General features: G+C 40.4%; 107 protein-coding genes and 1 riboswitch (2 of these 108 running past the window's edge). Of the genes, 24 read left to right on the top strand and 83 right to left on the bottom strand.

Annotated elements, in window-relative coordinates:
- The 3 genes from RCP16_RS04815 to RCP16_RS04805 form a co-directional block, all read right to left on the bottom strand.
- Nucleotides 1–556: the 5' portion of a response regulator transcription factor gene (locus RCP16_RS04815; RefSeq protein WP_308641778.1), read on the bottom strand. It extends 161 nt beyond the left edge of the window; only the first 556 of its 717 coding nucleotides appear in the window; the start codon lies at nt 554–556; its stop codon lies beyond the left edge, outside the window.
- A 48-nt stretch (nt 557–604) separates the two neighbouring features.
- Nucleotides 605–1,327, bottom strand: coding sequence for a pseudouridine synthase (locus RCP16_RS04810; protein WP_069327892.1), 723 nt, complete (start codon nt 1,325–1,327; stop codon nt 605–607).
- Between the two features lie 152 nt (nt 1,328–1,479).
- Nucleotides 1,480–4,113: a beta-mannosidase gene (locus RCP16_RS04805; protein ID WP_308641777.1), complete on the bottom strand. Its 2,634-nt coding sequence runs from the start codon at nt 4,111–4,113 to the stop codon at nt 1,480–1,482.
- Nucleotides 4,114–4,453: 340 nt separating this feature from the next.
- On the opposite strand from RCP16_RS04805, the gene RCP16_RS04800 reads away from it, so the two are divergent.
- The 3 genes from RCP16_RS04800 (at nt 4,454) to RCP16_RS04790 (ending at nt 7,493) form a co-directional block, all read left to right on the top strand.
- Entirely contained in the window at nt 4,454–5,392 is a 939-nt protein-coding gene (locus RCP16_RS04800; protein WP_308641776.1) for an iron-hydroxamate ABC transporter substrate-binding protein, read from the top strand.
- 89 nt (nt 5,393–5,481) lie between these two features.
- Nucleotides 5,482–6,486 carry a FecCD family ABC transporter permease gene (locus RCP16_RS04795; RefSeq protein WP_137220644.1) on the top strand — a complete coding sequence of 335 codons (1,005 nt, stop codon included), beginning with the start codon at nt 5,482–5,484 and terminating at the stop codon, nt 6,484–6,486.
- Nucleotides 6,483–7,493, top strand: a complete 1,011-nt coding sequence (locus RCP16_RS04790) for a FecCD family ABC transporter permease (protein WP_137220645.1) — start codon at nt 6,483–6,485, stop codon at nt 7,491–7,493. Before RCP16_RS04795 ends, RCP16_RS04790 begins: the two co-directional genes overlap by 4 nt.
- 110 nt (nt 7,494–7,603) lie before the next feature.
- Here RCP16_RS04790 and scpB read toward each other — a convergent pair whose 3' ends face one another.
- From scpB to ribD, 6 genes are all read right to left on the bottom strand, one after another.
- On the bottom strand, nt 7,604–8,341 hold the full coding sequence (gene scpB / locus RCP16_RS04785; RefSeq protein ID WP_137220646.1) for an SMC-Scp complex subunit ScpB: 738 nt from the start codon (nt 8,339–8,341) through the stop codon (nt 7,604–7,606).
- Entirely contained in the window at nt 8,310–9,104 is a 795-nt protein-coding gene (locus RCP16_RS04780) for a segregation and condensation protein A (protein ID WP_069327888.1), read from the bottom strand. Before RCP16_RS04780 ends, scpB begins: the two co-directional genes overlap by 32 nt.
- 143 nt (nt 9,105–9,247) lie before the next feature.
- Complete coding sequence (gene ribH, locus RCP16_RS04775; protein WP_069327887.1) at nt 9,248–9,715, bottom strand: 6,7-dimethyl-8-ribityllumazine synthase; 468 nt, start codon at nt 9,713–9,715, stop codon at nt 9,248–9,250.
- 24 nt (nt 9,716–9,739) lie between these two features.
- Complete coding sequence (gene ribB / locus RCP16_RS04770) at nt 9,740–10,381, bottom strand: 3,4-dihydroxy-2-butanone-4-phosphate synthase (protein ID WP_308641775.1); 642 nt, start codon at nt 10,379–10,381, stop codon at nt 9,740–9,742.
- Between the two features lie 190 nt (nt 10,382–10,571).
- Entirely contained in the window at nt 10,572–11,243 is a 672-nt protein-coding gene (ribE, locus tag RCP16_RS04765; protein ID WP_137220648.1) for a riboflavin synthase, read from the bottom strand.
- 42 nt (nt 11,244–11,285) lie between these two features.
- The gene (gene ribD / locus RCP16_RS04760) at nt 11,286–12,386 is read right to left on the bottom strand and encodes a bifunctional diaminohydroxyphosphoribosylaminopyrimidine deaminase/5-amino-6-(5-phosphoribosylamino)uracil reductase RibD (RefSeq protein WP_308641774.1); all 1,101 of its coding nucleotides are present in this window, start codon (nt 12,384–12,386) and stop codon (nt 11,286–11,288) included.
- A gap of 462 nt (nt 12,387–12,848) precedes the next feature.
- A riboswitch (FMN riboswitch) is annotated at nt 12,849–13,009 on the bottom strand.
- Nucleotides 13,010–13,456: 447 nt separating this feature from the next.
- On the opposite strand from ribD, the gene RCP16_RS04755 reads away from it, so the two are divergent.
- A complete protein-coding gene (locus RCP16_RS04755) occupies nt 13,457–13,627 on the top strand; it encodes a hypothetical protein (protein WP_308641773.1) in 171 nt (56 codons plus the stop codon).
- Between the two features lie 108 nt (nt 13,628–13,735).
- Here the strand turns inward: RCP16_RS04755 and RCP16_RS04750 are convergent, their stop codons facing one another.
- From RCP16_RS04750 to lysA, 5 genes are all read right to left on the bottom strand, one after another.
- Entirely contained in the window at nt 13,736–15,337 is a 1,602-nt protein-coding gene (locus tag RCP16_RS04750; RefSeq protein ID WP_308641772.1) for an amidohydrolase, read from the bottom strand.
- A 30-nt stretch (nt 15,338–15,367) separates the two neighbouring features.
- Nucleotides 15,368–16,030 (bottom strand): KwaA family protein, encoded by a 663-nt coding sequence (locus RCP16_RS04745; protein WP_069327883.1) that lies wholly within the window; start codon nt 16,028–16,030, stop codon nt 15,368–15,370.
- Nucleotides 16,031–16,057: 27 nt separating this feature from the next.
- On the bottom strand, nt 16,058–17,158 hold the full coding sequence (locus tag RCP16_RS04740) for a Kiwa anti-phage protein KwaB-like domain-containing protein (protein ID WP_308641771.1): 1,101 nt from the start codon (nt 17,156–17,158) through the stop codon (nt 16,058–16,060).
- Nucleotides 17,159–17,260: 102 nt separating this feature from the next.
- Nucleotides 17,261–17,692: a peptidylprolyl isomerase gene (locus RCP16_RS04735; protein WP_069327881.1), complete on the bottom strand. Its 432-nt coding sequence runs from the start codon at nt 17,690–17,692 to the stop codon at nt 17,261–17,263.
- A 260-nt stretch (nt 17,693–17,952) separates the two neighbouring features.
- A complete protein-coding gene (gene lysA / locus RCP16_RS04730; RefSeq protein WP_308642445.1) occupies nt 17,953–19,284 on the bottom strand; it encodes a diaminopimelate decarboxylase in 1,332 nt (443 codons plus the stop codon).
- Nucleotides 19,285–19,566: 282 nt separating this feature from the next.
- On the opposite strand from lysA, the gene RCP16_RS04725 reads away from it, so the two are divergent.
- On the top strand, nt 19,567–21,123 hold the full coding sequence (locus RCP16_RS04725) for a M14 family zinc carboxypeptidase (protein WP_308641770.1): 1,557 nt from the start codon (nt 19,567–19,569) through the stop codon (nt 21,121–21,123).
- Nucleotides 21,124–21,495: 372 nt separating this feature from the next.
- Here RCP16_RS04725 and RCP16_RS04720 read toward each other — a convergent pair whose 3' ends face one another.
- The 7 genes from RCP16_RS04720 to RCP16_RS04690 form a co-directional block, all read right to left on the bottom strand.
- The gene (locus RCP16_RS04720; protein WP_308641769.1) at nt 21,496–22,320 is read right to left on the bottom strand and encodes a purine-nucleoside phosphorylase; all 825 of its coding nucleotides are present in this window, start codon (nt 22,318–22,320) and stop codon (nt 21,496–21,498) included.
- 67 nt (nt 22,321–22,387) lie between these two features.
- The gene (locus RCP16_RS04715) at nt 22,388–23,578 is read right to left on the bottom strand and encodes a phosphopentomutase (RefSeq protein WP_308641768.1); all 1,191 of its coding nucleotides are present in this window, start codon (nt 23,576–23,578) and stop codon (nt 22,388–22,390) included.
- A gap of 28 nt (nt 23,579–23,606) precedes the next feature.
- The gene (gene xerD / locus RCP16_RS04710; protein ID WP_069327877.1) at nt 23,607–24,506 is read right to left on the bottom strand and encodes a site-specific tyrosine recombinase XerD; all 900 of its coding nucleotides are present in this window, start codon (nt 24,504–24,506) and stop codon (nt 23,607–23,609) included.
- Nucleotides 24,507–24,596: 90 nt separating this feature from the next.
- Nucleotides 24,597–25,070, bottom strand: a complete 474-nt coding sequence (gene fur, locus RCP16_RS04705) for a ferric iron uptake transcriptional regulator (protein WP_069327876.1) — start codon at nt 25,068–25,070, stop codon at nt 24,597–24,599.
- 142 nt (nt 25,071–25,212) lie between these two features.
- Entirely contained in the window at nt 25,213–26,412 is a 1,200-nt protein-coding gene (locus tag RCP16_RS04700) for an endonuclease Q family protein (protein WP_308641767.1), read from the bottom strand.
- A complete protein-coding gene (locus RCP16_RS04695; protein WP_308641766.1) occupies nt 26,409–26,969 on the bottom strand; it encodes an NUDIX hydrolase in 561 nt (186 codons plus the stop codon). Before RCP16_RS04695 ends, RCP16_RS04700 begins: the two co-directional genes overlap by 4 nt.
- 44 nt (nt 26,970–27,013) lie before the next feature.
- Complete coding sequence (locus tag RCP16_RS04690; RefSeq protein WP_308641765.1) at nt 27,014–28,153, bottom strand: M20/M25/M40 family metallo-hydrolase; 1,140 nt, start codon at nt 28,151–28,153, stop codon at nt 27,014–27,016.
- A 139-nt stretch (nt 28,154–28,292) separates the two neighbouring features.
- Between RCP16_RS04690 and prli42 the strand changes: the two genes are divergently transcribed.
- The gene (gene prli42 / locus RCP16_RS04685) at nt 28,293–28,388 is read left to right on the top strand and encodes a stressosome-associated protein Prli42 (protein ID WP_137220660.1); all 96 of its coding nucleotides are present in this window, start codon (nt 28,293–28,295) and stop codon (nt 28,386–28,388) included.
- Here prli42 and lipB read toward each other — a convergent pair.
- From lipB to RCP16_RS04615, 14 genes are all read right to left on the bottom strand, one after another.
- Nucleotides 28,383–29,075 (bottom strand): lipoyl(octanoyl) transferase LipB, encoded by a 693-nt coding sequence (gene lipB / locus RCP16_RS04680; protein ID WP_137220661.1) that lies wholly within the window; start codon nt 29,073–29,075, stop codon nt 28,383–28,385. The genes prli42 and lipB overlap by 6 nt on opposite strands.
- Nucleotides 29,076–29,150: 75 nt before the next feature.
- The gene (locus tag RCP16_RS04675; protein WP_308641764.1) at nt 29,151–30,620 is read right to left on the bottom strand and encodes a dihydrolipoamide acetyltransferase family protein; all 1,470 of its coding nucleotides are present in this window, start codon (nt 30,618–30,620) and stop codon (nt 29,151–29,153) included.
- Nucleotides 30,621–30,720: 100 nt separating this feature from the next.
- The gene (locus RCP16_RS04670; RefSeq protein ID WP_069327870.1) at nt 30,721–31,707 is read right to left on the bottom strand and encodes an alpha-ketoacid dehydrogenase subunit beta; all 987 of its coding nucleotides are present in this window, start codon (nt 31,705–31,707) and stop codon (nt 30,721–30,723) included.
- Nucleotides 31,707–32,735: a thiamine pyrophosphate-dependent dehydrogenase E1 component subunit alpha gene (locus tag RCP16_RS04665; RefSeq protein WP_069327869.1), complete on the bottom strand. Its 1,029-nt coding sequence runs from the start codon at nt 32,733–32,735 to the stop codon at nt 31,707–31,709. The genes RCP16_RS04670 and RCP16_RS04665 overlap by 1 nt, the downstream gene beginning before the upstream one ends.
- Nucleotides 32,736–33,046: 311 nt before the next feature.
- Entirely contained in the window at nt 33,047–34,471 is a 1,425-nt protein-coding gene (lpdA, locus tag RCP16_RS04660; protein ID WP_308641763.1) for a dihydrolipoyl dehydrogenase, read from the bottom strand.
- 184 nt (nt 34,472–34,655) lie between these two features.
- Nucleotides 34,656–34,871, bottom strand: a complete 216-nt coding sequence (locus RCP16_RS04655; protein ID WP_308641762.1) for a hypothetical protein — start codon at nt 34,869–34,871, stop codon at nt 34,656–34,658.
- Nucleotides 34,872–35,103: 232 nt separating this feature from the next.
- On the bottom strand, nt 35,104–36,321 hold the full coding sequence (locus RCP16_RS04650) for a glycoside hydrolase family protein (protein ID WP_308641761.1): 1,218 nt from the start codon (nt 36,319–36,321) through the stop codon (nt 35,104–35,106).
- The gene (locus tag RCP16_RS04645) at nt 36,318–37,928 is read right to left on the bottom strand and encodes a response regulator transcription factor (RefSeq protein WP_175425176.1); all 1,611 of its coding nucleotides are present in this window, start codon (nt 37,926–37,928) and stop codon (nt 36,318–36,320) included. The genes RCP16_RS04650 and RCP16_RS04645 overlap by 4 nt, the downstream gene beginning before the upstream one ends.
- Nucleotides 37,929–37,986: 58 nt before the next feature.
- Nucleotides 37,987–39,753, bottom strand: coding sequence for a cache domain-containing sensor histidine kinase (locus tag RCP16_RS04640; RefSeq protein WP_308641760.1), 1,767 nt, complete (start codon nt 39,751–39,753; stop codon nt 37,987–37,989).
- A gap of 598 nt (nt 39,754–40,351) precedes the next feature.
- Nucleotides 40,352–41,671, bottom strand: a complete 1,320-nt coding sequence (locus tag RCP16_RS04635) for an ABC transporter substrate-binding protein (RefSeq protein WP_137220667.1) — start codon at nt 41,669–41,671, stop codon at nt 40,352–40,354.
- A gap of 46 nt (nt 41,672–41,717) precedes the next feature.
- Nucleotides 41,718–42,506 (bottom strand): carbohydrate ABC transporter permease, encoded by a 789-nt coding sequence (locus RCP16_RS04630; protein WP_069327984.1) that lies wholly within the window; start codon nt 42,504–42,506, stop codon nt 41,718–41,720.
- Nucleotides 42,507–42,628: 122 nt separating this feature from the next.
- Nucleotides 42,629–43,561 (bottom strand): carbohydrate ABC transporter permease, encoded by a 933-nt coding sequence (locus RCP16_RS04625; RefSeq protein ID WP_308641759.1) that lies wholly within the window; start codon nt 43,559–43,561, stop codon nt 42,629–42,631.
- Between the two features lie 303 nt (nt 43,562–43,864).
- The gene (locus RCP16_RS04620; protein ID WP_308641758.1) at nt 43,865–45,832 is read right to left on the bottom strand and encodes a glycosyl hydrolase; all 1,968 of its coding nucleotides are present in this window, start codon (nt 45,830–45,832) and stop codon (nt 43,865–43,867) included.
- A gap of 110 nt (nt 45,833–45,942) precedes the next feature.
- Nucleotides 45,943–47,937 carry a heparinase II/III domain-containing protein gene (locus RCP16_RS04615; protein WP_308641757.1) on the bottom strand — a complete coding sequence of 665 codons (1,995 nt, stop codon included), beginning with the start codon at nt 47,935–47,937 and terminating at the stop codon, nt 45,943–45,945.
- Between the two features lie 201 nt (nt 47,938–48,138).
- Here RCP16_RS04615 and RCP16_RS04610 point away from each other — a divergent pair, with 201 nt between their 5' ends.
- Nucleotides 48,139–48,309 (top strand): hypothetical protein, encoded by a 171-nt coding sequence (locus tag RCP16_RS04610; protein ID WP_161594180.1) that lies wholly within the window; start codon nt 48,139–48,141, stop codon nt 48,307–48,309.
- 169 nt (nt 48,310–48,478) lie between these two features.
- On the opposite strand, the gene RCP16_RS04605 is transcribed toward RCP16_RS04610, so the two are convergent.
- The 5 genes from RCP16_RS04605 to RCP16_RS04585 form a co-directional block, all read right to left on the bottom strand.
- Nucleotides 48,479–49,009 carry a VanZ family protein gene (locus RCP16_RS04605; protein WP_069329788.1) on the bottom strand — a complete coding sequence of 177 codons (531 nt, stop codon included), beginning with the start codon at nt 49,007–49,009 and terminating at the stop codon, nt 48,479–48,481.
- A 286-nt stretch (nt 49,010–49,295) separates the two neighbouring features.
- Nucleotides 49,296–49,790 (bottom strand): hypothetical protein, encoded by a 495-nt coding sequence (locus RCP16_RS04600; protein WP_137220671.1) that lies wholly within the window; start codon nt 49,788–49,790, stop codon nt 49,296–49,298.
- Nucleotides 49,791–50,011: 221 nt separating this feature from the next.
- Entirely contained in the window at nt 50,012–50,464 is a 453-nt protein-coding gene (locus tag RCP16_RS04595) for a hypothetical protein (protein WP_308641756.1), read from the bottom strand.
- A 187-nt stretch (nt 50,465–50,651) separates the two neighbouring features.
- Complete coding sequence (locus RCP16_RS04590; protein WP_308641755.1) at nt 50,652–51,272, bottom strand: hypothetical protein; 621 nt, start codon at nt 51,270–51,272, stop codon at nt 50,652–50,654.
- A gap of 385 nt (nt 51,273–51,657) precedes the next feature.
- Nucleotides 51,658–52,044, bottom strand: a complete 387-nt coding sequence (locus RCP16_RS04585) for a VOC family protein (RefSeq protein ID WP_308641754.1) — start codon at nt 52,042–52,044, stop codon at nt 51,658–51,660.
- 182 nt (nt 52,045–52,226) lie between these two features.
- On the opposite strand from RCP16_RS04585, the gene RCP16_RS04580 reads away from it, so the two are divergent.
- Together RCP16_RS04580 and RCP16_RS04575 are read left to right on the top strand one after the other, a co-directional pair.
- Nucleotides 52,227–53,090 carry a helix-turn-helix domain-containing protein gene (locus RCP16_RS04580; RefSeq protein ID WP_308641753.1) on the top strand — a complete coding sequence of 288 codons (864 nt, stop codon included), beginning with the start codon at nt 52,227–52,229 and terminating at the stop codon, nt 53,088–53,090.
- A gap of 2 nt (nt 53,091–53,092) precedes the next feature.
- Nucleotides 53,093–53,629 carry a GNAT family N-acetyltransferase gene (locus tag RCP16_RS04575; RefSeq protein ID WP_308641752.1) on the top strand — a complete coding sequence of 179 codons (537 nt, stop codon included), beginning with the start codon at nt 53,093–53,095 and terminating at the stop codon, nt 53,627–53,629.
- Between the two features lie 107 nt (nt 53,630–53,736).
- Here the strand turns inward: RCP16_RS04575 and RCP16_RS04570 are convergent, their stop codons facing one another.
- Entirely contained in the window at nt 53,737–54,036 is a 300-nt protein-coding gene (locus tag RCP16_RS04570) for a hypothetical protein (protein WP_308641751.1), read from the bottom strand.
- A gap of 162 nt (nt 54,037–54,198) precedes the next feature.
- Here RCP16_RS04570 and RCP16_RS04565 point away from each other — a divergent pair, with 162 nt between their 5' ends.
- Nucleotides 54,199–54,426 (top strand): helix-turn-helix domain-containing protein, encoded by a 228-nt coding sequence (locus RCP16_RS04565; RefSeq protein WP_308641750.1) that lies wholly within the window; start codon nt 54,199–54,201, stop codon nt 54,424–54,426.
- 387 nt (nt 54,427–54,813) lie between these two features.
- Here RCP16_RS04565 and RCP16_RS04560 read toward each other — a convergent pair whose 3' ends face one another.
- The 20 genes from RCP16_RS04560 to RCP16_RS04465 all read right to left on the bottom strand — a co-directional run bounded on the left by RCP16_RS04560 (nt 54,814) and on the right by RCP16_RS04465 (nt 74,079).
- Nucleotides 54,814–55,206, bottom strand: coding sequence for a toxin-antitoxin system HicB family antitoxin (locus RCP16_RS04560; protein WP_069329112.1), 393 nt, complete (start codon nt 55,204–55,206; stop codon nt 54,814–54,816).
- Nucleotides 55,207–55,632: 426 nt separating this feature from the next.
- A complete protein-coding gene (spo0A, locus tag RCP16_RS04555; RefSeq protein ID WP_083243611.1) occupies nt 55,633–56,466 on the bottom strand; it encodes a sporulation transcription factor Spo0A in 834 nt (277 codons plus the stop codon).
- Between the two features lie 324 nt (nt 56,467–56,790).
- The gene (gene recN / locus RCP16_RS04550; RefSeq protein WP_069329110.1) at nt 56,791–58,530 is read right to left on the bottom strand and encodes a DNA repair protein RecN; all 1,740 of its coding nucleotides are present in this window, start codon (nt 58,528–58,530) and stop codon (nt 56,791–56,793) included.
- 134 nt (nt 58,531–58,664) lie between these two features.
- Nucleotides 58,665–59,114, bottom strand: a complete 450-nt coding sequence (gene ahrC / locus RCP16_RS04545) for a transcriptional regulator AhrC/ArgR (RefSeq protein WP_069329109.1) — start codon at nt 59,112–59,114, stop codon at nt 58,665–58,667.
- A 472-nt stretch (nt 59,115–59,586) separates the two neighbouring features.
- Nucleotides 59,587–60,444, bottom strand: a complete 858-nt coding sequence (locus RCP16_RS04540) for a TlyA family RNA methyltransferase (RefSeq protein ID WP_069329108.1) — start codon at nt 60,442–60,444, stop codon at nt 59,587–59,589.
- Between the two features lie 106 nt (nt 60,445–60,550).
- Nucleotides 60,551–62,455, bottom strand: a complete 1,905-nt coding sequence (dxs, locus tag RCP16_RS04535; RefSeq protein WP_273594371.1) for a 1-deoxy-D-xylulose-5-phosphate synthase — start codon at nt 62,453–62,455, stop codon at nt 60,551–60,553.
- A 216-nt stretch (nt 62,456–62,671) separates the two neighbouring features.
- Entirely contained in the window at nt 62,672–63,574 is a 903-nt protein-coding gene (locus RCP16_RS04530; RefSeq protein ID WP_069329106.1) for a polyprenyl synthetase family protein, read from the bottom strand.
- On the bottom strand, nt 63,567–63,827 hold the full coding sequence (xseB, locus tag RCP16_RS04525; protein WP_069329105.1) for an exodeoxyribonuclease VII small subunit: 261 nt from the start codon (nt 63,825–63,827) through the stop codon (nt 63,567–63,569). Before xseB ends, RCP16_RS04530 begins: the two co-directional genes overlap by 8 nt.
- The gene (gene xseA / locus RCP16_RS04520) at nt 63,814–65,178 is read right to left on the bottom strand and encodes an exodeoxyribonuclease VII large subunit (RefSeq protein ID WP_069329104.1); all 1,365 of its coding nucleotides are present in this window, start codon (nt 65,176–65,178) and stop codon (nt 63,814–63,816) included. The genes xseB and xseA overlap by 14 nt, the downstream gene beginning before the upstream one ends.
- Nucleotides 65,179–65,195: 17 nt before the next feature.
- Nucleotides 65,196–66,053 carry a bifunctional methylenetetrahydrofolate dehydrogenase/methenyltetrahydrofolate cyclohydrolase FolD gene (folD, locus tag RCP16_RS04515; protein ID WP_069329103.1) on the bottom strand — a complete coding sequence of 286 codons (858 nt, stop codon included), beginning with the start codon at nt 66,051–66,053 and terminating at the stop codon, nt 65,196–65,198.
- A gap of 97 nt (nt 66,054–66,150) precedes the next feature.
- On the bottom strand, nt 66,151–66,642 hold the full coding sequence (gene nusB, locus RCP16_RS04510; RefSeq protein ID WP_069329102.1) for a transcription antitermination factor NusB: 492 nt from the start codon (nt 66,640–66,642) through the stop codon (nt 66,151–66,153).
- A 223-nt stretch (nt 66,643–66,865) separates the two neighbouring features.
- Nucleotides 66,866–67,099 carry a DUF2273 domain-containing protein gene (locus RCP16_RS04505; RefSeq protein WP_069329101.1) on the bottom strand — a complete coding sequence of 78 codons (234 nt, stop codon included), beginning with the start codon at nt 67,097–67,099 and terminating at the stop codon, nt 66,866–66,868.
- Nucleotides 67,100–67,114: 15 nt separating this feature from the next.
- Entirely contained in the window at nt 67,115–67,654 is a 540-nt protein-coding gene (gene amaP, locus RCP16_RS04500; RefSeq protein WP_308641749.1) for an alkaline shock response membrane anchor protein AmaP, read from the bottom strand.
- Between the two features lie 72 nt (nt 67,655–67,726).
- Entirely contained in the window at nt 67,727–68,140 is a 414-nt protein-coding gene (locus RCP16_RS04495; protein WP_069329099.1) for an Asp23/Gls24 family envelope stress response protein, read from the bottom strand.
- A 67-nt stretch (nt 68,141–68,207) separates the two neighbouring features.
- Nucleotides 68,208–69,551 carry an acetyl-CoA carboxylase biotin carboxylase subunit gene (gene accC / locus RCP16_RS04490; protein WP_069329098.1) on the bottom strand — a complete coding sequence of 448 codons (1,344 nt, stop codon included), beginning with the start codon at nt 69,549–69,551 and terminating at the stop codon, nt 68,208–68,210.
- Nucleotides 69,552–69,594: 43 nt separating this feature from the next.
- A complete protein-coding gene (gene accB / locus RCP16_RS04485) occupies nt 69,595–70,071 on the bottom strand; it encodes an acetyl-CoA carboxylase biotin carboxyl carrier protein (RefSeq protein ID WP_069329097.1) in 477 nt (158 codons plus the stop codon).
- A gap of 178 nt (nt 70,072–70,249) precedes the next feature.
- Nucleotides 70,250–71,503, bottom strand: a complete 1,254-nt coding sequence (locus RCP16_RS04480; RefSeq protein ID WP_069329096.1) for an aspartate kinase — start codon at nt 71,501–71,503, stop codon at nt 70,250–70,252.
- A 163-nt stretch (nt 71,504–71,666) separates the two neighbouring features.
- Nucleotides 71,667–72,194, bottom strand: a complete 528-nt coding sequence (locus tag RCP16_RS04475) for a Cdi1I family immunity protein (protein WP_308641748.1) — start codon at nt 72,192–72,194, stop codon at nt 71,667–71,669.
- An 88-nt stretch (nt 72,195–72,282) separates the two neighbouring features.
- The gene (gene efp / locus RCP16_RS04470; protein ID WP_308641747.1) at nt 72,283–72,840 is read right to left on the bottom strand and encodes an elongation factor P; all 558 of its coding nucleotides are present in this window, start codon (nt 72,838–72,840) and stop codon (nt 72,283–72,285) included.
- A gap of 162 nt (nt 72,841–73,002) precedes the next feature.
- Nucleotides 73,003–74,079 carry a M24 family metallopeptidase gene (locus tag RCP16_RS04465; RefSeq protein WP_069329093.1) on the bottom strand — a complete coding sequence of 359 codons (1,077 nt, stop codon included), beginning with the start codon at nt 74,077–74,079 and terminating at the stop codon, nt 73,003–73,005.
- Between the two features lie 324 nt (nt 74,080–74,403).
- Between RCP16_RS04465 and RCP16_RS04460 the strand changes: the two genes are divergently transcribed.
- Nucleotides 74,404–75,396 (top strand): DUF1385 domain-containing protein, encoded by a 993-nt coding sequence (locus RCP16_RS04460; protein WP_069329092.1) that lies wholly within the window; start codon nt 74,404–74,406, stop codon nt 75,394–75,396.
- Between the two features lie 10 nt (nt 75,397–75,406).
- Nucleotides 75,407–75,793: a hypothetical protein gene (locus tag RCP16_RS04455; protein ID WP_137220684.1), complete on the top strand. Its 387-nt coding sequence runs from the start codon at nt 75,407–75,409 to the stop codon at nt 75,791–75,793.
- A gap of 249 nt (nt 75,794–76,042) precedes the next feature.
- Here RCP16_RS04455 and RCP16_RS04450 read toward each other — a convergent pair whose 3' ends face one another.
- The 10 genes from RCP16_RS04450 to adhE all read right to left on the bottom strand — a co-directional run bounded on the left by RCP16_RS04450 (nt 76,043) and on the right by adhE (nt 93,013).
- Nucleotides 76,043–77,698: a family 10 glycosylhydrolase gene (locus tag RCP16_RS04450; protein WP_308641746.1), complete on the bottom strand. Its 1,656-nt coding sequence runs from the start codon at nt 77,696–77,698 to the stop codon at nt 76,043–76,045.
- 116 nt (nt 77,699–77,814) lie between these two features.
- Nucleotides 77,815–78,240, bottom strand: coding sequence for a transcriptional regulator MntR (gene mntR, locus RCP16_RS04445; RefSeq protein WP_069329089.1), 426 nt, complete (start codon nt 78,238–78,240; stop codon nt 77,815–77,817).
- Nucleotides 78,241–78,421: 181 nt separating this feature from the next.
- Nucleotides 78,422–80,485 carry a methionine--tRNA ligase gene (gene metG, locus RCP16_RS04440; protein WP_308641745.1) on the bottom strand — a complete coding sequence of 688 codons (2,064 nt, stop codon included), beginning with the start codon at nt 80,483–80,485 and terminating at the stop codon, nt 78,422–78,424.
- A 373-nt stretch (nt 80,486–80,858) separates the two neighbouring features.
- Nucleotides 80,859–81,143, bottom strand: a complete 285-nt coding sequence (yidD, locus tag RCP16_RS04435; RefSeq protein ID WP_175425219.1) for a membrane protein insertion efficiency factor YidD — start codon at nt 81,141–81,143, stop codon at nt 80,859–80,861.
- Nucleotides 81,140–81,643: a Fur family transcriptional regulator gene (locus tag RCP16_RS04430; RefSeq protein WP_069329087.1), complete on the bottom strand. Its 504-nt coding sequence runs from the start codon at nt 81,641–81,643 to the stop codon at nt 81,140–81,142. The genes yidD and RCP16_RS04430 overlap by 4 nt, the downstream gene beginning before the upstream one ends.
- A gap of 288 nt (nt 81,644–81,931) precedes the next feature.
- Nucleotides 81,932–84,154: a stalk domain-containing protein gene (locus tag RCP16_RS04425; protein ID WP_308641744.1), complete on the bottom strand. Its 2,223-nt coding sequence runs from the start codon at nt 84,152–84,154 to the stop codon at nt 81,932–81,934.
- Nucleotides 84,155–84,458: 304 nt separating this feature from the next.
- Nucleotides 84,459–86,081, bottom strand: coding sequence for a beta-N-acetylhexosaminidase (nagZ, locus tag RCP16_RS04420; protein WP_308641743.1), 1,623 nt, complete (start codon nt 86,079–86,081; stop codon nt 84,459–84,461).
- 301 nt (nt 86,082–86,382) lie between these two features.
- Nucleotides 86,383–87,120, bottom strand: a complete 738-nt coding sequence (pflA, locus tag RCP16_RS04415) for a pyruvate formate-lyase-activating protein (protein ID WP_069329084.1) — start codon at nt 87,118–87,120, stop codon at nt 86,383–86,385.
- A gap of 324 nt (nt 87,121–87,444) precedes the next feature.
- Nucleotides 87,445–89,712 (bottom strand): formate C-acetyltransferase, encoded by a 2,268-nt coding sequence (pflB, locus tag RCP16_RS04410; RefSeq protein WP_069329083.1) that lies wholly within the window; start codon nt 89,710–89,712, stop codon nt 87,445–87,447.
- 688 nt (nt 89,713–90,400) lie between these two features.
- Nucleotides 90,401–93,013: a bifunctional acetaldehyde-CoA/alcohol dehydrogenase gene (gene adhE / locus RCP16_RS04405; RefSeq protein ID WP_069329082.1), complete on the bottom strand. Its 2,613-nt coding sequence runs from the start codon at nt 93,011–93,013 to the stop codon at nt 90,401–90,403.
- 333 nt (nt 93,014–93,346) lie between these two features.
- Here adhE and RCP16_RS04400 point away from each other — a divergent pair, with 333 nt between their 5' ends.
- Entirely contained in the window at nt 93,347–94,069 is a 723-nt protein-coding gene (locus tag RCP16_RS04400; protein WP_069329081.1) for a Crp/Fnr family transcriptional regulator, read from the top strand.
- Nucleotides 94,070–94,180: 111 nt separating this feature from the next.
- On the opposite strand, the gene RCP16_RS04395 is transcribed toward RCP16_RS04400, so the two are convergent.
- The 6 genes from RCP16_RS04395 to RCP16_RS04370 all read right to left on the bottom strand — a co-directional run bounded on the left by RCP16_RS04395 (nt 94,181) and on the right by RCP16_RS04370 (nt 99,412).
- Nucleotides 94,181–94,498, bottom strand: coding sequence for a winged helix-turn-helix transcriptional regulator (locus RCP16_RS04395; RefSeq protein ID WP_069329080.1), 318 nt, complete (start codon nt 94,496–94,498; stop codon nt 94,181–94,183).
- 182 nt (nt 94,499–94,680) lie between these two features.
- A complete protein-coding gene (locus RCP16_RS04390) occupies nt 94,681–95,367 on the bottom strand; it encodes a uracil-DNA glycosylase (RefSeq protein WP_308641742.1) in 687 nt (228 codons plus the stop codon).
- Nucleotides 95,368–95,555: 188 nt separating this feature from the next.
- Nucleotides 95,556–96,287, bottom strand: a complete 732-nt coding sequence (locus tag RCP16_RS04385; RefSeq protein ID WP_069329078.1) for a ThuA domain-containing protein — start codon at nt 96,285–96,287, stop codon at nt 95,556–95,558.
- 20 nt (nt 96,288–96,307) lie between these two features.
- Nucleotides 96,308–97,276 carry a sugar phosphate isomerase/epimerase family protein gene (locus tag RCP16_RS04380; RefSeq protein ID WP_069329077.1) on the bottom strand — a complete coding sequence of 323 codons (969 nt, stop codon included), beginning with the start codon at nt 97,274–97,276 and terminating at the stop codon, nt 96,308–96,310.
- Nucleotides 97,277–97,513: 237 nt separating this feature from the next.
- Nucleotides 97,514–98,281, bottom strand: a complete 768-nt coding sequence (locus RCP16_RS04375) for a sugar phosphate isomerase/epimerase family protein (protein ID WP_137220689.1) — start codon at nt 98,279–98,281, stop codon at nt 97,514–97,516.
- Between the two features lie 51 nt (nt 98,282–98,332).
- The gene (locus RCP16_RS04370) at nt 98,333–99,412 is read right to left on the bottom strand and encodes a Gfo/Idh/MocA family protein (RefSeq protein ID WP_069329075.1); all 1,080 of its coding nucleotides are present in this window, start codon (nt 99,410–99,412) and stop codon (nt 98,333–98,335) included.
- A gap of 292 nt (nt 99,413–99,704) precedes the next feature.
- On the opposite strand from RCP16_RS04370, the gene RCP16_RS04365 reads away from it, so the two are divergent.
- From RCP16_RS04365 to RCP16_RS04350, 4 genes are all read left to right on the top strand, one after another.
- Complete coding sequence (locus RCP16_RS04365) at nt 99,705–100,529, top strand: AraC family transcriptional regulator (RefSeq protein ID WP_308641741.1); 825 nt, start codon at nt 99,705–99,707, stop codon at nt 100,527–100,529.
- A gap of 165 nt (nt 100,530–100,694) precedes the next feature.
- The gene (locus RCP16_RS04360) at nt 100,695–101,675 is read left to right on the top strand and encodes a LacI family DNA-binding transcriptional regulator (RefSeq protein WP_308641740.1); all 981 of its coding nucleotides are present in this window, start codon (nt 100,695–100,697) and stop codon (nt 101,673–101,675) included.
- Nucleotides 101,676–101,780: 105 nt separating this feature from the next.
- Complete coding sequence (locus RCP16_RS04355) at nt 101,781–103,271, top strand: glycoside hydrolase family 32 protein (RefSeq protein ID WP_308641739.1); 1,491 nt, start codon at nt 101,781–101,783, stop codon at nt 103,269–103,271.
- A gap of 2 nt (nt 103,272–103,273) precedes the next feature.
- Nucleotides 103,274–105,304, top strand: a complete 2,031-nt coding sequence (locus RCP16_RS04350; protein WP_308641738.1) for a sucrose-specific PTS transporter subunit IIBC — start codon at nt 103,274–103,276, stop codon at nt 105,302–105,304.
- Between the two features lie 84 nt (nt 105,305–105,388).
- Here the strand turns inward: RCP16_RS04350 and RCP16_RS04345 are convergent, their stop codons facing one another.
- From RCP16_RS04345 to RCP16_RS04335, 3 genes are all read right to left on the bottom strand, one after another.
- On the bottom strand, nt 105,389–105,649 hold the full coding sequence (locus RCP16_RS04345; protein ID WP_069329070.1) for an AbrB/MazE/SpoVT family DNA-binding domain-containing protein: 261 nt from the start codon (nt 105,647–105,649) through the stop codon (nt 105,389–105,391).
- 223 nt (nt 105,650–105,872) lie between these two features.
- Nucleotides 105,873–106,247 (bottom strand): protein YxiS, encoded by a 375-nt coding sequence (gene yxiS / locus RCP16_RS04340; RefSeq protein WP_069329069.1) that lies wholly within the window; start codon nt 106,245–106,247, stop codon nt 105,873–105,875.
- Nucleotides 106,248–106,280: 33 nt separating this feature from the next.
- On the bottom strand, nt 106,281–107,243 hold the full coding sequence (locus tag RCP16_RS04335) for a Gfo/Idh/MocA family protein (RefSeq protein ID WP_069329068.1): 963 nt from the start codon (nt 107,241–107,243) through the stop codon (nt 106,281–106,283).
- 333 nt (nt 107,244–107,576) lie between these two features.
- On the opposite strand from RCP16_RS04335, the gene RCP16_RS04330 reads away from it, so the two are divergent.
- The 3 genes from RCP16_RS04330 to RCP16_RS04320 all read left to right on the top strand — a co-directional run bounded on the left by RCP16_RS04330 (nt 107,577) and on the right by RCP16_RS04320 (nt 109,545).
- A complete protein-coding gene (locus RCP16_RS04330) occupies nt 107,577–107,975 on the top strand; it encodes a LysM peptidoglycan-binding domain-containing protein (protein WP_137220692.1) in 399 nt (132 codons plus the stop codon).
- Nucleotides 107,976–108,218: 243 nt separating this feature from the next.
- Nucleotides 108,219–109,184, top strand: coding sequence for a peptide-methionine (S)-S-oxide reductase MsrA (gene msrA, locus RCP16_RS04325; RefSeq protein WP_069329066.1), 966 nt, complete (start codon nt 108,219–108,221; stop codon nt 109,182–109,184).
- 181 nt (nt 109,185–109,365) lie between these two features.
- Nucleotides 109,366–109,545 carry a DUF2188 domain-containing protein gene (locus RCP16_RS04320; RefSeq protein WP_137220693.1) on the top strand — a complete coding sequence of 60 codons (180 nt, stop codon included), beginning with the start codon at nt 109,366–109,368 and terminating at the stop codon, nt 109,543–109,545.
- A 191-nt stretch (nt 109,546–109,736) separates the two neighbouring features.
- Here RCP16_RS04320 and RCP16_RS04315 read toward each other — a convergent pair whose 3' ends face one another.
- Nucleotides 109,737–110,381: an SDR family oxidoreductase gene (locus RCP16_RS04315; RefSeq protein ID WP_069329064.1), complete on the bottom strand. Its 645-nt coding sequence runs from the start codon at nt 110,379–110,381 to the stop codon at nt 109,737–109,739.
- A gap of 220 nt (nt 110,382–110,601) precedes the next feature.
- Nucleotides 110,602–110,970 carry a transcriptional activator HxlR gene (gene hxlR, locus RCP16_RS04310; protein ID WP_069329063.1) on the bottom strand — a complete coding sequence of 123 codons (369 nt, stop codon included), beginning with the start codon at nt 110,968–110,970 and terminating at the stop codon, nt 110,602–110,604.
- A 282-nt stretch (nt 110,971–111,252) separates the two neighbouring features.
- On the opposite strand from hxlR, the gene hxlA reads away from it, so the two are divergent.
- The 3 genes from hxlA to RCP16_RS04295 all read left to right on the top strand — a co-directional run bounded on the left by hxlA (nt 111,253) and on the right by RCP16_RS04295 (nt 113,655).
- Nucleotides 111,253–111,885, top strand: a complete 633-nt coding sequence (gene hxlA / locus RCP16_RS04305; protein WP_069329062.1) for a 3-hexulose-6-phosphate synthase — start codon at nt 111,253–111,255, stop codon at nt 111,883–111,885.
- 4 nt (nt 111,886–111,889) lie between these two features.
- Complete coding sequence (hxlB, locus tag RCP16_RS04300; protein WP_069329061.1) at nt 111,890–112,462, top strand: 6-phospho-3-hexuloisomerase; 573 nt, start codon at nt 111,890–111,892, stop codon at nt 112,460–112,462.
- Between the two features lie 176 nt (nt 112,463–112,638).
- A complete protein-coding gene (locus tag RCP16_RS04295) occupies nt 112,639–113,655 on the top strand; it encodes an LLM class flavin-dependent oxidoreductase (protein WP_308641737.1) in 1,017 nt (338 codons plus the stop codon).
- Between the two features lie 121 nt (nt 113,656–113,776).
- Here RCP16_RS04295 and RCP16_RS04290 read toward each other — a convergent pair whose 3' ends face one another.
- A complete protein-coding gene (locus tag RCP16_RS04290) occupies nt 113,777–114,334 on the bottom strand; it encodes an RNA 2'-phosphotransferase (RefSeq protein ID WP_308641736.1) in 558 nt (185 codons plus the stop codon).
- Nucleotides 114,335–114,456: 122 nt separating this feature from the next.
- Here RCP16_RS04290 and RCP16_RS04285 point away from each other — a divergent pair, with 122 nt between their 5' ends.
- Nucleotides 114,457–115,343 carry the 5' portion of an MFS transporter gene (locus RCP16_RS04285; protein ID WP_069329058.1) on the top strand. The gene runs 316 nt beyond the window's last position, so 887 of the gene's 1,203 nt are visible here — the first part of the coding sequence; it begins with the start codon at nt 114,457–114,459; its stop codon lies beyond the right edge, outside the window.

Here is a 115,343-nt window from a genome sequence, read left to right as displayed (position 1 = left end):
ATTCTTCACGTGAAAAGACTTTATCCGGTGATACCGCTAGAAAATGTAGCAATTCGTATTCTTTCGGAGTCAAGCTAATCTCATGCCCACTTGCAGTGACACGATGCGCATCATGCTCAATAATCAAATTCGGGAATACAATATTATTACTTGAATTGTTTTCTTGAGACAGATAAGCGGTTGCTGAAGAACGACGCATAATCGCTTTGACCCGATAGATCACTTCGCGCGGGCTAAATGGTTTGACCACATAATCATCTGCACCGACTTCAAATCCTTGCACACGGTTCACTTCTTCGCCTTTGGCGGTTAGCATCAATACCGGTGTTGATTTCACTTGGCGTAAACGACTACATACTTCGATTCCATCTATACCGGGAAGCATCAAATCAAGCATAATTAATCCGTAATCTTCTGCGACTGCTTTGCGTAGAGCGGTTTCACCGTCTTCCGCTTCATCAATTTCATAACCTTCTTTTTCCAAATACATGCGTAGTAAACGGCGAATACGTTCTTCGTCATCTACCACTAAAATGCGATTCATCTGGTCACTCATTCACTAAAGCCTCCTAGCTGTCATCAATGGATATAAATGATCTCTATGTTATGCTTTACCGCTGCTTTTTAACTTATCAATTTCTTCTTTGGTCAAATGGCGATAAAGACCACGCTTCAAATTACCGATCAGTAACTCGCCAAAAGAAATACGTTTCAAACGCACTACTTTATGAGATAACGCTTCAAACATACGACGAATCTGACGGTTTCTACCTTCATGAATCGTTACACGTATCGTAGCTTGTTTCTTCTCTGTATCGATATCATAATAATCTGCTTCAGCAGGTTGAGTCATACCGTCTTCCAATTGAATCCCTTGGCGGAACTTCTCTAGTGCTGTACCGTGTGGTACGCCTTCTACGGTTACATGATACGTTTTGGGTACATGATGTCTTGGATGAGTTAAGCGATTAGCTAATTCCCCATCATTGGTCAAAATCAAAAGACCTTCTGAATCATAATCCAGTCGTCCTACAGGATATACACGCTCACGAACACCTTTAAGATAATCGCCTACAATTTTACGTCCTTCTGGATCAGAAGCACTTGTAATTACACCTTTAGGTTTGTTGAACATAATGTATACTTTTTTCTCCGCAGCAATTGATCGTCCGTTGACAATAATCTCATCCACTGTTGGATCTGCTTTGGTTCCAAGCTCAGTTACTACTTCGCCGTTCAGAGTTACCTTACCCGCAACAATTAACTCTTCACATTTGCGTCGGGAAGCTATACCTGCTTGTGCTAATATTTTTTGCAATCGTTCCATAATAGTTAATTCACCTCACACTAATGATACTCATCTATGCACAAAATCACAAGACACTCCCCAAGTTTATTGTGATTTTAGGGAGTTTCATGTGATTTTGAAAGGATATATTTAAAAGTAAAACTGTCGATTCAATCCATATAGATCGCTTCTTATGAAAGATGAATAAAATCTGCCATCGATTGAATCTGCAAACCTTCTGGCTTAACAGGAACAAAATGAGGTAAATGAGGTACAGGTTTGTGCACAATATTAGACTCTACATGGCTATGAGCGGCTTCTTCCACTTCTTGTAGTGTCTGTAACTTCTTGAATTGAACAGTCTTCGTCACGCCAGGAATCAGATCAAAGAAGTTATCACTAAAGATTCCTTCATTTTCGCTAGATAACCAGATCTGACGTGCTAATACATCAGTAGTCAATTGATAGGCAACCACACCATCGACTTCTGTTTCTACGATCTGAAGATGTGGCTGTTGCAATGCTAGTTCAGGTGCAGACACAAAGTAAGCGATCTCTGCATGAATCAATTGATCTTCATGCTCCAATTCGGCTACCAGTATCGCTTCAGCTGGATGAACATCTCCAAGTAACTGTTCTGTCGTCACAGACAATACTTTGATCGCTTCTCCACCTGCAAGTGTAAGAGATTGCGGCATTTCTTTGTACAACGTTCCATCCAGTCCAAGTACTTTCACGCGTACAGTGAGTGACTTGGGTGCAATCAGATCCGAAACTAGATGAATATCAACTTTGCCTGAGACCGATTGATCGATCGAGATCAAAATATCTTCAAAGCTACGTTTGGCATAATATTGAACTGCTTTCCAGCGACCATAGTAATCCATACTTGACCATGATGCTACAGGCCAGCAATCATTCATTTGCCAGTATAATGTTCCCATGCAATAAGGTTTACGACGACGGTGAGCTTCAATCGCTGTTTTCATCGCTTCGGCTTGCAGAACTTGGCTCATATATAAGAAGGAAGGGAAATCTTTAGGTGCTGGTAAATATTTATCCATATATTCTTTGATTAGTCGATTACCTGCACCATTTTTCTGATGACGTAGCATTACTTCAGATTCCAATTCCAAATCTGATTCTTCAGCATACGTACGAACAGACTTGTATTCTGGGAACGATTGAAAACCGTACTCACTCATAAATCGTCCAATATACGTATTGTACCGTTCAAATGGTTCGCTGTTATGCCATACTCCCCAATAATGAATATCTCCAGAATCTGTAATACCATGGGTATGCTGTTTTTCGTTATTTGTCACTGCAACTATAGGTGAAGAAGGCCAATATGAGATCCCTGGATGTTCGGTTTGCACGACTTCTGGTAATAACTCATGGAACAGCGCTTCATAATCTGCCCAGATTTGAGTACGTTGTTCTGCATTATAATCTTTTTTCCAACCCCAACCGCCATCTTCAACATATTGAGACCAAGCAGAATCAATCTCATTATTACCACACCAAAGCACAATACTTGGATGATTGCGTAGACGACGAATATTATCTTCTGCTTCCGCTTGCACACTATCTAAGAACTCTTCATCACCCGGGTACATACTACAAGCAAACATAAAGTCTTGCCATACTAGAATACCGTACTCATCACAGAGGTCATAAAACTCATCATTTTCATAAATACCGCCGCCCCATACACGCAGCATATTCATATTCGATTCCACAGCAGTCACAATCTCATGACGATAGCGCTCTAATGTCACTCGTGGTGAAAAGCTGTCATTTGGAATATGGTTAGCTCCTTTGGCAAATACCGGTACACCGTTCAGTTCAAAATAAAACGAAGTTCCTGGATAATCAGGATGTGGTTCGGTAACCAGACGAATAGCGCGAATACCTGTGCGTTCTGATTTGACAGCTAGTGTCTGATTCTGCTCTAACACTTCGACTGTAAACGTATACAGATAAGCATCGCCGAGTCCTCTAGACCACCACAATTTAGGATTATTTAACGTTAAAGGAATCTGTACAGCATCTGTGCCTTCAGCCAAAGTTACAATCTGCTCCCAATTTTGTCCGTCAGCATAGACACGCAAATTAACCTGACGTTCTTGTTCGGAATAAATTTGCACCACTGCTGTTAGATCGGCAGATTCGGCATGCACTTGATTTTGACGAATATATACATTTTCGATACGCACATCTGACCATGCCACTAATTCGGCTTCACGCCAGATTCCACTCGTAACAAAACGTGGACCCCAATCCCATCCATAATGATAAGGCGCTTTACGAGCAAAAACGCTAACTCTTTTGTCTCCTAGCTCGCCGACTTCAGATTGATCATTGGTTGCTGGTAATCCGTAACCTAAAGCTTCAAGCTTCGGTAAGTCTTCCATAATTGGGGAACGGAAATGAATACGAATATGATTGGCACCTAATTGGATGTAAGGCTTCACATCTGCACGCCATGTACGGAACATATTATCGGCTGACAATACATGTTGTTCATTTACATATACTTCTGCATAGGTGTCCAGACCTGCACAAACAAGTTCAATATGCGAATGATTCATCACATTTTCTTCCACATCAATTGTTGTTATGTACTCCCAGTCCTTTTTATCAATCCATTGCACGTCTTTCTCATTGGTACCATAAAAAGGGTTCGAAATTTTACCATTATCTAATAAATCAGTATGCACTGTCCCTGGCACAGTAGCTGGTAACCACTCTGATTCATCGATAGCTTTGAAAGTCCATTGCTTTAATGATTGACGAAATTGTAGCGCTTGCAAATTAGTCATAAGACAAATTCATCCTTCCAATATTAGGTTATGAGTACACCTTACTACGACTAGATTTAAGAAGCAAATCGGCTGATATGCTATAAAGTCTATGTTGCGGTATTTCATTACTAAATACGGCAGTTTGCAATAGAATACACCGTTTTGCTATTTTATATACTAGCTTATCCAATCTATTTGGCTATCTGTATTTCATCTGTAGTATTTACCATATTTAAGCGTTATTTTAGGATCATATTTAAAATAAATATTGACAAAAAAAACGCTTGGATTTAAAGTTTGAGAGTCATTGTATGATAATGATTATCAATTTCATTCTATCTAAAAGGGGAATTAACGTATGAAAAAATTGTTGTTACCATTAATGATGGTGATTGTGTTGGTATTAAGCGCATGTGGTAATGCGTCGGAAAAGCAGGCAACTACAGGCAATACAGCAAGCACTTCTACTCCAACAGCTACAGGTACCATTACATATCAATCTGAGACAGGCCCTGTAGAAGTTCCAGCTAACCCACAACGTGTTATTGCTTTAGCCGGTTATGCAGGCAACTTGATCGCTCTTGGTGTTCCACTGGTTGGTGTGGATTCATGGACCAAAGCTGATCCTAACTTTGCAGAACAATTAAAAGATGTCGCTGAAGTATCAGATGAAAATATAGAAAAAATGATTGAACTCAAACCTGATTTGATTATTGCTGCAAGCGATACTAAAAACATGGATAAATTAAAAAAAATTGCTCCAGTTGTTGCTTATACGTATAACAAAGTCGATTATTTGAAACAGGTTGAAGAAATCGCTAAAGCGGTGAACCAAGCAGATAAAGGCGCTGCATGGATCGCTGATTTTAAAGAACGTGCACAAAAAGCAGGTACAGAAATCAAAGCTAAAATTGGCGATGATGCTACTGTAACCGTGATGGAAGGCGATTCCAAGCAACTCTATATATTCGGTAGTGCTTGGGGACGTGGTACTGAGATCATTTATCAAGCAATGGGTCTCAAAATGCCTGATAAAGTGAAAGAAATGACCTCTGAAAAAGGATATTATGATCTATCGCTTGAAGTATTACCTGAATATCTAGGCGATTATGTATTCTATAGTAAAGACCCGAGCGTAGATGCTTCATTCCAGAATACAGATACGTACAAAAATATTCCTGCGGTTAAAAACAAACATGTATTTGAAGTCGATGCACGTGGATTCTATTTCAATGATGCGGCATCTTTAGATTATCAGTTAGACTTTATTACGAAATCGTTGCTAGGTCAGTCTTAAATCTAAATTACAAATGAAAAGAAGGGGCGCCTAGCGTTCCTTCTTTTCTAAATACAGAGAAGGAAACGATCCGTATAATGAAAAATGATATGACTGCAAAACATTTCCGTTCTTTTCTTATCAAATTGGTACTGATGATATTGTTATTTGTTGTTGTGTTCGTCGTCGCTATTATGGTGGGTGCTAAAAGTATTTCACTATCTGATATCTGGAATGCGATATTTCATCCTCAAGTGACCGGTGGAGATATCTCTATTATTCGTGAACTTCGTCTTCCACGCGAAGTTGCAGGTGTCTTGGTAGGAGCAGCACTTGCTGTGGCTGGAGCGATTATGCAAGGATTAACTCGTAATCCTTTGGCTGATCCCGGGTTGCTTGGATTAAGTTCCGGTGCGAATGCAGCACTTGCTATTGCTTTAGTTTTTTTACCTTCGATTGGATATTTTGGTATTATGATCGCTTGTTTTATCGGAGCAGCGGTAGGTATGCTTCTCGTATTTGGATTAACCGCTATTCGTAAACGCAACATGTCACCGCTACGTATGGTGCTAGCAGGAGCAGCCGTTTCAGCTTTGTTATCTGCTGTGGCTGAAGGAGTTAGTCTACAATTCAAAATTTCGAAAAGTGTCACGATGTGGACATCTGGCGGATTGATCGGTACAACATGGGGACAGATTCAAAGTATTACACCTGTTATCGTGATCTGTATTGTGATTGCTATTCTATGTTCAAGACAACTCACTATCCTTAGCTTGAATGAAAGTACTGCTGTGGGATTAGGACTGCAAACGCAACAGATCAAAATGGTGTTGTTTGTATTAATTACATTACTTGCAGGTGCATCCGTCGCATTGGTTGGAAATCTAGCTTTTATCGGGCTAATGATTCCTCATCTGGTACGTATGGTTGCAGGTACTGATTATCGAACAATTTTGCCACTATCTGCGATTGCAGGCGCAACATTTATGGTATTTGCAGATACATTTGCACGCATGATCAATGCTCCTTTTGAGACACCATTAGCAGCGATTGTCGCGATTATAGGTCTACCTTTCTTTCTACTGATTGTACGTAAAGGAGTGCGATCATTATGATAAAACAATTACAACCTGCCCGTTACCAAAAAATGATTCTTGTTGTATTCACCGTTGTTATTTTGATTACGATGGTAATAGCTCTGAGTGTTGGGTCTTCTTCGGTATCGTATGATCGGCTGATTCCAACATTGCTTGGACAAGGTACTTTTGTAGATGAGTTTGTACTCTTTTCTATTCGATTACCCCGTATGTTGGTGACTTTACTTGCAGGAATGGCACTGGCTTTGTCTGGTTGTGTATTGCAAGGAGTCACCCGTAATGAACTTGCTGATCCGGGTATTATCGGGATTAATGCAGGAGCAGGTCTAGGGGTTACTGTATTTTTCTTATTTGCACCGCTTGAAGTGGGAACATTTGTCTACATATTACCTATCGTAGCTTTTTTAGGGGCATTGATTACAGCGATATTCATTTATCTATTTTCGTATAATCGTGTAGAAGGCATGCAACCGATGAAGTTTATTATTACAGGTGTTGGATTTTCTCTCGCCTTATCCGGTGTAATGATCGTATTAATCTCCTCGGTAGATCGGGTAAAAGTCGATTTTATTTCAAGATGGTTAGCTGGCAATGTATGGGGAACCGATTGGCCGTTTGTCATCGCCTTATTACCGTGGCTGATTATTCTGACTCCCTTTATACTGTATAAATGTCGCTCGCTGAATCTGTTAGCGCTAAATGAAGGTACTGCGATTGGTGCGGGGGTACCGATTCAAAAAGATCGTATTTTACTCATGTTAGCTGCTGTGGCGCTTGCTGCATCTGCCGTATCTGTAACAGGCGGTATTGCTTTTATCGGACTGATGGCTCCCCATATCGCTAGAGCGCTTGTCGGGCCACGTCATCAATTGTTTGTGCCTGTAGCTATTCTGATCGGTGGATGGTTATTACTGGTTGCAGATACGATCGGTCGCAACCTGTCTGATCCTGATGGGTTGCCCGCGGGGATCGTTGTAGCCTTAATCGGAGCTCCTTATTTTCTTTATTTGCTGTTAAAAAAGTAAATCCTAAAAAAAAAGCAAAAACCATTTCGGATATTCTCGAAATCGTTTTTGCTTTTTTCGTTTATGAGATGATATTGCTCGGATCGTATCCTTTTATGAGGATATACGATTTAGTCTTCGATCGATGTATCTTTGGAAGACGTGGATGATGGTAGTGTAGTCTCTTTTGATGATGATTGCTCTGTACTCGAAATAGATTCTGAAAGAATATCTTCTGCAATTTCAGTCAGTTCTTCACCTAATTCTTCTAGCTCTACTATATCTTCACTATGCACTTTCTCTTCCAAACGATCGAATAATAGCTGCGTTTCCCCTTCTAAATCATCTGCATTTTCAAAAGCAGACGCATCAGGGAGTTCACGAATATTACCAAGACCAAAGTAATCCAAAAACGATTTGGTTGTACCGTATAAAATAGGTCGTCCAATCGCTTCAGCCCGTCCTGTTTCTTGAATCAAATCTTTGTTCACTAACGTATAGATCGCACGCTCTGATTTGACACCACGAATTTCTTCAATCTCGATACGTGTAATCGGCTGGCGATACGCTACGATAGATAACGTTTCAAGTGCGGCTTGAGATAATGAAGAACGTGAAGGCGAATATGCCAATCGTTCATAATATTCCGCATGGGCACGTATCGTTGATAACTGATACCCTCCTGCAATATTAACGACTTGAATCCCCCGTCTTGCTTTTTTCAGATCAGCTTGCAATTCTTCAATAGCGATCTGTACCGTTTGTACCGGTTGATCGGTTACTTCTGAAATTTGCTTCGCATTCAATCCTTCTTCTCCAGCCAGAAATAACATACCTTCAATAATCGACTTCAATTTCTGGGACTTCATTGTTACTTATTTCACCTCTCCACTCCATCACGATATCGTCAAAAAGCCGGCTTTGGTAGCAGGAAATTTGCTTCATTTTCATTAATTCCAGCACAGCCAAAAAAGTCACCACGATCTCATGACGATACATTTCCTGGTGTAGCAGTTTGGAAAACAACAAGCTTTCTCCTTTACCTAATCCTTGAAAACGGGTAGAGACTTCACGTATCCGATCTTTGACCGAAATCTCATCGCGCTGAATCCTTGTGACTTGTGTACGACGAACGACTTTACGAAGTGCTTTGCGAAAAGCTTCCATCAAGTCTAACGTGTGCAGTCCTTCTACTGGATTCACATCATCTTTCGGCATAAAAGCAGTTAAGTCTTCCGGTTCTTTTGTAAAAATCAGGCTACGCTCGGTTTCCATTTCCCGTAAATGAACTGCAATGCCCTTGTACTTACGGTATTCTACCAGCTTGCGTACCAACTCTGCACGCGGGTCCAGATCGTCTTCCTCATAATAATCAAAATCATCCATCTCTATCACAGGCGGACGTGGCAATAGCAACTTGCTTTTGATCGACAATAATGTCGCTGCCATCACTAGAAATTCACTGGTCACTTCAAGTTCCAATTCTTTCATGCTATGAAGATATTCCAGATATTGATCTGTAATTTTGCTGATCGGAATATCCTGGATATTAATTTCGGATTCATCAATTAAATGAAGCAACAAATCGAGCGGCCCTTCAAACGTTTCCAGTTTGTACAGTACAGTCGTCACTGGACCACTCCTCTTAATCAATAGATTCTCATCTCTTATTGTATCTCAATCGCGCACTTTTCACAGTATATATTCAGCAAAAAAAGGGCAAATCCTGTTTCTGCCCTTTTTTTACTTTCTATTTGATTATTATACGGTACATCTTATTTCATCATTTTCGTTAAATTCGCCATTTCGATAGCTGCATTTGCGGAATCCCAGCCTTTGTTGCCTGCTTTGGTTCCTGCACGTTCAATCGCTTGCTCGATACTTTCAGTCGTTACAATTCCGAAAATAACAGGTACACCTGTTTTTAAATTAATAGCAGATACGCCTTTGGCGACTTCATTACATACATAATCATAATGGGTAGTAGAACCACGAATCACAGTACCCAGTGTAATGACTGCATCGTATTTTCCACTTTCAGCCATCTTTTGTGCAATCAAAGGAATTTCAAATGCTCCTGGCACCCATGCCACATCAATATCATTTTCAGCGGTTCCGTGACGTTTGAGTGCATCCAGTGCTCCGCCTAGAAGTTTGGTCGTAATAAATTCATTAAAACGTCCAACAACAATACCAAATTTAAGATCCTGCGCGATTAAATGTCCTTCAAAAATATTAGCCATAGTGTTCATCCTCTTTTCGATAAATTAGTTAGTATGAAGCGTTGGAGATGTCTGTTCCAAATAGGTAATTAACGCTTGAATGCTGATCAATTTGAGCTGATGTTGTGTTGCGATCTTCTGTAATTCTGGCAAACGTGCCATCGTACCATCGGTATTCATAATTTCACAGATCACACCGGCAGGTGGAGCATCACATAAGCGAGCCAAATCAATAGCGGCTTCTGTATGTCCTGGACGTTGCCGTACACCGCCTTCACTCGCAATCAATGGAAACATATGACCTGGACGGCGAAAATGAGATGCTGTTGCTTCTGGATCGGTCAGACCGATGACGGTCATGGATCGCTCTTGTGCAGAGATTCCTGTAGATGTACTGATATGATCTACAGATACTGTAAAAGCCGTGCCATGATAATCGGTATTCTGCGCAACCATAGGGATCAGTTCTAGCTCTGTCGCACGCTCACTCGTGATCGGAGCACATACCAGACCACGACCTTCAGTGACCATAAAATTGATGACTTCAGGAGTCGCACGATCAGCTAAAGCGATAAAGTCGCCTTCATTTTCCCGATCTTCATCATCAACTACAATAATCACTTTTCCTTGCTTCAGATCTTCTAATGCTTCTTCGATAGAATGTAAGTGGGTAGATGCATGATTCATTGATATAACCTCCTTTTGAACTCTCTCGCGCTTTTACTGCCAAGCGCTTGCTGTAAGATATTTTGCTTTGCAAAAATCATTTTTTATTGAACTCTTTCGCGCTTTTACTGCCAAGCGCTTACTGTAAGATATTTTGCTTTGCAAAAATCATTTTTTTATTGAACTCTTTTGCGCTTATACTGCCAAGCGCTTACATATATCCATTTTCCTGCAAAAATTGACTGGTGATTGATGGCTTTTTCTGATGGGTTGCATCATTAGCTGTATTCGATTGGTACTGTAATAAATGTTCGACATATTTACCAAGCACATCACATTCAATATTGACCATGTCGCCTGCTTTGCGGTAAGCAAGCACTGTTTCTTTAAGCGTATGAGGAATAATCGAGATTGTAAACGAAGTGCTGGTTACCGATACTACCGTTAAGCTGATTCCATCGACTGTGATTGAACCTTTGGGAATGATATAACGAAATAAATCATGATCTGTCGGTGCAATCTGGAAAATCACAGCATTCTGGTTGCTCTGTATCTGCTCAATATGCGCTGTTCCATCGACATGACCTTGTACAATATGCCCTCCAAAGCGTCCGTTGGCGATCATCGCCCGCTCTAGATTAATCGGACTGCCTGTCGTCAGTTCTTTAAGACTGGACGACCGATAAGTCTCTGGCATTACGTCTACTGTAAACATCGAACCTGCAATCGTGGTTACTGTTAAGCAGACCCCGTTACATGCTACGCTGTCTCCAATTTGAAGCCCGTCCATAATACGTGATGCGTTAATACCCAGAACCATCGTTTCACCACGTCGTCCATTTTGTCTCAGTGTTCCTATTTCTTCGATCAATCCGGTGAACATAGATAGATATCCTCCTTTCGATAAAGCTGATCTGCTCCAAGGTTATAGGTGATGATAACGTGGTAATCCACTGATATAAACATTGTCCTCTAACGTCTCTATTTCGAGTTCATCTAAAGTGACTGCTTGATTCATTTTTTCAAATCCGTCAAATGCAAAAGTGGATAATGTACCCCCGATAATTTTGGGAGCAAAAAATAAAGTGATTCGATCGATCAATCCAGCTTCAAGCATCGAACCGTTCAGCGTACCTCCACCTTCTAACAGAATCGAAGATATCTCCAGTTCGCCAAGCTTTTTCAGCGCAAAAGGAAGATCCACATACGGGCCGCTACCACAGATAATGACTGTGATTCCACGTTCTTGTAGTTCATGGATACGATCTCGATTCGCTTGATATGTTGTGACAATAATCGTAGGAGCCACTTCTGTATTTAATAGTTTGGCGGTATCAGGAATACGAAGTTGCGAGTCAATCACAATTCGAGTCGGCTGAACACCTGTCACTTCTGTACGTGTGGTCAGCTCAGGATCATCAGCCAATACTGTACCAATGCCTACCATAATGCCTTGATGACGATGACGCATCGTATGAACGATCGTACGAGCATCGCTATTGGATATCCATTTACTATCTCCTGTGCGAGAAGCCAGACGACCGTCTAACGTACTAGCTGTTTTGAGCGTTACGAAAGGTAGCCCTGTTGTAATATATTTGTTAAATGTTTCGTTCAGTCGTTCCGATCGCTTAGCCAGTACTCCTGTCACCACTTCAATCCCATGACTGCGTAACTTTTCGATACCTGAACCAGCTACCTGTGGATTCGGATCTACTGCTGCCACCACAACCCGCTTCACTTTTTCTTTGATCAGACGATCACTACAAGGAGGGGTTTTGCCATAATGACTGCATGGCTCTAATGTCACATACGCTGTTGCACCTTCTGCTTGATCTCCTGCCATATTGAGCGCATGGACTTCAGCATGTCCGGTTCCACGTTGTAAATGGGCTCCCATCCCTACAATTCTGCCGTCTTTGACGACTACGCAACCAACAACAGGATTGATATCTGTCTGCCCTTGAGCCTTTTCTGCTAAATCTAGTGCTAGTGTCATGTAAAATTCATCATTGATTACGTTCATGATTAAGGGCTCCTTCGATACAATATATCTTTCATACCGCAACATGCAATGGATCATCTATACGGTAATGATTTAACATATTCGTATCCTCATATTTAGTTACTATTCATAATTTAATAACTAAATTATAAAGGTTAAAATGATACAATGACAAGCAAAAAGCCCTGTAAACCGGAATAATATCCGAATGTTTACAGGGCTTAACATCTTCATGTATAGGAGTAAGAATGGAATGTGCTTATTTGATGGCGATCGTATGTCTGTAAATGTACAGCACAAAACTGTATATCTACTATCGGCTCAGCTTGATCCACTGATCCAATATCAACATATTTTCAATATATAGACTATCATCAGAGACCAAATAAACCTGTTATCCACAGATTATTGCTTCCTGAAAATAGTAAACTATACACTCAAATAAGTGCATCTTAATTCAGAAATCGCTATGCAAGCGACTTCTGTATCCCTCTCCCATCCAGACTATACTGTCGGCTCCGGATTCTCACCAGATCCACCGTCTATGGTTATACAACACATAGCCGGGTCACGGACTTAGAGACCTATACAAACTTGATCTCAACACCGCCGGTGGGGAATTGCGCCCCGCCCCGAAGGATAACGTATGAAATTATAATCACGATTTTGCTGTGATGCTGAAATCATATCATCGAAACAATTAAAAATCAAGAAAGCTCCATTTTCACCTTTTTTGTAGATAGTCATTATGAATATTATTCTTTTGAAAATGACTTATCGCATGACTTGTCTATTACTAATATTGTATAATAAATTGACTTTTTTATAGTTAGATAATGTATGTTGTTGCCCATTGTAAGTTCTTTATTATTCACATAGAAAGGTGCTTGATGATGCTATTTATCCACAAAAAGCTTATTCGCAAACTGACTACACCGTACATAGAAGCTAATATGCAGATCTGTTATGCCCAGTCTCAAAGTTTTGCTTCCTATTCTAGTAAAACGATATTGCTCCTAAATCACGATAAGCTAATCATTTTATTTCTTAATTTTTTCTCATCAAAAGTCATACATACTCTAGAGATTCCAGTGACTGATCTACAGGAGCAGAATTATAATACAGGCAGTTTGCTGGATGCTTTATGGTCATTTCAAAGTAACGGTCAACGTTGGCGGCTTCGAATCATCAAAAAAATCTTGCCACTCGGCACCATGCAACAAGACTTTTTAGATTTTTTGCAACACCATATTATTCGTTAATCCAATATAACAAAAAAACACCTATACATAAGCTCTGTCCAAAAAAAACAGATCATGTATAGGTGTTTTTTGAGTTCATGATGTGCTAAATAGAATAACTACAGTCTACTAGGCTTCATAAGCGATATGTCCATTAACAATGGTCATCTTAACTTGAGTCTGTAACAAAGACTCTGAATCTGTTGCGATATCTCGATCCAGTACTGTAAAATCAGCAGCTTTGCCAACTTGAATACTACCTCGCTCTTGTTCTTCGCCTGCCGCTTGTGCACTACCGACTGTAAATAAATGTACAGCTTCCGCTATAGTCAGTCGCTCCTGCGGTAAATAGCCTTCTACAGGCTCTGCACTATGAGGTTTGCGACGAGTGACAGCCGCATGAATACCAAGCATGGGATCAAGTGGCTCGATCGGTGCATCACTTCCACCAGCACAGATTACGCCTGCGTCTATTAACTTTTTCCAAGCATACAAATAATCTGTACGCTCTGCACCCACACGTTCCATCACCCATGGGAAATCACTGGCTACAAATCGAGGCTGAATATCTGCAATCAGTGGCAATTGAGTCATACGCTTTAGCAATAATTGATCCAGTACTTGAGCATGAATAAATCGATCTGGTAAATGGGAAATGCCTTGTAGTGGATGAGCTTCCATCGCCGATAAAGTAAGGTCAGCTGCTCCATCCCCAATGGCATGTACCGCAATCGGATAACCAAGCGAACGTGCATACGATGTAATTTCATTCAATTGAGCAGTTGTATGAATTGCCATTCCTCGTGTGTGAGGTGCATCGCTATACGGTTGTCGGAGTAGCGCCGTACGTCCACCAATCGCTCCGTCTGAGAACAATTTGGCTGCACCAATGCGCAACCATTCATCTCCGTCCCCTGCTCGTAATCCTAATGCTTGCGCTTCTTGTAAATGAGTATAAAAAATCAATTGATGTGTTCGGAAATGTAGCCCTTCTGCATGCAATTCACGATAAATCTGCAACATGGTCTCTATACTTCCCAAAAACCGTAAATCTTCCGTATGTGACGCTGTTAATCCCAATCGAAGCGCATCCTGACAAGCACGCCGAATCGCTTCTTTTTTGGTATTATAATCAGGTTCCGGTTGTACTGCGGTAAAAGCTGCTGAAGCTTCTTCATAAATCCAGCCATTTAATTCTCCTGCTTCATCACGACCATAGGAGCCTGCTTCAGGATCTGGTGAAGAAGAGGTCACCCCTGCTCTGGCAAAGGCTAGACTGTTGCCTAGAAAAGCATGAAAACACGTTCTCGTCAGGTAAATAGGATGCTCCGTCGTAATCTCATCTAGCTCTGTTCGTAAAGGCGGAATCGGTGGGTTAAAGTTATTTTCATTCCAGTTCAAGCCTACAATCCATTGCCCTGCTGGTGTCATAGCTACACGCTGACGAATCAGGCTGCTCATTTCTTCTTTGGATGTCACTTCTGAGAAATCGAGCATCGATAACTTCATTCCGTGCATCGACAAGTGCATATGAGAATCCGTTAATCCGGGCAATACATGAGCACCATCCCAATCCACTTGGTGATAGTCTTTGCCAGACAACTGTAGTGATAATTCTGAAGTGGTACCAATCGCCTGAATAATGCCATTGTCTATGTAGATTGCATCTGCATCGGATTGAAGATGAGTGCTAAATGCAAATGTTCCATGTGTAAATAATGTGCCTGCCATTAATCATTCTCCTTTATTTCATAGATCCATTTATTTAATGTACTTGATAGAGTTTTCTTTAGCAATCATATACATATTGCTCACTAGATGTTGCCCTCTATATGAAGTCGACAAATCCAAATCTTTTTCTTTTACAAGACAGATCACATGTTTACGATACTCGGGATGTTCACGTTCTTCTTCTAATGTATGCTCTGAAATGATGCCTTTTAGCACCTGTCTTCCGGATACAAAAAATAGTGGGCATGAAGAGATCGTATCTGTTTTGACATACACGGAAATAATAAAAATAATCACTAATAAAGAAAGAGCTACATTCATGATTGATGAATAATCTAATGCAATACGAGGCAATAATAATGTGATCAAAAAGAAAGAATATTCGCTAGCCGATAATTTCTCAAAGTGGCGCACAGCATATTGATTTCCGACCTTTTTAGACAATAACTTTTGTTCTATACCAGCCAGCAACCATACAATCACAATCCGGTACAATACAATAGACAACACCAATACAATGATGATAAACAGTGCTTCACCTGTCCATTGATGAGCAAACCATAACGCTACATTTTTCTTCTGAAGCCATGAGGGTAGAAGATTATTTTCATACAAAAATCCAGCGACAATTAAAAACAGAAGTGGAAAATAAGCGGTTATCCATAAAATAAGTTGCTCTTTTTTAGACCACATTATCAGTCTCCTTCTCTAATTTATAAACTATGAATCATTCTCTAATGGATCTATATCTACAGCAATACTAAAGTTTTTAGTTAAAAAAGATTGTTTTATTTTATCAGCAAAAAAATGAATTAAAGTGGTTGGTTTTTGATCAGGTTCATATTTGATTTGGTAATGTTCCAGATCCAGAAATGAATATAAATCCCAGATCGCGGCATATTTTTTTCTATATTCTTCTGCTTTTTGAGCATTTCGAGGTAACCTTTTTCTAATTAATTTCAGCTCATCACATCGTTCTTCAAAATTATCCTCTAACGCTGCTATATTGTCTGCGCTCAATTGTGCCAGACTTCTAGAATACACATGTTGCTTGCAATGTTGCTCAAATATGTCTTTATTGGACTCTTCTGCGGCAAAAAAAGGAAGATTCACAATTTGATGCAGATTATAATCTCTAGCTTCGTTAATATGATCACGATAATCAAACATATTTTCAAAAGATAACAGATTGGAAATATAGATCTCATTAGTGAGGATAAAAAAATCTATCTTCCCACCTAACTCTAACAAATCATCGCTGACAAAATGAAACACATTGGAGTCTTTTATCGCTAATCTTCTCTTTTTTGTTCCTACTTTGGGTTTACGATAAAAACAACAATATATTTTATATTGCTCTATATCTAATCGTATGATTTGAAAATGGGTATCCCGTTCTTCGATACTTTGATCTGTTTCTGTTAATGCATGCAGTAGACCGTTTTTGCGCGCATTCAATGTACTATGTTGTTCTTGGATCACTAGCTTAGCCAGTTGCTCATTTTTTTGTACTTCTAAATGATAATCACTGACCGCAAACTTAGATTCATCACCTTCTGGTTGCTGAAAGCTTTTAAAAGAACGAATTAACTGATCTTTTAACCAGCTGGTGACTTCTTCTGCTAATGTAATCACTTTGCTCCGGTAATAATGGTCAGCTTCTTTCTCTTTGCGAACAACAAAAAGTTTGAGATCGATTTGAGATTGCTTCTCCTCGGTATCACATGCTATTAAAAGCTGTACAGGATGTTCAGCATGATTAATATTCATCGGCTCGCCTTCCTTTTTTATCCAATTGTTTCGATACATACCATTATTCACATCAAAGGGAATAAAGTCAAAATGAATAAAAAAAGAACCTGCTCTCTAAAGAGAACAAGTTCTTGATGATAAAAAAGTGAAGCTATTGTTATTGAAAAAAGCTTACGCTTCTACAATTGCAACAGTTTCCATTTTGTCGCTGCCTTTAAGAGCATCAACATATTCCAAACCTTTAACTACTTTACCAAACACAGTGTGTTGTCCATCCAAGTGTGGTTGTGGTTGGTAGCAGATGTAGAACTGGCTTCCGCCTGTGTTGCGTCCTGCATGAGCCATAGCCAAAGAACCGCGCTCGTGTTTGTTCGGGTTGATTTCGCAGTTGATTGTGTAGCCTGGTCCACCAGTACCTGTACCGTTAGGGCATCCACCTTGAGCTACGAAACCAGGGATTACACGGTGAAATGTTAATCCGTTGTAGAAACCATCATTTGCTAATTTTTCAAAGTTAGCAACCGTATTCGGTGCATCTTGATCAAACAGGTCGATAACGATCTCTCCACCGTTTGCAAGTTTGATGTTCGCTTGTTTAGACATAATATAATAAATCTCCTCTCAATTAAAAACAGAAATTAGGACGCATGCCTCTACTTCACCAGAGTACGATTAAGCGAGAAATAGATCTGTAGGACAGCATCCTCTTTAGTTTACTATGAAAAGCGATTCTGCGCAAAGGCATGTTCACTTCTTTTTCGCTACATTCCGTTCATGATACCGACATATAGAGTCACCATCTGTACAATCATGATGAACATTTTCATACATTAGATACTAATCATATAAATAAGATTCAGTCTCTACGTAGTGATCGTTGTACGAGTTAGGCGAGCTGGAATCACATCATTGCTTGTAATATCTTCAAATGTTTCCCGCTCTACAATCACATCACTTTTGCCGTCTTTAACTAATACGACTGCCGGGCGGCGAATCCGATTGTAATTGCTTGCCATAGAATAATTATAAGCCCCTGTACATGCTACTGCTAACAGATCGCCTGCTACAGGTGAAGCCAGTTCAATATCCCAGATGAGCATATCGCCACTTTCGCAACATTTGCCAGCGACCGATACCAATTCTGTTGCTTCATCATTGGCACGATTGGCAATCACAGCTTCATATTTCGCTTCATACAGAGCTAGACGTGGATTGTCTGTCATACCGCCATCAACCGATACATATTTGCGTACATTGGGAATATCTTTGTTAGAACCTACTGTATATAACGTTGTTCCTGCATCCCCGACAATACTACGACCAGGTTCTACCCAGATTTGTGGTAATGCTCCTTCTAATTTGGAAAAGTGCTCTTTAACCGCTGTGGTGATCGCTTCTACATATTCAGATACTTGAAGCGGCGTATCTTCGGATGTATAGCGAATACCGAATCCACCACCCAGATTAATGACTGTAAATGAAATGCTTTCTTGTTGCTGTACTTCAAGTGCAAATGCAGCTACACGTTCAACGGCTACTTGAAAACCATCCACTTCAAAAATCTGTGATCCGATATGAGAATGAATCCCTAATAATTTGACATGTTCCAGTGAATGAGCTTCTTTCACCGCTTGATAAGCTGTTCCGTTCCCGACATCGAATCCAAATTTGGAATCTTCTTGACCGGTTGAAATGTATTCATGAGTATGTGCTTCTACACCCGGAGTCACCCGTAACAGAATATTAGGCATCATTTTTTTAGAAGCCGCAATCGCATTTAACACTTGTAACTCCACAAAGTTATCGACAACAAAGCACCCGATCCCTGCATCCAAAGCCATTTCTAATTCATCTGGCGTTTTGTTATTTCCGTGAAAATGAATGCGTTCAACAGGGAATCCTGCTTGCATTGCTGTATACAGTTCTCCTTCAGATACTACATCCATCGACAATCCTTCTTCTTCTACAATCCGACACATCGCCATCGTGCAGAACGCTTTGCTAGCATACGCCACTTGAAAAGTTAACCCTGATGCTTGAAAAGATTGCATATAGTCCTGACAACGACTACGAATTAAATGCTCATCCATAATATATAAAGGCGTACCATATTGTTCTTTAAGTTGAACGGTATCACAACCACCGATCACAAGATGACCTTGATCATTAATTTGACTTGTTCCATGTAAATACATCTGTTGTCCTCCGTTCATTCACTTGAAGTGTATAGTCAGTATAACCATTGTGCATATTATAGCAGAATGGACTATTTTGCTGAACATTTGTGTTTTATGTGAGATTCCAATGAATGGATTTGCTTATTAATGTACTTACATATGGAAAAAATAAGCATTTACGTCACTTCAAATAAGATGCTACTATTCTTGAGAGAGACACTCTAATATACCGTTAAATCAAGGATTTTAAACATTTAGGGTACTAACAATTGTATATCATTTTTCTAGAGGAGGATGGCATTGAAAAAGATTGGATGTCTTATGCTTGCATTTATACTATTTGTCCCTACTCTGCTGTTCCAAAACCAAGCAGAAGCGGCAAGTAGCACGGTAGTTAACCCGTCTGTCACGTATACATATGCAGCCATGACCCGACATATTCAGTCATTGGCTCAGAAATATCCTGACTTGATTCAGTACAAATCTATTGGCAAAACCAAGTATGGTCGTGATATCTGGGCAGTTGGACTTGGGCATGGACAAGCAACCGTATTTATTAACGGTTCTCATCATGCTCGTGAATGGATGACAACGACAATCAATATGTACATGTTAGAACAATATGCGATAGCGTATACCGCCAATCGACCTTTTGAAGGATATAATACTCGCCAAATTTTAGATCGAACCACTATTTGGTTTGTACCGATGGTTAATCCTGATGGAGTAACTTTGCAACAACAAGGAACAAGTGCTTTTCCGGCTTCGGTTCGACAAGCTTTAGTCAAAATGAATGGGGGTAGTACTAACTTCAAACGCTGGAAAGCCAATGCACAAGGTATTGATCCGAATCGGCAATATGATGCGTATTGGAGCACGATTGAAGATAATATTCCATATCCATTTTGGAAAAATCATAAAGGAACCACTGCTGTACAGACTGCTGAAAATCAAGCAACCACTTCATTCACCTACGATATTGATCCTGAAATCGCCGTATCGTATCATTCAGCAGGTCGTATTCTCTACTGGAACTTCCACACGCTTCCGCAGAATCTAAGTCGAGATAAACGTTTGGCTAATATCTTCACTACGTTTACAGGTTATCGCCAAGTACGTCCGAATAATAATCCTTCGGGTGGCGGATATACCGATTGGTTTATCACTACATTTGGTAGACCTGCTTTTACACCGGAAATTGGTATCAAAACAGGTGAAACCAACTTGCCCCTATCTGCTTTTAACGAAGAATGGCGACGAAATAAAAAAATCGGACTTTGGGTTGCGCAAGAAGGCTATTCACTCTGGTTGAAAAAGAATCCAAATACACCTGCTTCACCGACCACACCAACGCCACCACCATCTAATCCGTCACGCCGATCTTTAAATGTCACTTTAGATGGAGTGAATGTCAAAAAAGAAATCCCTGCTTTTATTCAAAATAAAGTCACGTATATCTCATACAAACCTTTGCTGACTCCATACGGATTTGCTTTTTTCTGGGATCAAGCGAACCAGACCATTACAGCAACATCCAGTGCTTCCGGTACAGCTACATTTACATTGAATCAAAAAGCAGCGGAGATCAACGGCGTATCGTCAACTCTTCAAGGCACACCAATAAATCTAGACGGAACCGTATATGTCCCAACATCATTAATCAGTCAGCTTACAGGGATAGCCGTTAATATTAATGACAAAGGCGACACCTTAACACTAACCAGCCCAGACACTGCCGCCCCATCACCAGCAACAGAAATAACAACAGAAAATTCCAACCCTTCTCCAACACCTACACCAGAGTCCGTACCCAATCAACCTACAGTAGCCCCTGACCCTGATGTAGGAGAATCATAAGTTTATCAGTATTTTCTCCATCTAACTCAAACTCTCTCAAATACTACACCCTTTCCATATCATCCAATAACGAAAAAAGCTTCTGAATCCTATACTATAGGATTCAGAAGCTTTTTCACATGACCATATCGTTTATTTACTCCCACCGCACTACCTGCCAACCCACCAAAAAGTTGGCGTTTATCTCATGACTGTGCTCCCACCTCGGAGCGAAAGGAAAATAATTGTTCTGAAAGTCGCCTTTGAAGTGGAATCCCGACTGCCTAGCAGTCCAATCAAAGGATTCCATTTCACCAGCGACGGCAAGAATAATTCTTTTCCTATAGCGGTCTAACTCCCCCGCACAGCCATCTTCAACCCAACCACATTCAATTACATTTGAGGAATAATCGCCAATACCAATTTCAAGAACTGATCTCGAACACGGTCTGCTGTTTCCATGACTTCATCATGAGATAACGGTTGATCCAGAATACCTGCCGCCATATTGGTAATACAAGAAATACCGAGAACTTCAATCCCTGCATGACGCGCTACAATCGTTTCTGACACGGTAGACATACCTACTGCGTCTGTACCTAATGTACGTAGCATAACGATCTCAGCAGGCGTCTCATACGTTGGACCAAGCAATCCAGCATAGACACCTTCTTGAATTTTTAATCCTTGTTGTGCAGCTGTTTCTTTGAACACCGCACGTAGACGACGGCTATACGCTTCTGACATATCAGGGAAACGTACACCTAGAGCCGAATCGTTAGGTCCGATCAATGGATTGCGACCTGTCATATTCAAATGATCGCTCAATACCATCAAATCACCTGGCTCATATGAAGTATTTACTCCGCCAGCTGCATTGGTTACCAGCAATGTAGAAATACCCAATTCTTTCATCACACGTACAGGGAATGCCGTTACTTCAGGGCCGTATCCTTCGTACATATGGAAGCGACCTTTCATCATAACAACAGGACGACCTTGAATCGTACCTAGCAATAATTCGCCTTCATGACCTTCTACAGTCGATACAGGAAAATGTGGAATCTGATGATAATCAATCGCTACGCTATCTTCGATCAAATCCGCCAACACACCTAATCCTGATCCCAAAATAAGTCCGATCTCTGGTTTGATATCACTTTGACTGCGAATATAAGCAGCTGCTTCTTGAATCGTTGCTTGTGTAATAGTTGTCATTAAAGTATCCTCCTTGAATATCTATGCTATATAAAATGAATATCTTAAATCCGTAGTCAGATCAATCTTACTTTAATTTATCTAAAAAGCTTTCACCGTGCAATGGACCACCTGTTCTAAAATTATCTGCGATCGTTGCACCGATATCACTGTACGTCGTCCGGATACCTAGATTAACAGACTGTTGTAGTGATGGACTGTAGACTAACAAAGGGACATACTCGCGTGTATGATCGGTTCCTTTGTGTACCGGGTCATTCCCATGATCTGCGGTAATAATCAGCAAATCTTGTTCACCGATAGTAGATAATATATCAGGTAACGCTTGATCGAATTGTTCCAATGCTTTGGCATATCCTAGTGGATCACGACGATGTCCATATAACGAATCAAAATCAATCAGATTGGTGAACAATAATCCGTTAAAATCTTGACGTAACACGTCCATCGTCACTTGAATTCCATTTTCATTACCACGGGTAGGATGGGTAGCTGTAATCCCATGCCCTGAGAAAATATCATTGATTTTGCCAACAGAAATAACATCGTATCCAAAATTCTGCAATGTATTCAATACCGTAGGTTCAGGTGGATTGACAGCAAAATCACGACGGTTCGCTGTCCGTACAAATTGCCCAGGCGCTCCGCGATAAGGACGTGCAATAATACGTGCTACCGAATGTTCAGGCGACATCGTAAGTTGACGTGCTATCTTACATGCTTCATACAGTTTATTCAGTGGAATAATATCTTCATGAGCCGCAATCTGCATCACACTGTCAGCAGAGGTATAAATGATCCATGCTCCACTTTTCATCTGTTCTTCCCCGTATTGTTCAATCATATCTAACCCTGTACCTGATTTGTTACCGATTACACGTCTACCGGTAAGCTTCTCTAGCTCAGTGATGAGATCCTGAGGGAACCCGTGTGGATACGTATTAAAAGGAGAACTGATTTGCAAGCCCATCATTTCCCAGTGGCCGGTCATCGTATCTTTGCCAATAGAGGTCTGTGCCAGTTTACCATAAGAAGCTTGTGGGTGTTCTGCTGGCTCAAGGGGTGCCAAAGACGTAATATTCGCCAGCCCCAATTGTTGCAAATGAGGAATCTGGATCCCTGGAACTTGTTCCAAAATATGACCTAATGTATGTGCACCTTTATCACCAAACTTCGATGCATCAGGTAATTCGCCGATTCCTACGCTATCCATCACGATAACGCTAATTCGTCTAAAACGTGTGTCTGATTGTGTCATGATCAATGCCTCCTTATTCGATGATGAATCAGGTTACATTGGCACGCGGATGATGAGCTTCATACACATCTTTCATATTCTTCTTGGATACCTGTGTGTAAATCTGAGTTGTGGAAATATCAGCATGTCCTAACATTTCTTGTACCGAACGCAAATCGGCTCCACTCTCTAACAGATGGGTCGCAAAAGAATGACGCAATGTATGAGGTGTAATATCTGCCTCAATCCCAGCTTCACGAGCATACTTTTTGATCATTTTCCAAAAGCCTTGTCGTGTAAGTCTTGTGCCAAGCTGATTCACAAAGAGTGCCAGTTCTTCAGGATGATTACGAATGAGTTGCTGACGACCCTGTTCTATATATTCACCTACACGCTTCACGGTGACTCCTGTAATCGGAATAATCCGTTCTTTGCCTGCATTATTCGCACAGCGTAAAAACTTCAAATCCAGACGCACATCGTCCACATTGATCGAAATCAGTTCAGAAACGCGTATCCCTGTAGCATATAACAATTCCAGCATCGCACGATCACGTCGACCTTGCGGTGATTGGCGATCAGGTGCATCAATCAAATGTCCGACTTGTTCAATCGTCATCACATTCGGTAGACGCTTTTCTGCTTTGGGCGCTTCCATATGTATTGAAGGATCTTGCTGAATCATGCCCTGTCTCACCAGATACTGGCAGAATGAACGGATCGAAACAGTCATCCTTGTAATCGTGGATGATGCTTTGCCCATCTGTCTCATTTCTCCTAGGAAAAGGGCGATATGTGTTTTACGAATTTGATCGGGTAATTGCAAATCACGTTGTCTAGCAAATTCCAGAAATTGATTCAAATCTCGTCGATACGATTCTAATGTATTTCGAGATAATGCTTTTTCTTCCGTCAAATAGCGGATAAATGTCTCTAAATGTTCATTCATCAGAAATCAGGTCCCTTCATAGGAATGGTTACGGCAAAAAGACTCTCTCCCGAACAGCCAAATATCGGGCGAGAGTCTCTGGTATCCATTTTAGTTGTCAGGTTTTTCGTCTTTGTTGATATCGTTTTTGTCTTTACAACGATAACAAATTCCGTAAAAATCGAGTCTGTGGTCCAGAACCGTGAAATCGAATTCTTTATCCAATCGTTCTTCTAGTGGTCCTAGCCAATCTTCGCGGATCTCATCCATACTTCCGCATTGCACGCATATAAGATGATGATGATGGTGCTTGCTGGTGTCGGTACGCAAATCATAACGCGCTACACCGTCACCGAAGTTGATTTTTTCCACGACATGCAGTTCACTCAGAAGTTCAAGGGTACGGTAAACAGTGGCAAGACCGATTTCGGGAGCTTTCTGCTTCACTAACATGAAGACATCCTCTGCACTTAGATGATCTTCTTCATTCTCAAGAAGCACTCGAACGGTGGCTTCCCGCTGGGGCGTTAATTTATAACCTTTGGATTGTAATTGCTGTTTAATCTTATCGATCCGTGCTTCCATTCTATACCTCCCCCTGTGGAAATCACTGCATCGTGTAAATGCTCACTTCTATTATTATAGGGGGAATTCTTTGACAAAGTCAAACTTTTTAGAACACATGTGTTTGCTTCCAATTCAAAGCAAATCCCTGATTTTGTAACGTCTATATTCTGTTCTCTGACTTCGTCATAACTTTGCCATATGTTCCGCCGCCACCTGAGCTTAACTGTAGTTCCCCGCTTCTTGCTTGTACAATTAACAAAGCAATTTCAGCACCTACGATATCTGTTAATTGCTCTATAGAAGTCTGATGTAAGATATTCATCTCTGTACCGTATTCTGCAAGCAAACGGTTCATCTTAGCAGGCCCTAGCCCTGGAATAAACGACAATGGCACCTGATAATGATACGGTGGACGATGAGCATTCACAACAGGTTGCTCACGATCGGCAATCTGTAGAATCCGATCCATCACACCTATAGTAAGCTTGGTACTACCGCAATAAGGACAACGCTCAATTGCAGGAGAAGCATCATCTATAATACTGTTACAGTTGGTACAATACGTACGATGGTATTTACCAAGTCTAGGATCAAGTCCGTAATTAGCCATAATATGGCGACCGTTTTCTCCCCGAAGTACAGCCACCCATTCATCAAAGCTTGCTTCACGCATCGCAAAAAGGTTGTATTCACGTCCAATTTTGCCAAGCGAGTGAGCATCTGAATTGGTAAGTAACGGATACGGATCAAGTTCACTAATATAACTGGACATTGTCGTATCTGCACTTAGTCCCAGTTCTCCACCATCGATGCTATTCAAGTCCAATACTTCACTCATCTGCGCTACGGTACTTCCATAGATGCCTTTATGCGGAGTAAACATATGAGCAGGCATAAAAATACCATTTCGTTGTTTGACCTGCTTTTGCAGTTCCTGAAAAGACACATGTAGACGTTGAGAGCTTAATTGAACATTTTTCATATGCTTGCTCATCCATTGACTAAAGTCCGTGATTGTGGCTAGATCGCGAAAATAAACCAACACATGAGCTTCATGATAACCAGGCTCACGTATCTCGATTTCTGAACCGAGTAGAATGGTAGTATCTTGATAACGAATGCCACCACCAGCGATTTCAACCATTTCACCGCTGGCAATATAGTTACGGATATCTTGTTGTACTCCAGGTGAATGACAATCGATAATTCCTGTTAATCCGATTCCTTTGCGTTCTGAAGATTCTTTGGCGATATTAGCAAAAGTCAGATTACGGCTACCACTGATCTTCACCGGTTGTCCATCTTCACTTCTACCGATATGAATATGAAGATCAGCATAGATCGATTGCAATTCACTCACAGACTAGGTTTTCCTGTAACTTTGATCAGATGCCAAGCTTGTACCGCCATAATCGTCTTCGCATCGCTAATACGTCCTTCACGAATCTGTTCATATGCTTCTTCGAGTGTAATCTCAGTCACTTCTAGAAATTCATCGTCATCTGGATTCAGTTCACCCGCTTGTAGATCTTCAGCAAGATAGAGATGGATAATCTCATCCGCAAAGCCGGGCGATGTATAAAAAGAGTTCAACAAAGTCACTTGCTCACAGCGATATCCTGTTTCTTCTTCCAGTTCACGCTTGATGGCTTCCTCTGGCTGTTCCCCTTTTTCCAATTTGCCCGCAGGAACTTCCACTTCGGTACGACCGAGTGCTTGACGATACTGCTCTACTACAAGCATACGATCGTTATGAATAGCCAGTACTGCTACCGCTCCTGGATGGCGAACAATCTCGCGCTTACTTGTATTTCCATTTGGAAGTTCTACAGTATCCACTTGTAAAGATATGACTTTCCCTTCAAAAATCGATTCGGTGGATAGTGTAATCTCGTCTAAAGCTTTATTCGCTGTCATCTCAATTCCTCCACGTATCATTTATCGTTGAATGCTATATCGTCTTATTTCCACTTCGTTAACTGGGATGTTTCACGTACAATTTCAGTTACTAGATGTGCCGCACGTACTAATTCGTCTTTGTGAATACGCTCATCTGTTGTATGAATAAATTCATAACCGACCGCTAGATTGGCTGTTGGAATTCCAAAGCTATTGAAGATATTAGCGTCACTGCCTCCACCCGTATGAAAAATATCATTCGGTACACCTAATTTACTTGCGGCACGTTGCGCCAATTGAACAACAGCATCATCTTCTGTAAATTTGAAGCCCGGATATACAATCACACTTTGAAATTTACCTGTAGCGCCAAAATCTGCACATGTATTTTCAAGCGATTCTTTCATCGCTGCTAACTGTACTACTACTTTTTCGTGCACCAGACTGCGTGCTTCTGCTTCCAAGCGTGCATAATCGCAAATGACATTGGTCGCTTCGCCGCCTTCGAATTTGCCAATATTCGCAGTCGTCTCGTGATCGATTCGTCCTAATTTCATTCGTGAAATCGCTTTGCCTGCCACTTGAATCGCACTAATGCCATCTTCAGGATTGACACCTGCATGAGCCGATTTGCCGAAAATCTCCATCACGATACGTGCTTGCGTAGGCGCAGCAACCGCAATCGTTCCCACTGTTCCGTTAGAATCGAGTGCATAACCGAAATCTGCATCCACGAGAGAAGAATCCATAGAACGTGCGCCCATCAGACCGGATTCTTCACCTGCGGTAATAATCAACTGAATCTGACCATGCTCTATATTTTGTTCTTTTAACACTCGAATCATTTCAAAAAGAGCAGCGATGCCTGCTTTGTCATCTGCTCCTAAAATGGTATCCGTTGAACTGGTAATATAACCTTCTGCATCCATCACAGGCACGATTCCAATACCCGGTTTTACCGTATCCATATGAGAAGTGAAAAATAATTTAGGAATAGATTTATCCGTATTAGCCGGTAGTGTCGCAATCAAGTTACCTGCGGCATGTCCTGTTTTGGCAGCTGATTCGTCTTCGATAACGGTAAAGCCAAGTGCAATTAGCTTTTCTGTCAAACGATCTGCGATTGCACGCTCTTGTTTGGTTTCACTATCTATTTGTACAAGTTCTTTAAATTCTTCAATTAAACGGGATTCAGATATCACAATATTCGCTCCTTTGAGTTTACGTAAATATACACATATTGCAGTGACTCCTTTTGCAAAATAGCCTTATAATCGGTATGATGAAGAGAATGGGTTCTGTTGACCGATCCCTATTTTATAGACATAAAGGAGTACACTTATGGAAAAGAAAAAATGGTTCAAAGTCTTTATTTATATCATGTTGATTGCAATGGTCGGTTCTACTTTACTGATGGTCATTCAACCGTTTTTATAAGGATAATGGTTCTTCCGGCTGTGCATACTCAAAATGGCGCATAAAATGTGGCAATATCTCCTGTGCCACTTGCTCAACGGTAAAAGTACGGCCGGTAATATCTTCAAGCGAAGTCACTCCATATTGTTCAATGCCACAAGGAACAATACCGCTAAACCCTTCATTTTGAATCCCCGAAGAAATATTAAACGCAAATCCATGACTGGTAACAAACCCTTTACGATGACGACATTTATTAAATTTAATGCCTATCGCCGCGATTTTGAGATCACCAATCCATACGCCTGTATATTCTTCTTTGCGTCCGGCTTCAATGCCTTGTTCTGCTAAATAATCAATAATCACCTGTTCCAATGTTCTCAGATATCGGTGTGGATCTATGCCTTTGGCGGCATCCAGTAACAGAATCGGATAACCGACTAACTGTCCAGGGCCATGGTATGTAATATCACCGCCTCGATCAATCTGAAACAGTGTAATGCCTCGCTTTGCCAGCTCTTCTTCGTTCCATAACAAATGCTCTGGATGACGCTGAGAGCCAATAGTATACGTCGGTGGATGCTGAAGAAGCAGAAGGTGTTCCTCTTGCTCACCGGTATCAACCCCGCGAACAATCTCCTTCTGCTTCTCCCACGCTTGCGCGTAATCCATCGAGGGCGTATAGGAGACTTGAATGAATTTACTCATATGCAGACACGTCCCTTCCCTGATGACTATTCTATTGTTGTGTACCTTTTATCTTAATTTACCGTATTCAAGTTCTTAATACAACTTTGTATCGGTATTATAACTTTCCAAATTATCTTTAACACGTTGTAAGAAACGTCCGCAGATGACACCATCGAGAATACGATGATCTAAAGACAGACATAGATTAGCCATCGAGCGAACAGCAATCATATCGTTAATCACAACTGGTTTTTTGACAATCGATTCAAAGGTCAAAATCGCTGCTTGTGGATAGTTAATAATCGGATACGACAGAATCGAACCAAATGAACCTGTATTATTAACTGTAAATGTACCACCTTGCATATCGTCCAATTTGAGCTTGCCATCACGAGTACGGCGTGCCAAATCTTCTACTTCATGCGCAAGACCTGCGATATTTTTTTGATCCGCTTTGTGAATAACCGGGGTCATGACTGAATCTTCTGTACCTACAGCAAGCGCAATATTGATATCGCGTTTGACGATAATTTTATCCACTGCCCAGACAGAGTTCATAATCGGATAATCTTTAATCGCGTTCACAACGGCTTTGAGTAAGAACGATAGATACGTTAAGTTAATACCTTCTTTACGCTTGAACTCATCTTTTACTTTGTTGCGCAGCATCACGAGGTTCGTTACATCGACTTCAATCATTGTCCATGCATGAGGAATCTCGGATACACTTTGGCGCATATTACGTGCAATCGCATTACGAAGTGGCGTGACATTGATCAAATGTTCACTTTGACCTAATTGATTCGCCTGATCTTCTTCCATCACGATCTTAGCAATAGCTGGTGTCTCTGATAAATGAATACCTGAATGACGCACTTGATATTCTGTGGAAGCCGCAGGCATACTTGCCGCTGTCGGTGCAGTCGTATTACTTGGTGTTGAAGGTGCTTGTTGGGCTGCATTGCTATTATTGGATGCTGATGCTACAGGAGCATGAGCAGTTCCATTTTCTAATGCTTTGAGTACATCACGACGAGTTACACGTCCACCTGCGCCTGTACCTTGAATACCGGATAGATTGACTCCATGTTCAGCAGCAAGAGACTGTACAGCAGGTGAATAGCGTCCACTCATCGATCCATTTCCAGATTCAGCAGAACGTGGAGCAGAACCAGCAGGACGTGCTGATGCTACAGGTGACGAAGATGGTGTCGTAGCAGGTGTAGCTACTGTCTCAGCAGGTAGATCATCATGCACTGTGATTTCTGGTGAAGCGGGTGCAATATGGTCGGTATCCGCTGATGCAGCTTGTTCGGTAATGATCTGACAGATCACTTCGCCCACTGCTACTTCTTGACCTTCTAATGCTATAATATCGCCCATAATTCCTTCTAATACAGAAGGAATCTCAGCATTCACTTTATCGGTAATGACTTCACAGATCGGTTCATATTGATCTACAGATTCACCAGGCTGTTTGAGCCATTTGGCAATCGTTGCAGATACGAGAGATTCCGCCAGTTGTGGCATAACCACATCTGTTGGATTTCCTTTTGCAGACATATGATTTCACTCCTAAAGGATTAGATATTTTGCTATGCAAACATCTTTTCACATTTTGTATAGATACGCTAGATATCAATCCGCGCTATCGTTGTTTATTTTAAAATAAAGCAAGATCACGCATAGCGACTTTGACTTTATCTTTGTTGAGCATAAAGAACTTTTCTTGAGGTGGGTTAATTGGCATCGGTGGTGTGTCTGGCCCTGCAAGGCGACGAATCGGCGCATCCAGATCGAATAGACATTCTTCCGCAATAATCGCTGCTACTTCTCCGCCTACACCGCCTGTCAAATTATCTTCATGCACGATTAATACTTTACCTGTATGACGAGCTGCATCAATAATCGCTTGGCGATCCAATGGCTGAATCGTACGTAGATCCAGAACATGGCTAGTAATGCCTTCTTCTTGTTCTAACTCTTCTGCCGCTTGCATAATAAAGTGTAACGGTAAGCTATAGCTGATGACAGTAATATCATCGCCTGAACGTAGCAGATTCGCTTCACCGATCGGCACCACATAATCATCATCAGGTACATCACCTTTGATCAATTTGTAGCATTTTTTATTTTCAAAAAAGAGTACTGGATCAGGATCGCGGACAGCGGCTTTCAGTAGACCTTTAGCATCATACGCTGAATAAGGAGCTACAATCTTCAAACCTGCTGTACCAAAAAATACCGACTCCATACATTGCGAATGATACAGACCACCGAATACACCGCCACCAATAGGAGCACGAACAACGATCGGACAACTCCAGTCATTGTTGGAACGGTAACGAATCTTCGCTGCTTCACTAATAATCTGATTGGTTGCTGGCAACATAAAGTCTGAATACTGCATTTCAGCAATAGGTTTCATGCCATACATTGCCGCTCCAATCGCAACCCCTGCAATCGCAGATTCTGCAAGCGGAGTATCCAATACACGATCTTCGCCAAATTGTTCTTGTAACCCTTTGGTCGTGGTAAATACTCCACCTTTAAGCCCTACATCTTCTCCCAAAACAAATACATTATCATCCAGCGCCATTTCTTCTTTCATCGCTAGACGAATGGCATCAATATATTCCATCATCGCCATTACTGATTACCCTCCTCATCGCCTGCAAACACATGCAGTAATGTATCTTCAGCACGCGGATAAGGGGCATTGTCCGCATATTCCGTAGCTTCTTTCATGATTTGAACGTATTCTTTGCTTAGTTCTGCATCTTGCTCTTCACTCCAAATACCGCAGTCGATCAGGTATTTTTTATAACGAGGCAAGCTATCTTTTTTCCAATTCTCATCGACTTCTTCTTGAGTACGATAAGCTAGATCATTATCTGATGTAGAGTGTGGAGAAAGGCGATATAACATCGCTTCAATCAATGTAGGACCTTCACCGTTGATCGCACGTTCACGCGCTTCTTTAGTTACACGGTACACTTCTAACACATCATTACCATCCACTTGGACACCCGGGAATCCGTAACCCAGTGCACGATCACTAATTTTACCACTGATCTGCTTATGTGCAGGTACAGAGATCGCGTACTGGTTATTTTGACACATCATAATCACTGGCAATTTATGTACGCCAGCAAAGTTACAACCTTCATGGAAATCACCTTGGTTACTTGAACCTTCGCCAAACGTGACAAAAGAAACCAACTTTTTCTTTTTCATTTTGGCGGCAAGTGCTACGCCGACCGCATGAGGAACTTGCGTGGTTACCGGGCTGGAACCTGTCACAATACGTAGACGTTTGCTACCAAAGTGACCTGGCATTTGTCGTCCACCACTATTCGGATCTTCCGCTTTGGCAAATGCAGACAACATCAATTCGCGTGCTGTCATACCGACAGACAGAACAAATCCATAATCACGATAATACGGTAAAAAATAATCTTCTTCCCGATCAAGAGCAAATGCAGCACCGACTTGCGCTGCTTCGTGTCCAACACCGGATACGTGGAAATTGATCTTACCTGCACGTTGTAGTAAATGACAACGTTCGTCGAACTTACGTGCTAAAAGCATATATTTGTACATCTCGATCGCTTGAGCGTCGGTCAATCCAATTTGTTCATGTCTAGTTTGTTGGTCAATAGTACCTTCCGCTTTCATAGCAGGTACCTCCTTAAAATTAGACAAGCTCTGTATTAGAGATGGCTTGTCATTTTGATAAAAATAGAAGATTGTACAACATGCATCCGTCACTACAACAACCTTGATCAGTTATTTTAAGCTACTGGAACAGATTATTCAACAATCGGATAATGAAGCTTCAAGTACAGGTTAGTGCTTGTCTTAAAACCTGGTACTAAGACTTGAGCCTAAACCTATTATAATCACATCCCGGGCAAAAAGAAAAGACGGATTTCTCCATCTTCGCTTATGCATCGTTGTATATAGGGTCAAAAAGAGTAAAAATCAGACTACATTCCGAGCGCTTTGCCATCTACAGCTAACATTGCTTCGCCTAAAATTTCAGCAAGTGTTGGATGAGCATGTACAGTCTGAGCCACTTCCCACGGCGTTGCATTCAGGAATTGTGCTAATGCCGCTTCACTGATCAAGTCTGTGGCTTGTGGTCCAATAATCTGAACACCTAATAAATCATCGGTATTGCGATCTGCAATGACTTTCACAAAACCGTCACTTTCTCCGTAGACCAATGCTTTACCGATCGCTTTGAAAGGAAACTTGCCTACTTTGACATCGATTCCTTGAGCGGTAGCTTCTTGTTCTGTAATACCTGTACTTGCGACTTCTGGACGTGTATACACGCAACGAGACACTTGAAGCGGATTATAATGGACTTCTTCTCCGCAAATATGATTGACTGCGGCAATACCTTCATGACTTGCAGCATGAGCCAATTGCAGTCCTCCAATCACATCACCGATTGCATAAATATGAGATTCTGTCGTTTGCATTTTGCTGTTTACTTTGATAAATCCGTTCACAATCTGTACATCGGTATTCGCAAGTCCGATACTTTCAGCATTCGCTTGACGACCGATCGATACGAATACTTTGGATACCGTTAACACATGCTCTTGTTCTTGATGACGAATCGTAATCGATAGCTCCTGTTGATCCGCTGCTGGCGCATATGTATCTGTTAACAGGGTGGCATCCGTATAAATCGTTACACCACGTTGTTCTAACAATTTGCGTAATTCGCGAGCGACTTCTTGATCTTCCGCAGGCAGAATTTGAGAAGCGGCTTCAACCACTGTAATCTTCACGCCAAAATCATTTAACATCGAAGCCCATTCCATTCCGATCACACCACCGCCAACAATCAGCATAGATTCAGGTAAAGATTCCAATTGAAGTGCATGATCACTATTGAGGATCCATTGACCATCTGCTTCTAGACCTGGAAGTACACGAGGACGTGAACCTGTAGCGATAATCAGATTTTTGGAAACGACCGTTTCCATTTCGCCATCTTCATATTCCACAGCCACTGCCCCACTTTGCGGAGAAAAGATCGATGGGCCTATAACGCGTCCTTTACCTTGTACCACTTTGATTTTATTTTTACGCATCAAATACTGTACGCCTTGATGCAATTGATCGACAATACCTTGTTTGCGAGCCTGTACTTTGGCAAATTGTAATGTGATATTTTCTGCGGCTATACCGTAATCTTCACTGTCTTGCATCAATGCATAGACTTCTGCACTACGCAGTAAGCTTTTGCTTGGAATACACCCACGATGCAGGCAAGTTCCGCCTAATTTATCCTGTTCGATGATGACTACTTCTTTACCTAATTGAGCAGCACGAATAGCAGCGACATAACCGCCTGTTCCTCCACCTAGTATTGCGATATCACAATTAATTGTCATGGTTAATAGTCACTCTCTTTTCTATATAAGTACAATCTTTATCATTAAGTAGGCTTGACCTGTCATACTTACACATACTCTAAGCCACAGGTAACAGTGATCATCTTTAATGTATGATCTGATTTAAGGCACGTCTATTCTACCATATCTTGAGCATTGTTAACATGTAGGGTATAAAGGTAGCTTATTCGTACAACGCATCACGTAAACGACTAGACATTTTCGGTTGTTGCGCATTCGCTTTAAGAAGTGCTGTACGCAGGCGTTTATTTTCAGCTGAAACGGTCTGTAATGTATGCAATAATTGTTCAATTAAAGGAGTATCTGCTGCTGTCCATTCTGAGCGTGTTAATAACTCATTTAATTGTTGTTCCAAAACTATACGTTCTTCTTCCGTCATAATGATTCTCCTCTGTCATACATTATTATTCATCATTGTGTATACCTATTACGTTTGATTTATTTTTAAAATATGATGTTATGGTAACAGCAACAAACCGGGCAACAGTATGCGCCCGGTTCAATAGTAAGTTACAGAAATGCGAATTAGGTACGCTAACCATACCTTTTATAGTTCCACAAATGATCATAATCGTCAATCTATTTACGTGACTACTAGATAGATCATACTCTTAATAAGCATCGGGTGTAAATAACCCTTGCTTGCCTTGAAGCTTCACTAACGCTTCTGCAAAAAAGTAATCTCCATAAATAATCGAGACATTCAAATATTTCTGCTCTGGATAATGCACGGTTCCTTTGGCAATTAATCCTTCGCCACCTATTTCTTTCGAGGAAAATTGTTCATACAATCCTTGCACGATCAATTCCCCTGCGCGCTGATAAAACGATTGTTCATTCTCTGGTACATGACGAGCCAATTCTAACAATCCACTAGCGGCGATTGCTGCGGCGGATGAATCCCATGCAATACGATGTTCATCCGGTGCTCGAAAATCCCAAAAAGGTACAATCTCTTCGCCTAATTCAGTCAGAAAAAATTGCGCTGTTTGTTTGGCAATATCCAGATACCGTTGTTCTCCTGTATAGGCGTAAGATAACGTAAATCCGTGAAGCGCCCAAGCGGTTCCTCTAGCCCATGCTGAGCCTGGCGCAAACCCTTGTCCACCATGTTCTTTCAACTTTTCCCCTGTCCAAGGATCAAATTCAACTGCATGACAGATGGAATGATCTTCCCGTACAAATTCTTTGGCTACGGTATCTGCATGTTCCATAGCAAGTGCTTGATAACGAGGGTCTCCTGTTTCTTTGGATGCCCAATATAACAAAGGAAGGTTCATCATACTATCTATAATTGCCACTCCACGTGTATCCATCAAAGGAGAACCAAAATTCCATGCCCGAATATAACGACCACGTACATTATACCTTGCTGCTAAAAGATTAGCCGCTAACAATCCACGACGACGTGATTCTGTGTTACCTGACAATCGGTAATGGGCAACACCGCTAAGTAACCATGTGAATCCAAGATCATGATCGACTTTTTCAGGATCATGAAGACATTGTTCCAGTTGTACTTCACAACTTTCCGCCCAGGATGATAAGGCGCTACTTGACTCTGTAGCCTGTTCGCCAGTAGACCTTTCTTTATCGTAGGCTGAATCTGCTTCTGTGGCTAACGTTAATGACGAAGGTGTCGATTGAACTAACCATAACAATCCCGGCCAAAAGCCTGCTGTCCACCACTCTGCTTCTCTACGATCATATTCACCTTGTTCAGCAACATGGGGGAAATGGTCTTGAATCGCTTGTGCGGTGGTGGATGTTTGTTGAACGACCCAATTCCATGCTTCACTTTGCCAGTGAGTGGGTGCTGTTGTATTCATATCGTATCCCCTTTGCTTTTGACAGGAGTATGTCCTGTATACAATTTGTATAGCTTCAGAAAATAGCTTTTGTACTGATAGCCTAACATCTGCGATACTTCATCTACCGTCCCATTGCCTGCGGTAATCCATTCTTTGGCACGTTGCATTTTGACCCGTGTCGCATATTCAATAAACGTCTCACCTGTTTCTTTTTTGAACAAACGGCTGAAATAACTGGCATTCAAATGCAAATGTTCAGCCACTTCTTCTAACTTCACCAGACGATTCATATGTTGTTCGACATAGTTACGCGCATGAATAATTTCTGAACGACAATTGGCCTGTAAAGTCCAATCACGTGATAGCACTGCCAGCGCTCCAAAACGGATATTCATCCATTCAGTCAATTCATGGATATGACGAATATGTCCCATTTCACGATGTAATTCTTCTACAGAAAACGCAAACGGTCGCTCGTGCAATTGCTGTTGCTTCAATTGCCAGTCAATCGCTAATTTGAGCATAAATGTTTTGACCGTTTCGGGATGATACCGTTCTTGCTTTAAGCGCTCAATCCAGTTGTTAATCCAAAGATTAATTTCTCCATCTGGCAATAATGCAAGTGCTAATGATTCTGCTGCTGTTCCATAATTAGCAAATAGATCACTTTCTTTTTGAAAATCTAAACGATGCGTAGAATCACATAATGTAGAAGGTGGTAAATAAAAATAACGATCTGCTTGCGCTTGTAATTGAATCGCATCGTTCATCGCTTCTTGCCAGTGTAGTGTCTTCGAACCACATACCGTCACAATCTCGGCTTTGGCAAATTTCTGCACACTATAAATCAACTGGTACATCACTTCATGCACAATCATTTCTTGTTGCGCACCTGAACGAACAGGCAAAGCAAACCAGACAAATCCTTCACCAGGACTTTTACTTAAATGCACTGCTGTTCCTGAATGTTCTACAATTTCTTCAACGATATTTTCAACGGTAAATGAAAGCAAATCCAGATCATGGAATCGCTGTTTGCGTTCTTCATTGGCTGTTACGGTGTAATAGACTGGCAGAATCATTTTACCGCGCGTATCCAATCCAAAATGAGTCAATCGCTGAATACCATACTCTGGGTCTTGAATACTGCCTGACAGCAATTCACTGGTAAATTTGCGCTTAATTAAGAGCCGATGTCGTAAATGATCTTCTTGTAGACGTTGATGTTCACTGGAATGCGATTGTGCTTGATCCAGACGTTGCCGAATCTGCTCCAGAATAGGTACTAATTGATCTGCTGTTAGATTTTCTTTGAGCAAATAATCTTGTACTCCTAACTTTACCGCCTGCTGAGCATAGGCAAATTCTCCATGACACGAAATAATGACCGACATCAGCGATTGTTGTGTCTGCTTGAGTGAAGCAATCAATTGAATACCGTCTATCTTGGGCATTCCGATATCGGTAATTAATACATCTGGAGCATGTTGCTGTCCATAAGTAAGCGCTTCCTCTGGATCGCTGAAAGAACCTGCTAATTGAAAGCCAAGTTGCTCCCACGGTACAGCACGAGACAAATAATGAAGTACGGGCATGCTATCATCGACCAGTATGACACTATACATCATCATAAACCTCCTTTACTCTTACCATATAAAATACTATTCCTGCTATGGATCAATTCTATTGTCTATGTGGCAATCCGATCTTAATTTCTGTGCCTTCACCGGGATGACTTTCTATGTGTACTAGTACCGAAGAACCATAGATCATTTGCAGACGGCGTATTACATTCGTCAGACCAATTCCTGAAATAGCAGGTACAGGTGGTGAGCTTGATTGGTGTTCTAACGGGATTGAATCAGATGATGCTTTTTCGGATAAATCAGTATGTGTAGATTCTGATCGTGATAAAGGATGTAGAGCATATTCTATGTTTGGTTTTTGAATCTGATCAATCACTTGTTGTACAGCTTGCAAACGTTTTGCATTCATACCTTCTCCGCTATCACGAATACTGATCCAGATATATGGATCTTCTAACCAAGATTGTATCCACAAAATACCGCCATACTTCGATAACCCATGATGGTAAGCGTTCTCAACAAGCGGTTGAACGATAAATCGGGGTACGTATTTGTCGATTGTATCTGGCGATAATTCCATGTCTAAGTGCACTTTCACTTCTCGCTGAAAATCAACCAGACGAATATAATGTTGTACGGTTTCCATTTCTTCTTGAAGCGAAATACATTCGTTACCTCGATTGACAGTCATTCGTAGTAAAGAAGAAAGTGAACCCAATAATACAGCGGCGTCTTCAGAACCTTTTAACAACAGATCCATCCGAATCGCTCCCAAAATATTAAATAAAAAATGAGGGTTAATCTGTGCTTGTAGCATTTCTAGTTCTGCTTTGCGACGTTCACTTTGTTCACGTTCGATCTGGATAATCATCTCTTCGACACGGTCTAACATGGCATCTAGCGATTGACCGAGCACACCAGCTTCATCTTCTCCTCGAATACCGGAGCGAATACTGAGATTATCATTATCAATTTTGCGGACGACCTGCGTTAATTTGACAATCGGACGGGTGAGACGAGCAATCCCTAGCACTAATAAAATCAGGAATACGATCAGTACCGCCATCTGTACAAAATTCGTCACTTGATAGATTCGGTTAATCTTTTCAGCAGCAACACCATAAGGCACTAATCCTTCCAATCTCCATCCAGCCACAGACATATCTCTTTCCAGTTCTAGAATACCTTCTTGTGGATGATACAGTTGACTAAAATCATTACCGATCATCTGGCTATTGGGATGAGAAATAATCTGATTATCTTCGCCTACGATCATCATTTGAATGGTAGAATCGTACTTATTCAGTACCGCTTTGAGTTGTTCTTCATTCATACTAACAATTACATAACCATAGACTTTGCCTGATAATAAGCGTAAACTGCGAGCCACCGAGAGCATGTGGGTGGTTGGTTCGTCTTTGGATTGCAGGTACGATGGATGTAGCAAAAAGTTAAGCTTACCCCCTGTGATAAATGTACCGCTATGGGTCAGTTGATGGATATCCAACTTATCCAACTGGTATTGATCTGACTGGAAATTGCTATAGATCATTTTACCATTTCCTGTCCAGACCGAGATATAGACTTGTTCTCCTGCATAAGAAAGATTATCTAGTTTCTTGGTCACATCCGAAGCTTCAGTCTGTCCTACATAGATACCACTACGTCGATATTTGAGTGCTAGATTGAGTTCTTGATCCAAGTACAGATAGTTGGAAATATAGATCAGGCGATTGATCTGATCGGTTAAATACAGATTCGCCGCATCAAGTGAATTGCCTGCATTCTGCAAAACGGTTTCTTTCATCATGTCTTTGGTCAGCCAACTGGATAACATTGTGCCTGCGCCGATCGTTAACAGCAAGCAACAGGCCACGGAGGCAATCAGCTTGCCCCTTAGTGAAGTATGCCAGATTCTCCTCCATGCCTTCATGCTCATATGACCTTTCGTTTTGGATTAAAAGTTTAGATCAAAAATGGAATGGGGCTTTGGGGCATCATCCGCTGCGGCAGAGGTATTGTCCTTGTCATCGCTGGTGAACAAAAATACCTTGATTGACCGCTGGCGGTCGGTATTTTTATTCAAAGGCGATCGCTTCGCTTTTTCAGGACAATTCCTTTGCCTTCGCTCCGTGCTCCCTAGCCACCACTCTATTTCTTGATGTAAAGCTTTCTTAATTTAGGGTAGCCGTGTTAGTGCTAAAAGAATTAGTTGGTTTGTTTTACAAGAATATTGGTTTTGTAGTGATTAAAGTATGGTTTGATAGTGATTGGGATTTCTTTGTTGTAACTTTAGTATAGAGTTTTTGGTTATTACATAAGAATATTTTAGATGAATTAGTATGATCTTATTTTAGTTGGTATACGGGCTTGTTTTCTTGTTTTATAGTTTAGGAATTTTTTTCTTTTCGTTTTGGTTTATGATTTTCGGCTTAGTGTCATTCTTTAATAGATGCTACGGATTAGCTTTTGTTAGCGTCTATGATTTGTTGGACAATGGCTTTGGCGTTGGTGATGGTGGTGTCGATGTCTTGTTTTTGTAAGATATATTTTTCGAATTCAGCGTTTACTTCTTGTTCGATTTCGCTCAGGTATGGAACAGCTGGCGCTTTGTTAATGCCTTTGCTGACTTTGAAGGTGTAGATGAGTGAGTCTAGATCGACATTTTCTGGATGTGTACCGTTATTGATAATACTTTCTAGTGCTTTACTAACATCTGCTTTTTGCCAAGAGGAGATATCTGTTCCTTGTGCTTGGATACCTTCTGTTGTCATCCAGCGGATAAATTGCATAGATGCGTCTTGTTTGTCTGATCCTGCACCTATTCCATAGTAATCATAATCATTGCTTGAATAGATTTCTTTGGTATCTGCGTTATTTTTAGGATAAGGTGCTACAGCGACTTTGAAGTCAGGTGCAGATTCTTTGCTTCCTGCGATATTGGAGTTCATCCAGCTTCCCATAACTAACATGCTGGCTGATCCGCCTAGAAATTGATCACGATAATTTAATTTTTGTGAAATCGCATCGCTATATGGAACGGCTGAATGATCTTCGTGTTCTGCTTGATAACGCAGTTCGAAAGATGCACGGAAGTTAGGGTCGTCCATGTTGGATGTACCGTCTGCTTTGAGATAGCTATTATTTTCAGGTTGATTCAATAGTTCAAGTAACGTCTGAGATGCCCATGTATGGAAGTATACACCATAGTAGCTATGATCCGGTGCTGTCAATTTTTTGGCATATTCACGGAATTCATCCCATGTCCAATCGGTAGGTACTTTTAAGCCTGCTTTATCCAGACGATCTTTGTTCAGTAACACATACGTAATCGCACGTTTACCCGGTAATGCATAACGTTTACCATCGACTGCGAAGTCAGCTAAGTATTCATCTTCATATTTAAAATCAATCAAATCGTCCAGTGGTGCAAACATGCCCATATCCACACGTTGAGCGTACGTATTCGCATTATTGACCATCACCACATCAATAGGATCGCCCGAACCTGCGGCAAGGTCTAACTTTTTGATATATTCATCGGTATCACTTTTTTCAGATAAACCTACATATTCAACTTCAATATTTGGATTCTTTTTTTGCCATGCGGCATAGACATCATCCCAGTGGAATTGATCTTTGGTATACCATGTGTAAAATGTGATTTTAGTTTTGCCATCTGCTGTTGTGGCACTTTCTTTGGCTTGTCCACAGCCTGCGAGTACTAATAGTAGGCAACAACTCATGATGATCATCGATTTCCATTTTAGATTCAGCTTCATTATAATCCCCCTTAGGATATATACATTTGATATAAATGAATAACAGTTACCCTTTCACGCCACCGAGTGCAATTCCACCGATAACATGTTTTTGTGCTAATAAAAAGACGATCAGTAAAGGTAAAATCGCCGAGCATGTGCCTGCCATAATGAGTGAGTAATATTCGCCTGTAGCATCGGCAAAGCGGTTAATACCTAATTGAACTGTAAATAATTCAGGAGAACGTAGGAAGATCAATGGTGCTTGATAGTCATTCCATGTCCAGATAAATCGTAAAATGGCATAGGTTGCAATAAAAGGCTGGACTAAAGGCAAAGCAATTTGAGCGAAAATACGTGCATGCCCTGCTCCATCAATCTTGGCAGACTCGATAAATTCACTATGAATCGACATAAATGCTTGTCGTAACATAAATGTACCAAGCGCACTGAACGATTCAAGCAGTACCAATCCGATATGCGTATCGAACAATCCTAGACTGCGATACATAATGAATTGAGGCACTAATACCGCTTGCCCTGGAATCATAAACGTAAGTAACACGATAATAAATAATGTATCCCGACCTCGAAAGTTAATTTTGGAAAAAGCATAGGCTGCCATCGCTGAAGTGATTACTGAGATAAGGATGGTCATCACCGAGACTTTGATCGAGTTCCAGTAATACAACATAAATGGTGGATCACCGAACCATACGGCACGATAATTTTCGACTACATTCCATGTATGTGGAATCCATTGAACCGGATATTTGAACACATCGGCTTCTGGCTTAAACGATGCTGATAACATCCAGATAAAAGGTAGTAAAAAGATAATCCCTATCACCAGCATGATAACGGTTACAATTATTTTCGTCAAAGACAGCTTGGCTCTTTTGGGACGATGCGTTGACGATACATTTGGAGCTGAAATCGGATGTTCCAACAGCTACACCTCCTTATCGATCCTATTCATTAGTAGTTGACCCATTTTTTCTGACCCCAGAATTGAATACCGGTAATCAGTAAAATAACAGCAAACAGAAATACCGATTCTGCGGCGGCATAACCCATTTTCAAATTCACAAATGCTTGATCGTAAATTTCATATACCATCACATTGGTTGACTTGGCAGGTCCGCCCTGCGTAAGAACAGCAATTAGATCAAATGTTTTGAACGAATAAATGATACCGGTAATCAACAAGAAAAACGTAGTCGGTGATAACATCGGTACGGTAATGGAGTGAAACTTACGCCATGATGATGCACCATCAATATCAGCCGCTTCATACAGATCTTTCGGAATCGATTGTAACCCTGCGAGATAGACCACCATATTGAAGCCAATCGATGTCCAGACCGTAATCATCATAATCGACGGTAATGCATACGTAGGATCGGCTAACCATTTCGGCGGATTGGTGACACCCAGCGACATTAAGAAACCATTTACAGGGCCTTGAGAAGGATGAAATAAAATCTGAAATACTATCGCTACAGCTACAACACTTGAGATATACGGCATAAAGTAAATGATTTTGAAAAAGCTTTTAAAATACACTTTCTCATCGACTACAATAGCGATCACCAGTGAAAATAATAGAGTGAACGGAACCGCTAATAACAATTTGATATTATTGAGCATAGAGACGAAGAATGATTTGTCTTGAAACAAATGACGGAAATTATCTAGCCCTATCATTTCAACACCACGGAATCCTTGAATAAAGTTCCATTTGGTCAAACTAATAAAAAATAACGACACCATCGGGATCAGTATAAAAATAGTCAGTCCGATCAACATGGGTGCCGCAAATAGATACCCTGCAATCGTTTCTTTGGCTGTGGTTGATAGCCAGCTCTTGGACTGCGATGAGGCTGTAGATTGAGATGCAGAACGCTCCACGAGTCGTACCTCCTTGTAGAATAGTGCAACAGCCGCGGACTGTAGCCTTATTCGGTTAATATCTTATGTTCTAAGTGTATCGTGGAAAGCCTGATCATTTAAGACACAGAACTGACCTGTTTCCAAACAATTTTTACCTATTGTGGTTAAAATAATGTTTTGAGACGGTAGGATTGTTTGGTTAACATGCTCTACTGTTCTTATTGAAAATAAAAAATAGACAACAAAAAATAGCCCGGTTATGCTACCCGAGCTATTTCTTTATCTTTTTATGCTGATCACGTTATGGATCATGACTCATTTCTACGGTAACCAGATTTCAAACGAAATGCGCTGACCTGGCGCTTCAATTCTCGCTCCGCGCAACAGACCATTCCGACTAGCCACTTGCTCTGCTTCTTGGGGAAAAGTAATCATTGAGTGCGGTGTTACAGGTACGATTCGTAATTGTTGCCCCCGATACGTCAGTGTAATGGCTTCGGTAGATTCTTGAGTAGCTGTTTCTATCACAGAAGATTCTTGTCCATCCGATTGAAACAACGGAATCCAAGCACCGATATGATCAATCTGTTGTGTGGATTGCTCGCTGTCTTGGTCATGCCCTACTTCATACGTGATTACGATATGCCCGGGAGACTGTTCATAGGTCGCTATCACATGGTCGATTCCTTGTAACGGCCCTTGCCACTTGATCACAAGATGACTATGATCCGAGGTGGTTGCTGACTCCGCAATCGTATACGAACCTCCGCCATCCGATGGATCAACCCCTGCATCTCGGTCGAATGGAAACACCGTTGAGAATCCTTCTGCTAGATGATGCCATACCTCATCCTTTGTCTGCCATGCCGGCATATGACTCAGCGGAAAAATAGCACCTGTAGCAAACTCTGTAAATCCTTGATTCTGATGCCCTGAAGAAGAAGTGGCTAGATTCGCATGTAAGCCCGCTCGCTGAATACGGGCTACTCCCGGAATCATATATGGATCATTAAGTGCCGTATGGATTACCAACTGCTGACCGGGGACAGAACTAAATACCGTTTCAAACCAACCATCTGCCTGAAGTGTACGGCTGCCTAGCTCTACTGGAATCGGATAAGGCATGATCTCCTCCGCCTGTTCATACCAGAGCGTATACGCCAGAGCGGCGGCTGTCCATAGATTGTAAGTCGTATGATTGCTGTATACTTCATATCCATGCCGCTCCTCTGCCGGGTAATGATTACGTACAATCTGTACATAACCATCAGGCATTTGCCATTTTGCGATTGCTTCCCATGTCAGATCTGCCGCATGACGAAATGCACCTGCCCACTGTACTTCTCCATCTGCATAAGCTTGTTGCGCTTGGATCGTAAAAATAAATGCGGCTGCGGCTTCATTCCATTGATGTTGTGCACTACGTCCTCTTGGGGGTAATTCTCCAAGTGGTGATAGAGTCAATAACGAACTTATCGCTCCATGTTGCAACTGAGTCTGTAGTTCAGATGCAGTGGTTCCTTGATAACCGGATAACATCATCACACTTAAATGGTACCTTGTAGCAATATCGTAAGCGAATGGGCTATTCGGTCGATCTAGCGGGCCATCTTCGTACCATCCCAGTGCAGTGAATCGAGGCAGATGATATTGTTGCAAATAATCATCTATCCATGTCGTATCAGTAGGTGCTATTCCTTCGGCTTGTCGGATCACTTCTCCAGATAACATAATCGCATTCCAGTTAATCATTCGATTAGGATTTTTCATTTTGCTCATTGTAAATAGATAGGTCTGTTCAGGCTCAATCGTAGCTAGCGATTGCTTCCATAATTCAGCTTGTTCTGGCAGTCTACTTTTCAAGATACGATAAGCACCCATAATCATAATAATAAAAAAGTCAGGATGTTGATCAGGTGTGCGCTCACTTATCAGTAACTCAATACTATGAGTCAAAGCTTTTGCCGCAGAGTCTAGTAAGTCTTCTCGCCCACTGCTCACCAGAACAGCCGCCGCCAGTGCGTACGAAGGTGTCGAATAATAACGTTCTGCTTCAGAATGGGGATCGATAATCGCTCCGTTATCTTGCTGATGAGTGGCATAATAATCTACCATTTGACTTAACATGTGTACTTTTCGCTCTTTCGTCCAATCTGAAGCTGGTAAAGGCTGACTCTGTTGCAATTGCTGTTCATAAGCGAGAGCTTCATCTGCCCAGCCATAAGAAGACGGATTCCATCGATTCCACTGTTTCAAAATAACCCCTTCTTTCGGTATTTTGATAATCATGATTGCGCTTACTTCTTCATGAGTTCAGTGTAGCATCTTGTTTTCTCCGATACGATTCACAGATTTGACCGATTAAGCGACAATCTTGACTCTACTGCTACAAGCATAGATTAAAGAGGTCGGATCACAAATGGCAACTCCACTACTACATCCAACCATTCGGATTGTTGTGGCTTTACATCTTCTGATACAAGTTCTGATTGAGCTATATCTGGTCTAGATGTACTCTGTTCTATAGAAGACAAATACTGAATAGATGTCCGATATAAGACTAGCGCTTGTCCTTCATGATCGACATGTTCGATCACTTCTACATTTACTTTATCCTGAGCATGCAAAAGATTCAGACACACTTCTGCTTTTCTTCCTTGCCAGCGTACTTGATCTGCTTCGACTATCGGCTTAATTTTACTAATTAAACGTTCTATAATAGGTGTTGCTGTAGTATAGTTCTGATTTGAAAAGCTTGATGTATCCAAACTACTTTCATACGAAACAGAATGATTCTCGTCTAGATTATTATTCTTATAGAAGCGAAATTGATCTATACAGTCTATCGTCACTTCTTCTTGACCGATCGGAACTTGCCAATCGAGACTACGTGTATATTGGTGCAACGACTGATGGTCATAAGCATGAGTCAGATCTACTTTCCATACCGCATATTCTTTCTCTTCTTCTTTCCATACCTGCGGTTCTACCACGCTAGCATAAGCTTCACGTCCACTTTGTTGTTCTTGTCCATCAATCTGTGGTACAGAATGTCCTGCTGACGAAATATTAAGAATCTGTTCTCGACCATGTGCAAAATAAGCTTGTGTATACAGCCCTGCTCCAAGATCAGATAATATATTTTCTCCACCTGCATGAATAATAAAAGAACCTAGATCATTATGGTTATGCGGTTCATCGTTATGCCCACCTTTTGTGGCTAAAGCGACCGTGATTTGTGAATCTGGAAGTTCATTTTTACAGATCATCCACTGGAGATCAGGCAAATATATACTTACATTGTTAAAAGGTGTTGGTACTACATTAGATGCAAAATAACGCGGGTCTGCCCACAACACATTACGAATCAAATGCGCCCAACGGCGACAAGGATCATCCATCAGTCGATTCATTTGAAAAGGTAACGAATAATGATGCCCTGTCCATTCACTTAATCGAGATAATAATCCTGCTGGTAATATCTCTTCCTCATCACTATCCGAGAAATTAACAAATACACCTTCTGACAAATGGATATGCTCGGGAAAAGCCGCCATCTTCATCATCTTTGTAGATCTCAATCTCCATTCATGCTGTGGCTCATATCGAACAAGCATATCTACAAAATACGTATAATAACCGAATCCATACACCCAATACCCTAGCCCTTCTGCACACCCTCCATCTTCTCCATAACCAGATAGAAAATGATCCATAGCCCCGATCACTCGTTCCAGAATCTGCCCACGTACAGGATCATCTGATTTCAATAACAACAATGCCGCTATCCCACATCCTGATCCACAGACCGCTGACCAATTATGATCTGCTGTTTCCCATGTGAAAAGTTGCTCAGAATCACTCATCGGCTTAAATATCCGTCGCTGCACTTCAAGTTCTATCCGCTTCATTATGCGAGTATCGAGCCGACCCTCGAATAAGGTATACAGTTCTGCTACCATGGCTGCTGTCTCTGCTGCAAATAAATCTATCTCTTCCCATACGGCTCGCTCTGTACCTTCATTCGACGGAGGCAAATGCGCAGGCAAGCACCATGTGTACTCATTGCATATATCCCATAATGCTTCTTCCAATGCTTCTATGTAACAGGTCACATCATCGGTTGTATTCAAGCTGACAATAGCCAGTGCTCCAATACGTCCTCTTTTTTCAAAATAAAGTTGCTGGTACTCTTCACGTCCTCCATGATCAGCAAATTCACGAAATGCTTCAAAGGTCAGTACCGGAATAGGTGTAATCAATGCTTGATTGGCTAGATTCTGTAGCTCTCTCCACCATACTTCATAATCAGGATCTGTTAATGTATCTTGTAATCGTTGCTGTAAATGATCTACACCCCACGCAAACGTTGAAGCGTTGGCAGACATGCTCATTCAATTCACCTCATTGATATTGTGATTGTTGATTGTTGATTGTTGATTGTTGATTGTTGATTGTTTTGAAGATACCGCTTTCAACGATAAATGTATATCTATTATGAATTTTTCATATAATGAAATAATTATAAATGACTGGATATTTGACCATTATAGGTTATGCTATATAAAAATAAATATGTAGTTGGAGGGATAACCATGAGTGTAAATACAGAATTGGAACAACACATCACTACATTGACGGATGAAGAAAAGAACGATTTTATCAAACATATCTACTTAATCTTAAATAATCGCAGTAATTCCGATCTAATCGTACGTGCCAAAATCAGTGAATTGGTAGGTCGTTATATCAATATTGCTAAATAAGATTATGGTAGACGGATAATGGATCTTGCTATTCGAACTGCTGATCCTTTTTACTTTTCGCTATACTTACATCTACTATTTTCTGCATACCAAAAAGTCGCTTCTTTAATACAAGCGACTTTTTGTGTTGACTGCTATGTTTGACTTGCCTACTTCTAATTACAGATATTTAACGGAAACGCAGTCCACTTTTTTTATGTTTACGTTTACGAATCCAGATGTACATCATCACCACTACCACGATTCCGATCCCATCGACTAACGTATCTTCAAAATGCCCGGTTCTGCCAACAATAAAGGTCTGATGCCATTCATCAGATAGCGCATATAGATAAGAAACTATCCCTGCCCATATCAACGGCATATACTGCCTACGGCTCCACGGCGAAAATACTCGACATAGCAAAAACGTTAATAGCGCAAATTCAACCACATGAGCTATTTTGCGAATAAAAAACTCAAAAAAATCATATGGCGATTGGCCACTTACCAGATAACCATCATAAGAAAATTCAATAGTCGGTGTAAATGTGGTTAATGTAGATTCTGGAATCAAGTTGGCTAGAAATGGCTTCAAATCCTGCTCGGTATAAGGCTGATGGGATTTATAAAAAATAAAAGCCATCCAACCTAAAGCCAGTATCGTCCATATGATCCACCCTACAGATGGAACTTTTCTACTACTATAGATAGAACTCATTAATCTTATCCCTCCAAACATATGCAGCATAGTATATCATATCCTGCACACTGGATCATCACTCTGTACAAAACAACATATCAAAAAACAGCCTGATCTATACCAGACTGTTTTGGTCATTACAGTATGTATTTCCTAGCACATACGGCTATTCTAGTATGTTTTTATCTTATCGACCCTATCGTGTCTTTAATCAAACATACTAGCTAGTCGTTAACTTATTGATCATTTTCACACTTGTCTAGACAAACAGTCATTTTTCACGTTGCAATGACAGAACTATATTCTATTCGATAGGAGCACGTTCTACAAAATATTTATTTGTCATATAGAAAGCTTCACCGCGTGATGTTTCCACTTTTCCTTTTTTCGGATCGAGGAAGACAATTTCTTTACACTTCGTGCAATACCATTTGGTACGCATAAACGGTGAATCTGTTGTATAAGCTGTTCCACATTTACAATCGACTTTAATCAAAATCTCATTCGCTTTATAAGCAGTGCTCAAGTCCTCAGCAGGATGTTGTTGTTCTTCCGGCTGAATCGGAACAATCACACGTTGATGATCAGAGAATTGATTTTGTACTTTAAAGTCAGCAACTAATTCTGGATTCAATCCAAAAAATTCTTTACCTATATTAGTCACATAACGCGTATTGCTTCTATAACTTTCAAGCCATTCCTCAATTTGTTGGTTAGATAAAGGTACAGTACCCTTAATACCACTGTTCAAGGTATATGTCATGATGTGCAAAGCATCGCTTGTTCTGCTTGAGTACATTAGAAACCTCCTCTTTCTTCAAAGCTAATGTACTATAAATCATCGTTTTTATCAAAGCACGAAATTAACTAAAATCCCATGTTCTTGAATTCGCTAGTACATATATGCCGTTTTATTCCCGGTAAAACGGATGATTACATTTTTGTTACAAATAAGTCAGCAAGCATCGGACCCTACTTTCTAGCCTATCCCCCCTATTCGCGATGATTATGTATCATTGCTTAACTTATATAATCGCCCAGATCGACATGCCACTTTATCTGGTTGCGGGCAATCCACAATTGAACAGCCTCATGAAAATGCTGAGCATATTGCTTACGGGATACCTGATTTACAGTACAAAAATGCTCTATTAATTGATATTTTTCTACCCAATCTTTCATCGTAGCAAAGCCAATATGCTTGATCATATGACATTGAAAGCAAAGTGACTGAAATCCAGTAAGAGACTGAACTTGCGTCTGGTTATCAAATGTCCATAATTCATGGCAATGTAGCTTATCGATCGTATCCCCTTTGATACGTTCACAGATACAACACGTATACTGATCCCGTCTCTGAATATCCTGGCTGAACTGTCTCCATTGATAGGAAGTGAACTGATTACGAAGATTCAAATGCATCGTCGATTCGGGAATTAATTCTATTTGTAACTTTAAATCATTCAGATTCATAGAAGTTTCCTGTCATCTAAGAGATTTTAAACTTCCTTATATTATAACACTAATGTTAATAATTTATAACACTAATGTTAACATTAAGGCAAGTCTAGAATCAGTTTTGAATCGCATAGTTAATGCGATTAAACTTTTGATCATTATATATCAATTATTCATTTTTTGAAATCGTTAAATCTAAGAATTATGGATTTCGATTATTTAGTTTAGCGATTAATTCAAATTTTCCATTGGTATTATTACCGATTTCATAATTATTAATCGTAAGATAGACCACTGTATCTTTATTCCATGTTGGTAGAAATTCTCCTTCACCATAATAATCTTGAACATCCGTAATCATCTGTTCACATTTCACTTTCAATTGCTGATCCGGTAAAGTGTATACTCCTTGTGCGCTATAACTAGCTTCCATATTCGGCTGGTTGTAAATATCAATATAGAGATAATCCAAATGATGGGATGTATCTTTGTAAAAATAGACTTTGTTTACCACAAAATCATCTGTGGCTAGATAATCTTCGATCTGATGGGTCATATCGTGAATAGCTGTATCTTCTCGAAGATCAACGTAATTGTTCTGAACATGGGTTAACTTCTGCTGATACTGCTCCAGCTTCTTTGCGAGTGCTAGATTATTTTGTTCACTATGATCTATGGCTATATTTAATCTGGCATTGCCCATCCACAATAGACTGGCTATAGCAATGATAAGCAAGATAAGAACAACTACAAATACTCCTCCACGAACACTTTTTTTGCGGCGAATCATTGCAGTAGTCCAATCCTTTTCTAAAAACCGCATAACGACCTCCTTAAATATATTCTCGTTTGCATTATACCTGAAAGTGTATGCTTGTGATCTCTTTTTGAGTATTTATGAGTAATGAATCAAGACTTTGGAATGAGGAAATAAACAGGCTAGGTCTATTCACTTATTTTATAAAAATTTGTCAAAAATACTAGCTGTTTATGTAAACCTATGGTAATATTAGTTCATACAGAAAGGAGGTGCGTCAACATTCAGATTAACATGTTGAACGCGTCCTTTACCCAATCCGAGGTTCTTGTCTAAACCACACGAACTTCGGAGGCGCGGGATGCGGATCAAAGATTTCAATTAGCGCCATCGGGTTAGAAAGACCACCTTCGGGTGGTCTTTTTATGTGCCCTTTTATAATGAAGATACGCTACTCTGCTTCATAGGGAGCATCCAATTCAATAATATTGTGATCGGGATCAAGAATATAGATTTGTGCAAATCCCGCCAGACTATGAGGACGTGCCTCGTAAAATACCTGTTGTTGATCTAACCACTCCAATGTCTCCGAATAGCTTTTCACCCAGATCGCCAAATGCCCATCTGTCGAATCAATACCACCCTGACGCAATGTCTCTCCTTGCGGTTGCTCAATCAAATGTAACTGCTGATTCCCAAGAGCATACCAGATGCCTACAGAATCAAATGGTGGACGCTCAATCTCTTGAAATTGGAGCACATCAGAATAAAATACACGTGATACTTCAATATTGCGTACAGCAAGACTCATATGGTGAATATATTGAAATTCAATCATAAGCGGTTCTCCTTTGTTGTTTTTTTCATTGTTGCAACATTCTTTTTCTATATTAGCGGTATGTATCTATAAAGTAAATTCAGTTTAGAAAAAGAATTGCCAATCATTAAGAGAACGCTTACAATATGAAATATTAATATCCGCTTGTCTACATACTTTCTAAACCAGGAGGCATATGTAAGATGATATCCAGCGAAAATGAATTGCATCCTTTTTCTCAAAAACCGATTCGCTTTATTCTAACTCCTTCTCCTGTCGCTCAATCCACCTACCTGTATGTTCAAGAAATCGGTTATACGGATATCGAAGCCTCTTCTTCTATTAAACATGCTCGTATTGCTTCGTATCTATTTTTATATACGTTATCCGGTACAGGTCATCTGTATTATCAAGGGCAATCCTATTCATTACAAGCTGGAGATTTCTTCTGGATCGATTGCACAGAAGAATACCGCTATGAAGCAGATGCCGGTCAACAGTGGGAAACATTATCTATACATATGTATGGCGCTACGATAGAAGGTTATTATCGTCAGTATGAAGCCAATCAATTGCCTATTTATCATGCCCCATCATCTTCTATTCTGCTAGAGCTTGGACTGCAATTGCTCAACTTACAATATACTCGTACGCAAAAAACAGAGTTACTGAATGCGCAACTCCTCACCCAATTATTAACCGAGATCATCATGACGACGATCTATGCAAGAGACAATACCTACACGATCCCATCCAAAATACTCAATATACAGACCTATCTCGAACACAACTATACTCAAGCGATCACACTGGATCAGCTTGCCCGACAATATGGGATGAACAAATTTCAATTAACCAAAGACTTCAAACAATATATCGGACTCCCTCCGATCGAATACCTGATCCATATTCGGATCAATGCTGCCAAAGGCTTGCTACAATATTCCGACAAAAGCGTCCAAGAAATCGCCAATGAAGTCGGCGTAGAAAATGTATCTCATTTTATCAATTTATTCAAAGCCAGAGTCAACTGTACCCCGCTTAGTTATCGGAAAGAATGGTCTTAACAATGCTTATTTCGAACAGTCATTTGTCTATTCGTGCTCTTCGCATGGAAGATAAAGATATACTGGTTAAATGGATGTCTAATCCTACAGTACTCCAATATTATCAAGGTCGGGACGAACCACTGGATATGGAAAAAGTGACTGAAATCTTTTACGATCCAGATACTGAAGATGTGCAGTGTATCATCGAATATGAAGGTGTACCTATAGGCTATATTCAGTATTATCTATTAGATGAAGAAAGTAGACAGGCATACGGATATCAGGATGCTGACGAAATCATCTATGGGATGGATCAGTTTATCGGAGAACCGGAGTATTGGAACCGAGGAATCGGTACTCTACTTATTCAGACGATGATTACCTTCTTGACACAGCAAAAACAAGCCCATCGTATCGCAATGGACCCTCAGACATGGAATACGAGAGCACTCCATTGTTATGAAAAATGTGGATTTCAAAAAGTAAAATTATTGCAAAAACATGAATGGCATGAAGGACAATATCGGGATTGCTGGTTGATCGAATATAAACGGTAAGGAAAAGTTGTAATGAGATTAGACACATTTGAAAAATATACAATTGTACGTTATGATTTGGCTGATATACATAAATGAAAAACGTGTCTGGTAGAGGATATTCGAGGTCAATAACTGTACAGCACCTGACTCAATTGCAAGCCGTCTTTGACCCCCTGCTCATACATTGTCGATTCTGCCAATCCTTGAATCAACGTAACCACTTCTTCATATTGAGTGAACAGAATTTGGATGTCTGGTGGTAGTTGATCATAGATGGTAGCGAATAGTTCGGTGCATTCAGTAGTAAGTGCCTGATATTCAGGTGAAGGCGAAATAGCATCTTCACTGACTTGATCCATACGTGTGGATATGAACTGATTGAAGGCTTCTTTGATTTGGGCTTTTCTATGTAGTAGTTGGGTCATTGTTTACCTCTACTTTCTGCATTATTAATTACTTTTCAAGATTATATAAGCTTTAAATAAAATTACATAATTTAACGATTCCAATATACCGATATCGATATATTTTCTTCTCCCAAATAATATCACGATATCGGTATATAGTCAATACTTTTAGGAGGAAATATGGTCAAACTTGTTATCAAACTAAAACAAGCATTAAAAGATAGATCAATGACTCAAAAAGAACTTGAAGCTCTTTCTGGTGTCCCTCAATCTAAAATTTCAATGCTTTGTAATAATAACTATCAAGAACTTAATATTGCTAATATTGAAAAGATTGCAGATGCGATGGGTATTATAGATATATCTGAGCTTATGGATTTTGTCGAAGATGATAGTTTTGAAAATTAATATACTTTTAAAAAATATACGAGAAGAAGAAATCTTACTCAAATGTAACTATCTGAATTCTTTTTATCAAGTAATTATATTGGAATCTTAGAAATAATTGATTTAACAATAAAGTTATTAAAAAAGGTTAAGAATTCTTGACCTTTTTTTAGGTATCTTCTTTCTTAAATCTTTAGCAATTATAATCTCAGGTATATATCCTAAAGTTCTAATTTTAATTAGCCATTCAATAACTTCTATTTTAAAATATATAGATGAATTCTTTGAGAAATCAATAGTTCCATCTTCCAAAATTACTCTGAATGATTAACATTATATAATTAGAAAAATTTATATAAACAAAAAAGACCAATACTATGATCAGTATTGGTCTTAACTCTACCTTACTTATAATTTCAACTTTTCTCCAACTGTATTCCCTGGTATTCCTAAAGCTTGAGCTAAATGGACAACAGCAAATTGATTAGCGGATACGCCTTCTTTTTTAGCAGCATTGAGCAATTGCTTGTGCATTGTTTTAGGCATACGCAAAGGTATTTGTCCAGATGGCAAATCTTCGTTTGGCTCTATAATTTCTGCACCAGATTCTAACTTGATTTCTAAATAATCACGTTGTATTTCTTCCAATTCAGCGATTACTTCTGCAATGGTAGGTGCATCGGTGTGACAGCCAGAAAGTTCTTCAACTCTAGCGAAATAATAGATACCATCTCCGTCATTTCTTTTAGTAATTTCTATAGTATAAGGAAGATTCATATAATACTCTATATCTTTACTCATTCCTGTTCACTCCTTTTATTTAATATCTATACGATTTAAAGTCTAATCTTCTATCAATCGATCTAACATTTCTTTTATGTATGAAATCTTTAAAGGATTTTCTTCTTTTAAAACAAATACATTTCCATGGGGATCACCATATATCCTGTGAGAACCTCTTTTACGTTTTAATTCATAACCATAATAGATTACACTTTTGCCGCTTCACTATACGATATACCTCTTGGTTGATTTCGCATTTTATCTATTATTTTTTCAATAGATGCCATAAACAACAACTCCTTCTTTGAAATAATGATATCATATGTGATATCATTATTTCAATATAATACTAGATTTATATACTAAATAGCCCTTATTTCTAAAATACTGTTCCTTAGAAATAAGGGCTATTTTTCAATCTATTTCATCGTATATTATAGACAATTAATTCGGAACCTTATGCTCAATTCTTAGCTTATCCGCTACCATCGCGATGAATTCACTATTGGTAGGTTTGCTTTTACTAATATTGATCGTATAGCCAAATAAATGACTGATACTATCAATATTCCCTCTTGTCCAAGCCACTTCGATGGCATGACGGATGGCACGTTCTACACGGGAAGGGGTTGTTTTGAATTTGTCTGCAATCGCAGGATACAATGTTTTGGTGATCGATCCTAGAATCTCGATATTGTTGTAGACCATCGTGATCGCTTCACGTAAGTATTGGTAGCCTTTGATATGTGCAGGAACGCCGATCTCGTGAATGATCGCTGTAATATTGGCATCCAGATTTTTACCTCTGGTTACAGGCGGTAGACCGTTATTCACTTTATTGCCCATGCTGTTGCTGTTATTACCCGGTTGCATATTGCCACCGCTATTGGTAATCGGTGATCCTACCAATTGGCGTACACGACTCACCAATACTTCCATATCGAACGGCTTGAGGATGTAATAGGATGCACCCAATTGTACGGCACGTTGTGTGATATTTTCTTGACCGAATGCTGTTAGCATAATAATCTTCGGTGCTGGAGATAGATTCATGTCTCGCAAGCGCTCCAATACACCCAATCCATCGAGGTGTGGCATAATAATATCCAAGATCAATACATCTGGAAGCTCTGGTAATTGATCGATCATTTGCAATACTTCTTCTCCGTTAAATGCTATACCTGCTACTTCCATATCTTCTTGACTGGAAATATATTCAGCAAGCATATTGGTAAATTCACGATTATCGTCCGCTAATAATACTTTAATATCTGACACGTTATAATTCCTCCTTATAAGTTCTCTGTTACTATGGCATAGCGGTTTGTTGTACTTACATTCATAGTTTTGGGGGACAAGCAGAAAATATATTTAAACTTGAAGTACTGTGATCATCAAGTCGCTACAGAAATTTGACTGTTTTGGACTCTTTATTATACTTTTCGACACCAACAAGGGTATTCCTGCTGTCGAATGTAAAAAAGCGGATTATTTTTCCATATTTGCTAACTTGGTTGATAAACGTTCCTTTTCTATATGTATAACACAAAAGGAAGAGCGTTAAGCTCTTCCTTTGACTTGAGCATCTTATTTCAAGATTGTTTAATGTACCGCATACGTAGAACTGTCTTTGCGAGCTTCCGCTAGCTTCAACATTTCATGAGCATGATGATTGGTTTTCTCTGTAATCTCTACTCCACCAAGCATCCGTGCAAGTTCATCTACACGTCCATCTTCATGAAGCGAAGTCACACGAGTCGCTGTGCGATCTCCAACAATATGCTTTTCAATTAGATATTGATGATCTGCCATACAAGCTACCTGAGGTAAGTGAGTAATCGAGAATACTTGGCAATCGGCAGATAATTTGAACAATTTCTCTGCGATCGACTGTGCCGCCCGACCACTAACCCCTGTATCCACTTCATCAAATACCAGTACAGGAACTTGATCATGACGAGCAAAGATGCTTTTCAGAGCAAGCATAATACGTGACAACTCACCACCAGAAGCGATCTTACCCAGTGAACGTAACGGTTCACCCGGGTTCGGAGAGATCAAAAATTCTGCATTATCAATTCCCTGACGGGTAATACGAATATGACGTCCATTCCACTCGGGTCCATTCGCATCATCAATATAATCCATATTGACACGCAGCGAAGTACGCTCCATTTGTAGATGTTTGAGTTCTGCTTCGACTTGACTGGCAAGTTCGTCTGCCGCTTTGCGACGAACTTTACTTAGTTTCTCACCGGTCTGAAGCAATTTATCACGTAAACGATCACGACGTTCTATCATTTCAGCCAGACGTTCGTCTTTATTTTCAAGCAGATCTGTCTCATGTTGAATCTTCTCATAGTAAGTTAGAATTTCTTCTACATTGTCACCATACTTACGACGCAGACCTGAGATTTGATTCAGACGAGTTTCTACTTCTTCTAGACGACCTGGATTAAATTCGATATTCTCCCGATAACTCCGTAATTGGTAAGCTGCATCTTCCAATTGGTAAAAAGCAGATTGTAACTGCTCTAGGATAGGATCTAACGCTTTGGAATCGTAACGAGTGACATCTTCCAGTTGAGAAATAGCGACCGTTACAGAACCCATACCTCCGTCTCCATTGATTGAATGATATCCACCTACGATAGCTTCCATCATTTTTTCACTATGAGAAAGACGTAGACGCTCTTCCTGTAATAGCTCATCTTCGCCGATCTCTAGTCCTGCTGAAGAAATTTCTTCAAGCTGGAAGCGATATAGGTCAAGCATCTGGTACGTTTTCTGGCTTGTTTCTTGCAGATCACGTAATTCACGTTCGATTTTGGCATAGTCTGTATATTGTTGTTGATATTGAATTTTTAATGGATTAATATCTGCAAATCCGAATGTATCGAGTAAGCTCAGATGACGTTCTGGCTTCATCAAAGATTGGTGCTCATGCTGTCCATGAATATTGACCAGTTGCTCACCGATCTCACGCAACATCGTCAGATTCACTAACTGTCCATTAATACGCGCAGTACTCTTACCACTCGCTGTAACTTCACGGCGAATGACTAGATGTTCTTCTGCGGTTCCCTGAATGCCAAGTCGTGACATCGTATCCCATACGGGGTGATCGCCACGTAACTCGAATAACGCTTCCATCTCAGCTTTATCATTTCCGTAACGTACCAATTCCGCTGAACCTCTACTACCTGCAATCAGACCTAATGCATCAATAATGATTGATTTACCCGCACCTGTCTCACCGCTCAGTACATGGAATCCTTTATGAAAATAAACGTCGATTTCTTCAACAACAGCCAGGTTTTTAATGCTCAGCATAACTAGCATGAGCCTCACTCCTCTTCGTATAAAAGACTATGGAGCAACGCTTTAAGACCGATATGGAGCAAGCTCATGCGGTTAAGCTGGCAACTTGTGTGCCGAGCCGAACATTAACGTATCAATTACAACGACATCAATGATTATGAAATAAAGCTCATAATTTGATCAATGACCTGTTGGCTGTCTTCCGGTTGACGACAAATAATCAGTAGCGTATCGTCTCCTGAAATAGTTCCCATAATCTGAGGCCATTCCATATTGTCGATCAGCGCTGCGATTGAATTTGCTGTACCTGGTAAGAACTTCATAACCACCAGATTAGTTGTAAAATCTACTTGCAAGAAATTGTCCACTAATGCACGTTTTAACTTTTGCACCGGGTTATAACGTTGATCCGTTGGTAATGAATATTTATACCTTCCGTCATCCGTTGGAATTTTGATTAGTAATAATTCTTTGATATCTCTTGATACCGTTGCTTGGGTGACTTGAAAGCCTGCATTACGCAATGCTTCCACTAAATCGTCTTGAGTTTCAATATCTTGATGGGTGATAATCTCCCGTATTTTGATATGTCGTTGTCCCTTCATAAAGACCTCCGTTTGTGATGTGCTCTCTATAGTGTTAACCTTCCGCTATCTCTATCTCTGTGTATTTATGCATCGTACACAGAATATGCTCATCCATCTTTATTCGTGAACATATACGTAGATTCCTTTTTGTGAATGGAAAATACTGTAGATATGAGGATCATTGATCATTAGCCGAACAGATTATCCTATTGTAACATCCAGAACGAGAAGGTCCAAGCCTAAGCGATATCGATCAGATCGATTCACCATTTGGCAGATAGGCTACACATGTAGTGTTAAGCGCTATAGTCGGAACGTTCGTTCTCATTATATAGGAATACCTGTTCGTAAATCAATAGTCTTTTGGAATTAGTTTTTTCTTCCAGTTGAATCGCTTCATGCGAACAAAAAAACCTGAGCTCAGTAACATACACCGAACATCAGGTCTTTGTTGTGCTTGCATAGATATAGGTCATGCTGTATGAATGTTTTACTTTTTGGCTGAACCACCGCGGAATGTATGAGCGGCTTCAAGGGCTGTCTGAGAAGCAAGCGCAGGAATATCAATAACATCCAATTGTTCGATCGTATCGTCCCCTTCACCGGAAGGTAGATACCAGTGAGCTAGAAATTCGATATTGCCTTCTCCTCCTGTAATCGGGGAGAACGTTACGCCTTTGAGTACATATCCGATCTCTCTTGCAAACGTAAGAACATGCAGTAATACTTCTTCATGAATCTTCGGATCACGCACTACGCCTGTTTTACCGACTTTGTCACGACCGGCTTCAAATTGAGGCTTGATCAGCGCTGCAATATCAGCAGGACGATTAAGCAATTCTTTCAGCGGCGGCAACATCAATCGTAACGAAATAAATGACACATCGATACTTGCAAAATTAGGTCGTGGTCCTTCTAGTTGATCCGGTGTCATATAGCGGAAGTTGGTACGTTCCATCACTTGTACTTGCGGATGATTGCGAAGCGACCAATCCAGCTGATTGTACCCTACGTCAATCGCATACACGTATTCTGCCCCATGTTGAAGTGCACAGTCGGTAAATCCTCCTGTAGAGGAACCAATATCAAGCATGGTACGTCCTGTCATAGGAATTTCAAAATGTTTCAATGCTTTCTCTAGCTTCAATCCACCGCGGCTTACATACGGATGAACCGAACCTTTGACATTTAGATCGGTGTCACGAGCTATCTTCATGCCTGGCTTCTCCAGACGCTCTGTGCCTGCGTAGACCAATCCAGCCATAATTGCTGCCTTGGCTTTCTCACGACTCTCGTAGTAGCCTTGTTCGACGAGTAAGACGTCGATTCGTTCTTTGTCACTTGCCATGATTGGATATCTCCTAGCTTGCAAAATGAAATAACAACATGAAACGAAGCGGAAAGAATGCCCTCCGCTTCGCTTCTGTTGATCTTATGGTGTAGAGATACAAATGTTAAACTGAGTTTTTGTGAAAAGTAATTGCTTCGCCTGGCGCAAGCGCTTTGAGAGCGGTAGCGATATTTTCAGTGGTTAATCCAGCTTCACGTTGCTGATCTTTGATACTACCGTGTTCGATAAATTCATCCGGTACACCCATGATGCCTACAGCAACATCGTGTAATCCTTTAGAAGCAAAGAACTCAAGCACAGCACTACCCATACTACCTGCTTGTGAAGCTTCTTCAACTACAAGCATACGTGTACCTTTTGCTGCTAGATCAAGCAACAATTGCTCATCTAATGGCTTCATAAAGCGAGCATTAACGACAGATATGTTCATACCGTCACGTTTCAGTTCATCCGCTACTTCAAGTCCAAGTTGAACCATCGGTCCAGAACCTAGAATCGCGTAACCTTCACCTTCACGTACCGTTTCCCATTGTCCGATCGGAATCGCTGTCAGCACTTGATCCAATGGTACACCTAAGCCACTAATCCGTGGGTAACGGTAAGCGATAGGGCCATCATTGTAATCGACAGCTGTTTTCATCATATGACGAAGTTCATTCTCATCCTTCGGCATCATAATAACCATATTCGGAATATGACGCATAAATGCGATATCGTATACGCCTTGATGCGTCTCGCCATCTGCGCCGACAAAGCCAGCACGGTCAATAGCGAACATCACATTGGCATTATGACGACAAATATCATGTACAATCTGATCATAAGCACGCTGCATAAAGGTAGAATACACTGCATATACAGGCTTCATGCCTTCCATCGCAAGCGCCGCACACATCGTTGCTGCATGTTGCTCTGCAATCCCTACATCAATCATACGATCCGGGAAACGAGCTGCAAATGGGAACAATCCAGAACCACCAGGCATTGCTGGCGTAACTGCCACAATACGCTCATCTTGTTCTGCAAGTTCGATCAATGTCTGACCAAATACCTCGGTATACATCGGATGACCGCCTGCTGCTTTGAGCACTTGACCGGATTCAATTTTGTATGGTGTAATACCATGCCATTTGTAAGAATCGGCTTCAGCTGGTAAGTATCCTTTACCTTTGATCGTCACCACATGGATTAATACAGGTCCTTCTACATTGTCTGCTTGTTGCAACGTTTCCAACAATTTCGGTAGATCATGACCATCCACAGGTCCCAAATAGGTAAATCCTAGTTCTTCGAACAATACGCCAGATACCATAGCATATTTTAGTGTATCTTTAAGCTTTTCAGCCGTTTTAGCAATTTTATCGCCGATTGCTGGAATCTTTTTGATCAATGATTCCATTTCGTCTTTTGCACGCAAATAATTTTTATCCGAGCGAATCTTACCCAAATATTTATGCATTGCGCCTACGTTTGGAGCAATCGACATTTCGTTATCATTCAAGATCACTGTCAATTTACGTTGTTCATGACCGATATGGTTCAATGCTTCGAATGCCATACCGCCTGTTAACGCACCATCACCAATAATAGCGATAACTTTGTTATCTTCTTTTTTGAAATCACGTGCAAGTGCCATACCCATAGCTGCGGATAAAGAAGTGCTGCTATGTCCAGCTTCCCATACGTCATGTTCACTTTCATTACGTTTTACAAATCCGCATAATCCTTGGTATTTACGTAATGTATCAAAACGATCCATCCGTCCTGTCAATACCTTGTGCACATACGCTTGATGTCCAACATCAAAAATCATTTTATCCTTTGGACTATCATACAAATAATGAAGTGCCAGGGTGAGCTCCACTACACCCAGATTAGAAGCAAGGTGCCCGCCAGTTACTGACAATTTTTCGATCAGAAATTGACGAATCTCGCCTGCTAAATCGGCTAATTGTTCCGTTGTTAGATCTTTAAGATCACTTGGTTGATGAATCTGTGGAAGCAGCACACCATTTCCCCGCTTTCCTTGTTGAATGCTTATCGACATCCAATTGGTTTTAAAATTATAATGTTTACCTTGTCCAACTTTTCATCTATCTTTTATATTATTATTCACTATATCACAACATTCCCTTTTTTTCGAAAATGCATGTGTGAATGCTCCTGAATAGTGAATGTCTATCCTATATACGTATAGACGAACTAAAATGATCATTCCTTACGATTAATGGTCCCTTTTTACCAGATAATCAGCAATCTCGGTTAATCGTTGTGAATCTGCCAGATTGGCTTCTGCTAGAGCTTGCTTCGCGCTTTCGGTCAAGCGTGCTACTTCTGCTTGTGAAGCTTCTAGTCCGATAAAATAAGGATAAGTCACTTTTTGAGCTTTAATATCGCTTTGTGTCTTTTTACCCAGTAATGCTTCGTCTCCAATCACATCCAGAATATCATCCTGAATTTGAAAAGCTAAACCGAGATCAGAACCGAAGCGACGCAAAGCATCCAGTTGTTGCTGCGTTGCACCTGCTGTACGTGCGCCAGCCGTTAACGAGAACATAAATAGATCAGCTGTTTTGTGCAAATGGATATATTCGAGTTGAGCAATCTCAGTCATTCCTTGCTCGCCTTCCATATCAGCCACCTGACCGCCAACCATCCCACGAGGCCCAGCATATTCAGACATATCGCTAACAATCGCAAGTAGTGCCTCTGCGGATACTCCTGCTTTGGATGCTTGAGTGACTGTATAAAAGGCTTGCGTTAACAGCGCGTCACCTGCTAGAATCGCCATCGCTTCGCCATAAACTTTATGATTGGTAAGCTTACCTCGACGATAATCATCATTATCCATTGCCGGTAGATCATCATGGACAAGCGAATACGTATGCACCATTTCTACAGCGCAAGCTACAGGCAAAGCCGCTTCACGACTACCACCTAACGCTTCTGCTGCTGCAATCACGAACAATGGACGCAGTCTTTTTCCACCTGCCATTAACGAATATTGCATCGACTCTTGCAGATTCACCGGTACACTCCATTCAATCGGTAACACGAATTTCAATTGATCGCCCACATAAGTAGCAATCTCTTGCATATATGTTTGTAGATCCGGACGACTAGTCAATACTGCCACCGCTTTCTGAGGTATCAAATGGCTTTTTACGTAGTTCGCCATCTTCCTCTACGATCATTTCGATTTTACGTTCCACTTGCTCTAATTTCGAACCGCAGATTTGAGATAATTTCATTCCTTGTTGAAAAAGGTCGATCGCTTTTTCCAGTGGAACATCTCCATTTTCCAGTTCGGAGACGATTTCTTCCAGACGATCCATTGCTTCTTCGAAGTTTAACTCTTTTTCTTTTTCAGCTTTTGCCATCGGTTGCCGCCTCCTTGATCTCTGTCACCTGACAATTCAATTGTCCATCTTCTACGTTGACGATAATGTGATCACCTTGTTGCACTTGTTGTACCGATTTGACCAGTTGTTGCTCTTGTTCGTCATAGACCAGACTGTATCCCCTTGCCATGACTTTAAGTGGACTTAATGCATCCAGTTGCTTCATACCAAAGCCTAACTTTTGTTGCTTTTGCCGTAAAATACTACTCATACGAAGCTCCAATTGTTGACGTGCCGTATCGGTACGACGACGAGCATAGATCAATTGTTCTTGCGGATTATGACGGGCTAATCGCTGATTGAAACGTCCCAGACGATCACGCTGCATATGCGCACGGCGCTGTAGACTACTGGTTAGCCGTCTTTCAAGCATATCTAATCTCGTCATATGTTGTACCAGATGACGCTGAGGATGTAACAATACAGGTGCACGGCGTAGACGTTCTAACCGTTCCCGTTGACGCTGAGATAGACGCAACAGCCCTTGATTGAGCTGTCTACGACGTTGCTCTACTTGCGCACGTAATTCATTGATATTGGGTACGGCTAGCTCTGCCGCCGCTGTAGGCGTTGCAGCACGAAGATCAGCTACAAAATCAGCGATCGTAAAGTCCGTCTCATGACCGACTGCTGAAATGATCGGGATTTTAGAAGAAGCAATCGCACGAGCAACGATCTCCTCATTGAACGCCCACAATTCTTCCAGTGATCCACCACCACGACCCACAATCAGTACATCGGCTTCTTGCATACGATTGAAATTCTGAATCGCTTTGACTACCGACGGACCTGCACCTTTTCCTTGCACAAGTACAGGGTAGACTTCAATCTTAACAATCGGATAACGTCGACGAATAGTCGTCAAAATATCCCGCACCGCTGCTCCTGTCCCCGATGTAATCACACCGATCACTTTGGGAAAAGCAGGCAACGGACGTTTGCGTCCATGATCAAACAGCCCTTCATGTTCTAGCTTCTGTTTGAGCTGTTCATACGCCAGATATAGACTGCCGATGCCATCAGGTTGCATCTGTGTGACATAGAATTGATACTGACCATCCCGTTCAAAGACCGATATATTTCCTTTTGCCATCACTCTAGCGCCTTCTTTGGGTATAAAAGGAAGTCGCTGGTTATGAGAAGCGAACATAATCGTTTTGATACGGCTACTTTCATCTTTTAACGTGAAATACATATGTCCACTAGAATGATGAGTGAAATTCGAGATTTCTCCGCGTAACCATACTTCAGATAGCAGTTGATCCGATTCCATTTTCATCCGAATATATTTGTTTATTTCTTTGATTGAATAGACTTTTTGCTGCTGCATACCATCAGCCGCCTTCCTTACTTCAAGCCGTGAGCGCGTTTGGCAGCGACCAGAGTGTTCTGCATTAACATCGTGATCGTCATTGGACCTACACCGCCAGGAACAGGTGTAATCGGACCACATACTTGTGTAGCACTTTCAAAATCAACATCACCGGCAAGCTTACCATTTTCCAGACGATTCACACCTACATCGATTACGACAGCACCTGGCTTGATATAACTAGCATCGACAAAGTTGGCTTTACCAATCGCTACAACCAGAATATCTGCTTGCTTCGCTAACTCTTTCATATTGCTTGTACGGGAATGACACATAGTCACTGTTGCATTCTCACGTTGTAACAACAAAGAAACAGGTTTCCCTACAATGTTACTACGTCCAATCACCACAGCATGTTTACCCGAAATCTCAACGCCTGCACGCTTGATTAATTCGATAACGCCCGCAGGTGTACAAGGTAACAGACTATCATCACCAATGACCAGATTCCCTACACTGATCGGATGGAAACCATCCACATCTTTTTCAGGAGCAATCGCATTAATAATTGCTTTTTCTTCGATCTGCTTCGGTAATGGAAGTTGTACCAGAATACCATTGATATTTTCTTGCTTATTCAGTTGATCTACCATCGCTAACAATTCTTCTTGCGAAGTCGTTGATGGCAGACGGTGTACTTCAGAATAGTAGCCAAGATCATGACAAGCTTTTTCTTTATGGCGCACATATACTTGTGAAGCAGGATCTTCACCTACAAGTACAACAGCGAGTCCCGGTTGGAAACCTGTTGTTTTCAATTGTTCCATTTCTTGACGGATACCTTCACGAATGTCTTCTGCTATTTGCTTACCATTGATAATTGTTGCTGTCATGATAATCGCTCCTTTACCTGTTCGGAAAATTAAGTTTTATCGTTCAACTGCTTGACGTTTATCGTTGATGTCTGATGATCTTTTGTATTCCAATTTCTTATTCGGCTTCAGCTTGTGTTTCCGTTTCTGCCTCAGCTTTGGTGTGTGTTTCTTTGAGTTTATCCAAGTCTTGAATCATTTTACCCAGAACACCGTTAACGAATTTACCGGATTCTTCTGTACCAAAATGTTTGGATAATTCAATCGCTTCATTGACAGCGACTTTGGCAGGTACATCATTATGGAATACCATTTCATAGACCGCTTGACGCAAAATCTGACTGTCTACACGAGATAGACGGCTGATCTGCCAGCCTTTCAAATATTCTTCCAATAGATGATCGATCGCTTCTTTGTTTGTAAATGTACCATTTACGATATCAAGCACATATGATTTTAATTTAGCTTCGTCACGAATTTCAACTTCAGATTCGTTTTCTTGAGCCGCTTCTTCCAAAATCATTTCGATTGCTTCTTCTGCTTTTACATCGTTCATTTCCATCTGATACAAACTTTGTACAACGATCTCACGTGCTAATCTTCTTTTCATTCTTGGGTTCCTCCCGGTATGGATAAGCAGCTATTGCTATTGTCAGCTTACTATCCTGTGTACCTTATTATTTTCAATTCATTATATTTTACTCACGACAACCTATTCGCATCTATCGATTCATAAGTTCATTCCTCTAGCATACCAAAAAACCTGTCGTACATCATGCCCGGCTGTATAATTTATAATCCAATACGTGGTCCGGGAATGATGTATGACAGGTTCATTTAAACGGGCGCCAGCGATCCGATATCCATGCATTCACCCGTTCCCAGGGAATCACAGAGCCTAATCGCATATCTTTGTGCTTGCCGACGCTATAGCCTATGAACACTAACAGTGCAAAGAACAACATATCCCAAAAGCCAACTACCAAATACAATACTCCGCACAATAGACCTGCGGCTACACCTGTTATCCGTCCTCCGTGAGTTTCCCAGATGGCTTTCCATATCATAAGGAGAACTCCCTTCTACTCCACTCTGCTTTTGAATGCAGGGGATTGAACGATATTTGCTATAAATACCGATACCGAGGACACTGGAATACCGGTAATTTCTTCCACTTGATCATGAACGGTTTTTTGCATATTTTCGGTCAGTTCAGGAATCGAACTTTCACCGTCTACGATCGCTCTAATCATAATTTCAAGTCCGGATTCAATTACACGCACACGTGTTTTGACATCGCGCACACCTTTTGTACGTTCTGCTGATTTGAGGCACATATTTTCAATCGTTTCCAGTGATATCTGAATATCGCCAAATTCTGTCCGTTGATGTACAGAGTGATGATGCCCACGCTCTGAACGCACTGATAGATAAAAAAAGCGGATACTTAGCAAAAATAAGATAACAGCTACAATCACGATCGTAATGTATAGATTCTGCTCGTTCTGATCATTTAATTCTACAGGCACTTTGCCACTTAGTAAAAGGATTGCAAGCACAGACAAGATTCCAATGCTCAGGCTGTAAATAAACAACAGCAGTCTGTCTATAATTTTAGCCAAGAGTGTGCAGCCCCTTTACATTATAGTAAACCCCTGACTGTTACGTCGGGGGTTTATGATTGCTTTTCGTACTTATTTGACCCGTTGTGAAAATTCGACTTCTTCGCTTCTGTTCTTCTCCGTTGTCTCTAAATGCACATCATGAATCTGCACATTCACTTCGACTACGATTAAGCCAGTCATCGTTTCGATCGAGCGTTTGACATTACGTTGAATCTCAGCTGCCACTTCTGGCAGACGATGTCCATAATGAACAATAACAGACACGTCTACAGCTGCTTCACGTTGTCCCACTTCTACTTTTACACCACGGGAAAGATTTTTGCGACCTAGTAATTCAGCAATGCCACCGGCAAAACCACCACTCATACCTGCTACACCTTTTACTTCAATCGTCGCTAGACCAGCGATGACTTCTATCACTTCAGGAGCAATCTGAATCTCACCTATATCTGTCCGCTCAAATTCAGTCGGTAACGTACTCATATTTATCTATACACCTCCTGCTAAGTAAACTAAATATAACATGTGAATGATTCATTGACAAACGAGCTTAAACTTCATTTTCCTCAAGGAATTTGATGTCAAAATCGCCACGTACAAATGTCTCATGATTCAGTAGGCGCATATGGAAAGGAATCGTAGTATAAATCCCTTCAATCGCAAATTCATCTAATGCACGCTTCATTTTCGCAATCGCTTGTTCACGGGTTGGAGCCCAGACAATCAACTTAGCGATCATGGAATCGTAGTAAGGGCTAATTGTATATCCTGGATAAGCACCACTATCTACACGCACACCTGGACCACCTGGAGCAAGGTAGAAATCAATTTTACCCGGACTTGGCATAAAGTTACGCTCAGGGTCTTCTGCATTGATCCGACATTCCATCGACCAGCCGTTAATAACCACTTCATCTTGACGGAACGAAAGTGGATTACCTTCTGCAACAGAAATCATTTCTTGGATTAAGTCGATTCCTGTAACCATTTCTGTTACTGGATGTTCAACTTGAATACGAGTATTCATTTCCATGAAATAAAATTGTCCATCTTGTCCGAGCAAGAACTCAAGTGTACCTGCGCCCGAGTAATTAACAGCTACTGCTGCACGTACAGCCGCAGCGCCCATTTCTTCGCGCAATTCAGGAGATAATACAGGACAAGGTGCTTCTTCGACAAGCTTTTGACGACGACGTTGTACAGAGCAATCACGTTCACCTAAATGAACAGCATTACCATGCTTATCCGCAATAATCTGTACTTCGACATGCTTCATCGACGTTAAATATTTCTCTAAATAGACGCCACCATTACCAAAAGCTTTTTGCGCTTCTTGTTGTGCCGCTGTGATTTGTTTGATCAATGATTCTTCATCTTCTGCAAGACGAATCCCTTTACCTCCACCACCTGCGGTTGCTTTGATAATAACAGGGTATCCAATCTCACGAGCGATTATAATCGCTTCATCCATGTCTTCCACAATTCCGTCAGAACCCGGGATAACCGGTACGCCTGCGGCAATCATTGTACGCTTCGCTTCAGACTTATCACCCATACGTGTAATCGCATCTGGAGATGGTCCGATAAACGTAATATTGCAAGATTCACAAATCTCTGCGAAATCTGCATTTTCAGCTAAGAAACCATACCCTGGGTGAACCGCATCACATTCAGTCAATGTCGCAACACTCATTAAGTTGGTTAAGTTCAAGTAGCTGTCTTTGGATAAAGTGGGTCCGATACAGTAAGCTTCGTCTGCTAGACGCACATGTAATGATTCGCGATCTGCTTCAGAATAAACCGCTACTGTTGCTATGCCTAACTCACGGCAAGCACGGATAATACGAACCGCTATTTCGCCACGATTCGCTATCAGTATTTTATGAAATTTCATTTTACGTTTCCTCCTCCGGGATTTGGCAAAAGCAGTTCCTTGCTTATTCCGGTTTTACTAAAAATAATGGCTGTCCGTATTCAACAAGTTGTCCATTTTCTGCCAAAATCTCTACGATTGTTCCGTTTGTCTCTGCTTCAAGCTCATTCATCAGCTTCATCGCTTCGATAATACATACAGTGGATTTATCGTTGACTTTATCACCCGTACTTACAAAAGGAGCCGCTTCTGGTGAAGAAGAACGATAGAACGTTCCCACCATAGGCGATACAATCGTATGTAGAGAAGGGTCTACTTCCGGAGTCGTTGGTGCAGAAGTTGTAGTAGGTGCATTAACTGGCGCTTGCACGACTTGAGATGTTGCAGCAGGTGCAGTTGTCGCTTGCTGTACATATACCGTTTCAGCTTTGCTTGGTTTGCGAATCACTAGACGTGATCCTTCATTTTCGATTTCTACTTCTTGTACAGATGTCTCGTCTACCAATTGAATCAATTCTTTAATTTCATTTAAGTTAAACATCTATTTTTCACTCCTTTGGCTTCATCGCCCGTTGTACACGGAAAGTTACACATAACGCTATGTATTATAGCACATCCTAGCCGTTTTCAAAATTCGTTTTATTCGGCGCGATAGCTTCTCGCAAAAAAGGGCAGAAACACTCTTTCTTTTCGAATGTTTCTGCCCTTTTGATATACGATTAACGACGATCTTGAGGACCGCCTACAAATGCTTGTTCTTCGGTATCCAGACCGTATGCTGTATGAAGTGCAGCCACGACATCTTGCAAGCGACTGGCTTCGATGACACAGGATACTTTGATCTCAGATGTACTTACCATCTTGATACTTACACCTTGTGCAGAGATGGCAGCGAACATTTGCGCTGCTACACCCGGGTGACTTACCATACCTGCACCCACGATCGATACTTTAACTAGATCAATTTCAGAAGTAACTTCACTGAAAGGAAGTTCGCTACGTAAGCTTTCCATCACAGCAAGCGCACGTTCACGATCCGCCAGACTCACGGTATAGGAAAAGTCTGCTTTGCCATCTAATACACCGCTCTGTACGATCAGATCGACATCGATCTTGGCCGTTGCTAGTTCTCCGAACATTTTTGCAAGTACTCCCGGTAGATCAGCAACACCACGGATTGTAAGACGTGCTACATTTTTATCATAAGCAATGCCGTTGACGACTGCTCCCTGTTCCATAGTTGTCTCCTCCTTCACAACGGTTCCTTCATTATAGTTAAAGCTAGAGCGCACAACGAGTCGTACATTGTTATGCTTCGCATATTCTACAGCACGCGGATGAAGTACCGCCGCACCTAGATTTGCCAGTTCTAGCATTTCGTCATAAGATATTTCTTCTAGTTTGCGAGCACATTTAACAATCCGTGGATCGGTAGAATAAATTCCATCGACATCGGTATAAATCTCGCAAGTATCGGCATGGATTGCAGCTGCCAATGCAACAGCTGTCGTATCCGAACCTCCACGTCCAAATGTTGTAATCTCACCTTCGGCTGTAATGCCTTGGAATCCAGCAACGATCACGATCTTACCTGCGCCGATTGCTTTCAGTACACGTTCAGGCTGAATATTCCGAATGCGTGCCTTACCATGTTCTGCTTCTGTCTCAAAACCTGCTTGCCAGCCGGTGAAAGATACCGCTTCTCGACCTAGATGCTGAATCGCCATCGATAACATCGCCATCGAAATCTGCTCACCTGTTGTCATCAACATATCCATTTCACGAGCAGGTGGATTCGGATTGAGCAGACGTGCCTGATCAATCAAATCATCTGTTGTATCTCCCATCGCTGAAACAACTACTACACAGTCGTGCCCTTCATCTTGCTTCTCAACAATGCGCTTTGCTACACGTTGCATGCGCTCGGTATCCCCAACGGAACTACCACCGAATTTCATAACATACAAAGCCAAGACCTCTTCACTCCCTACATGATACGGGTATGTTATCTCTTCCATATTCTACCCGGATTGAACAGCGTATTTAGGCGTTTCATACATAATAATGCATGAACATGCTTAGTCTTTAACAGTATAATACGAGAACGCGTTAAGTACTACCCGTAAATAAAAAAAGCTATAACAGATTATTATTCTGCTTTATATGCTGTCTATTCATTCTCCATTGATCCATAATCGATTGCGATAGAACAGTATGTTCTGTGATCTCAATCAAGCACATATCCTTATCTGTAGCAGGTTCATGTCCAAATGTGATAGCGTTTATGTGATATGGTTCTATCCATTTTTGGAAGTAGGTAAGCATATGTAAGCATTTCTTCGAGTCTAATACACCCTCATACATCAACTCTGTATCTCTAAAATTAAATTCTATCGTAATATATTCTCCATCTGATGAAATAACAGTTAATACTTCTTTTAATTCTATACCTAGTTCAATGACTTTAAACAATATAGTTCCTGTACCTGCACGTAATAAAAAGGTTGAGAACGAATCAATATCGTACCATTCTATATCTTTCGCTGTAGCTTGATCATAAAAATGAGAAGATTTTATATCGGCTGACGTGATGTCTAGCTCATGTTGTAATAGTTGATCTATATAGGAAATATGTATATCAAAAAAGACTTCAAAATTGTCCATATAGGCACTCCTTATCGTAATTTGATTCTAAAAAAAGAATGAGCAGGCATCAAAGCCACTCATTCTTTCACTTGTACAATAATAAGTTCTATGCGCGAGAAACGTATTTACCTTCACGAGTATCGATGATTAGAATGTCACCTTCGTTGATAAACATAGGCACTTGAACCGTATGTCCTGTTTCCAATTTTGCATTTTTAGTTGCGCCTGTTGCAGTGTTACCTTTGATTCCTGGCTCTGTTTCTGTAACAGCCAACTCTACGCTTGTTGGCAAGTTAATTCCAAGAATTTCACCTTGATAGCTAACGATGTTAACGGTCATGTTTTCTTTCAAGAATTTCAATTCCCATTCCAATTGTTTGGAGTTCAATTCGAATTGATCGTATGTTTCGTTGTCCATAAATGCATGCTCGTCACCACTTGCATACAAATATTGAACGCCACGGTTTTCGATTTGAGCACGAGCGATAGTTTCACCTGCACGGAAAGTACGTTCTACTACGTTACCGTTACGCAAGTTTCTCAATTTAGAACGCACGAATGCTGCGCCTTTACCCGGTTTTACGTGTTGGAATTCCAAAACGGAATAAATATTTCCTTCTACTTCTACGGTCAAACCTGTTTTAAAATCATTTACTGAAATCAAAATAACGCCTCCTCAGATGTGGTAAAGCTGGTCTCTTGCATAATTCTATGAAGCCTATATATTGTACTATACCCCATATCAATCGGATACTATATCATCATATACAGGTATTTTATTCGGCAAATGATAGTCATCATCCTGCATAACAGGATAAACTTTTCGTTATACCGGTAAAATCGTAAATTCTTTGGTCGAATGCGTTAACACACGAATACCGTCTTCTGTTATCAACACATCATCTTCAATCCGTACTCCACCGAAGCCTGGAATATAAATTCCCGGTTCTACAGTTACCACCATACCTGGAGATAATACCGTATCGCTCATTTTAGAAAGGCGAGGTTCTTCATGTACTTCCATACCGATACCATGACCTGTACTGTGTCCAAATGCGTCACCGTAACCATGAGAAGCAATCACATCACGTGCTAGTGCATCTGCATCTCTACCGCTCATACCCGGTTTTAGGTGTTTAAGCGTATTCAACTGTGCTTCCAGTACGATATTGTAAATTTTGCGATGCTCATCTGTCGGTGTACCTACAAAAACAGTACGTGTAAGATCCGATACATATCCTTGATAAATCGCACCAAAGTCCAAAGTGACAAATTCATTTGCCCCGATAACTTTTTCACTGGCCACACCATGAGGTAAAGCAGAACGTTCACCCGATGCAACAATCGTTTCAAATGAAGTGCCTGTAGCTCCTAGACGGCGCATAAAGGATTCCATTTCGAGTTCGATCTCTTGCTCGGTTACCCCTGGCTTGATGTAGTTCAAAATATGACTGAATGTACGATCTGCAATATCTGTTGCTTTCTCAATAATTGCAATCTCTTCAGCATCTTTGAAATTACGAATTTCTTCCATGATGCCAGATACAGGAACTAGCTCAACAGGTGCTAAATGCTTGCTGTACATTGCGTATCTGCTATAAGGCACCAAATCTTGTTCAAATCCAAGTTTGCTGATATTGCCTTTAGCCAACAATTCTTTCATCGTATCGACTACATTTGCAGAATGTTCTACCACTGAAAAAGCAGTAGCTTGTTCTGGCGCTTGAGTCATATAACGGAAATCAGTCAATAAGTAAGCTTCTTGCGCAGTGACAAGCACATAACCTGCCGAACCTGTAAACCCTGTCAAATATCTGCGGTTCACACTACTTGTAATTAGTAAGGCTTCTAACTGTTGTTCTTGCATCGCTTGACGTAACTTATTTAAACGTTGTGTACTCAATTACATCTCTCCCCTTCAGCATTTTAGAATAAAACACGATATCTGCTTGGTTCTGTGTATCCTCGTATTGTGATCATTTTGGACAAATGTAAAATGAGAAATAGCCAAAAATTATTTTACCATACCAATTGCAATTTTGAGAATAGGCAGTAGAATATCTTATCTATTCTATCTAGCTTGCTGATAGCGTATTCTGGTAAAAATCAGCCAAATCCGCTACAATTAAAGGATAGGCTTATTTCTAGCAATTATAGATCAATAGATAAGCTTGATCAGGCATTTCGTAAATAACGGTAATGTCGAACTACGGAAGGGTGACTGTACTTGTCAAAACAATCTGCTCCTCCGAGCTATGGCGGCCAAGCAGTAATAGAAGGCGTTATGTTCGGCGGAAAAAATGTGAATGTGACAGCTGTAAGACGTAAAGATGGTGAAATCACCTTTTTAGAAGTACCTAGACAAGATAAGTCATGGGTCAAAACATTACGCCGCATTCCATTGTTGCGAGGAATTATAAGTTTGATTGATTCAAGTGCCAAAGGCTCCAAACATCTCAATTATGCAGCCGATGCGTATTCAGAAGATCAGATGAGCCCTGAAGAATATGCAGAACAGAAGCAAAAAGAAGAATCCAAAATGAGTCTTAGTATGATGCTTGGTGTTGCAGTAGTGGGTATCCTTTCACTCATTGTAGGTAAGCTTGTATTCACACTCGTTCCCGTATTTGTAGAAAGTTTATTATTTGGTAGAGCCTTCGATAATCATGCACTGCATACCTTACTTGAAGGTGTTATCAAAATTATTTTGCTCTTAATCTATCTCTGGGCGATCTCACAGACACCGATGATTAAGCGACTCTTTCAGTATCATGGTGCTGAACATAAAGTCATTACAGCTTATGAACACGGCGAAGAGTTAACCCCTGAAAATGTACAAAAATATAGTCGTCTACATTATCGCTGTGGAAGCAGTTTTATTATATTAACCGTTATTATCGGAGTCATTATCTACGCACTGTTTAGTTGGGATAGCCTCACCGAGCGGATTATACAGCGTATCGTTTTGTTGCCTGTCGTTATCGGAGTTTCGTTTGAATTTTTGAAATTTACGAATAGCTTACGTGAAGTACCCGTTCTACGGTATTTAGGATATCCGGGGTTATGGTTACAATTGTTAACGACCAAAGAACCGACACTGGATCAGATCGAAGTTTCAATTGCTTCATTTAACCGTATGCGTGAATTAGACGCTGCGCTTGAACAACAACATGTGCGTTCGGCAGTGACTACTGCTTCTCCTGACCCTGTGAAAGGATGATGATAATAAAATGAGAAAATCACCTGTTCAACTGATTGTATTTGGAGTTGCTATTCTGCTAGGTGCGGTCGGGCTGTTTCTTGAAATATTCCAAATGGTGGCTTCTCCTGCAACGTACAATTGGGCGAATCTCATTGTACCGATCATCTTGATTGTCGTTTTATTTTTGGTAATGCGGTCAGCTTCTGGTATGTCTGGTCGAAGTTATCAAGGGCCTAAAGTCAAACCTTCTGCACGTACCATGGCCAAGATGAACGGCTCACAAAAAAACAATTACAAAACCACTTCTGCTAGACCATCGAATAGTCATCAATCCAAGCCGAAAAAGAATTATCCTTTTCAAGTTATTCAAGGTAACAAAGGTAAAGACGATGATGAAGCGCCTAAATTTCATTAAATTAATAAATAGAATGTAGATCAGTTCTGTATAGCTATTGTTGCAATAAAGCTGATTATATCTATCAAGAAAAAGCATGACTTTTCCTTCTCACAGAGGAACAGATCATGCTTTTTCTTTGCTGTCTGACTATGATGCTCTCAAATTTTAATGTTCTAATTTATCAATATTTCTTTTCCAATCAAACAAAGAGATTCCATCGCCTATTGTAACGGCTGATGAAATCTCTTTTTCTACTCTTCTGCTATTTTACAATCCCCAGTATGAACGCAATTTCGCTAATACACCTTGCGGATTCTTTTTCAAATCTTTAGCGCTAAAGAAAATACTGCCTTTGATATTACTGTATTTCTCGTTGTATTTGAGCTGGTTGATGATCTCATTAGAACTGCTCCAGCCAATTTCAGGAGTGCTGATTTTGTAAAGGGCGTGACCGATATACAGATCTACACCTGTATTTTTAGTTTCATTTGCCCACCAGTCTACCACTTTATCATAACGAGCTACAGGAAGTGTCATACTCCAATAGACTTGCGGAGCGATATAATCGATCCAGCCGTTTTTGATCCATGTGCGTGTATCTGCATAGGTAGTGTCATAAGCAGTTACACCTGCTTTAGTATCTGATCCTGTGATATCGGATGATTTATTACGCCATACACCAAAAGGACTGATTCCGAATTTCACAGCAGGTTTGGAATTATGAATCGATGTGTTGAGCTGTTGCACAAAGCTATTGATATTACCACGACGCCAATCCGCTTTGGTTTTGAATTTACCACTGTTATAACTAGCATAGGTGCTGTCATCACCGAATTTGTTAGAAGCTGTCTCTGAATATGGATAGAAATAGTCATCTAAATGTACACCGTCGATATCGTAGTTGTTGACGACTTCCATCACAGTATCAATGACTGATTGACGTGCAGCTGGAATCCCCGGATTGAGATAATATTTATTATCAAACTTAATCACCCAATCAGGATGCTTTAATACTACATTGTTGCTTGCAAGCTTACTGGTGTTAGCATCTGTTGTAGCACGGAACGGGTTAAACCATGCGTGGAACTCCATCCCACGTTTATGAGCTTCAGCAACCATATATTCTACAGGATCATAACCCGGATCTTTCCCCTGTGTTCCTGTAAGATATTTCGACCATGGCATAAGTGATGATTTGTATAATGCATCTCCAGCAGGACGAACCTGTACGAATACTGCATTGATGCCCATCCCTTGTAGATCATCTAACAATTTTGAAAATTCTTGTTTTTGCTTGGTTGCACCTGATGTCGCTGGCCAATCTAGATTGTACACGGTAGAAATCCATGCACCACGAAGTCCGTCTTTGGCTACTGTGCTTGTTGGCGCTTTGCCACTGTTACTATTATCTGTTGTTCCTGTATTGGTAGTAGCTGGTGTAGAAGGCTTGCTACTGTTATTTTTACTGCCTGTACCTTGATAGCTACTTGTCGCTAAATTTACGGTACGATTGGCTTGATCCCAATTCACATCAAGACCCAGACCTTCACCGATAAACCGTAGCGGAACCATGACACGACCGTTTTTCATTTCAACTGAAGCATCTAAGCTTACTGACTTGTTATCAATCGTTGCTGTATTCTGACCTGAAGTCAGTACCAGTACTTGCTTATCACTCGTGATCGTGACTGTGCTTGTGGATTGATTCCAGGCGATTTTGGCTTTCAAATTTTCACTCACTAGACGTAAAGGAACCATGGTTACATTGCTCTTGCTGGTTATGTAAGGAGCAGCATCCCCTTGTATCTGTTCTCCATCGAGCATGATCTTAATATCCGAATCTGCGGCATGAAGTGTACTACTGATCGAAGGGACAATCATCAACAATACTAAAAATACAGCGATAACACGAACCATTTTCATAAATTTAAAACCTCCAGTAAATCGTTGCTTGGTGCTTATATCATTAGACGACTGACGGGTACCAAAGTTGCGAACAAAATAAAAGACATCTGCCAAGTGATCGACAGATGCCTGCCTTACGAGTCGCTAATCAGCTCTTTTTGCAGATTCTGTAGCGCTTCCACACGTGAAGGATCACGACGGAAGTATTCTAACAATGTTTCGATTTGAGTAATCGAATTCCAACTTAAATGATGCTCTATACCTTCTACATCTTTGTATATATAATCCGGGTTAACACCGATTACATTCAGGAAATCTTCAAGCAATTGATGGCGTTCTACAAGACGTTTGCCCATCTTTTTTCCTTTGCTTGTCAGCACTAATCCCCGGTACTTCTCATAAATCAAATATTCATCTTTATCTAATTTTTGGATCATTTTTGTAACGGACGAAGGATGTACTTCTAACCCTTCTGCAATATCCGAGACACGCGCATATCCCTTTTGATCGATTAATTTATAAATGCGCTCTAAATAATCCTCCATACTGGGCGTTGGCATCTTGCTCCCCCTTTTTCACTACATACTGTATTCATTTGGCAAATATTGATTCAATAATCATACATTTAATTCGCATGAGTTGGCAAGTTTTGCACATAGTTCAAACGATAGAAAGAACCTTCCATGTGTACACCATATATGCTGTTCCACGGAAGGCTCTACCTGATCATTTAAGCCTTATTTATTTAACAATTGCACCGTTAGGCATACCGTCTGGAACCGTCGCTAGTGTCAATTGATCGCCATGAGAAGCTGCCAAAATCATACCTCTAGATTCTTCTCCGCGTAATTTAACAGGTTTGAGATTAGTTACACAGATGACTTTGCGTCCGACTAATTCTTCCGGTGTATAGAACTTCGCAATACCGGATACCACTTGGCGTTGCTCTGTTCCTAGATCCAATTGTAATTTAAGCAGTTTGTCTGCCTTTTTAACAGGCTCTGCTGAGATCACTTGAGCTACGCGTAGTTCCACTTTAGCAAAGTCGTCTATACTAATCTCAGGCGCTTGTTGCTCTTCTACCTCTACAGGTGCGGAAGTCGTTGGAGCTGTTGGTGTTGCTTCAGCAGCAGCTGTTGGTGTTGCTTCAGCAGCAGCTGTTGGTGTTGCTTCAGCAGCAGCTGTTAATACGCCACCCATTGCTTCTACGATATAAGCCACTTCTTCTTTGCTATCTAGACGAGGAAAAATAGGATCGCCTTTCACTACAACTGTACCTGCTGGAATCTGACCATACGAACGAATACTTTCCCAAGCGGTAAGTTCGCCTTCTGCTATTCCAAGTTGTGCCCAGATTTTTTTCGGTGCACGTGTTAAGAACGGTTGTAATAATACAGATACAATCCGCAATGTTTCCACCAAATGATACATTACCGAATCCAATTGTGGTTGGTTAGCTTCGTCTTTGGCAAGAACCCACGGTTGTGTCTCATCGATATATTTATTGGTACGACTAATCAATTGGCTAATTGCCGTCAAAGCTACAGAAAACTCTAAGTGTTCAAATGCATTTTCTACTTTTTCTATCGTTTGTGCAGCAATATCTTCTAACGTACCATCGACTTCAAGCACACGACCTGGATAAGCAGGAATGGTACCACTACAATACTTATCGACCATAGCTACCGAACGGTTAAGCAAGTTACCTAGATCATTTGCTAGATCTGAATTGACACGATCGACAAAGCTCTCCGGTGTAAATGTACCATCTGAACCGAAAGGCACTTCGCGTAGCAAGTAGTAACGCAGTGAATCTAGACCGTAACGCTCGATCAATGTGACTGGATCTACTACATTCCCTTTAGACTTGGACATTTTGCCGTCTTTCATCAGTAACCAACCATGACCAAATACTTTTTTCGGCAACGGTAGATCAAGTGCCATCAACATAATCGGCCAATAGATCGTATGGAAACGTACGATTTCTTTACCTACCAGATGAATATCTGCTGGCCAGAACTTATTAAATAATTCTGGATTATCGGTTCCATATCCTAGAGCTGTAATGTAGTTAGATAAAGCATCGATCCATACATAGACGATATGCTTAGGATCACCTTTGACTTGTACGCCCCACTCAAAGGTTGTACGCGAAACGGCTAAGTCTTCAAGTCCTGGCTTGATAAAGTTATTAATCATTTCATTTTTGCGAGATTCGGGTTGAATAAATTCAGGGTTGTCTTGATAGTATTTTAATAAACGGTCTGCATATTTGCTCATACGGAAGAAATAAGATTCTTCTTTCACCAATTCTACAGGATGTCCACTATCCGGGCTTTTGCCACCGATAATCTCACCGTCTGCATTACGTTCGATATCTACAATTTGCGTTTCTGTGTAATACGTCTCATCTGGAATACTATACCAGCCTTCATATTCACCTTTATAGATATCACCTTGCTTCAGCAATCGATCAAAGATTTCTTGTACCACAATCTTATGGCGTTCTTCTGTCGTACGAATAAAATCATCATATGAAATGTCTAATTGATCCCATAACTTTTTGATGCCTTCTACTACACCATCAATAAATTGTTGAGGAGTCTGTCCTTTTTCTAAAGCTTTACGTTCAATCTTTTGTCCGTGTTCATCTGTTCCTGTTAGATAGCGAACTTCATATCCTCTTAAGCGCTTGTAACGAGCCATAGCATCACCGGCTACGGTTGTATAGGCATGACCGATATGCAATTTGTCACTTGGATAATAGATAGGTGTTGTTAGATAAAAAGTAGGTTTGGCTGTCATTATAATTCCTCCTTCAATATTGTTAAATCACTATCATGTTATTTCCATATCTGGACGCAAAAAAGCCCTCGCCCCTATATGGGACGAGAGCATAGACTCACGCGTTACCACCCAAATTCTCTACTTCTTTGCAAAAGTAGACTCTATCAGTCTTTAGCAGACTGCCCATTAACGCTGGTTCACGCTGAAGCCTTACATATCGATACAACCGAATATGCTTGACCACAGTTCCTCCCGGACCATATTCGATGACGCTCACCATACCGGTTCCCAGCTACTCCGGCTCTCTGTACTGGCGCTTTTTCCATCTACTTATCCATTCACAGGAAATGATATTTGATGTTATGAATATACCGAACTTCCAAATCACCTGTCAAGCATTTTGCTGTTCCTGATTGGTGACTGATGAGGCTGATTTCACTTTGGATTTAGCTGGTGGTACAGGATCAAACCCTCCCGGATGAAAAGGATGACATTTTCCTATCCGTTTAGCAGCTAATCCGATGCCTTTGGCCACACCATGAATCTCGATCGCTTCGAGTGCATATTGAGAACAAGTCGGATAAAAACGACATGTTGGAGGTTTAAGTGGTGAAATGAATTTGCGATACACATGGATCGGCGCCTGTACCGCACGACGACTCAATTTTGGCTTCACTGGCTTTTACCTGCATGTTCATGTGTATCATAATGAGATTGCTTTAGATGTAGCGTTGGACCTTCTTTACCATCTCCGGCACCCATTTCTTTACGACAGTCTTTGCAATAACCGAACACTTCAAATTTGTGTTTAACCACTTCAAATTGTTCCGGCATATCTGTCATATCCATCGGGCAAAAAGCAATCGGGTACGTTTTCTCACATTGTAAGCAGATCATATGATGATGATGGCGATCCTGACTACAATGGCTTTTAAATTTAACACCATCTTCGAAAACGATCTGTTCTAACACACCTAGCTCCTGCATCACACGTAAATTACGATAGACTGTATCAAAGCTAAGTCCACTGTATTTTTTACCCATATAGTCATATACATCTTTAGCGGTCAGATACCCAGGAGCTTCTGCAAATAAACGAGCTAATGTACGACGTTGATCGGTTATTCGCAATCCCTGTCCTGCCATGGTATCGATGATTTGTTCTGTCGACAGCATGAGTTATTCCTCCTGTCCTAATCTATCTTTTCTATTCTAAACTATTTATCTTATTATTCGTAATAATAACTATTATACAACATAACCGTATACGATGCGCAATAATTCGTCAAAAGTTTATGGCGATTACGTTACTAATTGAAGCTTACTTCCACCTGCATACACATTTCTCCATCATGCCTTATTTAGGCTCAATCGTCAATTGATTCTGACCAAAATCAGCAATTATCGTAGCACATCAAAAAAGCTCGAATCAGCATTCACTGATTCGAGCTTTTGATTTGAGAATTATTGTTTTTTAGCTGGCAATTGTGTGAATAACAAGTTAACTGGCAAGTTACTACCAGGTGCTGCTGTAAACCACAATTCCACGGCTTCTGTATCTAATGTTCCTGTACGATATAGAACAACATTATCATTTGCTGTTGTTGCTGCACCGTTATTTTTGATTGCTGTTACTGCTCCGTTTACATACATGTAACCTGAGTAACGACCACCACGAGCATTAAAGGAAATCATCGTGTTTGGCGCAACCATGTCTAGCTTGATTTTGTACAATACACCAAAGTTACCTGCGTTAGAAGCTTCAGTCATTGACAATGGATCTGTACCCATTAAGTTAGGGTCACTGTTGTTGTCTCCGATTGGCATACGAATCGTTGTGTTACCGATCAAGTCAGCAACATGGATATTACGTACAGCATTGTCATACGTACCACGGTTGTGGATACCATCGCGGTCTAGCTTAGGTTCTGTAGCTAATGCAGCGATCGGATCTTGATTTTCATCAATCATCATCACTGTATATTGTACATTAGAATCACTTACTAGATCGCCGAACAATGAAATAACTGTATCGTTTTTCATTGCTGTAGCACTAAGTTGGTTAAAGATAACTTGGCTTTGTCCAGGTTGTAGAACAACAGATTGTGCTTCTGCACCTGATTGCATCGATTGGAAATAACGTTGAACAGAAACTTTACCTACTGCTGTAGCATAAGGATTCGGTCCACCAAAACCAAGAGCTTGAATATTCAATGTTGCTGGTGTAGCATTCGGATTCGTTGCTACAACATACATTTTTTTGCTACTACCGGTTTCGTTCAAATGATGCACCATAAAGCGTGTAGCGCCAGTAGCGTATTCTTGATACACAATACCTTTAGTCAATACACGTTCAGGACTGTTACTACGAATCAGACGACTTGGATCATCATTGACTTGAGCATTGGTTACGGTTGCCCATGTTGGAACGACAGAACCGTTAAAGTCGAATGAATCTCCGATTGGTGTAAATAATGGATAGAAGTCTTCAGCCGAATATAATGTTTGATCCGTTACATTAATCGTTTTGCTATATGTTCCTGTTGCACCGTGTTTGTCGGTTACAGTCAATGTGATTGTCTGTGGACCTGGTGTAAAGAACGCTAATTGTTTGTTATCCCATTTAGTTAAGCCTGCATTGATAGCATTCTCATCATCAGTACTCATATCTGTATAAGTAACCAATTCACCCATACGATACGTTTCTTGATTGGTATTGAACATCGCTACAGGGGGTTGGTTAGGAGGAAGCACGTTGATGGTAACCGTGTAAGGATCACTCCATTGTCCTGACGAATCCATAACAGAATACGTGATCACATGAGGACCTGCTTCTGCAAAAATGTCTTCGCGTCCTGTCCATGTTTCATTAGCAATAGGACTGCCATCAGACGTTTTAGATTGTGTTTTGTACGTTACTAATGTTTGACCTGCATAAATCGCAGTAGGGGAAACTGTAAAGGAAGCTGTTGGTTTAACAACCAAATCCAATACAACTAATTTACCTTGTACTGTATAAGGAATATTTAGAGCTTGAGTAATAGAAGTCAAAGGAACCATAAATACATTTTTCTGTTGGAATGCTGGACCTTTCATCAAGGTGTTCACACCATTTACAGTGTAGTACTTACTGTCTGTTTTGAAACGTAATTCTTTACCATCTTTTTGCATGATCGTTTCTTTGGTCTTAGCGTCGTATGTAAGCTTCAGACCGACACGGGTCACAAGTGCGCGAACCGATACGTAAGATACTCCACTTTTCACAGCCATAGGTTGATCTGAAAAGTATAATTTACCATCTTGATAAATTTGATTAGAGTTCATCATAAAAATAACTTTGTTAGGTCCAGCCGAATACACATCATTCACCACGGTAGGTGTTGTTGGTGTAGTTACTGGCGGTGTAACTGTAGTAGGTGGTGTTGTAGGAACCGTTGGCACTGTACCATCACCTGTTGTTCCAGCAGGATCTGTCGTCGGATCAGTCACTGCGTTAGGATCTGTAACTGCATTAGGATCAGTTACTGTAGTATCATCTCCTACAGTCCCTTGAGTATCATTGTAGACATCTTGTACGATACTGCTATCCACATCGCCTTCAGCAGCATGCACTTGCGCTCCTGGAACAGTCGCAACAGTCTGAGCTACAGCGAGTAATGCAATTAGTAAAGTCTTCTTGAATTTCATTATTAGGCTCCTTCTCATAGCAATTTACTGTAATTCACTTCTAAAAAGATGGTGTTTCCCCCGAATTGGCACATTAATAAGACGCGCCAAACCTTGAAAAGTTTCTCTCTTCCTTAAGAAACCTTACAACATACGTATCTGTTCACACTTCAGTCACATCTATTCCGCAGAAAAATCACATAAAAAACAGCCTTATCCATCAGCGATGAATAGACTGTTTTTGACTACATGATGTGCTCAGAAAACGTCATTAATTATACTTTACCACAAATAAATGCAATAACCTATTTTGACAACTACTCTTCTATATTTGAACCTGATATTGCTCATTTAAGCTCACTGGTAATTTTCCTAGCGCTGGCTTAACCCCTGCAATTACAGCTGCCAAAGCTTCTACCGCATACTTCCGATTTTCATAACTACAGATATACGTCTTGATCTCAGGAAGATCATTCAGATCATAAGGATTACGTACAGAAGCCACAATCAATGCAGTATCTGTCAAAAGAGACAATTGACGGGCGAGTTCTGCTTGACCGAGTGGTAACAGACCCGATGATGTATACGCTGCAAAGATCACTTTGGGATAATGGATTGCTTCTGCTAATACTTGCTGAATCTCTTCCGGTTCCGGGCGAGCATCTATCGTAATCTGAGTTGCATCGATCCCATAGCTATTAAGAGCTTGAGCAAAACTGACATCATGCCCTGTCGGCTCATCCACTTCGGTTAGACGCGTCACCTGTGGCCATATAATGAGTACCTTATCATCCGGTTGCAAAGGCAATTGCCCTTCGTCTTTGACTAATGTAATACTACGCTCTGCAATTTCACGCAACACCGGTTCGATCGGTTCAGGTTCTAAGCGCTGTGTCCACTCTTCTATCGTATAAGGTGCTGCATCCATCTGATGTTTGGCTTTGAGTGATAGTATTCGCTCGACTGAAGCATCGATTTGAGCTTCAGATAACTGACCTTGTTGCACCGCTTCTTTAATCGCTTCAATCGCAGCGATCTGGTGCTCTAATGTATGACTCACCAGCAATAGGTCTGCTCCGGCTTGAGCTGCCATAACAGTCGCTTGTGGTATCGGAAAATGCTTGGCAATCGCATGCATTTCCAGACAATCGGTCACAATTAATCCTTCAAATCCCATCTCGATACGAAGCAAATCGGTTAGTACTTTACGCGACAATGTAGCTGGAATAGGCTCCGGTTCAAATGCAGGGAAAATAACATGAGCCGACATGATCACATCGACTCCTGCATCTATCGCTGAACGAAAAGGTAATAATTCAATCTGTTCTAAGCGTAATTTATCATGAGGTACAGAAGCTAATCCATAATGAGAATCCACCTCAGTATCTCCATGCCCTGGAAAATGCTTGGCTGTAGCAGCTACATACTCTTGCTGAATCGCTTGAATAGCGGCGGCTCCATGAATAGCTACTACTTCAGGCTTTTCAGAATAAGAACGGACGCCAATCACTGGATTACGAGGATTATTATTCACATCGACACAAGGCGCAAAATTCAAATTAATTCCTAATGTACGTAATTCACGCGCACTGATCGCTGAAGCGGCTGCCGTTAATGCCACATCATTTACTGCCCCAAGAGTCATATTGCCCGGAATCAGACTCATTCCATCTTGATCGATTCGGCTCACCATTCCGCCTTCTTGATCGATCGCTATCAATAACGGTGGTAATCCCTGCCTCTGAGCAATCTGCTGTAACCCTGTGGAAAGGTCTGTAATCTGGCGAGCTGTTCCTATATTACGCCGAAAATAAATCACTCCACCGACATGATATTTTTCGATCAATTCTGTAATATGTTCGTTCGGTACATTGGTATGAAATCCACATACAAATAATTGTCCGATTTTCTGATCTAATGTTAAGTCTGATAATTGAATAGTGTTCATAGATATCCTCCTTGTGCTGGAGCCTATTTTGAAAAGATGTCTGAACAAGATACATATGATATAGATAATCGATATTCTTATTTAAGTATAGATAACGAGGTCGCGTGCAACAAGCGGATAAAGTTTAGGTTTTGGGGAGTTTTTTAAGAAGAACTGATATTACAGATAACGTATCACTACTCAACTATGTAGATACCAAAAAGTCCTTCCCTATGGATCAGGAAAGGACTTCTGGCTTCACGTTCATATACCCTTTTTGCTTACTATGGTTGTTATTTATCTATTTTCATAAAGAGGAGGATTAGACACAAGAGACTTGACGACGACCTTGCTCAATCAGACGATACGCACGTTCTACTTCTTCTTCGGTTGGCGAAGGAACCCCATCCAGCGGATAGATGCGTCCCAACGCTTCCCATTTGTAGATGCCCATCTGATGATAAGGTAAGATTTCGAATTTCTCTACCCCTTTTAATGTGCCGATAAATTCTCCTAAAGCGATCAGATCTTCTTCAGCATCATTAATGCCAGGTACAAACACATGGCGTATCCACATTTTGCGTCCATTATCAGATAGCCATTGTGCTGTGTGTAGAGTGCGTTCATTTGATACACCGGTTAATTTTTTGTGCTTTTCATTATTGATATGCTTAATATCAAGCAAGACTAAATCAGTAACTTCAAGCAGTTCATGGATTTTGTTAGGTTCATTGAATCCATTGCTGTCCAGTGTTGTATTCAGGTTCCAACGGTCTTTGACTGCTTTGAACAATTCTCTGACAAAAGGAGCTTGCAACGTTGGTTCTCCACCAGATACCGTCAATCCTCCACCTGAAGAACGGTAGTAACTCAAGTAAGGTTCAATTTCAGCTAGAACTTCTTCTAGCTCCATCACTTTACCTCCGTCCAAATTCCATGTATCAGGGTTATGACAGTATTGGCATTTCATCAGACAACCCTGCATAAATAGTACAAATCGTATGCCCGGGCCATCGACGGTACCGAACGTTTCTAGCGAGTGAACACGGCCTTTTACCATGATCAATCACCCCTTTCGTCTGAGTTGATGTATATAAATGAATAGGATTTCGAGAGTTAGAGTTACACCGCTACGCGTATGAATTATTCTTACGATCGCTGTTAAGATCGGATATCTGGAATGAACTGCTTTCGCAGTCGATATCCGAATCTTAAATGCGAACGCTTCGCTTCTTCAGAAACAATTCCTACTCTTCGCTCTGCGGTGTGACTCCACTTTCTCAAATGCTTCATTTATATCATTCATTGTTGGTTAGCAGTTACCATCTTTGATTACTTTACTTTGATTAGCTTCATTACTTTGAATATTGTTAAAAAGTTTTTATTACATTGATCCGTGGAATGTGCGGTTGATGACATCCATTTGTTGTTCACGAGTCAATTTAACAAAGTTAACAGCATATCCAGATACACGGATGGTTAATTGTGGGTAGTTTTCTGGGTGCTCCATTGCGTCTAGTAATTGCTCACGAGCGAATACGTTAACGTTCAAGTGATGGGCATTGCTACCGAAGTATCCATCAAGCATAGATACAAGGTTAGTTTTGCGAATTTCTTCTTCTTTACCTAATGCTTTTGGCACGATAGAGAATGTGTTAGAAATACCATCTAAGCTATCTTCGTATGGTAATTTCGCAACAGAACTTAGAGATGCAAGAGCACCTTTAGTATCGCGTCCGTGCATAGGGTTAGCACCTGGTGCGAATGGTTCGCCAGCTTTACGTCCATCTGGTGTTGTACCTGTTTTTTTACCATATACTACGTTAGAAGTAATTGTTAATACTGATTGTGTTGGTGTAGCACCACGGTATGCTTTGTTTTTGCGAATCATACTCATAAATGTTTCGACCAATTCAACAGCAATCTGATCGACTTTATCATCGTTGTTACCGTAGCAAGGATATTCACCCTCGATTTTGAAATCTACAGCAATACCGCGTTCGTCACGAATCGGTGTTACTTTAGCGTATTTGATAGCACTTAATGAGTCAGCTGCTACTGATAGACCCGCGATACCGCAAGCCATTGTACGTAAGATATCACGATCATGTAGTGCCATTTCGATACGTTCGTAGCTGTATTTATCATGCATGTAATGGATAACGTTCAATGTGTTCATATACAATTTGCCTAACCATTCCATCATGGCTTTGAAGCGTTTCATGACTTCGTCATATTCAAGCACTTCAGAAGTGATTGCAGGGTATTCAGGGCCTACTTGAACGCCTGATTTCTCATCACGTCCACCGTTGATTGCATACAATAATGCTTTGGCAAGGTTCGCACGAGCTCCGAAGAATTGCATTTGTTTACCGATACGCATAGCGGATACACAGCAAGCAATACCATAATCGTCGCCATAGATTGGACGCATCAGATCATCATTTTCGTATTGGATCGAACTGGTTTCGATTGAAACTTTAGCACAGAATTTTTTGAAAGCTTCTGGCAATTGTTCTGACCACAATACAGTCAAGTTAGGTTCTGGTGCAGGTCCCAAGTTATACAATGTATGCAAGAAACGGAAGCTGTTTTTGGTAACTAATGTTTTGCCATCGACAGCCATACCACCGATTGATTCCGTTACCCATGTAGGATCACCACTGAACAATTCGTTGTAATCTGGAGTACGTAAGAATTTAACGATACGCAATTTCATAACGAAATGGTCAACCAATTCTTGAGCTTGTTGTTCTGTCATTGTGCCTTCTTTAACATCACGTTCGATGTAGATATCAAGGAAAGAAGATACACGTCCTAGAGACATCGCTGCACCATTTTGCTCTTTGATTGCTGCAAGGTAACCGAAGTATACCCATTGGAACGCTTCTTTTGCTGTTTGTGCTGGTTTGGAAATATCGAAGCCATGCATTTCAGCCATTTTTTTCAATTCGCCTAGAGCACGAATTTGTTCTGATACTTCTTCACGAAGACGAATCACATCTTCATCAATCACGTCAACTTCCATATCATTCAAATCTTGTTTTCTTTCATTAATTAGGAAGTCTACACCGTATAATGCTACGCGGCGATAGTCACCGATAATACGTCCACGACCGTAAGCATCTGGTAAGCCTGTAATAATACCTGCTTTACGTGCTGCTCTCATATCAGAAGTATAAGCATCGAATACACCTTGGTTATGCGTTTTACGAATGTTTGTAAAGATATCAATGATTTGTTCTGGTACTTCAAAGCCATATGCTTTACAAGCATCGATCATCATTTTGATACCACCGAACGGTTGTAATGAACGACGGAAAGGAGCATCTGTTTGAACACCGACGATTTGTTCTTTGTCTTTGTCCAAGTAACCAGGACCGTGTGAAGTGATTGTAGAAGGTGTTGCAGCATCTACATCCCATACGCCACCACGTTCGATTTCTTCTTTAGATAGTTTGGAAATGATATCCCACAAGTCTTTTGTATTTGAAGTAGGGCCAGCTAGGAATGTTTCGTTTCCTTGATACGCACTAATATTTTGTTCAATAAAGTCGCGAGTATCTACATGTTTTGCCCATTTACCTGATTTGAAATTGCGCCATGCGTCTTGTTTTAAATTATCCTGTACATTTCTTTCGATAACTGACATTGATAATCCCTCCATTATTTGTGAATAAAATCACAAAACCATTTACACTATTGCTTGTCTCGCCTACACGATACCGGAAGCTGCTGTTTTCTCCCTCCGGCTATGTCTTTATTATGATGCAATTCATAAGCAGAGTATGTGACATTTATCACAAAATAGCATCTTTATTATGATTTTTATCACATTCTGTATCTATAACAGTTTTTATAAATAACTATTACAGTTTACAATTAAGCCTGTTACACAATAAGTAAATAACGATTTACACAGTGAATACAGTGATACGAATCTACTAATACAAAAATACACATCAGCATTCACTCCAAATAGCTGTAGCATCATACAAGAATTTACGGCTTATAACAACGAAATACATCACACTATTTCTGTATTATTCTATATACAAGCTATAGAATAATGTTGGACATCGCATCACTCCTCTCTACAAACAAAAGAACGGTTCTCTTTAGTTCTGCTAATATCGCAAACTAGGAGATCGTTCTTTGGGATAAGGTGGCATTCCATATTTGCTTTGTTTTTTATTTTCAACCATATATCTTGAAAGTATATTCCTAGCGATACAAGTTAAATAAGAAGGAAAAAGGATCAACTCCAACGTACTGCTATAACAGCATGTGTGGAGTGATCCTTTTTTCAAACTATCATTTTACTTGTCAGACAGGTCTATTTATTCAAATCGACCATAGAATGCGTTGCGGTATACATCAGCTAGTTCAGTCACTAAAGGTAATTTAGGATTCGCTGTTGTACATTGATCTTCGAATGCACGGTCAGCAAGGTAATCTACACGAGATTCAAAGTCTTTTGCATCAAAGCCCAATGCTTCAAACGTTTCAGGAATACCTAGTTTGCGGTTCAAGTCACGAATAGCATTGATTAAGCTGTTCACGCCTTCTTCGGTTGTGCGTGCTGGCAATCCCAAGATACGAGCAATCTCAGCATAACGTTCGTGAGCAATAAAGTGAGAATATTTAGGGAACGCTGCGAATTTAGTTGGTTTTTTCGCATTGTAGCGGATAACGTGTGGCAACAAGATCGCATTGGTACGACCGTGTGCTGTATGGTATTGTCCACCCCATTTATGTGCCAAGCTATGGTTAATCCCTAAGAATGCATTCGCAAATGCCATACCTGCAATCGTAGAAGCATTATGCATTTTTTCACGAGCCAGTTTGTCGCCTGTTAGAGCAGACTGTTCTAGATATTGGAATACCAGTTGAATCGCTTTGATCGCTAGTCCATCAGTAAAGTCACTTGCCATTACAGATACATAAGCTTCAATCGCATGAGTCAATACGTCCATACCTGTATCAGCAACAGCTACACGAGGTAAAGAGTATACAAATTCAGGATCGATAATCGCTACGTCTGGTGTTAATTCATAGTCAGCCAAAGGATATTTTGTGTTGCCTTTTTCTTTATCTGTAATAACTGCGAACGATGTTACTTCAGAACCTGTACCTGAAGTCGTTGGAATTGCTACAAATTGTGCTTTTTGTCCCAAATGTGGGTATTTGTAGATCCGTTTGCGGATATCCATGAATTTTTGTTTTAGGTTATCAAATTCAGTATCAGGATATTCGTAGAACATCCACATGCCTTTAGCAGCATCCATAGGAGATCCACCACCAAGAGCGATAATGCAGTCCGGTTGGAAACGTTCCATCATTTGACGACCACGTTCTACAGTAGCAGTTGATGGATCTGGTTCTACATCAGAGAACACTTCAACAACAACTGGAGTCTGGCGTTGACGCAAGTAATGTTGTACTTTTTCAACATAACCAAGTTGTACCATCATCGCATCTGTTACGATCACTACACGACTAATATCAGGCATTTTAGCAAGGTATTGAGTTGCGCCTTTTTCAAAATAAACTTTAGAAGGTATTTTGAACCATTGCATATTCACAGTACGACGAGCCACCCTTTTCACATTAATCAGATTCACAGCACTTACGTTAGAAGAAGTAGAGTTACGACCATAAGATCCACAACCTAGTGTTAAAGATGGTAAGTTCGTATTGTAAATGTCACCAATTGCACCATGTGTAGAAGGAGAGTTCACGATAATACGTCCAGTTTGTAGACGATTAGAGAACTTCTGAATAACTTCATCATTATTAGAATGGATAGCTGAAGAGTGACCCATACCGCCAAATTCTACGATTTGTGCAGCACGTTCAATCCCTTGATCCGCGTTTTTAACTTTATAGCAAGCCAGTACAGGGCTTAATTTTTCAGCAGATAATGGGAATTTAGTACCTACGCCTTCCAATTCTGCTACCAGTATTTTGGTATCGGCTGGAACGGTAATTCCACAAAGTTCAGCAATTTTGACAGCAGATTGACCTACGATAGAAGGGTTCACTGCACATTTGTCTGTATTCATTGCACCGTTCGTTAATTTGCCTGCTTCTTCTTTAGTTACAAAGTAACAACCGTTATCGATCATTAATTTTTTCACTTTTTCATAAACAGGTTCTTCAATAACTACTGCTTGTTCAGAAGCACAAATCATACCGTTATCAAATGATTTGGAAAGAATCAAGTCATTCACTGCTTGTTGCAAGTCAGCACTTTTCTCTATAAAAGCAGGAACGTTACCAGGACCTACGCCAAGTGCAGGTTTACCACAGCTATATGCTGCTTTAACCATTGCGCCACCACCAGTAGCTAAGATTAACGCTACATCAGGATGATTCATTAATGCATTTGTTTTGTCCATTGAAGGAGCATCGATCCATTGGATACAATCCGCAGGTGCACCATGTTTGACAGCCGCTTCAAGTAAGATGCGAGCGGATTCTTTACTACAATTCTGTGCAGATGGATGGAAGCCGAAAATGATTGGGTTACGTGTTTTGATTGAGATCAAAGATTTGAACATAGTAGTCGAAGTTGGGTTCGTTACCGGTGTAATCCCCATGATGATTCCGACAGGTTCAGCAATTTTTTGGAAGCTTTCATAATCGTTATCTTCTATAATACCGACTGTTTTTTCATTTTTGATACCATGGTATACATATTCAGTAGCGAACATGTTTTTGATAATTTTATCTTCATATACGCCTCTGCCTGTTTCTTCAACAGCTAGTTTGGCAAGATACATATGTTGATCCAAGCCCGCTAATGCCATTGCTTGTACAATGTTATCAATTTGTTCTTGATCCATATTCATAAATGCGGCATGTGCTTTATTCGCTTTATCGATTAACTTTTGAATTTCTTCCTGTGCACTCAATTCCACGTTACGACTAGCATCATTTTTAACAGCCATTTCTCTCATCCTCCTCAGAATGTGTATCGCTTTTGTCTACACACCGATCATAGCATAGAGACATAAATCATAATGTGATATTTTTCACAATCAATTTTTATTTTTTAAATTTGTTTTATTTTATTTTTTCCTTTTGCATTTTAATATAAAAAGATGTATGATAATAGTGAAATTAATCACAAAGTATAGATTACTTTTACGTATACATGAGTTCATTATCTTTCCTATATAACGTAGAATTTAACTAATCATTTAATTTCCAGTTTTTTTCCTAAAATGTTATGCATTATGATTAATTTCACGTATAATTGAAACAAAAAGGGGCGAACCATAATGAACAATTCTTTAGAACATACTCAACCACGTCATAATACAGCATGCTTTTCGGAAATTAATCAGGAAAGATTACTTAATCATTCTACAGAACGCACGATTGCAGCAGGTTCACATTTATTCTGGGAAGGCGACTTATCCGATAAATTATACTTCCTTAAAAGTGGACGGGTTAAATTAACCAAATCTACTGATGAAGGTAAAGAATTGATTTTATATATGTATCAAGCAGGCGACATGATCGGTCAAGCAGATCCATTTTCAGGTACACGCCTTGGATTTACAGCAGAAGCATTAGAAGATACTGAAGTCGCTGTTATTGAACACAAAGAATTGGAATTGATGATCTGTCAGTATTGTGATTTTGCTATCGACTTTATGAAATGGATGGGTACTCATCACCGTCTAACACAGACTAAAGTGCGTGACTTAATGTTATACGGTAAACCAGGTGCTCTCTGCTCCACTTTGATTCGTTTAAGCAATACTTATGGTCAAGATTATAACGATCAAGGTTCGATTTTGATTAACAAAAAAATTACACATACCGATTTGTCGAATATGATTGGTGCTACTCGTGAAAGTGTCAACCGGATGCTTAGTGATTTGCGCAAAAAAGAAAGTATTGAATATGAGCACGGGATGATCATTATTCATGATCTTGAAGCGCTACAAGAAGTATGTCACTGCGAAATGTGCCCTAAAGAAATATGCAGAATTTAATGAATATTCAGGTGTGCTTATGCATTTACCTGTTGAGACAATTAAAATACCAAAAAAGCTTTCCGTGTGTTACTCATAGCGGAAAGCTTTTTTTGGTTAACACATCGAAATCTACTCGACCCAATGCTCTGCCCAGTTCTGAATCTGCTCCATCACTGGCTTAAGTGCACGTCCTTTGTCCGTTAGCTCATACTCAATTCGAACAGGTGTCTCTGGATAGACCTGACGAATCAATATTCCACTACCTTCTAAGTCTTTCATCCGCTCTGACAACATTTTGTCGCTCATCATAGGAATAAGATTAGAAATATCTTTGAAACGCTTAGGTCCACTCATTAATGATTGAATAATTAGACCGTTCCATCGTTTACCTAAAAATGAAAACGCGGTCTCAAAACGGGGACATAATCCCAATTGGTGTTGCTCCATGTTTTCTCACCTCTTCAATTGTTCCGAAACACGGGATCGGATAGTCATAAGCTCGTATTTCATCACGTTGTGATGTTAACTTACGATTAGTTAGTACATATATTTTAGCATATTTTACCTGAAAAGAGAACGAAAACATTACATAATTAAAGAATACTGAATATTATTTAAAATTCAGGTCATCATTCTTGAATCTCATCTATACATTTACGCAAAATAACGAGATCATTCGCAATAACATCAGTCAGTGATCTATTATACAATACTGCTGCTGGATGATACATAGGAAAAATCCAGTATTCTTGATCAGACCAGTGATATCCTTGATCCATATGATCAGCATCTACTTGTTGAATACGACTTCGATAAGCTTGACCATGCACATTCGATACCTGATGCCCTTTGCCAAGTAATCGTTGCAATGCAATATTGCCCAGCGTAATAATGATCCGAGGTTGTACTGCCTCAATCTCAGCATCCAAAATAGGTGCAAATGCAAATACTTCGTAAGATGTTGGTGTGCGATTAGAACGACTTGAACGTTCGGCATGATGCTTTCCTTGAATGATTTTGTCTTTATAAGGACGACTGCGTACAGCACTGGTAATATACAGATCGTTTCTAGTGATATTTAGCGCTTCAAAATAACCATCTAATACTTTACCTGCTTGTCCGCAAAAAGGAATCCCTTTTTCAATTTCATTCGCACCGGGTGCTTCTCCTACCATTATCAGCGATCCCGGAAATTTGCCATAACCACCCAAAAATCCTTCTAATCGATGTCCGGCGACTCGTTCCAAACATTCACTAATTCGTGCTGGAGATAGCTTCACATTGCCGATTTGTGATTCTATTTGTGCTTTAGACATAAATGCACTCCTTTCTATATCTAACTATATGTTAGAGTGCCTAAGTATTATGGATACTGGATCTAAAGGGATAAATCTCAAAAAAAGTACGCCTGTAGGCTATTAACCATACACGCGCACTTTTGAAATATTTATTTTTTATGATTAACACAGTCTGGAATTCAGGATCAGGCTGTTCAGGTAGACAGTTACACCATTACTTTACTACCGAGTGCACGCGTAGGTTCTTGGCGTCCGAATTCAGGACGTGTATTAGTTGCAGGATACGCCCAGCGTACAGCATTCGAGATAATGTGCATAATATCCTGATTATAATATGTTGGATATGTCTCATGACCTGGACGGAAATAGAATACTTTACCATGTCCACGGCGATACGTACAACCGCTACGAAACACTTCTCCGCCTTCAAAGTTGCTTAGATATACCAATTCATCAGGAGCAGGAATATCGAAAAATTCACCGTACATTTCTTCTTTATCCAAAGTAATTGAAGGGTTCACGCCTTGAGCAATCGGATGCGTAGGATTCACACACCATAGAATTTCTTGCTCGTCTGCTACACGCCATTTCAGATCACAACTGGTTCCCATTAATTGTTTAAATGGTTTGGAGAAATGTCCAGAATGCAGAACAATCAATCCCATGCCTTCATTTACTCGTCTTGCTACCGCTTCTGCAATATCATCATCTACTAATTCATGAGCCGTATGTCCCCACCACAACATTACATCAGTAGAGTTCAAGACAGACTCTGTCAAACCATGTTCCGGCTGATCGAGTGTAGCTGTACGGCAGGCAAAGCCTTCCTTCGATAGCCCATCCGCCAGAACAGTATGAATCCCATCAGGATATACTGCTTTGACATCATCACGGATTTTCTCATGTACAAACTCATTCCAGACCGTTACATTAATCATAAAAAACTTCCTCCTCTATATTAGACCCACCACATCTCACCAAGTTCTTCTTCAATCAAAACCTGCTTCAAGTTATGGACAGCTTTTGTAAAACCTTCATTCACCGACATCAAACCATCTTCGTGCTCTATACTTACAACGTAATCGTATCCAACTAAGCGTAACGTGCTGATAATATCAGCCCATGTTTTGTTATCATGTCCAAAGCCTACTGTACGGAACTGCCAAGCACGATCTTGCATTTTTGTGTAGTCTTGCATGTCTGTTACACCGTGCATATTAACATTATCGGTATCTACCAGCGTATCTTTAGCATGAAAGTGATGAATTGCATTATTTTTTCCTAAAATTTTAATAGCTTGTACAGGATCGATACCTTGCCACCACATATGACTTGGATCAAGGTTCGCACCAATCACTTCGCCAGCCGCTTCACGTAGACGTAAAAGTGTACCCGGTGTATGAACAGAGAAGCCTCCGTGCAGTTCCAGCCCTACTTTCACATTATGATCAGCAGCGAACTTACCATTTTCTGTCCAGTATGGAATGACTTTTTCTTCCCATTGCCATTTCATAAGATCCTGGAAATCATTTGGCCACGGTGCTACAGGCCAGTTCGGATATTTCGCATCATCACTATCTCCCGGACAACCGGAGAATGTATTAACAACTGCTACATCTAACTTCTGTGCCAGTTGAACGGATTTGATAAAATCTTCATGCGATTCTTTCGCAATCGCTTTTTGCGGATGAAGCGGATTACCGTGACAACTTAATGCACTAATGGTTAATCCACGAGAATCAATCGCTTGTTTAAATGCTCTAAGCTTGCCTTCATCAGCAAGTAACTCATCTGGTTTGCAATGAACATTACCCGGGTTACCACCAGATCCTAGTTCTACCATTTTAACGCCTTTTTCAGCTACATAATCCAATGCTTCTTCAAAACCCATATTGTTGAGTAATACCATAAATACGCCTAATTTCATTTGTCCATCCTCCAGCTTCATTCATTAATTTTATGAACGCAGTCTGGTGAACTTATCACTTGAATCTGATTTCAATAGAGTGAGCTGTAAGTTCTGTATTCGTCCAATCGAACAAATGAGAATGTAGTAAAAGCTCTATCTATTAAATAATACGTCGAAACATGTCATAAGGTTCACCTAAAATGCGATTTATATCCATTTTAGTATAATTATTGGGATTGAACAGTAAGAGTTTGATTATACACTTACTTTTCCACTTTTGGCACCGTAAGATTTCACCCAGTTCATGCTTTGCTCAATACTTTGTAAAGGCGGTTGTAAACATGAGTCTTGCTCTACCACTAACCATTCAGCTCCTGCTTTTTCAGTAGCATCTGCAATAGCGGCTACAGGCACTTCACCTTCACCAAGTTCGACCGTCTGTGCACCTTTATCTGTGCGTTTGAAATCTTTCCAGTGAACAATCGGTAAGCGTCCAGCGTATTTTTGAATATATTCAACAGGATCGTAACCACCATACTGTACCCAGCAACTATCTAATTCAACTTGCAATAACGATGCAGGTACTTCTTCATACATAGCATCAAACACAGTGTGTTCGCCTAATTTTTCAGTAAATTCAAATTCATGATTGTGATATAACAACACCACATCATTTTGATTACACAATTCGCCAAGCTTACGTAGATTAGCGAAAATATCAGGCCAATTCTTACGGTGCTCATCTGATAAGAAAGGGACAATAATATAACGATTGCCTATTTCTTTGTTATAATCGATTAAAGATTGAGCATCTTCCAGTAGTTCTGTATATTGAGTATGAGAACCAACGACTTCAAGATTGTGCTTTTTGAGTAATTCGTTGATTTGGGTAGAAGTACGTCCGTAGAAGCCAGCGAATTCAACACCTTGATATCCAAGTGCTGCTACTTTAGCAATCGTACCTTCAAAATCTTTTTCCAAATCATCTCGTACGGTGTATAGTTGCAATCCAACTTTAACCATTGCTCCATTCACTCCCACAATTTATGATAGTTGTAATAGCATCATTCATCTTTAATAACTATTGCCTTGTCTGTATCCTGCACGACTTTTGATAATCACATGCTTGCCTTCTAGAGAAGAACGTTGAAAAGCATGCATTGCTTCAAGTACATGATATGCCAGTTCACCACTAGCACGATGAGGTTGATTGTTACGAATCGCTGTAACCATTTCGTTTAGACCTTTACCACGTTCATTACGAGTCCCTTCAAAAACAGGAGGTACAATCTCAAACTCTTCTGAACCTGCGCGTCTTATACGAACATCACCATCGAAAAAGTTAGGATCAGGGATATCCAGTGTACCTTCTGTACCGTAGATTTCAATTCGAGGCAATTGAGAGCCTCCTTTGATATCAAAACTGGTCACCATGGTAACGATTGCACTGTTTTCGAAATCAATTGTTCCTGCCAGATGTGTAGGTGTCTGTACACGTAATGGTGTACCTTCTTTAGGACCACTCGCAACATGTCGATCAGGAATCTGAATACCAGCTGACGAGCTTATTCTTGTCATCGATCCAAGTAAGCTTGTGAGTGCCGTTAGATAATAAGGTCCCATATCGAACATAGGTCCACCACCAGGTGCGTAGAAGAATTCAGGATCAGGGTGCCATGATTCAGGGCCACCGCTCATCATAAAAGCAGAAGCTGCAATCGGTCGACCGATTAATCCATCATCGATCGCTTTGCGTGCTGTTTCTATGCCTGAACCTAAAAATGTATCCGGTGCACTTCCTACACGACGACCCACTTCTTTGGCTCGTAATAGTGTACGTTGACCATCTTCTAGCGATACAGCAAATGGCTTTTCAGCATATACATGTTTGCCTGCTGCAAGTGCTGCTAGATTCACCGCGGCATGTGCGGCAGGAATAGTCAGGTTGATAATCAATTCAATATCTTCCTGTGCAAATAATTCCTCCGGCGTGAATGCGTTTGCAATGTTAAATTGTGAAGCTCTTGCTTGCGCCTTCTCGATCACCATGTCTGCACAGGCTACGATCTCAACGACTGGACTTGATTGTAGATTTTCCAAGTAAATTTCACTGATGTTACCACATCCGACTAAACCAGCTTTCATTCGTTCCACAGGTCATCCTCCTTTGGGCATGTATTTTTCTAGGTGCAGAAAAGCTACTCCTCTGGTTATAAGTAAACGTAGGATTGTCCTGTCAAACGACAATCTAGCAATGCTATGATAAACCCTTTATGTATGATGGACTTATACATACCATTGTCCTTTTTGTTTATTGTACGATCATGATGATTTATAAGCTCGTTACAATAGTATTACTATTTCGTGTCAATTAAAATGAATAATATGATTAAAACATGAACTATTTGGTCAAATTTTAAATTTGTTGCTGAAAAGAGGATTTTTAATGGAATTAACTGGAGATATTTGCAAAGTTTACACCGCAGGTTATTCGTTTCATCGAAAACCTTTTTATATGAATGAGCCCGAAGGTGTCAAAAGTTACTTATTCCGTTTTCAAACTGAAGGCAATTGCTTGCTTCGTTACAAAGGCGGTATGGACGAAGTGGAAGTAGGCGATCTCCATCTATATGCTCCAGACGAGCCGTATGAATTGAAAATCGATTATACGCCGAACGCAGCAGGTCTACCGATAGTAGAAAGCGGAGATTACCATATCTTTTTCGGAGGAGAATGGGCTGATCGATGGTGGAATCATACCGAACGCCCGGCTAAAGTAAAAATTCCGCTTAGCGATAATATCGTGGATCTATTACGACAGATCTCGATGGAAAAAAGAAGAATCGATGATCCTTATCCTGAGATTTTATCTTATTATATGAAAATTCTATGCTTATCAATCGATCGGTATTTATCAGAACAACCGATCAGTGGTCCCAAAACGTATCTAGCTTATCAAATTAAAAACTATATCGAAGAAAATGCATCGACTGCTTTTAAATTAGACGATGTAGCTATGTATGTGGGGATTAGTGTCTCTAGAGCTGTTCATTTGTTTAAAGAAGCTTTTGATACCACGATTATGCAGTATGCGCTTGATGTTCGTCTCAATATGGCACAAGAGCGAATTGTCTTCAGTCCGATGCCGTTAGAGGAAGTGGCTGAATCTTCAGGATTTGCCAATTATACGTATTTCCATCGTGTATTCCGTTCTCGCTTTGGCATGTCACCCAAAGAATTCCGTATTTCCAAACGTGAACATATCACTTAAATTAGTCTTCAATTGGCTGATAACGCTTAGGGTAGATAATCAATGACAGAGAGATTCTTTGATCTAAAGAATCTCTCTTTTTTCATGTATAATAAACAGAATATAACTATAGCAAATATAAGTAGATATACGATCATTTTTGATCTTTATAAGGAGTATATAACTATGAAAACGATTATTGATATCGCTCAAGCTGCTGGTGTTGCCAAAAGTACTGTTTCTCGGTACCTCAATGGCGGCTCGGTGAGTGAAGAAACCAAAGAAAAAATCGAACGCATTATTAAACAACATCAGTATGTACCGAATACATTTGCTCGAAGCTTAAAAGCGAAAAAAACAAGTATTATCGGCATTATTGTACCGCGACTGGATTCTTTTGCTGTTTCTCAGATGTTAATGGGCATCGATGATACATTACGTCAAGAGCAGTACCAGATGCTACTAGCTAATGCTAATCAAGAAACCACGCGTGAGATTGAAGCTATTTATGAATTTTCTCGGCAAAAGATTTCAGGCTTACTATTTATGGCGGCTCAAATCACAGATGAACATCGTCAAGCGATAGCCAAATGCAATATTCCTGTTGTCTTGATTGGTCAAGATGATAAACAGCTACATAGTGTTATTCATGATGATCGTCAAGCTGGTTATCTACTAGGCAAATATGTACTGTCCAAAGGGCATCGTCAGATCGCTTATCTAGGGGTCACTGAACAAGATGATGCAGTAGGTATTCAGCGTAAACTTGGCTTTCAACAAGCTCTTCAGGAGTATACAGATTATGATATTCGTTATTACGAATCAGGATTTCGTATGGATCAAGCGGTCATTGCAGCCCATCATCTACTTGATCAGTGGACTCCTTCTATTGTGGTTGCAGCAACCGATAATATAGCTATTGGTGTATTCAAAGCCGCACTTTCTAGACAGATTGATATTCCGACTGACTTATCAGTGACCGGATTCGGTGGATACGATATCACTGAGCTTATGCATCCTGCTTTGACTACCGTCAAATTTCATTACAAAGAAGCCGGGCAACTCGCAGCAACTAACCTGATTCAAATGATTCAAGGGCAATCTGTACAAAACACATCCATTTCAACATGCGAACTACTTGTCAGAGAAAGCGTTGACAATCGCTAAATACCGACTTATAATACATTGGAACCGGTTCCGATGTATTTTTTTGATCTAATTTGGAACCGGTTCCGTAAAAAGAATATGATGAATAAGTATGGAGAACACACTATGAAAATGAACAGAACTCAGTTATACCGTAAGCTTCATGAAGCAGAGACTGGCGAATGGGAAGCCTTAAAGCAATTAGCCGATCAGAGTCCGTGGCGACAAGCTTTTCATATTCAACCTGAAGCAGGGTTACTAAATGATCCTAATGGATTTTCTTTTTTTAATGGAGAATATCATCTTTTCTATCAATGGTTCCCACTAGGCACACAACATGGTATCAAATACTGGTATCATACTTCTTCTACTGATCTGGTGCATTGGAATAATAAAGGGATCGGTATAGCTCCAGATACGATATATGATTCTCATGGTGCCTATTCTGGAAGCGCTATAGAAAAAGACAATCTACTGTATCTAATGTATACCGGTAATACGCGTAACACAGATTGGAAGCGTTATCCATTTCAATGTATAGCGACTATGGATCAACAAGGTGTGATCACCAAGCTCCCTCCTGTTATCGACAAAGTACCTGCTGGGTATACCGATCATTTCCGTGATCCTAAAGTCTGGCAAGATGGAGAATATTATTACTGTGTCATTGGAGCACAGCGGATCGATCAGACAGGATGTGCAGTTCTTTATCAATCACCTGATCTACAAGAATGGACTTTTCAAGGGGAGTTAAATACGGCGTTACCTTCATTTGGCTATATGTGGGAGTGTCCGGATTACTTTGAATTGGATCAGCAAGGTGTATTTTTATTTTCTCCGCAAGGGTTAGCAACCATCGGAGATCAGTTTCAGAATATTTATCAGTCCGGTTATATGATCGGTACTCCGCTCGATCTGAATACGCGACAGTTTGATCATGGAGAGTTTTATGAGTTAGATCATGGATTCGATTTCTATGCTCCACAGACTACACTTGCTCCCGATGGACGCAGACTGCTCGTCGGTTGGCTTGGAATGCCAGAGATCGACTATCCTACAGATACTCAAGGATGGGCACACTGTCTCACGTTGCCACGTGAATTATCAATTGAAGATGGTCAGCTTAGACAGCGTCCAGTTGCAGAACTGAGTCAGCTACGTGGACAACAGTCTCATGTACATCGCACTGTTCATCATCATCGTGATCTGATTTCTTCTATAGAAGGTATTCATTACGAAATGCTTATTCAGATCAGTGATATTCAAGCTGATAAAGTAGGGATCGAAGTACGAGTCGGCACAGATGAAAAAACAGTTCTGTATTACGAACCTGCACTTGAAAAACTAACGTTAGATCGCACCTTGTCCGGTCAATCCCTTGCACTGGAGTATGGAACGACTCGAAGCTGTAGTTTACCGCTAGAAGAAGGAATAGTAACGCTACATTTATTTATGGATACTTCTTCGATTGAAGTTTTTGTCAATGATGGTCGTAACGTATTCACTTCACGCATCTTTCCACAATTGAACAGTACAGGATTTGCTTTATTTGCAGAACATGGGAGTGCTTGTTTTGATGTTACACAATGGGATTTGATCGATAAGGGGGAACAGTAATCATGTCTGAAAATCAAAAAATTGCTCAACAGGTGATCGAAGCTGTCGGAGGTAAAGATAATATTGCATCTTTTGCTCATTGTGCAACCCGCTTGCGGATTATGGTACATAACGAAGAGCTGATTGATCAGGAGCGCACTGAAAATATTGATAAAGTTAAAGGTGCTTTTTTCAACTCCGGACAGTACCAGATTATTTTCGGTACAGGTACAGTTAATCGTATTTTTGAAGAAGTTGAGAAATTAGGTGTCGAAAGTACTTCCAAAGACGATATTAAAAGTCAAAGTAAAAATGCCGGCAACTTTTTCCAACGTTCTATTCGTACATTTGGCGATGTGTTCGTTCCTATTATTCCGGTTCTTGTCGCTACCGGTTTATTTATGGGATTACGAGGATTATTAACACAACCTCAGATCCTAGCTTTATTCGGCATTACACCTGATCATATTCCAGCTAACTTTCTTTTATTTACACAAGTTTTAACTGATACTGCATTTGCCTTTTTACCTGCACTTGTTGCCTGGTCTGCTTTCAGGGTGTTCGGCGGAAGTCCTGTATTAGGGATTGTACTTGGTCTTATGCTCGTCAACCCTGCTCTACCTAATGCTTATTCGGTCGCCGATGGGTCTGCTCATCCATTAACGATGTTTGGATTTATTCCTGTTGTCGGTTATCAAGGTTCTGTTTTACCGGCATTTGTCATCGGTCTGATTGGAGCCAAATTAGAAAAAGCTTTACGTAAGCGGATTCCTGAAGCAATTGATCTAATCTTAACTCCATTCCTGACATTACTGATTATGATTACACTTGGGCTGTTCGCAATCGGTCCTATTTTCCACTCACTGGAATCTGTTGTTTTGAATGCTACGATCTATGTATTGGATATGCCTTATGGAATTGCAGGGCTATTAATCGGTTCTTTACATCAAATTATTGTAGTTACAGGTGTGCATCACATTTTCAACTTCTTGGAGATTCAATTGTTAGAAAGAACAGGAGTTAACCCATTTAACGCTATTATCACCTGTGCGATGGCGGCTCAAGGTGGAGCTTGTCTAGCTGTAGGTCTCAAAACCAAAGACAATAAACTCAAAGCATTAGCTCTTCCTTCTTCGTTCTCTGCTTTTCTAGGAATTACAGAGCCTGCGATTTTTGGAGTGAACTTACGATATATGAAGCCATTTATTATGGGATTGATCGGTGGCGGCGTAGGTGGATTTATGGCTTCTTTGTTCCATTTAGCAGGAACAGGTATGGCAATTACAGTGATTCCAGGAACATTGCTGTATTTGAATAGCCAACTTCCACTTTATATTTTGTGTAATGTAGTAGCGATTGCAATAGCCTTTACGTTAACATGGTTATTTGGTTATAAAGACAAAGTAGTCACAGCATCTACAGCAACAGTATCAGGAACTGCTTCCGGTTCTACGCCTACTGCTGTACAAGAAGTACATTCTACTTCTTCTGTTGAATCTGTGTCATCTGCTTCTAATGATAATCAAACAGCTACATCTTCGCACTCTAATCAAGTAAATACTTCTGCTACAAGCACTAAGGTGTTAGATATAATCGCTCCTATCAGCGGTACATTGGTTCATCTCGAAAATGTACCTGACCCTGCTTTTGCAGGCAAGCATATGGGTGAAGGAATTGCGATTCAACCGGATGAAGGCAAGCTATATGCTCCGTTCGATGGAACAGTCGCCCATGTGATGGATAAGAGTAAGCATGCGATTATTCTTGAGCACAGTAGTGGTGTACAATTATTAATTCATATTGGACTGGATACGGTTTCTTTGAAAGGACAAGGATTCACCCTTCATATACAATCCGGGGATACCATTCAAGCAGGACAATTATTGATCGAATTCGATACTGCTATGATTCAATCTTCAGGTCTATCTATTATTACACCTGTGATTGTGCCAGACGGGATCGAACATATTCAGAATATTCAACCTGCTGAACTTCAGCAAGTACGTGCTAATCACGATTCTATTATGCAAGTCAGCTATACTATTCATTCATAAAAATCAAAAAAGAAACCTGATTCTACGCATATACAAATGTTGCGTAGGATCAGGTTTCATATTATTTATAGCCAAAGTTGAATCTTAACGTTGAGTACGGTAAGCTTCCATCAACTCTTCAATAGCATTACGGCTAATCATTTTACCTTTGAAATAGATCAAGTCTTCTGAATCGCCTGTGAAGATGCAAGAAGGCTCATATTTTTTCAAAATAATGCGATCACTATCGACAAAAATCTCCAAACCGTCTTTTACATCGATATTCATGACACGACGCAATTCGATAGGAATAACGACCCGTCCCAATTCATCTACTTTTCTTACAATACCAGTTGCTTTCATCATGTTATTTCTCCTCCAATTATATATTTATATAACCCCTATATGACACTATTATATATCATTCTACAATTTTCTACATTTTTTTCAAATCGTAATAGTTATTATTAAATCATATTAAGTGTCATATGCCAAGTTAAAATTTAAAAATTTGCAAAAAATAAATAAAAGCTTCTGCTATTTCCTTTAATTTTCAGGAAATAACAAAAGCTTTGTACACATGGGTATTCTACTCTTTTTCTGTTTCTTGGGAAGCAAGTCGGCGCTCTGTTGAGGCTCTTGTCTCTATCGCTTCACTAATTACTAACGCTAAATCTTCATTTCCATACATCGACAACACACCAAATAATGTGTCATCAGGAATATCGCCTGCTTCTTCTTTAGGAACGGTAAGATTAATCCCTTGTTGCAGACGTGGATTGTCCACTTGATCAGGATAAGCCGTCTGATATAATTCTTTGGCATCGAATCCACGATTCACACACCACTGAGCGAATACCAGAATCATCATATCTTCATCTTGACGATAACTCTGTACAATCTGCTCTTCTCGTAATTTCTGTTGCTCTTTACTTGTTAAATTGTCGTAATCATAATCATCCATCTTATTGCATCCTTTCTATATTGACGATTTCTTTTACAAATCTGATGTTAATCGGTCTGCTAAAATATGTGATTCTAATACCAAGTCTGCACGTATACTGCATTGTTCAGGTGTCGATAAGCGATCTAGAAAATGATCAACCACGCCCATAAACCCGCGCCGTTCCCATATCGTTTCCCAGCTTCCAAATTGTTGATGCTGAGGTAACATATCTTTTTCATATAAATAAGCGCTATCCATATTCATCACTTCTGCAGAACGCCCGCCGCCGTGCAAAATCAATCGTTCCATATCGATCCCTGCACTGCGTGCCATCGTATAGCTCCCATAACGCCCGTTCCCTAACGAAAGCATTCCCGAAGCATGAAGCATAGGGCCATTGCCGTTCCCTTGCTGACGAAGCTGATGCGCCATTACAGCATAAGTGTCATTACCCAACCACATTAATAAATCCAACATATGAATCAGATCATCATAGACCGTTTCTTTGGCAGGTAAACTTTGGAGACGGGTACGATGTTTGACCACTTCACATAATTCGAAACCACCTGCTTCTGCCAGCCAGGCATAAGCATTCATATATAATGGAGCAAACCGACGATTAAAACCTACAGCTAGCAATAGATCTTTCTGCTCTGCTGTTGCAGTCATATGACGGGCTTCTTCAATTTCGTAAGACAATGGCTTATCTACATATACAGGCAATCCGTAACTTAGACATTTCATTACAATATCATAATGAGTGAATGTAGGGCTATGTACAAATACAGCATCTAATTCCCATTTTTCAATATCTTCGACTCTAGTACTCCCCTGTGTTAAGCGAAAAGTATCCATCGTCTGACGCACAGTCTGCTGAGAATGGCTGACTACACCGACTACTTCTATATCTACACGATTGATAAGTAATGGTAAATATACTTTACGAGCAATATCCCCTATACCGATCAAAGCAATCCGTTTACGCTTACCACTTTTGTGATCGTGTTGTTTCATACTATAGATTCTCCTTTGATCATAAGTATAGATATTATGGTTACATCTTATTCTACTATAGAGGTAACCGATCGAATATAAAAGTCACTTTATTTTATCTTTATTGGATTTATATTGAAATTTCATATGGTTTTAAGCTATCACTCATGTGAATTTAATCGCAAAGCTTATAATAAGAGTATACAACACGATAAGCAAACCATTTAAAAATAACATCAAGAAAATATACACAATCTATTGCAATTGTCGAATGATGGTGGTATATTTATATCATAAAGTTACTAAATGAAAGTAAGTTATAAAAAATTATGTAATTACAGAGGAGAAATTAATATGAAATCCACATTTAAAAAAGTTTTATTGTCTACTGCTTTAGCTACTAGCTTGGGTGCTGTTGCTTTGGTTGCACCACTAGGAGCAAGTCAAGTATCCGCTGCTGCAGATACAAGTAATCACCAAAAAGCAAAAGATAAAGCAGAACAACGTGCAGATAACTTAGCTTACCAAACAGCAGTTTCAAAACAAGTAGAAGCTATGTTCGGAACAGCTAACACAACAACTGAAGAAACAACTCCAGCTGTAACACCTGCTAAAACAGCAACAACTGTGATTGTTCCTCAAGGTGCTAGCTTGACTGAAATCGCTGCTCAATACGGTGTCACTGTAGATGAATTGATTGCTGCTAACAATCTTTTGCCTGCTGGATACCAATTGACTATTCCGCAAAAATAAGAATTATCCATCTGATCGGCCAAACGGATAATTAATAACAATTAAAATATAACCACCAACCGCTCACATGGCTACATGTCGGCGGTTTTTTCTCCCTGTATTTATAAATAGATATCATCCAAATCAACAGTTTTTACGTACCTAATGTTTGAATGCACTGTTTTTTTGGGTTTTATATAGTGTAAGATATTATATATGATTTAAATTTTAATTATTTATTTAAAGAAATGGAGTGAACGATAAATGAGCAACTCACAATATGAAAAGGCTACTTTTGCAGGCGGATGTTTCTGGTGCATGGTATCTCCTTTTGAAGAACTACCAGGCATCATCAGTATTCGCTCCGGTTATACAGGTGGACACACCGAAAATCCTACGTACAAAGAAGTATGTACTGAAACAACAGGTCATGCTGAAGCTGTACAAATCGTATACGATCCAGCTATTTTCCCTTATACCAAATTGTTAGAATTGTACTGGCAACAAATAGATCCTACCGATGAAGGTGGACAATTCTACGATCGTGGGTCTTCTTACCGCACAACGATCTATTATCACACAGAAGAACAACGGGAGTTAGCAGAAATCTCCAAACAAGAAGTAGCTGCTAGTGGTCGCTTTGATAAGCCGATCGTCACACCGATCGAACCAGCTCAAACATTTTATGAAGCTGAAGAATATCATCAAGATTATCACAAAAAAAATACAGGTCATTACAAACGCTATCGTAAAGGTTCCGGTCGAGATGCTTTTATCAACGAGCATTGGTCTACCAAACTTGATAAAAGTGATCTAAAAAATAAATTATCCGAAATCCAATATCATGTTACACAAAAAAATGGTACAGAACCTGCTTTTAAAAATGAGTTCTGGGATCATCATGGCGAAGGTATCTATGTCGATATCGTATCAGGCGAGCCATTGTTCAGTTCACTAGACAAATTCGATTCCGGTTGCGGATGGCCAAGCTTTAGCCGTCCAATTCGTGATTATCAAGTCAAAGAAAATATGGATTTGAGCCACTTTATGGTTCGTACCGAAGTACGTAGTCGTGAAGCTGATTCTCATCTAGGTCATTTATTTGACGATGGTCCGGGACCGAATGGTCTACGTTATTGTATTAACTCGGCAGCTCTACGCTTTGTTCCAAAAGAAGATTTGGAAGCTGAAGGATATAGCGAATACAAAGCGATGTTCCAAGAAGCTTAAGTTTAATAGATGAATAGCTAAAGGCTCTTACCTCTAAGGTGAGAGCCTTTTTGTTTGATCATAGTACCGTTTCGTCTGATCTGAAAAGGGTAAAATGAATACATAGCATCTTTTTTTCGATGCAAACATGTTTATGGAGCATGTGATTACGTATTCTATCTTATCTAAAGGAGTGTTTATAATGCCGTGGACTAACGGAGATTATCCCCCATCTATGAAAAATTTAGATACTCGTGTACGTCATAAAGCGATTGAGATTGCCAATGCTTTACTTGATGAAGGTTATGAAGAAGGTCGAGCGATCGCTATTGCTACTGCCAAAGCTGAAGAATGGGATAAAGATCATCCTAAATCAGATTAAAACAATCTTAATACTACCTAACGAGGGATAATGAGTATGAATATTCATTATCCCCCGTTTTTTTGTAGAAAACGTTTTTTTAATCGATCATAAATAGAAATAATGAAAAAGCACAGACTATATAAGCCTGTGCTTTTTTGTTGCTTTGATATGATAATAAATTCAGCTGTTTACTTCAATATAATATTCTTTTATACAGATTGAATCGCTTGCTCAACTGTATCGTCACCGGATACAAGATCAAACGAACGGCGGTACGTACTGGACTGGTCTAAAATGCTAGCAATCACTGAAGCAACATCTTCGCGTGGAATACTACCTTTTTCTCCTAAATGTTCAACCAGTTTAACTTTACCTGTACCTGCATCATTCAATAGTCCACCCGGACGAATAATCGTGTAATCCAGTGAACTCGCTTCTAACATTTTATCCGCATAATGTTTGGCTACATAATAGGTTTTCATATCATCTGGCCATTGTGTACGATCTTCTGCATATAATGCACTGACTAGAATAAAGCGTGAAATCCCTGCTTTTTCCGCAGCTTCCATACTCTTGACAGCTCCATCCAGATCAATCAGTAACGTTTTGTCTGCACCTGTACTTCCACCAGATCCTGCTGCAAAAACAACTGCATCTGCTCCTTGAAGTACTTTGGTCAGATCCTCTACCGATCCTTCAAGATCAGCAAGTACAGCTTGTGCACCTACTTTTTCTAATGCTTCTGCTTGTTCAGGCTTGCGAATAACAGCACTGACTTTATGTTGATTTGCTGCTAATTGAGTAGTTAAGATTTTACCAATCTGTCCATTAGCTCCAATAATTGCGATATTCATTGTTATTGTCCTCCTATAGGCAAAAAAGATTCGGTCTTTACTATGTATACCCCAATTACACACTATTTATTCTATATCGCTTTAAATTGTCCTCACAGAAGTCATATGCTAACGATCATATACACTTTTTACATATAGCAAAAAGCGAGCATACACGGTCATTAACTACCGATCTCTGCTCGCTTTTATTGTACTGACTTATATTTATTCAGTTTATAAATTAATTCCATGAAGCAGGCTTGATCTCCACAGGTTCGATCTCTGCCACATCCATATAATGTTTGCCCCAGTTATACATCGCATCCAAAATTGGCATCAATGTTTCACCCATTTCAGTTAACGAATATTCTACTTTAGGCGGAACAACAGGATAGACTTCACGATGAACAATCAAGTCTTCTTCCAGTTCACGCAATTGACTGACTAACATCCGTTGAGTGATTCCAGGAATCAAAGCTTTGAGTTCGCCGAATCGTTTTGTACCGCTTTTGCCCAGATGCCATAAGATTAACATCTTCCATTTTCCCCCGATGACCGATAGAGTTAATTCTTTCTCACAATTAAATATACGTTCACGCATGATTGAGATTCCTCCAATTGGGATAATAACATATGCTCTAGTATAGTCTGCTACACAGTTCTATTTTCTTTATGATCTCTCTATTATAGCTAAAAAAGTGCTGACAGTATACTTTTAGACACTATGTAATTAAAAAGTGCGTACTTACGGAAATAGCACCTTTTGATTTATACTAGCAATACGTCGATGATGGCTATCCACTTTGTGTGGAATAATGATCTGATCATTAGGAGTCATCATTGAACGATAGGTAGAACGAACGCAACATACAACTAGGAGGAATTATATATTATGGAACTTCAATTAGCGTTAGACTTGGTTAACATCCCTGAAGGTATTGCTCTTGTAAAAGAAGTAGCACCTTTTATTGATATCGTAGAAATTGGTACACCGATCGTAATTAACGAAGGTCTTCATGCAGTTAAAGCTATGAAAGAAGCTTTCCCTCACTTGAAAGTATTAGCTGACCTTAAAATTATGGATGCAGGCGGTTATGAAGTAATGAAAGCTTCTGAAGCTGGTGCAGACATCGTAACTGTTCTAGGCGCAAGTAATGACCTTACAATCAAAGGTTGTGTAGACGAAGCTAAAAAACAAGGTAGCAAAGTATTGGTTGATATGATCAATGTTAAAGATATCGCAACTCGTGCTAAAGAATTAGACGCACTAGGCGTAGACTATATCTGTGTACACACAGGTTATGATGGTCAAGCAGCAGGTCAAAATCCATTTGAAGACTTAGCTACAATCAAAAGTGTAGTTAAAAACTCTAAAACTGCTATCGCTGGTGGTATCAAATTAGAAACATTGCCAGAAGCAATCAAAGCTAACCCTGATCTAATCATCGTTGGTGGCGGAATTACAGGTCAAGACGATAAAGCTGGCGTAGCTTCTAAAATCCGCGACTTGATCACTCAAGGGTAATACGATGAGTAACCAAGCAGGAATCTCCAAACATTTCGACCGTATTATTCAAGAATTAGAACGTACACTTGCGGCTATTCCTGAAGTCGAAGCAGAAGCACTGGTACAACAGATTTTGTCAGCACGCCAAGTCTTTGTAGCTGGTGCAGGACGCTCCGGTCTTATGGCAAAAGCATTGGCTATGCGCTTAATGCAATTGGGACTGAAAGCTTATGTGGTTGGTGAGACGGTTACTCCGCGTGCTGGAAAAGGTGATCTGCTGATTATCGCTTCCGGTTCAGGAGAAACACAAGGTCTCGTGTTGATGGCTGAAAAAGCACAACAAGCTGAAGTAACGATTGCCGCAGTGACGATTTTTCCTGAATCAACGATCGGTCAGAAATCTGCATTAACGGTCAAATTGCCTGGTTCTCCTAAAGATCCTGCTGATCATAATCAATATGAGACGGTTCAACCGATGGGTTCATTGTTTGAACAGACTGTATTATTATTTTTCGATGGATTAATGCTTCGCTTAATGGAGCATCGTGGTGGCGACTCCGCGGCCATGTTTAGCAATCATGCTAATTTAGAATAGAACAATGTAAATATACTCTTTATTTGATGTCTTTAATCCACAGAAGGATCCCCTCCTTTTGTGGATTTTTTGTGTGCGATGGGACAAGACAGACTATTTAGGTTACACTATTAAAGTAACGTAGTATTGAAAAGTTACAATGATCATACTTTAATCCTACACAGAGGTGACTATATATGTTGAAATTAGGCGTACTGGATCAATCCCATATTAACGAAGGCGAAGATGCCAAAGATGCTCTAGCCAACACATTAAAATTAGCGCAAGAAGCAGATCGTTTAGGCTTTTCAAGATTCTGGATGTCAGAACATCATGCGTCTCCAAGTCTGGCTCATTCAAGCCCTGAAGTATTAATCGCTCATGTAGCCGCCCTGACTTCACGGATTCGTGTTGGTTCAGGTGGTATTATGCTTCCTCACTATAGTGCTTACAAAGTAGCTGAAAATTTTCGTCTACTTGAAGCTCTGTACCCTAATCGTATTGATCTGGGTGTAGGTCGTGCTCCTGGAGGTATGCCTTTAGCTACACGTGCTCTTCAAGAAGGCAAATTCCCTTCTATGCATGCATCAGATCGTTATCCTCAACAGATTGTTGATTTGATTGCTTATCTGAATGATGCTTTGCCAGCAGATCATCGCTTTCCTGGATTGATTGCTGAACCAAGTATTGAGACTGCTCCTGAATTATGGTTACTCGGTTCTAGTGGCGGAACAGCTGATCTAGCGGCGATGACAGGTGCTTCTTATGCTTTTGCTCAGTTTTTTGGAACAGTAGGTGGAGAAGATGCTGTAGCTCATTACAAAGAAAGCTTCAAACCATCACTCATGTCTTCTATACCCAAGTCATTAGCAGCAATCACGGTGTCTTGTGCAGAGACAGAAGAAGAAGCAGAATATCATATGCGTAGTAATGATCTCTATTTCTTGATGTTGCGTGAAAATCGTCCGATGCCTTATCTCCCTTCTGCCAAAACAGCAGCAGAATATCCGTATACCAATTCTGAAATCGCACATATTCAAGATACTCGTCGTTTTCGTGTAGTGGGTACACCTGATCAAGTAAAAGAAAAAATGCTTCAGTTTGCCAAAGATTTTCAGACTGACGAATTGCTCGTCGTATCTGCTATCCACAATACGGAAGCTCGATTAAAATCATATCGTTTACTAGCAGAAGCGTTTGAACTACAAGCTTAAGTCTTTTCGACGATCTAATAGATTACAACTTAAAATGATAAAGGGAGCGATGTATGATCGCTCCCCTTTTCTTTGACTTTTATGACGTAGATTGAATTGACTTATCCCTACATCTATATGATTAGCCCTTAGCTACACGTGTAAGACAATACGCAGGAATGGGACCAGACAACCAGACTTCATGACCTGCAAAATAAAACGTTACACCTTCTGCAATCGCTTGAACCGTATCTACTTGTAAAAGCACTAATGATCCTCTACGCTTCCCTGCTAATTCTGCAAAATGTGTACTGGCTGATAAATGGACATACTGACGATTCATAGGCAAAAGACCTTGCTGCTCTATTGCTGTTACTGCTTGTTCATGAGTGCCATGATATAGGATCACTGGTGGTGTTCCTTGTTCGTATTGAACTTGGGTATGGCTATGCCCATATCTTGCTTTGATCCGATTATCGTTGATTTCAAAACGCTGTTTGTCTGATTGTTCAACAACCTGACGAATATCGGCTTCTGTAATATCGCTCCATCCTTTTTGCTCACGTAACACATGTACTAATTCTTCTAAAGGACAAGAACCATCACGAGCATCAAGTACAATGCCGTATTGCTCAGGCGTATGTCGCAAAATCAAACTCATATATTTACTTAATTGCACCTCTTGTTTGGCTGTTAACATTAGAAAGCTCCTTTAAGTGGGATTTGAGTACATCTATACTCACTTTGAATTTTAAATGTTACTATGTACATACAGAAAATATAGAGAAAAAATAGCACATTTCAGAAAATAGGAGAGAATGTATGCAACCATCTGTTACGCAAGAACAAGTTTCACCGCAAAATGATCGTTTCCCGGCAGCACTATTCTGTCTCACTGCTGGTGCTTTTGCGATCGGCATGACTGAATTTGTGATCATGGGTTTACTGCCTAATGTAGCCAGTGATCTTCAAGTCACTATTCCACAAGCAGGTCAACTCATTACCAGCTATGCACTTGGAGTGGCTGTAGGCGCTCCTGTACTGACGGTATTAACGCATCGCATTCCGCAGAAACAATTGCTCTGTCTGCTTATGATTATTTTTATACTGGGTAATGCACTTGCTGTCATCGCTCCAAACTATAGTCTGTTAATGGCTTCGCGTCTAGTTACTGCATTAGCACACGGTACTTTTCTGGGAGCAAGTTCATTGATAGCTGCACGATTGGTACGACCGGAAAAACGAGCCAGTGCCGTCTCCATGGTTCTCGCTGGACTTACCATTGCTAATATTATCGGCGTTCCTTTCGGTACCTTTATCGGACAATATTTAGGCTGGCGTGCTTCTTTCGGTGCGATAACGATTATGGGAATGATTTCGCTAGTCGGTATCTTTTTCTTAATTCCAAAGATCGAGCAATCAGGGCCTTCTAGCCTTGCCAAAGAATTCCGTAGTCTGATCAATCCGCAAGTTCTGCTTATTTTATTCACCGGTGCTTTTGGCTGTGGAAGTATGTTTACTGTATTTACCTACATTACGCCTCTACTCACTGACGTGAGCGGATTCCAAGAACATAGTGTCACATGGATTCTAGTGATGTTTGGTGTAGGTGTAACATTAGGTAATATTATAGGCGGTAAGCTAGCCGATTGGAAGTTAATGCCTTCATTGATCGTAACATTTACCATTCTAGTGATCTTGCTGGTTAT

Source organism: Paenibacillus nuruki, assembly GCF_963311185.1.
GTDB classification, from domain to species: Bacteria; Bacillota; Bacilli; order Paenibacillales; family Paenibacillaceae; genus Saccharibacillus; species Saccharibacillus nuruki.
The sequence above is the reverse complement of the archived record's forward strand: the minus strand, read 5'-3'. Positions and strand labels throughout refer to the sequence as shown.

Excerpts from the sequence above, each read along its gene's own strand:
- RCP16_RS04810 (WP_069327892.1), bottom strand. The coding sequence starts at position 1,327 with ATGGAACGATTGCAAAAAATATTAGCACAAGCAGGTATAGCTTCCCGA.
- RCP16_RS04805 (WP_308641777.1), bottom strand. The coding sequence starts at position 4,113 with ATGACTAATTTGCAAGCGCTACAATTTCGTCAATCATTAAAGCAATGG.
- RCP16_RS04800 (WP_308641776.1), top strand. The coding sequence starts at position 4,454 with ATGAAAAAATTGTTGTTACCATTAATGATGGTGATTGTGTTGGTATTA.
- RCP16_RS04795 (WP_137220644.1), top strand. The coding sequence starts at position 5,482 with ATGACTGCAAAACATTTCCGTTCTTTTCTTATCAAATTGGTACTGATG.
- RCP16_RS04790 (WP_137220645.1), top strand. The coding sequence starts at position 6,483 with ATGATAAAACAATTACAACCTGCCCGTTACCAAAAAATGATTCTTGTT.
- scpB (WP_137220646.1), bottom strand. The coding sequence starts at position 8,341 with ATGAAGTCCCAGAAATTGAAGTCGATTATTGAAGGTATGTTATTTCTG.
- ribH (WP_069327887.1), bottom strand. The coding sequence starts at position 9,715 with ATGGCTAATATTTTTGAAGGACATTTAATCGCGCAGGATCTTAAATTT.
- ribB (WP_308641775.1), bottom strand. The coding sequence starts at position 10,381 with ATGAATCATGCATCTACCCACTTACATTCTATCGAAGAAGCATTAGAA.
- ribE (WP_137220648.1), bottom strand. The coding sequence starts at position 11,243 with ATGTTCACCGGATTGATCGAAGAAATAGGAACACTGAGACAAAATGGA.
- ribD (WP_308641774.1), bottom strand. The coding sequence starts at position 12,386 with ATGAACGTAATCAATGATGAATTTTACATGACACTAGCACTAGATTTA.
- RCP16_RS04750 (WP_308641772.1), bottom strand. The coding sequence starts at position 15,337 with ATGGCAGGCACATTATTTACACATGGAACATTTGCATTTAGCACTCAT.
- RCP16_RS04745 (WP_069327883.1), bottom strand. The coding sequence starts at position 16,030 with ATGTGGTCTAAAAAAGAGCAACTTATTTTATGGATAACCGCTTATTTT.
- RCP16_RS04735 (WP_069327881.1), bottom strand. The coding sequence starts at position 17,692 with ATGTCTAAACAAGCGAACATCAAACTTGCAAACGGTGGAGAGATCGTT.
- lysA (WP_308642445.1), bottom strand. The coding sequence starts at position 19,284 with ATGTATTTACATGGAACAAGTCAAATTAATGATCAAGGTCATCTTGTG.
- RCP16_RS04720 (WP_308641769.1), bottom strand. The coding sequence starts at position 22,320 with ATGACAACTATTACACAAGCAACGATTCAAGAAGCAGCTGCTTATATT.
- RCP16_RS04715 (WP_308641768.1), bottom strand. The coding sequence starts at position 23,578 with ATGACACAATCAGACACACGTTTTAGACGAATTAGCGTTATCGTGATG.
- xerD (WP_069327877.1), bottom strand. The coding sequence starts at position 24,506 with ATGAATGAACATTTAGAGACATTTATCCGCTATTTGACGGAAGAAAAA.
- fur (WP_069327876.1), bottom strand. The coding sequence starts at position 25,070 with ATGGAAGCACGGATCGATAAGATTAAACAGCAATTACAATCCAAAGGT.
- RCP16_RS04695 (WP_308641766.1), bottom strand. The coding sequence starts at position 26,969 with ATGACAGCGAATAAAGCTTTAGACGAGATTACACTATCCACCGAATCG.
- prli42 (WP_137220660.1), top strand. The coding sequence starts at position 28,293 with ATGGAAAAGAAAAAATGGTTCAAAGTCTTTATTTATATCATGTTGATT.
- lipB (WP_137220661.1), bottom strand. The coding sequence starts at position 29,075 with ATGAGTAAATTCATTCAAGTCTCCTATACGCCCTCGATGGATTACGCG.
- RCP16_RS04675 (WP_308641764.1), bottom strand. The coding sequence starts at position 30,620 with ATGTCTGCAAAAGGAAATCCAACAGATGTGGTTATGCCACAACTGGCG.
- RCP16_RS04670 (WP_069327870.1), bottom strand. The coding sequence starts at position 31,707 with ATGGCGATGATGGAATATATTGATGCCATTCGTCTAGCGATGAAAGAA.
- RCP16_RS04665 (WP_069327869.1), bottom strand. The coding sequence starts at position 32,735 with ATGAAAGCGGAAGGTACTATTGACCAACAAACTAGACATGAACAAATT.
- lpdA (WP_308641763.1), bottom strand. The coding sequence starts at position 34,471 with ATGACAATTAATTGTGATATCGCAATACTAGGTGGAGGAACAGGCGGT.
- RCP16_RS04655 (WP_308641762.1), bottom strand. The coding sequence starts at position 34,871 with ATGACGGAAGAAGAACGTATAGTTTTGGAACAACAATTAAATGAGTTA.
- RCP16_RS04650 (WP_308641761.1), bottom strand. The coding sequence starts at position 36,321 with ATGAATACAACAGCACCCACTCACTGGCAAAGTGAAGCATGGAATTGG.
- RCP16_RS04645 (WP_175425176.1), bottom strand. The coding sequence starts at position 37,928 with ATGTATAGTGTCATACTGGTCGATGATAGCATGCCCGTACTTCATTAT.
- RCP16_RS04635 (WP_137220667.1), bottom strand. The coding sequence starts at position 41,671 with ATGAAGCTGAATCTAAAATGGAAATCGATGATCATCATGAGTTGTTGC.
- RCP16_RS04630 (WP_069327984.1), bottom strand. The coding sequence starts at position 42,506 with ATGCTGGTGATAGGGATTATCTTTTTACTACCTTTTATCTGGATGTTA.
- RCP16_RS04620 (WP_308641758.1), bottom strand. The coding sequence starts at position 45,832 with ATGATTATCAAAATACCGAAAGAAGGGGTTATTTTGAAACAGTGGAAT.
- RCP16_RS04615 (WP_308641757.1), bottom strand. The coding sequence starts at position 47,937 with ATGAGCATGTCTGCCAACGCTTCAACGTTTGCGTGGGGTGTAGATCAT.
- RCP16_RS04610 (WP_161594180.1), top strand. The coding sequence starts at position 48,139 with ATGAGTGTAAATACAGAATTGGAACAACACATCACTACATTGACGGAT.
- RCP16_RS04605 (WP_069329788.1), bottom strand. The coding sequence starts at position 49,009 with ATGAGTTCTATCTATAGTAGTAGAAAAGTTCCATCTGTAGGGTGGATC.
- RCP16_RS04600 (WP_137220671.1), bottom strand. The coding sequence starts at position 49,790 with ATGTACTCAAGCAGAACAAGCGATGCTTTGCACATCATGACATATACC.
- RCP16_RS04595 (WP_308641756.1), bottom strand. The coding sequence starts at position 50,464 with ATGAATCTGAATGATTTAAAGTTACAAATAGAATTAATTCCCGAATCG.
- RCP16_RS04590 (WP_308641755.1), bottom strand. The coding sequence starts at position 51,272 with ATGCGGTTTTTAGAAAAGGATTGGACTACTGCAATGATTCGCCGCAAA.
- RCP16_RS04585 (WP_308641754.1), bottom strand. The coding sequence starts at position 52,044 with ATGATTGAATTTCAATATATTCACCATATGAGTCTTGCTGTACGCAAT.
- RCP16_RS04580 (WP_308641753.1), top strand. The coding sequence starts at position 52,227 with ATGATATCCAGCGAAAATGAATTGCATCCTTTTTCTCAAAAACCGATT.
- RCP16_RS04575 (WP_308641752.1), top strand. The coding sequence starts at position 53,093 with ATGCTTATTTCGAACAGTCATTTGTCTATTCGTGCTCTTCGCATGGAA.
- RCP16_RS04570 (WP_308641751.1), bottom strand. The coding sequence starts at position 54,036 with ATGACCCAACTACTACATAGAAAAGCCCAAATCAAAGAAGCCTTCAAT.
- RCP16_RS04565 (WP_308641750.1), top strand. The coding sequence starts at position 54,199 with ATGGTCAAACTTGTTATCAAACTAAAACAAGCATTAAAAGATAGATCA.
- RCP16_RS04560 (WP_069329112.1), bottom strand. The coding sequence starts at position 55,206 with ATGAGTAAAGATATAGAGTATTATATGAATCTTCCTTATACTATAGAA.
- recN (WP_069329110.1), bottom strand. The coding sequence starts at position 58,530 with ATGCTAGTTATGCTGAGCATTAAAAACCTGGCTGTTGTTGAAGAAATC.
- ahrC (WP_069329109.1), bottom strand. The coding sequence starts at position 59,114 with ATGAAGGGACAACGACATATCAAAATACGGGAGATTATCACCCATCAA.
- RCP16_RS04540 (WP_069329108.1), bottom strand. The coding sequence starts at position 60,444 with ATGGCAAGTGACAAAGAACGAATCGACGTCTTACTCGTCGAACAAGGC.
- xseB (WP_069329105.1), bottom strand. The coding sequence starts at position 63,827 with ATGGCAAAAGCTGAAAAAGAAAAAGAGTTAAACTTCGAAGAAGCAATG.
- xseA (WP_069329104.1), bottom strand. The coding sequence starts at position 65,178 with ATGCAGCAGCAAAAAGTCTATTCAATCAAAGAAATAAACAAATATATT.
- folD (WP_069329103.1), bottom strand. The coding sequence starts at position 66,053 with ATGACAGCAACAATTATCAATGGTAAGCAAATAGCAGAAGACATTCGT.
- nusB (WP_069329102.1), bottom strand. The coding sequence starts at position 66,642 with ATGAAAAGAAGATTAGCACGTGAGATCGTTGTACAAAGTTTGTATCAG.
- RCP16_RS04505 (WP_069329101.1), bottom strand. The coding sequence starts at position 67,099 with ATGATATGGAAAGCCATCTGGGAAACTCACGGAGGACGGATAACAGGT.
- RCP16_RS04495 (WP_069329099.1), bottom strand. The coding sequence starts at position 68,140 with ATGAGTACGTTACCGACTGAATTTGAGCGGACAGATATAGGTGAGATT.
- accC (WP_069329098.1), bottom strand. The coding sequence starts at position 69,551 with ATGAAATTTCATAAAATACTGATAGCGAATCGTGGCGAAATAGCGGTT.
- accB (WP_069329097.1), bottom strand. The coding sequence starts at position 70,071 with ATGTTTAACTTAAATGAAATTAAAGAATTGATTCAATTGGTAGACGAG.
- RCP16_RS04475 (WP_308641748.1), bottom strand. The coding sequence starts at position 72,194 with ATGGACAATTTTGAAGTCTTTTTTGATATACATATTTCCTATATAGAT.
- RCP16_RS04455 (WP_137220684.1), top strand. The coding sequence starts at position 75,407 with ATGAGAAAATCACCTGTTCAACTGATTGTATTTGGAGTTGCTATTCTG.
- RCP16_RS04450 (WP_308641746.1), bottom strand. The coding sequence starts at position 77,698 with ATGAAAATGGTTCGTGTTATCGCTGTATTTTTAGTATTGTTGATGATT.
- mntR (WP_069329089.1), bottom strand. The coding sequence starts at position 78,240 with ATGCCAACGCCCAGTATGGAGGATTATTTAGAGCGCATTTATAAATTA.
- metG (WP_308641745.1), bottom strand. The coding sequence starts at position 80,485 with ATGACAGCCAAACCTACTTTTTATCTAACAACACCTATCTATTATCCA.
- RCP16_RS04430 (WP_069329087.1), bottom strand. The coding sequence starts at position 81,643 with ATGCTGTCGACAGAACAAATCATCGATACCATGGCAGGACAGGGATTG.
- RCP16_RS04425 (WP_308641744.1), bottom strand. The coding sequence starts at position 84,154 with ATGAAATTCAAGAAGACTTTACTAATTGCATTACTCGCTGTAGCTCAG.
- nagZ (WP_308641743.1), bottom strand. The coding sequence starts at position 86,081 with ATGAACACTATTCAATTATCAGACTTAACATTAGATCAGAAAATCGGA.
- pflA (WP_069329084.1), bottom strand. The coding sequence starts at position 87,120 with ATGGTAAAAGGCCGTGTTCACTCGCTAGAAACGTTCGGTACCGTCGAT.
- pflB (WP_069329083.1), bottom strand. The coding sequence starts at position 89,712 with ATGTCAGTTATCGAAAGAAATGTACAGGATAATTTAAAACAAGACGCA.
- adhE (WP_069329082.1), bottom strand. The coding sequence starts at position 93,013 with ATGGCTGTTAAAAATGATGCTAGTCGTAACGTGGAATTGAGTGCACAG.
- RCP16_RS04400 (WP_069329081.1), top strand. The coding sequence starts at position 93,347 with ATGAACAATTCTTTAGAACATACTCAACCACGTCATAATACAGCATGC.
- RCP16_RS04395 (WP_069329080.1), bottom strand. The coding sequence starts at position 94,498 with ATGGAGCAACACCAATTGGGATTATGTCCCCGTTTTGAGACCGCGTTT.
- RCP16_RS04390 (WP_308641742.1), bottom strand. The coding sequence starts at position 95,367 with ATGTCTAAAGCACAAATAGAATCACAAATCGGCAATGTGAAGCTATCT.
- RCP16_RS04385 (WP_069329078.1), bottom strand. The coding sequence starts at position 96,287 with ATGATTAATGTAACGGTCTGGAATGAGTTTGTACATGAGAAAATCCGT.
- RCP16_RS04380 (WP_069329077.1), bottom strand. The coding sequence starts at position 97,276 with ATGAAATTAGGCGTATTTATGGTATTACTCAACAATATGGGTTTTGAA.
- RCP16_RS04375 (WP_137220689.1), bottom strand. The coding sequence starts at position 98,281 with ATGGTTAAAGTTGGATTGCAACTATACACCGTACGAGATGATTTGGAA.
- RCP16_RS04365 (WP_308641741.1), top strand. The coding sequence starts at position 99,705 with ATGGAATTAACTGGAGATATTTGCAAAGTTTACACCGCAGGTTATTCG.
- RCP16_RS04360 (WP_308641740.1), top strand. The coding sequence starts at position 100,695 with ATGAAAACGATTATTGATATCGCTCAAGCTGCTGGTGTTGCCAAAAGT.
- RCP16_RS04355 (WP_308641739.1), top strand. The coding sequence starts at position 101,781 with ATGAAAATGAACAGAACTCAGTTATACCGTAAGCTTCATGAAGCAGAG.
- RCP16_RS04350 (WP_308641738.1), top strand. The coding sequence starts at position 103,274 with ATGTCTGAAAATCAAAAAATTGCTCAACAGGTGATCGAAGCTGTCGGA.
- RCP16_RS04345 (WP_069329070.1), bottom strand. The coding sequence starts at position 105,649 with ATGATGAAAGCAACTGGTATTGTAAGAAAAGTAGATGAATTGGGACGG.
- yxiS (WP_069329069.1), bottom strand. The coding sequence starts at position 106,247 with ATGGATGATTATGATTACGACAATTTAACAAGTAAAGAGCAACAGAAA.
- RCP16_RS04335 (WP_069329068.1), bottom strand. The coding sequence starts at position 107,243 with ATGAAACAACACGATCACAAAAGTGGTAAGCGTAAACGGATTGCTTTG.
- RCP16_RS04330 (WP_137220692.1), top strand. The coding sequence starts at position 107,577 with ATGAAATCCACATTTAAAAAAGTTTTATTGTCTACTGCTTTAGCTACT.
- msrA (WP_069329066.1), top strand. The coding sequence starts at position 108,219 with ATGAGCAACTCACAATATGAAAAGGCTACTTTTGCAGGCGGATGTTTC.
- RCP16_RS04320 (WP_137220693.1), top strand. The coding sequence starts at position 109,366 with ATGCCGTGGACTAACGGAGATTATCCCCCATCTATGAAAAATTTAGAT.
- RCP16_RS04315 (WP_069329064.1), bottom strand. The coding sequence starts at position 110,381 with ATGAATATCGCAATTATTGGAGCTAATGGACAGATTGGTAAAATCTTA.
- hxlA (WP_069329062.1), top strand. The coding sequence starts at position 111,253 with ATGGAACTTCAATTAGCGTTAGACTTGGTTAACATCCCTGAAGGTATT.
- hxlB (WP_069329061.1), top strand. The coding sequence starts at position 111,890 with ATGAGTAACCAAGCAGGAATCTCCAAACATTTCGACCGTATTATTCAA.
- RCP16_RS04295 (WP_308641737.1), top strand. The coding sequence starts at position 112,639 with ATGTTGAAATTAGGCGTACTGGATCAATCCCATATTAACGAAGGCGAA.
- RCP16_RS04290 (WP_308641736.1), bottom strand. The coding sequence starts at position 114,334 with ATGTTAACAGCCAAACAAGAGGTGCAATTAAGTAAATATATGAGTTTG.